The 114931-nt window shown below is 49.4% G+C and carries 116 protein-coding genes and 9 pseudogenes (1 of these 125 cut by a window edge); 11 read left to right on the top strand and 114 right to left on the bottom strand.

The features are described from left to right. Nucleotides 1-482 precede the first annotated feature (482 nt). The 24 genes and pseudogenes from FN001_RS10115 to FN001_RS10235 all read right to left on the bottom strand — a co-directional run bounded on the left by FN001_RS10115 (nucleotide 483) and on the right by FN001_RS10235 (nucleotide 19247). Entirely contained in the window at nucleotides 483-1388 is a 906-nt protein-coding gene (locus tag FN001_RS10115; protein ID WP_142411749.1) for an MBL fold metallo-hydrolase, read from the bottom strand. Further along, entirely contained in the window at nucleotides 1385-1540 is a 156-nt protein-coding gene (locus FN001_RS18100; RefSeq protein WP_185911894.1) for a hypothetical protein, read from the bottom strand. Before FN001_RS18100 ends, FN001_RS10115 begins: the two co-directional genes overlap by 4 nt. Before the next feature lie 11 nt (nucleotides 1541-1551). Beyond that, nucleotides 1552-1980, bottom strand: coding sequence for a flavodoxin (locus tag FN001_RS10120; protein ID WP_142411750.1), 429 nt, complete (start codon nucleotides 1978-1980; stop codon nucleotides 1552-1554). Beyond that, a complete protein-coding gene (locus FN001_RS10125; RefSeq protein WP_142411751.1) occupies nucleotides 1973-2167 on the bottom strand; it encodes a hypothetical protein in 195 nt (64 codons plus the stop codon). The genes FN001_RS10120 and FN001_RS10125 overlap by 8 nt, the downstream gene beginning before the upstream one ends. A gap of 315 nt (nucleotides 2168-2482) precedes the next feature. Further along, a complete protein-coding gene (locus FN001_RS10130) occupies nucleotides 2483-4240 on the bottom strand; it encodes an ABC transporter ATP-binding protein (protein WP_185911895.1) in 1758 nt (585 codons plus the stop codon). A 22-nt stretch (nucleotides 4241-4262) separates the two neighbouring features. Then, the gene (locus FN001_RS10135; protein ID WP_142411752.1) at nucleotides 4263-4895 is read right to left on the bottom strand and encodes an L-2-amino-thiazoline-4-carboxylic acid hydrolase; all 633 of its coding nucleotides are present in this window, start codon (nucleotides 4893-4895) and stop codon (nucleotides 4263-4265) included. After that, nucleotides 4892-5818, bottom strand: a complete 927-nt coding sequence (locus tag FN001_RS10140; protein WP_142411753.1) for a ketopantoate reductase family protein — start codon at nucleotides 5816-5818, stop codon at nucleotides 4892-4894. The genes FN001_RS10135 and FN001_RS10140 overlap by 4 nt, the downstream gene beginning before the upstream one ends. Then, nucleotides 5815-6657: a class I SAM-dependent methyltransferase gene (locus FN001_RS10145; protein ID WP_142411754.1), complete on the bottom strand. Its 843-nt coding sequence runs from the start codon at nucleotides 6655-6657 to the stop codon at nucleotides 5815-5817. The genes FN001_RS10140 and FN001_RS10145 overlap by 4 nt, the downstream gene beginning before the upstream one ends. Nucleotides 6658-6668: 11 nt before the next feature. Then, complete coding sequence (locus FN001_RS18105; RefSeq protein ID WP_181968071.1) at nucleotides 6669-6839, bottom strand: hypothetical protein; 171 nt, start codon at nucleotides 6837-6839, stop codon at nucleotides 6669-6671. Further along, on the bottom strand, nucleotides 6839-7147 hold the full coding sequence (locus FN001_RS10150) for a hypothetical protein (protein ID WP_142411755.1): 309 nt from the start codon (nucleotides 7145-7147) through the stop codon (nucleotides 6839-6841). The genes FN001_RS18105 and FN001_RS10150 overlap by 1 nt, the downstream gene beginning before the upstream one ends. Then, nucleotides 7144-8007: an MBL fold metallo-hydrolase gene (locus FN001_RS10155; protein WP_142411756.1), complete on the bottom strand. Its 864-nt coding sequence runs from the start codon at nucleotides 8005-8007 to the stop codon at nucleotides 7144-7146. The genes FN001_RS10150 and FN001_RS10155 overlap by 4 nt, the downstream gene beginning before the upstream one ends. 95 nt (nucleotides 8008-8102) lie before the next feature. Continuing rightward, the gene (locus FN001_RS10165; RefSeq protein ID WP_142411757.1) at nucleotides 8103-8864 is read right to left on the bottom strand and encodes an alpha/beta hydrolase; all 762 of its coding nucleotides are present in this window, start codon (nucleotides 8862-8864) and stop codon (nucleotides 8103-8105) included. Continuing rightward, nucleotides 8861-9052 carry a hypothetical protein gene (locus FN001_RS10170; protein WP_185911896.1) on the bottom strand — a complete coding sequence of 64 codons (192 nt, stop codon included), beginning with the start codon at nucleotides 9050-9052 and terminating at the stop codon, nucleotides 8861-8863. Before FN001_RS10170 ends, FN001_RS10165 begins: the two co-directional genes overlap by 4 nt. A 67-nt stretch (nucleotides 9053-9119) precedes the next feature. Continuing rightward, a complete protein-coding gene (locus FN001_RS10175; protein ID WP_142411758.1) occupies nucleotides 9120-9725 on the bottom strand; it encodes a class I SAM-dependent methyltransferase in 606 nt (201 codons plus the stop codon). A gap of 1 nt (nucleotide 9726) precedes the next feature. Beyond that, the gene (locus FN001_RS10180) at nucleotides 9727-10371 is read right to left on the bottom strand and encodes a class I SAM-dependent methyltransferase (RefSeq protein WP_486463511.1); all 645 of its coding nucleotides are present in this window, start codon (nucleotides 10369-10371) and stop codon (nucleotides 9727-9729) included. A gap of 354 nt (nucleotides 10372-10725) precedes the next feature. Then, nucleotides 10726-11232, bottom strand: a pseudogene (locus FN001_RS10190) (vWA domain-containing protein); the annotation flags it as partial. A gap of 109 nt (nucleotides 11233-11341) precedes the next feature. Further along, complete coding sequence (locus tag FN001_RS10195; protein WP_142411760.1) at nucleotides 11342-12358, bottom strand: O-acetyl-ADP-ribose deacetylase; 1017 nt, start codon at nucleotides 12356-12358, stop codon at nucleotides 11342-11344. A gap of 78 nt (nucleotides 12359-12436) precedes the next feature. Next, nucleotides 12437-12676 (bottom strand): hypothetical protein, encoded by a 240-nt coding sequence (locus tag FN001_RS10200; RefSeq protein WP_243121990.1) that lies wholly within the window; start codon nucleotides 12674-12676, stop codon nucleotides 12437-12439. Between the two features lie 237 nt (nucleotides 12677-12913). Next, nucleotides 12914-13249: a hypothetical protein gene (locus tag FN001_RS10210; protein WP_142411762.1), complete on the bottom strand. Its 336-nt coding sequence runs from the start codon at nucleotides 13247-13249 to the stop codon at nucleotides 12914-12916. Between the two features lie 130 nt (nucleotides 13250-13379). Then, entirely contained in the window at nucleotides 13380-14675 is a 1296-nt protein-coding gene (gene ltrA, locus FN001_RS10215; RefSeq protein ID WP_142411763.1) for a group II intron reverse transcriptase/maturase, read from the bottom strand. Between the two features lie 379 nt (nucleotides 14676-15054). Further along, the gene (locus FN001_RS10220; protein ID WP_039121379.1) at nucleotides 15055-15600 is read right to left on the bottom strand and encodes a P-loop nucleotide/nucleoside kinase family protein; all 546 of its coding nucleotides are present in this window, start codon (nucleotides 15598-15600) and stop codon (nucleotides 15055-15057) included. A 73-nt stretch (nucleotides 15601-15673) separates the two neighbouring features. Next, entirely contained in the window at nucleotides 15674-16114 is a 441-nt protein-coding gene (locus FN001_RS10225) for a hypothetical protein (protein WP_005423550.1), read from the bottom strand. Nucleotides 16115-16246: 132 nt separating this feature from the next. Beyond that, nucleotides 16247-17458, bottom strand: a complete 1212-nt coding sequence (locus FN001_RS10230) for an ATP-binding protein (protein ID WP_142411764.1) — start codon at nucleotides 17456-17458, stop codon at nucleotides 16247-16249. A 541-nt stretch (nucleotides 17459-17999) separates the two neighbouring features. Beyond that, nucleotides 18000-19247: a TFIIB-type zinc ribbon-containing protein gene (locus FN001_RS10235; RefSeq protein WP_142411765.1), complete on the bottom strand. Its 1248-nt coding sequence runs from the start codon at nucleotides 19245-19247 to the stop codon at nucleotides 18000-18002. A 249-nt stretch (nucleotides 19248-19496) separates the two neighbouring features. Between FN001_RS10235 and FN001_RS10240 the strand changes: the two genes are divergently transcribed. From FN001_RS10240 to FN001_RS10255, 4 genes are all read left to right on the top strand, one after another. Further along, nucleotides 19497-20894, top strand: coding sequence for a LuxR C-terminal-related transcriptional regulator (locus FN001_RS10240; protein ID WP_142411766.1), 1398 nt, complete (start codon nucleotides 19497-19499; stop codon nucleotides 20892-20894). Further along, on the top strand, nucleotides 20891-21955 hold the full coding sequence (locus tag FN001_RS10245) for a hypothetical protein (protein ID WP_142411767.1): 1065 nt from the start codon (nucleotides 20891-20893) through the stop codon (nucleotides 21953-21955). Before FN001_RS10240 ends, FN001_RS10245 begins: the two co-directional genes overlap by 4 nt. Beyond that, nucleotides 21952-23376: a hypothetical protein gene (locus FN001_RS10250; protein ID WP_142411768.1), complete on the top strand. Its 1425-nt coding sequence runs from the start codon at nucleotides 21952-21954 to the stop codon at nucleotides 23374-23376. The genes FN001_RS10245 and FN001_RS10250 overlap by 4 nt, the downstream gene beginning before the upstream one ends. Nucleotides 23377-23459: 83 nt before the next feature. After that, the gene (locus FN001_RS10255) at nucleotides 23460-24764 is read left to right on the top strand and encodes a Na+/H+ antiporter NhaC family protein (RefSeq protein ID WP_021903933.1); all 1305 of its coding nucleotides are present in this window, start codon (nucleotides 23460-23462) and stop codon (nucleotides 24762-24764) included. 114 nt (nucleotides 24765-24878) lie between these two features. Here FN001_RS10255 and FN001_RS10260 read toward each other — a convergent pair. The 8 genes and pseudogenes from FN001_RS10260 to FN001_RS10295 all read right to left on the bottom strand — a co-directional run. Further along, a pseudogene (locus FN001_RS10260) lies at nucleotides 24879-25082 on the bottom strand (VirB6/TrbL-like conjugal transfer protein, CD1112 family); the annotation flags it as partial. A gap of 69 nt (nucleotides 25083-25151) precedes the next feature. After that, nucleotides 25152-25370: a Maff2 family mobile element protein gene (locus FN001_RS18735; RefSeq protein ID WP_142412082.1), complete on the bottom strand. Its 219-nt coding sequence runs from the start codon at nucleotides 25368-25370 to the stop codon at nucleotides 25152-25154. 38 nt (nucleotides 25371-25408) lie between these two features. After that, nucleotides 25409-25639, bottom strand: a complete 231-nt coding sequence (locus tag FN001_RS10270) for a hypothetical protein (RefSeq protein ID WP_142411769.1) — start codon at nucleotides 25637-25639, stop codon at nucleotides 25409-25411. After that, nucleotides 25627-25947: a DUF3990 domain-containing protein gene (locus FN001_RS10275; protein ID WP_243121991.1), complete on the bottom strand. Its 321-nt coding sequence runs from the start codon at nucleotides 25945-25947 to the stop codon at nucleotides 25627-25629. The genes FN001_RS10270 and FN001_RS10275 overlap by 13 nt, the downstream gene beginning before the upstream one ends. Continuing rightward, complete coding sequence (locus FN001_RS10280) at nucleotides 25913-26515, bottom strand: Type 1 glutamine amidotransferase-like domain-containing protein (protein ID WP_007888235.1); 603 nt, start codon at nucleotides 26513-26515, stop codon at nucleotides 25913-25915. The genes FN001_RS10275 and FN001_RS10280 overlap by 35 nt, the downstream gene beginning before the upstream one ends. Before the next feature lie 30 nt (nucleotides 26516-26545). Further along, nucleotides 26546-26755 carry a hypothetical protein gene (locus FN001_RS10285; protein ID WP_118667382.1) on the bottom strand — a complete coding sequence of 70 codons (210 nt, stop codon included), beginning with the start codon at nucleotides 26753-26755 and terminating at the stop codon, nucleotides 26546-26548. 475 nt (nucleotides 26756-27230) lie between these two features. Next, on the bottom strand, nucleotides 27231-28379 hold the full coding sequence (locus FN001_RS10290; protein ID WP_142411770.1) for a sensor histidine kinase: 1149 nt from the start codon (nucleotides 28377-28379) through the stop codon (nucleotides 27231-27233). Further along, complete coding sequence (locus tag FN001_RS10295) at nucleotides 28376-29053, bottom strand: response regulator transcription factor (RefSeq protein WP_142411771.1); 678 nt, start codon at nucleotides 29051-29053, stop codon at nucleotides 28376-28378. Before FN001_RS10295 ends, FN001_RS10290 begins: the two co-directional genes overlap by 4 nt. Nucleotides 29054-29200: 147 nt before the next feature. On the opposite strand from FN001_RS10295, the gene FN001_RS18110 reads away from it, so the two are divergent. From FN001_RS18110 to msrB, 4 genes are read left to right on the top strand one after another with little or no spacing between them, the layout of a single operon-like run. Next, the gene (locus tag FN001_RS18110; protein WP_015553408.1) at nucleotides 29201-29347 is read left to right on the top strand and encodes a CD1871A family CXXC motif-containing protein; all 147 of its coding nucleotides are present in this window, start codon (nucleotides 29201-29203) and stop codon (nucleotides 29345-29347) included. A 25-nt stretch (nucleotides 29348-29372) separates the two neighbouring features. After that, complete coding sequence (locus FN001_RS10300) at nucleotides 29373-30248, top strand: 4Fe-4S binding protein (RefSeq protein ID WP_185911925.1); 876 nt, start codon at nucleotides 29373-29375, stop codon at nucleotides 30246-30248. Then, nucleotides 30245-31204: a TlpA disulfide reductase family protein gene (locus FN001_RS10305; protein ID WP_142411773.1), complete on the top strand. Its 960-nt coding sequence runs from the start codon at nucleotides 30245-30247 to the stop codon at nucleotides 31202-31204. Before FN001_RS10300 ends, FN001_RS10305 begins: the two co-directional genes overlap by 4 nt. Before the next feature lie 36 nt (nucleotides 31205-31240). Next, nucleotides 31241-32431 (top strand): peptide-methionine (R)-S-oxide reductase MsrB, encoded by a 1191-nt coding sequence (gene msrB, locus FN001_RS10310; RefSeq protein WP_243121992.1) that lies wholly within the window; start codon nucleotides 31241-31243, stop codon nucleotides 32429-32431. Between the two features lie 31 nt (nucleotides 32432-32462). Here the strand turns inward: msrB and trxB are convergent, their stop codons facing one another. The 24 genes and pseudogenes from trxB to FN001_RS18740 form a co-directional block, all read right to left on the bottom strand. Continuing rightward, nucleotides 32463-33392, bottom strand: coding sequence for a thioredoxin-disulfide reductase (gene trxB, locus FN001_RS10315; protein ID WP_117567801.1), 930 nt, complete (start codon nucleotides 33390-33392; stop codon nucleotides 32463-32465). A gap of 14 nt (nucleotides 33393-33406) precedes the next feature. Continuing rightward, a complete protein-coding gene (locus tag FN001_RS10320) occupies nucleotides 33407-33730 on the bottom strand; it encodes a thioredoxin family protein (protein ID WP_015553429.1) in 324 nt (107 codons plus the stop codon). A gap of 161 nt (nucleotides 33731-33891) precedes the next feature. After that, nucleotides 33892-35074 (bottom strand): annotated as a pseudogene (locus tag FN001_RS10325) (FprA family A-type flavoprotein). A gap of 37 nt (nucleotides 35075-35111) precedes the next feature. Beyond that, nucleotides 35112-36155 (bottom strand): ribonucleotide-diphosphate reductase subunit beta, encoded by a 1044-nt coding sequence (locus FN001_RS10330; protein ID WP_142411774.1) that lies wholly within the window; start codon nucleotides 36153-36155, stop codon nucleotides 35112-35114. Nucleotides 36156-36165: 10 nt separating this feature from the next. Beyond that, a complete protein-coding gene (locus FN001_RS10335; protein WP_185911897.1) occupies nucleotides 36166-38682 on the bottom strand; it encodes a ribonucleoside-diphosphate reductase subunit alpha in 2517 nt (838 codons plus the stop codon). Nucleotides 38683-38847: 165 nt separating this feature from the next. Beyond that, complete coding sequence (locus tag FN001_RS10340; protein ID WP_015553426.1) at nucleotides 38848-40059, bottom strand: FprA family A-type flavoprotein; 1212 nt, start codon at nucleotides 40057-40059, stop codon at nucleotides 38848-38850. A 22-nt stretch (nucleotides 40060-40081) separates the two neighbouring features. Continuing rightward, nucleotides 40082-41995, bottom strand: a complete 1914-nt coding sequence (locus FN001_RS10345; protein WP_015553425.1) for an acyl-CoA dehydrogenase family protein — start codon at nucleotides 41993-41995, stop codon at nucleotides 40082-40084. A gap of 22 nt (nucleotides 41996-42017) precedes the next feature. Next, nucleotides 42018-42449 carry an RrF2 family transcriptional regulator gene (locus FN001_RS10350; RefSeq protein ID WP_015553424.1) on the bottom strand — a complete coding sequence of 144 codons (432 nt, stop codon included), beginning with the start codon at nucleotides 42447-42449 and terminating at the stop codon, nucleotides 42018-42020. Nucleotides 42450-42810: 361 nt separating this feature from the next. Then, nucleotides 42811-43482, bottom strand: a complete 672-nt coding sequence (locus FN001_RS10355) for a GTP pyrophosphokinase (protein WP_015553422.1) — start codon at nucleotides 43480-43482, stop codon at nucleotides 42811-42813. Then, a complete protein-coding gene (locus tag FN001_RS10360; RefSeq protein ID WP_142411776.1) occupies nucleotides 43479-45173 on the bottom strand; it encodes an FAD-dependent oxidoreductase in 1695 nt (564 codons plus the stop codon). The genes FN001_RS10355 and FN001_RS10360 overlap by 4 nt, the downstream gene beginning before the upstream one ends. Continuing rightward, on the bottom strand, nucleotides 45170-45454 hold the full coding sequence (locus FN001_RS10365; protein WP_142411777.1) for a thioredoxin family protein: 285 nt from the start codon (nucleotides 45452-45454) through the stop codon (nucleotides 45170-45172). Before FN001_RS10365 ends, FN001_RS10360 begins: the two co-directional genes overlap by 4 nt. A 162-nt stretch (nucleotides 45455-45616) precedes the next feature. Continuing rightward, nucleotides 45617-46825, bottom strand: coding sequence for an HD-GYP domain-containing protein (locus tag FN001_RS10370; RefSeq protein ID WP_142411778.1), 1209 nt, complete (start codon nucleotides 46823-46825; stop codon nucleotides 45617-45619). Nucleotides 46826-46836: 11 nt separating this feature from the next. After that, nucleotides 46837-47211, bottom strand: coding sequence for a desulfoferrodoxin family protein (locus FN001_RS10375; protein ID WP_142411779.1), 375 nt, complete (start codon nucleotides 47209-47211; stop codon nucleotides 46837-46839). Nucleotides 47212-47232: 21 nt separating this feature from the next. After that, a complete protein-coding gene (gene rbr, locus FN001_RS10380) occupies nucleotides 47233-47775 on the bottom strand; it encodes a rubrerythrin (protein WP_015553417.1) in 543 nt (180 codons plus the stop codon). A 66-nt stretch (nucleotides 47776-47841) separates the two neighbouring features. After that, complete coding sequence (locus tag FN001_RS10385) at nucleotides 47842-48549, bottom strand: Crp/Fnr family transcriptional regulator (RefSeq protein ID WP_243121993.1); 708 nt, start codon at nucleotides 48547-48549, stop codon at nucleotides 47842-47844. Next, entirely contained in the window at nucleotides 48500-49279 is a 780-nt protein-coding gene (locus FN001_RS10390) for a DUF134 domain-containing protein (RefSeq protein WP_142411780.1), read from the bottom strand. The genes FN001_RS10385 and FN001_RS10390 overlap by 50 nt, the downstream gene beginning before the upstream one ends. Nucleotides 49280-49665: 386 nt before the next feature. Next, nucleotides 49666-49956, bottom strand: coding sequence for a helix-turn-helix domain-containing protein (locus FN001_RS10395; RefSeq protein WP_015553414.1), 291 nt, complete (start codon nucleotides 49954-49956; stop codon nucleotides 49666-49668). 171 nt (nucleotides 49957-50127) lie between these two features. Next, nucleotides 50128-50280, bottom strand: a pseudogene (locus FN001_RS10400) (MobA/MobL family protein); the annotation flags it as partial. Beyond that, nucleotides 50246-50605: a DUF3847 domain-containing protein gene (locus FN001_RS10405; protein ID WP_142411781.1), complete on the bottom strand. Its 360-nt coding sequence runs from the start codon at nucleotides 50603-50605 to the stop codon at nucleotides 50246-50248. The gene FN001_RS10405 and the pseudogene FN001_RS10400, both read right to left, overlap by 35 nt. Before the next feature lie 123 nt (nucleotides 50606-50728). Then, nucleotides 50729-51118 carry a DUF2185 domain-containing protein gene (locus tag FN001_RS10410; RefSeq protein WP_142411782.1) on the bottom strand — a complete coding sequence of 130 codons (390 nt, stop codon included), beginning with the start codon at nucleotides 51116-51118 and terminating at the stop codon, nucleotides 50729-50731. Between the two features lie 312 nt (nucleotides 51119-51430). Next, a complete protein-coding gene (locus FN001_RS10420) occupies nucleotides 51431-51892 on the bottom strand; it encodes a DMP19 family protein (RefSeq protein WP_142411783.1) in 462 nt (153 codons plus the stop codon). A 140-nt stretch (nucleotides 51893-52032) separates the two neighbouring features. Continuing rightward, nucleotides 52033-52377 (bottom strand): TnpV protein, encoded by a 345-nt coding sequence (locus FN001_RS10425; RefSeq protein WP_142411784.1) that lies wholly within the window; start codon nucleotides 52375-52377, stop codon nucleotides 52033-52035. Between the two features lie 241 nt (nucleotides 52378-52618). Beyond that, entirely contained in the window at nucleotides 52619-53779 is a 1161-nt protein-coding gene (locus FN001_RS10430; RefSeq protein ID WP_486463512.1) for a DUF4368 domain-containing protein, read from the bottom strand. Between the two features lie 93 nt (nucleotides 53780-53872). Then, nucleotides 53873-54109: pseudogene (locus FN001_RS18740) on the bottom strand (type IV secretory system conjugative DNA transfer family protein); the annotation flags it as partial. 145 nt (nucleotides 54110-54254) lie between these two features. Here FN001_RS18740 and FN001_RS18745 point away from each other — a divergent pair. Further along, entirely contained in the window at nucleotides 54255-54581 is a 327-nt protein-coding gene (locus tag FN001_RS18745; protein WP_486463516.1) for an ACT domain-containing protein, read from the top strand. A 94-nt stretch (nucleotides 54582-54675) separates the two neighbouring features. Continuing rightward, nucleotides 54676-57987, top strand: coding sequence for an SEL1-like repeat protein (locus tag FN001_RS10440; protein ID WP_142411785.1), 3312 nt, complete (start codon nucleotides 54676-54678; stop codon nucleotides 57985-57987). Between the two features lie 503 nt (nucleotides 57988-58490). Here the strand turns inward: FN001_RS10440 and FN001_RS10445 are convergent. From FN001_RS10445 to FN001_RS10605, 28 genes and pseudogenes are all read right to left on the bottom strand, one after another. After that, the gene (locus FN001_RS10445; protein WP_142411786.1) at nucleotides 58491-58877 is read right to left on the bottom strand and encodes a hypothetical protein; all 387 of its coding nucleotides are present in this window, start codon (nucleotides 58875-58877) and stop codon (nucleotides 58491-58493) included. Nucleotides 58878-59102: 225 nt separating this feature from the next. Beyond that, nucleotides 59103-60380: a group II intron reverse transcriptase/maturase gene (gene ltrA / locus FN001_RS10450; RefSeq protein WP_142411787.1), complete on the bottom strand. Its 1278-nt coding sequence runs from the start codon at nucleotides 60378-60380 to the stop codon at nucleotides 59103-59105. Next, nucleotides 60359-60589, bottom strand: coding sequence for a hypothetical protein (locus tag FN001_RS18115; protein WP_185911804.1), 231 nt, complete (start codon nucleotides 60587-60589; stop codon nucleotides 60359-60361). Before FN001_RS18115 ends, ltrA (FN001_RS10450) begins: the two co-directional genes overlap by 22 nt. A gap of 386 nt (nucleotides 60590-60975) precedes the next feature. Then, nucleotides 60976-62079 (bottom strand): IS200/IS605 family element RNA-guided endonuclease TnpB, encoded by a 1104-nt coding sequence (gene tnpB / locus FN001_RS10455; RefSeq protein ID WP_142411788.1) that lies wholly within the window; start codon nucleotides 62077-62079, stop codon nucleotides 60976-60978. 17 nt (nucleotides 62080-62096) lie between these two features. Next, nucleotides 62097-62501, bottom strand: a complete 405-nt coding sequence (tnpA, locus tag FN001_RS10460; RefSeq protein ID WP_142411789.1) for an IS200/IS605 family transposase — start codon at nucleotides 62499-62501, stop codon at nucleotides 62097-62099. A gap of 32 nt (nucleotides 62502-62533) precedes the next feature. After that, a complete protein-coding gene (locus FN001_RS10465) occupies nucleotides 62534-62980 on the bottom strand; it encodes a hypothetical protein (protein ID WP_142411790.1) in 447 nt (148 codons plus the stop codon). 17 nt (nucleotides 62981-62997) lie between these two features. Continuing rightward, nucleotides 62998-63816, bottom strand: coding sequence for an ImmA/IrrE family metallo-endopeptidase (locus FN001_RS10470; protein WP_142411791.1), 819 nt, complete (start codon nucleotides 63814-63816; stop codon nucleotides 62998-63000). Continuing rightward, a complete protein-coding gene (locus tag FN001_RS10475; protein ID WP_142411792.1) occupies nucleotides 63816-64193 on the bottom strand; it encodes a helix-turn-helix domain-containing protein in 378 nt (125 codons plus the stop codon). The genes FN001_RS10470 and FN001_RS10475 overlap by 1 nt, the downstream gene beginning before the upstream one ends. A 636-nt stretch (nucleotides 64194-64829) precedes the next feature. After that, complete coding sequence (locus tag FN001_RS10490; RefSeq protein WP_142411794.1) at nucleotides 64830-65048, bottom strand: XRE family transcriptional regulator; 219 nt, start codon at nucleotides 65046-65048, stop codon at nucleotides 64830-64832. 190 nt (nucleotides 65049-65238) lie between these two features. Beyond that, nucleotides 65239-65664, bottom strand: coding sequence for a hypothetical protein (locus FN001_RS10500; RefSeq protein ID WP_142411795.1), 426 nt, complete (start codon nucleotides 65662-65664; stop codon nucleotides 65239-65241). Further along, complete coding sequence (locus FN001_RS10505; RefSeq protein ID WP_142411796.1) at nucleotides 65639-66061, bottom strand: MmcQ/YjbR family DNA-binding protein; 423 nt, start codon at nucleotides 66059-66061, stop codon at nucleotides 65639-65641. The genes FN001_RS10500 and FN001_RS10505 overlap by 26 nt, the downstream gene beginning before the upstream one ends. A gap of 34 nt (nucleotides 66062-66095) precedes the next feature. Then, nucleotides 66096-66557 (bottom strand): annotated as a pseudogene (locus FN001_RS10510) (O-acetyl-ADP-ribose deacetylase); the annotation flags it as partial. 102 nt (nucleotides 66558-66659) lie between these two features. Further along, nucleotides 66660-67457, bottom strand: coding sequence for a class I SAM-dependent methyltransferase (locus tag FN001_RS10515; protein WP_142411797.1), 798 nt, complete (start codon nucleotides 67455-67457; stop codon nucleotides 66660-66662). A gap of 848 nt (nucleotides 67458-68305) precedes the next feature. Continuing rightward, nucleotides 68306-69514, bottom strand: coding sequence for a site-specific integrase (locus FN001_RS10520; protein WP_185911898.1), 1209 nt, complete (start codon nucleotides 69512-69514; stop codon nucleotides 68306-68308). Nucleotides 69515-69776: 262 nt separating this feature from the next. Next, nucleotides 69777-71573, bottom strand: a complete 1797-nt coding sequence (locus tag FN001_RS10525; RefSeq protein ID WP_142411016.1) for a reverse transcriptase domain-containing protein — start codon at nucleotides 71571-71573, stop codon at nucleotides 69777-69779. 559 nt (nucleotides 71574-72132) lie between these two features. Further along, nucleotides 72133-73092: pseudogene (locus FN001_RS10535) on the bottom strand (VirB4-like conjugal transfer ATPase, CD1110 family); the annotation flags it as partial. Next, on the bottom strand, nucleotides 73055-73447 hold the full coding sequence (locus tag FN001_RS10540) for a PrgI family protein (RefSeq protein WP_002576402.1): 393 nt from the start codon (nucleotides 73445-73447) through the stop codon (nucleotides 73055-73057). The pseudogene FN001_RS10535 and the gene FN001_RS10540, both read right to left, overlap by 38 nt. Before the next feature lie 17 nt (nucleotides 73448-73464). Beyond that, the gene (locus FN001_RS10545) at nucleotides 73465-74331 is read right to left on the bottom strand and encodes a VirB6/TrbL-like conjugal transfer protein, CD1112 family (RefSeq protein ID WP_005929916.1); all 867 of its coding nucleotides are present in this window, start codon (nucleotides 74329-74331) and stop codon (nucleotides 73465-73467) included. Nucleotides 74332-74637: 306 nt separating this feature from the next. Beyond that, nucleotides 74638-74721 (bottom strand): annotated as a pseudogene (locus FN001_RS10550) (Maff2 family mobile element protein); the annotation flags it as partial. A gap of 228 nt (nucleotides 74722-74949) precedes the next feature. After that, nucleotides 74950-76620 (bottom strand): recombinase family protein, encoded by a 1671-nt coding sequence (locus FN001_RS10555; protein ID WP_142411798.1) that lies wholly within the window; start codon nucleotides 76618-76620, stop codon nucleotides 74950-74952. Continuing rightward, the gene (locus FN001_RS10560) at nucleotides 76621-76818 is read right to left on the bottom strand and encodes a hypothetical protein (protein WP_004612761.1); all 198 of its coding nucleotides are present in this window, start codon (nucleotides 76816-76818) and stop codon (nucleotides 76621-76623) included. Nucleotides 76819-77059: 241 nt separating this feature from the next. After that, nucleotides 77060-78397, bottom strand: coding sequence for a virulence-associated E family protein (locus FN001_RS10570; RefSeq protein ID WP_038292699.1), 1338 nt, complete (start codon nucleotides 78395-78397; stop codon nucleotides 77060-77062). Then, nucleotides 78366-79010: a CHC2 zinc finger domain-containing protein gene (locus FN001_RS10575; protein WP_142411799.1), complete on the bottom strand. Its 645-nt coding sequence runs from the start codon at nucleotides 79008-79010 to the stop codon at nucleotides 78366-78368. Before FN001_RS10575 ends, FN001_RS10570 begins: the two co-directional genes overlap by 32 nt. A 65-nt stretch (nucleotides 79011-79075) precedes the next feature. Next, a complete protein-coding gene (mobQ, locus tag FN001_RS10580; protein WP_142411800.1) occupies nucleotides 79076-80656 on the bottom strand; it encodes a MobQ family relaxase in 1581 nt (526 codons plus the stop codon). A 182-nt stretch (nucleotides 80657-80838) separates the two neighbouring features. Next, nucleotides 80839-81339, bottom strand: coding sequence for a hypothetical protein (locus FN001_RS10585; RefSeq protein WP_004798083.1), 501 nt, complete (start codon nucleotides 81337-81339; stop codon nucleotides 80839-80841). A gap of 377 nt (nucleotides 81340-81716) precedes the next feature. After that, on the bottom strand, nucleotides 81717-82013 hold the full coding sequence (locus FN001_RS10595) for a DUF3847 domain-containing protein (RefSeq protein ID WP_055191803.1): 297 nt from the start codon (nucleotides 82011-82013) through the stop codon (nucleotides 81717-81719). Further along, the gene (locus tag FN001_RS10600) at nucleotides 82006-82347 is read right to left on the bottom strand and encodes a DeoR family transcriptional regulator (protein ID WP_015524256.1); all 342 of its coding nucleotides are present in this window, start codon (nucleotides 82345-82347) and stop codon (nucleotides 82006-82008) included. The genes FN001_RS10595 and FN001_RS10600 overlap by 8 nt, the downstream gene beginning before the upstream one ends. Beyond that, complete coding sequence (locus FN001_RS10605; RefSeq protein WP_002304353.1) at nucleotides 82344-82532, bottom strand: hypothetical protein; 189 nt, start codon at nucleotides 82530-82532, stop codon at nucleotides 82344-82346. The genes FN001_RS10600 and FN001_RS10605 overlap by 4 nt, the downstream gene beginning before the upstream one ends. A 547-nt stretch (nucleotides 82533-83079) precedes the next feature. Between FN001_RS10605 and FN001_RS10610 the strand changes: the two genes are divergently transcribed. Beyond that, nucleotides 83080-83823, top strand: coding sequence for a helix-turn-helix transcriptional regulator (locus FN001_RS10610; RefSeq protein WP_243122008.1), 744 nt, complete (start codon nucleotides 83080-83082; stop codon nucleotides 83821-83823). Nucleotides 83824-83920: 97 nt separating this feature from the next. On the opposite strand, the gene FN001_RS10615 is transcribed toward FN001_RS10610, so the two are convergent. From FN001_RS10615 to FN001_RS10760, 30 genes and pseudogenes are all read right to left on the bottom strand, one after another. After that, on the bottom strand, nucleotides 83921-84445 hold the full coding sequence (locus FN001_RS10615; protein ID WP_040647981.1) for a hypothetical protein: 525 nt from the start codon (nucleotides 84443-84445) through the stop codon (nucleotides 83921-83923). A 54-nt stretch (nucleotides 84446-84499) separates the two neighbouring features. Then, nucleotides 84500-84877: a TnpV protein gene (locus FN001_RS10620; protein WP_003533403.1), complete on the bottom strand. Its 378-nt coding sequence runs from the start codon at nucleotides 84875-84877 to the stop codon at nucleotides 84500-84502. Next, the gene (locus FN001_RS10625; protein WP_003533405.1) at nucleotides 84837-85199 is read right to left on the bottom strand and encodes a helix-turn-helix domain-containing protein; all 363 of its coding nucleotides are present in this window, start codon (nucleotides 85197-85199) and stop codon (nucleotides 84837-84839) included. Before FN001_RS10625 ends, FN001_RS10620 begins: the two co-directional genes overlap by 41 nt. Nucleotides 85200-85458: 259 nt before the next feature. Continuing rightward, nucleotides 85459-86679: a tetracycline efflux MFS transporter Tet(40) gene (gene tet(40) / locus FN001_RS10630; protein ID WP_142411802.1), complete on the bottom strand. Its 1221-nt coding sequence runs from the start codon at nucleotides 86677-86679 to the stop codon at nucleotides 85459-85461. A gap of 245 nt (nucleotides 86680-86924) precedes the next feature. Then, nucleotides 86925-88844 (bottom strand): tetracycline resistance ribosomal protection protein Tet(32), encoded by a 1920-nt coding sequence (gene tet(32) / locus FN001_RS10635; RefSeq protein WP_002602099.1) that lies wholly within the window; start codon nucleotides 88842-88844, stop codon nucleotides 86925-86927. A 1008-nt stretch (nucleotides 88845-89852) separates the two neighbouring features. After that, nucleotides 89853-91739 (bottom strand): group II intron reverse transcriptase/maturase, encoded by a 1887-nt coding sequence (ltrA, locus tag FN001_RS10645; RefSeq protein WP_117470971.1) that lies wholly within the window; start codon nucleotides 91737-91739, stop codon nucleotides 89853-89855. A 707-nt stretch (nucleotides 91740-92446) separates the two neighbouring features. Further along, nucleotides 92447-92575, bottom strand: a pseudogene (locus tag FN001_RS10650) (Maff2 family mobile element protein); the annotation flags it as partial. Nucleotides 92576-92777: 202 nt separating this feature from the next. After that, nucleotides 92778-94535: a VirD4-like conjugal transfer protein, CD1115 family gene (locus FN001_RS10655; RefSeq protein WP_142411804.1), complete on the bottom strand. Its 1758-nt coding sequence runs from the start codon at nucleotides 94533-94535 to the stop codon at nucleotides 92778-92780. Beyond that, nucleotides 94532-95014 carry a PcfB family protein gene (locus FN001_RS10660; RefSeq protein ID WP_142411805.1) on the bottom strand — a complete coding sequence of 161 codons (483 nt, stop codon included), beginning with the start codon at nucleotides 95012-95014 and terminating at the stop codon, nucleotides 94532-94534. The genes FN001_RS10655 and FN001_RS10660 overlap by 4 nt, the downstream gene beginning before the upstream one ends. Before the next feature lie 18 nt (nucleotides 95015-95032). Continuing rightward, nucleotides 95033-95668 carry a DUF3846 domain-containing protein gene (locus FN001_RS10665; RefSeq protein ID WP_142411806.1) on the bottom strand — a complete coding sequence of 212 codons (636 nt, stop codon included), beginning with the start codon at nucleotides 95666-95668 and terminating at the stop codon, nucleotides 95033-95035. 10 nt (nucleotides 95669-95678) lie between these two features. Continuing rightward, complete coding sequence (locus FN001_RS10670) at nucleotides 95679-96185, bottom strand: hypothetical protein (protein ID WP_142411807.1); 507 nt, start codon at nucleotides 96183-96185, stop codon at nucleotides 95679-95681. 13 nt (nucleotides 96186-96198) lie between these two features. Continuing rightward, complete coding sequence (locus tag FN001_RS10675; RefSeq protein WP_142411808.1) at nucleotides 96199-97110, bottom strand: ParB/RepB/Spo0J family partition protein; 912 nt, start codon at nucleotides 97108-97110, stop codon at nucleotides 96199-96201. A gap of 75 nt (nucleotides 97111-97185) precedes the next feature. After that, nucleotides 97186-98031, bottom strand: a complete 846-nt coding sequence (locus tag FN001_RS10680; protein ID WP_142411809.1) for an ATP-binding protein — start codon at nucleotides 98029-98031, stop codon at nucleotides 97186-97188. Beyond that, nucleotides 98028-98702 (bottom strand): helix-turn-helix domain-containing protein, encoded by a 675-nt coding sequence (locus FN001_RS10685; protein ID WP_117526359.1) that lies wholly within the window; start codon nucleotides 98700-98702, stop codon nucleotides 98028-98030. Before FN001_RS10685 ends, FN001_RS10680 begins: the two co-directional genes overlap by 4 nt. After that, the gene (locus FN001_RS18120) at nucleotides 98683-98850 is read right to left on the bottom strand and encodes a hypothetical protein (RefSeq protein ID WP_185911899.1); all 168 of its coding nucleotides are present in this window, start codon (nucleotides 98848-98850) and stop codon (nucleotides 98683-98685) included. Before FN001_RS18120 ends, FN001_RS10685 begins: the two co-directional genes overlap by 20 nt. Continuing rightward, nucleotides 98847-99677, bottom strand: a complete 831-nt coding sequence (locus FN001_RS10690) for a phage antirepressor Ant (RefSeq protein WP_002576413.1) — start codon at nucleotides 99675-99677, stop codon at nucleotides 98847-98849. The genes FN001_RS18120 and FN001_RS10690 overlap by 4 nt, the downstream gene beginning before the upstream one ends. A 350-nt stretch (nucleotides 99678-100027) precedes the next feature. Continuing rightward, nucleotides 100028-100420: a 30S ribosomal protein S9 gene (gene rpsI, locus FN001_RS10695; RefSeq protein ID WP_021905542.1), complete on the bottom strand. Its 393-nt coding sequence runs from the start codon at nucleotides 100418-100420 to the stop codon at nucleotides 100028-100030. Between the two features lie 28 nt (nucleotides 100421-100448). Then, the gene (gene rplM / locus FN001_RS10700) at nucleotides 100449-100883 is read right to left on the bottom strand and encodes a 50S ribosomal protein L13 (protein ID WP_015553390.1); all 435 of its coding nucleotides are present in this window, start codon (nucleotides 100881-100883) and stop codon (nucleotides 100449-100451) included. 181 nt (nucleotides 100884-101064) lie between these two features. Continuing rightward, on the bottom strand, nucleotides 101065-102411 hold the full coding sequence (locus FN001_RS10705) for an MATE family efflux transporter (protein WP_142411810.1): 1347 nt from the start codon (nucleotides 102409-102411) through the stop codon (nucleotides 101065-101067). A gap of 472 nt (nucleotides 102412-102883) precedes the next feature. Then, nucleotides 102884-103705 (bottom strand): putative hydro-lyase, encoded by an 822-nt coding sequence (locus FN001_RS10710; protein ID WP_021905544.1) that lies wholly within the window; start codon nucleotides 103703-103705, stop codon nucleotides 102884-102886. Nucleotides 103706-103834: 129 nt separating this feature from the next. Further along, on the bottom strand, nucleotides 103835-104932 hold the full coding sequence (locus FN001_RS10715) for a 5-oxoprolinase subunit C family protein (protein ID WP_142411811.1): 1098 nt from the start codon (nucleotides 104930-104932) through the stop codon (nucleotides 103835-103837). Then, on the bottom strand, nucleotides 104932-105663 hold the full coding sequence (gene pxpB / locus FN001_RS10720) for a 5-oxoprolinase subunit PxpB (RefSeq protein WP_142411812.1): 732 nt from the start codon (nucleotides 105661-105663) through the stop codon (nucleotides 104932-104934). The genes FN001_RS10715 and pxpB overlap by 1 nt, the downstream gene beginning before the upstream one ends. Nucleotides 105664-105734: 71 nt before the next feature. Beyond that, entirely contained in the window at nucleotides 105735-106496 is a 762-nt protein-coding gene (locus FN001_RS10725) for a LamB/YcsF family protein (protein ID WP_118321747.1), read from the bottom strand. A gap of 88 nt (nucleotides 106497-106584) precedes the next feature. Next, on the bottom strand, nucleotides 106585-107796 hold the full coding sequence (locus FN001_RS10730; protein ID WP_015553385.1) for an NRAMP family divalent metal transporter: 1212 nt from the start codon (nucleotides 107794-107796) through the stop codon (nucleotides 106585-106587). A 224-nt stretch (nucleotides 107797-108020) separates the two neighbouring features. Next, nucleotides 108021-109376 carry a sigma-54-dependent transcriptional regulator gene (locus FN001_RS10735; protein ID WP_142411813.1) on the bottom strand — a complete coding sequence of 452 codons (1356 nt, stop codon included), beginning with the start codon at nucleotides 109374-109376 and terminating at the stop codon, nucleotides 108021-108023. Continuing rightward, entirely contained in the window at nucleotides 109354-110694 is a 1341-nt protein-coding gene (locus tag FN001_RS10740; protein WP_142411814.1) for a sensor histidine kinase, read from the bottom strand. Before FN001_RS10740 ends, FN001_RS10735 begins: the two co-directional genes overlap by 23 nt. After that, nucleotides 110691-112106 carry a sodium:solute symporter family protein gene (locus FN001_RS10745; RefSeq protein ID WP_142411815.1) on the bottom strand — a complete coding sequence of 472 codons (1416 nt, stop codon included), beginning with the start codon at nucleotides 112104-112106 and terminating at the stop codon, nucleotides 110691-110693. Before FN001_RS10745 ends, FN001_RS10740 begins: the two co-directional genes overlap by 4 nt. Beyond that, a complete protein-coding gene (gene truA, locus FN001_RS10750; RefSeq protein ID WP_142411816.1) occupies nucleotides 112103-113137 on the bottom strand; it encodes a tRNA pseudouridine(38-40) synthase TruA in 1035 nt (344 codons plus the stop codon). The genes FN001_RS10745 and truA overlap by 4 nt, the downstream gene beginning before the upstream one ends. Before the next feature lie 192 nt (nucleotides 113138-113329). Then, the gene (locus tag FN001_RS10755) at nucleotides 113330-114130 is read right to left on the bottom strand and encodes an energy-coupling factor transporter transmembrane component T family protein (protein ID WP_142411817.1); all 801 of its coding nucleotides are present in this window, start codon (nucleotides 114128-114130) and stop codon (nucleotides 113330-113332) included. Continuing rightward, nucleotides 114124-114931, bottom strand: partial view of an energy-coupling factor transporter ATPase gene (locus FN001_RS10760; protein WP_142411818.1) — the 3' portion only. Its footprint extends 185 nt past the window's final position; the window shows 808 of its 993 coding nt (coding positions 186-993); its start codon lies beyond the right edge, outside the window; its stop codon occupies nucleotides 114124-114126. Before FN001_RS10760 ends, FN001_RS10755 begins: the two co-directional genes overlap by 7 nt.

A 114931-nucleotide genomic window follows, 5' to 3' on the forward strand; every position in this document is an offset into this window, starting at 1 on the left:
CTAATTTTTAAACCGTTCTACTGTTTTGTTAGGTTTTGTTCTGAATGTTCTCATTCATGGTCTAAACCAAAGACCATTTTTATAAGAATTTTCAGGGTTTTACATACTGTTCAGTTTTCAAGGAACTGTTTTTCGTTGTTTCTGTGTTTCAGAAGCAACTCGTTTATTCTATCAAATCATATTCGATTTGTCAAGAACTTTTTAAAACTTTTTTGAGGTAATTAAGAAGCTTTCTTAATGACTCTCAATAAGTTTTGCCCTGTTTCTCAAGGCGAGTATTATGATATCAAATCCCCGGCCAAAAGTCAACCATTTTTTGCACGTTTTTACAAGTTTTTTCTTCCACGAATACTCTTCCCACATCTTGTATTATCGCATTCCACAATCACAAAATGAGGTTTTATCGGTATAACATTCCGCTGCGTTCAGCCGTTCCTTCCAGCATCCAGTCTGTACATCCATATTATTCGTAGGATCATTTTTCACATGCACTCCCGCTCCACAACCTTTAAAGTCGCAGCTGCATTTAAGAGGAATGCAAAATCCGGCTGTTCTTCCTGCTTCACCCCTTTATGGTATGTCTTCAGCATGATCGCGAGCCGCTCTTCTTCCGTCGGATATTTCCGGATGATCTCCACGATCTCGTCCTTTGTCTGTTTCAGCCTTCTTTCCAGATAATCCCAGACATGTTCCGGGGAGAACTCCTCTTTTTTCATTTCCGGAAGCAGTGCTGTTCCTGCATCTTCCGGCGTCAGGATGCCGACATGTGTAATAAAGATCCTCTTTGCTCCCACACGGCGCAGTTTTCTGACTGCGTCCAGAGACATCTGATATCCGACAAGATAACACGGCATATACACCTCGCTCGTTGTCACGCCGACAGTCTCACTCGCAAAGATCACATCCTGATCCACAAGGTAGGAAAGAGAACATTTCGTATGGCCCGGCGTCTCATAGACCGTGATCTTATGGTCACCAAAATCCAGGATGTCGCCTTCTTTTACCACTTTGTCCACTACAAGATCCTCATCACGGTACTCCAGAGCTTTCGCGAGGCCTGCTCCCTGTGCCGCCGCATCCGAGAGTTCGCGCATCGTCTTCTTTGCCGATGGCTTTTCCAGGATCTTTTTTGCATATGCACTTCCATACACCACAAGCTCCGGCCATTCTCTTCGCAAAAACGGGACGCCGGAAATGTGATCATAATGCGAATGGGATAAAAGTACTGCGTCAAGCGGACGATCTCCGAGTTCCCGCTTGATGTTCTCGATCATCTTATCTGCCGAATAGGCCATTCCCGCATCAAACAGGACATTCTTTTTCCCTTTGATCAGATACGCCGCCCGGCTCTGGTCTCCGCAGACGCAGGTGATATAATCTTCGCTCATTTTATTACTCTCCAAAACTCAGTTTTAATATTCATGAAAAGGCGATGATCCCTGCTCTTTTCACTTTCTTTTTTCATCTGAGCTCCATGATACCGCATTTTTTCTGAAAAATCCAGTTTTATGAAGATGGTAAGGAAATCCTCTTCGTCCACGATTGTTCTCTCTACTCTGCAAATCCATTTACTGTCAGATATTCCTGGATTCCATTCGTATCTTCCGCATTGACAAACAATCCATCATGGACATTTGCTCCATCTGCGTTTTCTCTCACAAACTCCATGGAGTTTTCAAACTGTTCGGTATCCATAGAAGCAGACTGACTAAAAAGATAAATTTCCCCCCCGTTCAGGTCAAAGCTGTCCAGAAATGTCCCGATGATCATCGGTGCAGTATGCCACCAAATGGGATATCCCACAAAGATCGTATCATATTCCGCAATTGACTCCGGCAGGTTTGAAATTTCCGGGCGGGCATTTTCATCCCGCTCTGCCTTTGCAACATCTCCACATTCCTGATAATCTGTGGGATAAGGATTTACCGGTTCCAGTTCTAGCAGGTCGCCACCTGTCTGTTCCTGAATATGATCAGCCATCTTCTCCGTAGATCAGATGCTGCCATGCATCGGCCGGCATTTTGCTGATCCCTGCCACGATCCCGATGCTGTCTGCGGAATATGTCTGTTCTTCCCTGTGAATTGCCTGCGGGATACTGACAGGATTCTCCCCGATCTGTTTTGCGATATACAGGCTGTTGCCTGTACCGGTAAAGTAAAATACCATCTATGTTTCCTCCTTTATTTTCCTGTTTTTCATTACGACAATTTTATAATTCGATCATATAGATCGATTGTTGCACCCGATTATATAATCCGATTGTTACTATCGGTCAAGGGGCAGATCACTCTCGTTTAGCCAAATTTGGTCAAACCACATCATCCCGTCTAGGTATAAGAAAACCCCGGAAAACCTTGGCTTAACAGTGATAAGGAAGTAATTTAAACCTGACTGTCAGCTGACGGATTCGGGTGCTAAAAAGGACACCTATTCTTTTAGATGTCCTTTTTTGTTGTGCCGCGGGGCTGTTTTTGAATTGGGTCAGATGGCCCAGCGCTGGCTTTCGGTCTGCAGATCCACCATGTGGGTGTACTGGCCGTTCCGGGCATAAAGTACATCGGGTGCTCCCTGTTCGACCACCACGCCATCGGACAGCGCCACGATTTTGTCCGCCCCTGCTACGGTGCGCATCCGGTGGGCGATAATGAGAACTGTTTTATCCTTGATCAGACGCGACAGTGCTTCCTGAATGGCAGTTTCGTTTTCCACATCCAGACTGGCGGTGGCTTCGTCCAGCAGGATGATGGGCGCATCCTTCAGGAAGGCGCGGGCGATGGAGATGCGCTGCCGCTCGCCGCCGGAAAGGGCGCAGCCGTTCTCGCCGATGTTGGTATTCCACTTGTCCGGCAGCTTCTCGGCAAATTCCGCGCAGTTTGCCAGCTTTGCCGCCGCAAGGACTTCCTCGTCGGTGGCCCCTTTTCGGCCCAGACGAATATTTTCCAGGATCGTGTTTTCAAACAGAGTCACATCCTGAAACACGATGGAATACAAGCTCATGAGCTTTTCCGGGTCAATTCGGGAAACCTCCATGCCGCCCACGGTGATGCTGCCCTTCTGGTAATCCCAGAACCGTGCCGCCAGCCGGGAAACGGTAGTTTTGCCGCCGCCGGAGGGGCCTACAAAAGCCACGGTCTGCCCCGGCTGAATCTCCAGCGAAACGCCCTTGATGACCTCGATTTTGCCGTCGTAGCCAAAATGCACGTCCTGCAGTATAACAGAAGCATCCTGCGGGTGCTGAGGAACCTCCCGCACCTGCATCGGCACTGCCTCCAGCACCGAGTCGATGCGTGCCAGCGCATCTGCCACCACCATTTTGTTCTCGCTCATGTACATTATGCGGGTCAGCGTCAGGGAGATTACCGGGGTGATGATGATGTAAAACAGTAGGTTCAGCAGAAACTCCGGCGTGACACCGTGGGCCGTAAACAGCAGCCCGCCAGCGATCAAAAAGGCGAATACACCATTGACGGCGGCGGTGTAGAACATCATGGGCAGGCGCAGGTCTTTGGTGTAGGAGACGACCCACTTTTCGTACTCATCAATGGTGGCCTTGAACTTTTTGAAGGAAAACACACTCTGCCCGAAGGTCTTGACCACCGGAATGCCCCGGACGTATTCCACTGCCTCGTTAGACATAGCCTCCAAGGCGTTTCCGTACTGCCGCATTTTTTCAACCATCCGCTTGCCGGTCATGGTCGCCATAATGAGGAAAGCCAGCACCACCGGTGCAAGGCTCAATAGCCCCAGCCGCCAATCGAACGCCAGCAGCAAAACCAGCAGCCCCACCGGGGTGGCGATGGCATTGTACTGGTCGGGAAGCTGGTGGGCAAGATAGGTCTCGGCGGCTCCGGTGCTCTCGTGGATGATCTTGCGCAGCTTACCGCTGCCGAAGGTCTCGGTGAAGCCCAGCGGCAGCACTGCCAGATGCTCCGACACTGCCAGTCGCAGATTCGTCGCCACCCGGAACGCCGACAGATGGGAACACATCAATGCCGCAATGTAAATGAGGTAGGACATCACTGCGAATAGCACTGCCATCCAGCCATAATGGGGAATGTTTACCGCCTGCGCGTAGTCCGGAGCGGTCTTCAACACATCCCGCAGGATTTTCCAAATGTATACGAATGGCATCAGCGCCACCAGTGCACTGATTGCAGACAGCACCCACGAAGCGTAGGTGAAATATCGGTAGGTCCCGGCATAACTCATCAGCCGGGAAAGATCGGACTGTTTTTTCACGAAAAGACCTCCTTCAAATAAATTACCCTTTCTTTTTGTACCCGCAGTCACAGTAGGGTCCGCCGGAGGCAAGGGTGTACTGCCGCACAAAGTCGGTCACGCCGCCCGCTTCGCTCATGGTGTAGTCCAGATGGCACAGGGCGGGGGTCAGGTCATACAGCCCCAGCTCCTTCATCAGCACACAGATGCCGCATTTGGTAAAGCGTCCCTCGTAGCCGCTGCCATCCGGGTATTCGTAAAACTCCATGTTCCACGAGTAGGGGTTGCGGTCGGCGGCTTTTAGATCGGCGGTTTCCTTCATAGCGGCAATATCCTTTGGGGTGAATTTGCTTTTTCCGCTCTTGCGGCAGAACCACTGCATGGGCGCTGTCATCATGGATTTTGCGTAGTAATCCGTCAGCCTGTCCACCTCCGGGCGCTGCGGCATGGAGAGAATGAACGCCCCGATCATGGCGCAATTGACCAGATTCATTTTGAAACGGTCAGCCTTTTCAAACTCCGGCAGCCTGCGAATGATCTGCCGGTATTGCGGCTTCGCCTTTTTCGTGATGGCTTTTGCGGTAACTGCATCATAGCCCAGCACCGCGATCAGCTGCTTTTGAAAGGAGCCGGCAAACAGCACCCACATCCCAAAGGGCATTCCGGCATACTTCATCGCAGATACCTCCCGGCTTCCGCTTCCAGCGCCTGCCACACTGGGTAGGCTGCACCATGCTCATCGAAAAACTTTTTGAGATCCCTGTTCAGCGCACTCATTTCGTCGATGGCGTTCATAGCATGATCGGAGGCGCAGAGTTTGCCCAGCGAGGTGGCACACATCAGCTTGAAAAAGCGCAGGCAGGTCTTGCGGTATTTCTCCCCTTCAAAGTCTGTATCCTCCTTGGGCAGAATGGTGTGCCCGGCATCTCGGATGGCGCGGTATCCCTCGATGTTGGCATCCAGCACACGGTTCAGGTACGCGGTATCTCCCCTGAGCTTTTTCAGGTCACCGTCCGTTTTATAGCAGGCGAAGGCCGCCGGCATCACGAACGCAGCATGGCAGAGCAGATAATCCTCCATGTTCGGCTCGTAAACGACCTTGTATTTTGTGCCGTGGAAGATGCGCCCGATCAACTGTTTATTGGACTTTGCATCCGTCAGCTGCCCGATGGTGATCTTCTTCAGGTCGATGGAGACCACCCGGTCAGCCTCCCGATGCCCGGCAGAAAGCGCAAAGGCAAACAGGACGTTCTTTTCCGGCAGTGCCGCCGCCAGCGCCCTCGCCTGCACATTGTTCCCCACAAAAACGATGTTTTTCGTCCGATTCGCCCGCAGCGTGTCCAGAGCGGAATCCAGCTGTGTATAGCGCAGGACCACAAAGATCACATCGTACTTTGCATCCGGCGCAAGCTCCGTCACCACCGGAATGCGGCTGACCGAGGTGTAAAGCGAAAACTTATCCTTGATCCGCAGGCCGTTCCGCTTGATTTCTGCTGCCCAGTTTCCCCGCGCAAGCAGGGTGACATCCTTTCCGGCGCGCAGCAGATTCCTTGCCAGATTGCAGCCCAGAACGCCCGCACCATATACCAGAATTTTCATAGCTTGCCTCCAAATCTGATCTTCACGATCTGCATTTTCATCCCGTTGTCCCCGACCCTTGCGAGAAGTCGGAAAAAGCCGCTGACAGAAGGGTCTCTCAAATCGTTGTAACCCAGCATATAGCCCCGGCTTGTCACTTGCAAGCGGTTGTCCCACTCGCCAATCTCCTTGGGAGCATCCGAAACCGCGAAGTACGCCCCTACATCCTTGATTTTCGCCGTCCTGAGCCACGTTTTAGCGATCATCTTCACCGCCGTCCGATTGGCTGCGTCAAATACCAGCACCCCGCTGGGGAAAGCGTCCGCCATCCCCTGCACCAGTTCCCGAACCTGCTGGGTCAGGAAGTAATAGAACACCCCGGAGGCAAAGAACACCGCCCCGCCGGAGGCATCGATCTTGTCAAACCATGCGGGGTCTTTCAGGTCGCAGGGGATGTTTTGCTCCCGCTCCCCAGAGGGCAGCAGCTGCTCCCGCAGGGCAATCACATCCGGGAAGTCCAGATTGTAGATCTTGCATCTGCCGTTGTCGCAGGCTTTGCCGGTGTTGTCCAGCCCGCAGCCCAAATTGACCACCGCTGCGCAGGGGTGCGTTTTTAGGTACGCCTGCACCTCAAAGGCAAGGTCATTCTGCCGCATGGCGACCTCCAGCGCACCGAAACGCTGCATCAGGCTGCGAGAATTTTTCTCTGCCTCTGAAAAGTCGTAGTCGATCTGGTCGATCAGACGCACCGCCGTTTCGTCCCGGTAAAGGTTTGGGTACAGTTCGGTACACAGCTTCCGGGAATAAAGCGGGAGAATCAGCGTCTCCTGCACGGTGTTTTTCTCGATTTTGTATTTCATAGGTTCCTTCCTCAGTGAGTAAAAATAGTCATCATTGCCGCCAGCACCATCGCTATGACTGCCATGCCCACCGGGCTGTAAAGATGCACCATTCCAACAGCCCCTTTGCAGATGCCCACAGCACAGACAAGAACCAGCAAAGCCCCCAACCCAAGACCTTCCAGAATCACCTGTAAAAGCATTACTTATTCCTCCTGTATCCGTTTTCATCCCGGTATTCGGGATGTTCCTTTACGTACGGATCCTTATCGCCGCAGATGGTATAGTCGCATCGGCAGCCGGACACACCGTTGTGAAAATTCTTTTTACCGCCGAGGTCGGTGCGCCACTTGGAAAGAAGCTCTGCGTATCTCAGCTGCACCTGCTCCCAAACCGCCTCGTGCTCCACCTCCGGATAGTGCAGAGTGATTTTCGCCAGAATTTCCTTTTTGCAGGGTTTGGAATATAGCACATGGCAGCTACGGTCAATTTGTAATTCGCTGTCCTTCATCTTCCCACGCCTTTCAGAAAACCGCTCTTTGCATTTTCTTCGGTGTCGTCCGATTCGTCGTAGGCATCATAGGGCGCCGATGGGTCGTGTACTCGTTTTTTGAATGGTGAACAGCGCTTGTCCTTGTGGGCAAACGCAAAGGCAAAATTGTCCGTCCATCCCGTGTGACCGGTGATGAAATATGGATGCAGCCCACGTGCGCGCAGTTTCCGCTCCAGCTCCGCCAGTGACTGCACAGCCAGCTTATTGTCCTCCGCCAGCGAGGAAATGAAGCTGTAGCCGCCGTCCGCGCCAAACCAGAGGGTATCGCCGGTAAAGAGATATTTCCCGTCCACAAGGTATACCATGTGCCCCCATGTATGACCGGGAACCAGAAAGCACTCGATTTTGATGCCGTCAATGTCAAGTATCTGCCCATCGTGCAGCAGTACCTTTTCGTTGTTGATCGTGACCTGCGGCAATTTATAGAGATGATAGATGACTTTTCGCCGCACCTCGCCGGTGAGATACCGGTTCTCAACCTCGCCTATGTACAGCTTTGCATCCCGAAACAATCCCGGACTGTCAGCCTCCACCGCACCCACATGGTCGGTGTCCTGATGGGTGATGAGGATGTGCCGGATGGAATGCGGGTCGATCCCCAGCCAGTGCATCTTCTCTGCCAACCGGTCATAGTTGTATCCGGCATCGATCATAATGGTGGTATCGCCCTTGTGGTAAAAGAAGATATTTGCCACCCACTCCCGCACGCAAGCGACATCCTCATCGATCCAGCCGGTGTTCAAAGGCTTGAAGATCTCCTTGCCCCGGTACATCCGGCTCATTGCTTTTCTTTGAAATTCCGTTGCTTTTTTCGACATGATTACACCTCATTTCTGTGCTGCGATGCACAGCCAGCCCTTTTTGTTTTTGTGGCTCTGAATCTGACAAAATCCTGCCTGCTCCAGATATACTTTCAGGGCAGCTTCGGCATACTGTCATGCTCGGCGATATATGTCAGTATTTCAGCAAAGCCTTTCGGATCACGTATCTGATATTGCATATGATCGTATCCTTCAAACACGGGATAATTGCCGCAGGGATAGGCTTTCATCACCGCCTGACGGTATTTGAAATGATCTTCTATGCTGCCAAACTCGAAATAGATATGCCTTTGCAGTTCTTCGGGAAGGGACGGAAAGGGTTTATCCTCCAAGCTGTCCAGAATATGCCGCCGCAAATTTGTATAGGTCAGATTTTTCCCTGCGGCTATAAAATACGACTTTATGGAATCATCATCACACCACAGGATCTTTTTCAGTGTGCCGCCTTTCGACCAATACAGGCTTCTGATAGCGAAATACAAAAACGGTGTCATCATGCGGCGCGTGCCTTTTCCGATTTGTGCAAACTGCCCGCCGTCGAAAAAAACGTGTCCAATAGGCAGCTTCGTGCTTGTCAAAAACGCCATGGCAAGATCGGCACCGATCGAAGAAGCCACAACCAGCTCAAGGTATTCCACTCCCTGCAATTTCAGATATGCTTCCACCTGACGAACCTCGTCTGCCTTGCTGACATATTTCTGCCCTTTGCAGTACACGGTGGAGGTGGGTAAAATGCAGAAATACCGATCCTGTAAATAGTTCGCGACCGGTTCGCTGCTCTCCCCCGTCACGCCCATTGCATGAAAAAACAAAACAGCGGGATCATTCCGATTTCCAAATGTCTTAAATTTCATCGTAGTCCTTTCCGGCAGGCAAACCATGCCATGCTCTTCACTGTTCCCAGTGTTACGGTTGCGTACCGTTTTTTCAACCGTTTTTTCAAGCTGGCTGTCTTTTCATAGGGCGGTGTAAAGAACCCCGTCTTTTCATAGATGTGCCGGACGAACCAGTAGGCGCTGCGGATCGTTTCTTTTCGCTCCATAGGGGTTCCTCCTCATTTTTCCGCATTACAATTGCCCTTCTGATGCCGGATGGTTCACCACTGCATCCTATTTCTGTGCCGTGACGCAAAGCCAGTTTTTTCTTTTGTGTATCTGAATATTTTGAAAACCCGCCTGCTCTAAAAACGCTTTCAGTTGGCTGTCCTTGTAGATGGTCATGCCATCGATGATCTGCGTCCATTTGTCGTCTTTTGTCGTTTCGCCGTTTGCTTCATTGCAGATGAAAAAGACCCCACCGGGCTTCAGCACCCGATAGACCTCTCTGAAATTCTGTGCAAGCTCCGGCCAGAAATAGACCGTTTCAAAGGCGGTCACTACTTCAAACTGCTCCGCTTCAAACGGCAGCTCTGTCACGCTTGCCTGCTGCACGTTGCACCGTCCTGCCGCAATGGCTCTGGCATTGACTTTTCGCGCTTTTTCCACGCTGACGGCTGAGTAGTCAATGCCCTGCACCCTGCCTTTGGGACACAGTTTCAACAGCGTTTTAATGTTCGCTCCACCGCCGCAGCCGCAGTCCAGCACCATGGCATCCTGGGCAGGCTGTAAAAAGCGCAGCCCCCATTCTGCCATTGCGCTGTGTCCAAAGTTCATCATAGCAACCATGATTTTCCCGCCAAGGCCTACGGGCTTTCGGGTGTTTTCAAAAAAGGACATATCACACCTCCGATTTCACACATTCGGCATAGGTCAGCGGAAAGGACGCTTTCAGCACAGCGCTTTTTCGCACCCTCCACCCGTTCTGCCGCAGAAAACTCAGATACTCCTCGCTCGTCCACCTGCTATGCAGAGGGAAGCCTGCCAATCTCATAAAATAGGCTTTGATCCTTCCTCTAAGTGAATTTTCCGCGTGAGTAAAGGTTGGCGCGATCAACACACCATCGTCCTTCAGCACCCGTTTGATTTCTCGCAGTGATTTCTCTGGCTGCGGCACGATGTGCAATGCGTTGGATACGATCACCACATCAAATGAATTGCCTGCGTATGGCAGAGAAAACATATCCTGCACGGAAAAGTGCAGCTTCGCAGAGCAATTTCCCCGCCTGGCCTCTGTAATCATTTCCGGAGAAGCATCCGTCGCCTCGATGTGTGCCGCCGCATTTACGATATGCCTGGCGATCAGCCCCGTTCCAGTAGCCAGCTCCAGCACTGTTTTGTCTTTCACGACCGGCCGGATCCGCTCATACATTTTTTCATATACTTCTCTGTCTTTTCGCATAAAGCAGTCATACAGACCTGCATTTCTGTCCCAGAAATTCTTGTGTTCTCGCATTGCTGTCTCTCCTTTTGCGGTTAGATTCATCTAACCAGCACGCGCGCATTGGTAAGTTAGATTCAGCTAACTCACGTATTTAGGAAAAGCCGCATTTCTGCGGCCTTTCGGCTTATACAAATAGCTTGCTGCAAGCATCACACATCTGTATTTTCAGCCACTGAGGATAACGCCTCTCGATCTACTCCTTATGGAAACAGCCAAAATCTATTTTCACACCATTGCGGTGACTTTTGCCTTCTTATCCATATTATATCGTGCTCACTTCTTTTTTGCAATGGTATAGTATCTCTATTTTGTCATTTCCAAACGCAGAGCACGATTAGATTTTCTTCGCAATCGTAGACAACTCCGAAATAATGCTCAGAAGATCATTTTTGACTTCACTGCACGATCTGCGCCGATTCCGAACTGACTTGCAGTCTCTACTGCGTCAATATTAGCACCAAGGAACAAAAACTCCCAACCGTATTTTGCTTTCTGTCGCTCGATCATCTGCTTCACTTTTTCGCTGTTGTACCGGCGGCTGGCATTTTCCATTCCGTCCGTAGTGATTACAAACATGGTGTGTTCCGGCACATCCTCCGGTCTTGCGTACTTGTGAACATTTCCAATGTGATGAATCGCACCGCCGATGGTATCTAAGAGTGCTGTGCAGCCGCGAACCGTGTAATCACGGTCAGTCATTGGTCGGACGTCCATTACATTTACACGATCGTGCAGGACTTCGCTCACATTGTCAAACAATACCGTTGAGACCAGTGCTTCGCCCTTTGCTTTTTTCTGCTGCTCAATCATAGAATTGAATCCGCCGATGGTATCCCGTTCTAATCCGCTCATGGAACCGCTGCGGTCTAAGATAAAAACGATCTCTGTTAAATTCTTTCTCATACACTTGTCCTCCCAAAAGATTATGGCTGCTCGGTTTCGTACCTTACAGCCATAGTATAGCGATTTTCTTTTGTGGAGTGGTCGCATGGAAATCGACATTTCTTTGTCCTTATGCTCCAATCAGGCTCTGGTCAAAAGCAAACAGTGCCTCGTTGATTTCATACACATTGTAGTTTCCCCGTTCGACAAAATATTCTACAATGATGTCGAATTTGCTCGAATGGGAAAAGGTAAAGCCTGCCTTACCCAGCATCTCCTGCATCTGGGCAAGCGGCAGTTCCAAAGCTAGGGCAAATGCCAGCACCGTAGGTTTGGATGGCTTATAGAATTTATCCGAACGGATCTTTGAGAAGAACTTCCGGTCAATGTTTGCCTTCTTGTAGCACTGGGCATCCGTCATGCCGCTTTCATCAATCTTCCGCAGCAGCATTTCCGAAAAGCTCTCATCAATCTGTCCTAATGCCTCTTCCAAAGATTGACTGCTGCAAGATTTACAGATTGCTTCGGGCGGCAGCGGAGCAGGGGCCGCTTCAAAGCAGGATTCCTCTGACAACGCTTCGAGCCGCCGTCTCTGTTCTGCCCGTCTGTCGGTATGTTCCTCCACATACCGGTCATCTATGTACGCCGCGATATCAGCAAAAAGTTTTCCGCTAATCTGATATGCCTTTCGGTCAAAAATAACGATGTAGACCATCATCTCATTTTCCATCAGGAACGTACTGATGGTATCGACTGCAACCTTCAGAGCCTGGTCTTTTGGATAGCCGTAAATGCCGGAGGAAATCAGTGGAAAGGCCACCGACTGACAGCCATTTTCTTTTGCCAGGTTCAGAGATGTCCGATAACAGGATTCCAGAAGCTCCTGTTCCCGATGCTTGCCATCCCGCCAACGTGGACCGACTGCATGGATCACATATTTGCAGGGCAAGCGGTATGCCTTTGTGATTTTTGCGCTGCCTGTCTCGCAGCCATGCAGCGTACTGCACTCTGTAAGCAGCTCCGGTCCGGCGGCACGATGAATGCAGCCGTCCACACCACCGCCGCCCAAAAGAGAAGTATTGGCAGCATTGACGATTGCATCAACACTCATTTTTGTAATATCGTTTCTGATAATCTGCAATGGCATGAAGCATACCCCCATTCGTCAGACGGAAAATACCATTCTTCCTTAAAGCTATCAATCCCTGTAACCATCTATCTTCCTCTACAATTCATTCAGCATTTCTTCTATTGCTTCGTGAACCCGTTCATCTGCATCTTCTCGCAATGCCAATGCCAAAGAAAGTTCGTCTACAGTATTTCGTGTGAACAATTTTCGTGGATTGTATCTCCACATCTCTACGGCCACTTGCACCTGCGAATTCAGCAAGCTATTGGTCACAACATCTTTCCATCGAGAGATGGCTTTAACTTTCTCCAAATAACCAGCTTTAGGATAATACATACGACCACCACACCAGCCACCAAGACACCATCCAACAGTAACTCTGTGTACCACGGCGCAGACTGCATGGCATATAAATTTGGATAGGTTTTAAAGTGCCAGAACTTATAAATTCCGAACCCAATGAAAACTCCTATGAATGAACCAATAACGATGTTTAAAAAACAATTCAACTTTCTCAGCATAGCAGTGCATCCCTTTCCGAATTCCGATTTTCTCAATTCTCCAAACGTGAAATTACTCAATTCGAACATTTACCGGATTCAGAACGAGATTACCGCCGCCCTCTACCTTATACCATTTTCCTCTTTCGAGAGTGATTTTTTCTGTTACTCCGTACGTAATGTACCCGATTATATATTGCTCTCCTGTTTCAACATCGGTAAAAATCACATCTGTATCGCAATCTCCGCTTACTTTTACACCCCCAAAAAGCGGCTGTATTTGCTCCGACTTTAATGTGCCTTCGTCGTTTGAAAGGGTAAAGGTATGATTTCTCTGAATATTGGAATAAATCAAAATCAACACCAGAATAAACGCTGCAAAGCACAGAATCAAACGCTTTTGTTTCATCTGACCTCCTCCTAAAAATACCGATTTATCCAATTAAACAGTCGAGTAGACTAAGACCTCTCAATCTTAGCCCCTCACAGATCCGTACGTGCGGCTTTCCCGCATACGGCTCCTCATAGTAACATTCGCTTCAATACAAACAATAGTACGTTTTAGGCTTCGCTAATGGGTAATACTTGAGCATTTCCCCAAATCCATTCCATGTGTATGCTCGTCTACATCCTCTCCGATTCATGGCTTTGAATAGAAACTGTTGTACTCTATGCAGAAATGTTGTTGTCTTCCGAAAATTCCATGTAACACCATAATACCGATAGTGTCCAATTAACTTTACGTTCAACTCTTTGATTATTTCTCGCATCGGTCGATTTCGATTATCATAAATCCAGTTCTTGTATGCTCTAACCTTTTGCTCAAACTTCTTTCTTGAAGTCTGTACTTTGGGTGCAAAACCACCTTTTCGGGTTTTACTACAGTAGAAAGTAAATCCTAAGAAATCAAATGTTTCCGGTTTTCGTTCCCCTCTAGCCTTGCGATTCTGCTCCGCAAATCTCCCAAACTCAATCAGCCTGCTTTTACTATCCTCAAGCTCCAGACCAAACTTTTCCATTCGTTCTTTTAACTCTTTATAGTATCTTTCAGCTTCTGACTTATATTGAAATCCTGCAACAAAATCATCTGCAAAGTTAACAAGAAAACACTCTCCCTGCATTTCCTTCTGCACTACAAATTTAAACCACAGTGTCAGCACATGATGCATGTATATATTCGCAAGCATCGGACTCATTACTGAACCTTGTGCCGAACCTTCTTCTGTCGGCTCAAATTTTCCTTGCTCCATTATTCCTGCTTTAAGGTATTTACGTATTAGCCACAGTAAGTTCTTATCCTGTATATTCCATTCAAGAAACTTCATCATCCACTCATGGTCGATATGGTCAAAGAAACCTTTGATATCAGCATCTACGATATAGCTGATTTTTCCATAGCTTATCCGTTGGTATGCCTCTTTTATTGCTTCGTGACACCCCCTGTTTGGTCTGAATCCATACATGCAGTTTAGGAATCTCGGTTCATAAATAGCTCCCAGTATTTTCTTCACTGCCATTTGTACAATCTTATCCTCATAGGAAGCAATCCCTAATGGTCGTTTCTTTCCATTTCCTTTGGGTATATATACCCTCAGTGACGGAAGTGGCTTAAAGGATTTGTTTTTCAACCTCTGTACTAGTTCCTTGATATTTCTATCAAGATTCTTCCCATACTCATCCTTGGTCACCTTGTCAATTCCGACTGCTTTGTTTCCATCTAATTCCTTATGGCATTGCTTTAGCATATCTTCATTTATCAAGTGGTACACTGATGTAAATATAGGATGTTTTGATGTTGCCGATATCTCAGCTATTCTTACTAATTTCGTTTCCATTATTTCCTCCGTCCCTGAGTACGGATAATGTGTCCTCAGTAAGACCTTTACTATGCAATCCCCTTCCCTCCATCGGCATTACCCGGTTTCTACAGTACTATGGGATTGTCCGACTACCTACCATTCATTTGAAATCCTCCGTTTTCAGTTGTAACTTCATACTATTGTCTTCCGCACCAGTTAAGACGTCGACCGACTGAAGTTAACGTTTCGAAGCTCAATCACTATTCAACCCTGCTTTCTTGCTGTCTACGCTTGTTAGATGCCGTTACCGACATCATCCCAAGACCCGCTATTATCTGGTTGGCTAAACCTTAGATAAACCGGATTCCCACCGGCTTGACTACACACCCTTGGCTGGGCGCACAACTGGAATTGTCTAAAATAGTAAAGCCGTACCGCTTACTATTTTTTCTTTTACTGCTGAAACAGTATCTTTGATTGAATGCGTAGTTGTATCTATAACATTTAATTCATAGATTCCTAAATTGGAAAATTGCTTCCACATTGTTTCAACTAATTCAATATTTGTTTCTCTGTCTAACTTTGAGCGTTCGATAGCTCGCTTCATAGTTTCTTCTTTACTTGCCCTTAAAACGATATAGTGTACTTCATAATGCTCTTGAACAATGTTGAGCCACGGCTCTAAAAACCACGGTCCTACAATACCATCTACAATTACATCATATCCACCACGAGCATATCGCTTCGCAGCTTCTAAAAACGCTTCAATAACAATCAAATTTTGCTCATTTGATTCTGGCAAATGCGGTGGTATTGCCCCTTTACTCAAATAATGATAAAAGTCATCTGTGTGCATATGCACAGACTTTTCCAAATCTGATTCTTTTGCAACAGCAGATGCCGTTGTAGTTTTTCCTGTCCCCGGCGCACCTGTGATTACAATAATTCTACCTTGATTCATCTATATTTTACCTCCACAACTTCCGATTTTCTCAATTCTCCAAACTGAAATTTATCTTGCAATTAGAAACCATTTATCTTGTATATGGTTCAGTGTCTTTTCCATCATATACAAATGCTTTTATATCCGTATTTTCATCAACCTCAGCATGAATACCTACCGTGTATTCTTTATCTGTAACATTCTGAAAAGAATAGCAACCGCCAGCAGGAATACTGTCAGATACAAGTTCCTGTTTTCCTTCACAGAGCAGATGTACAGTAATGTCAAAATCGTTTCTGTTCTGGACTGTCAACACGCCTGTATTAGACAAAATTTTTGCGTCAGAATATGTAATTACATAGGAATCAGGCGTTGACTTTTCCGCACAGACCACAGAACACTCCCACTGTGTCTTTGCTTTTGCTTTTCGATAGGCTTCCGAAGACTTATATGTTGAAAATATAATCATTGTACTTATAGCAAGAATGCCAATGATGACAAACGCTATTGTTACTTTTTTCTTCACAACCATCACCTCCACACACAAATTCCGATTTGTATCGCTGTTCTTACCTCCTATTTTATCAGATATCGCCTACAAATTCCATAGCTTCAATCAGAAACCTGGCTATGTAAAAAGGGCGGCTCACCGCCGCCCTCATCGTCAATATTCAGTGCTCAATAGAAAATCTGCAATGTGCATACTCTTAATGCCTTGATAATTGCCTCCGGCAAATTCATCGCTTCTCAAAACATACTTCGGATAGTTATCCCGGATTTCCAGCAGTCGTTCATACTCACGCTTTTCTGTTTTTTCGGATTTAATCTCCTGCGTGACCTGCACATACAACCGGTCATTCTGCTTCTGCGCCACAAAATCGACCTCACCGTCCGGCGTTTTCCCAATCGTCACGGTATAGCCTCGTCTGCAAAGTTCCAGATACACCACATTTTCCAGACTGGAAGCGACGCTGTCCGGTGTATAGCCCAGCACGCTGTAACGCAAAGCAGTATCGGCAAGATAAAACTTCTCCTGCGTTTTCAGAATCTCCTTTCCGCGCAGGTCATAGCGAGAACAACGATGAAGGAGATATGCCTTCTCCAGCTTTTCCAGATAACTGTACACCGTTTCATTGTCGATAGAACGATGCTCTGATTTCAGATAATCCGAAATTGATTTTGCTGAGAATGAATTTCCCACATTCGCAAATGTGTACCGAACCACCCGTTCCAGCTGGTCGATCTTGCGAATCTGGTTTCTCTTTACGATATCCGAAAAAATCGTGGAATTATAGATATCCCGTACAATCGTATAAACCTCATCCTGTGAATACTCTCGCAGATGTGTTGCAGGGAAGCCACCCAAGCGGATATAATCTGCCAGTTCAGCATGGATATCCTTTACCTGTGTATACTGCTTCTTGAATTCCAGATATTCCTGAAAAGAAAGCGTATAGATCCGAAAGGAAACATATCGTCCCGTCAGGTAAGTCGCTATTTCCGAAGACATCATTCTGGAATTGGAGCCTGTCACATAAAGGTCAACATCATAATCCGTTGCCAGGGAGTTTACCACTTTCTCCCAGCCTTCAATCTCCTGAACCTCATCCAGGAAGAGATACGTTCTCCCAGTTTGGTTGAGCTTTTCTTTGACAGCTTTGAACATATCCTTTGCTGTCATATCCTCATAATCCATGGAATCGAAACGCATACTGACAATCCGCTCAGACGGAATGCCTTGCTCCTTTTGCAGCTTCTCCATAATCATTTTAAGAACTGTGGATTTTCCGCAGCGGCGAACACCCGTCAACACTTTTACAAAAGGTGTGTCAGTGTATGCCATAATCTTATCGACGTAAAGCGGTCTGTTTATCATAAGAACCACCTCCATGGTTCCATGATACCGCAAGCGCATAAAAAAATCAATAGGTTTTGCGATTATAAACCGCAGCTCCTACCTATTTTCGCTGATTTTTTCGGGTTGTGTCGAATTTTGTTTCCTCTCAGTTTCAGAATACCGTAGTTTAACCAAAGAGAGATAAGGAACCTGAAAAGATAAACAAAATCAGGAAAATATTTTCATAGTATGAAATCATAAGCCAGAGCATCAGAACACTCAAAAACAGTATTGCAAAAGCAAGGACAGCGAGCAGGATAATCCCTCCCCATAACTGTTTTCTGGTTGGAAGAATGATCTGAGAGGTAACATTTCCTTCTGCATCATCTGGCTGTTTTCTCTGAAGTTTGTTCTGAATTGCCCTATAGTGCTTTACACTGCGAAGCACGACAGGCAGGTTCAGAACAAACAGAAGAAGACAGATTCGACTTGACAGATCGGGATGAGCATGGCTGGCTAATGTAATCATATTTCGTGTAAACTTTTTTCATATGAAGTCTCCAATCTCTATGTCTGGTTTTTATTTCTTTAATTCTTCCCAGTCCGGACCAAGCTGCAGGCTTCCGTCCGCACTGGCTACAAAGGTATTTCCATTTTTATAGATATGATCATATTTCACGTCTGCCTGATAGGCATTTCCATAGGAATCACGGTAATGCTCTACGCCACGGATACCGTCGGTGGAGTGGTCATAGATGTGATCCATCCGACGGCTGTGATCCTGGCAGGCCTGGTTTACGATATCCGAGGTCTGGGAAAGTGTGTGGGAAAGGTTTTGGGAAGCCTGGATCGCATTCTGCTGTCTGATCATGGCTCCCTGAAGCTGTATCTGCCGGGCGCGTTGGAGTTCCTCATCCTGAAGGGAAAAGTAGAGAGGGCCATACTTCAGCTCCTTCAGGAAACGGTCAAAGACAGCTTCACAGGAGGAAGTGGCAGAGGCGGAGGAATGACAGAGAATCAGGGCGTCGAAGGCCCGCCCCCAATTGGATGTATCCAGACCGCCAATGCCGTACATGGCACCCATAAAGGCGGTTCCTTTTTTCAGAAAATCCGTAATCCGGTCTGTGGAAGACGCAGAAGAATTTTGGGGAACCCGTGCAAGTATCGTGGCAAAATAGCCCTCATAAAGCTGCCCGCCTGCTGAGACGCGAAAAGCGAACTTGCCGGGAAATACGTTTGCCTGTTTCTGAAGTTTCTGAGATGCCGTCTGCTGAAACCGAAGAGCCTTTGCCTGAAGGGTTTCTGCAGGCAGTGGATAGAGCTCCGGTTCAGAGAGGGAACCCGGAAGAATCCGGGAGGTGATACCTGCAATCCGCCGTCGGGCATACTGGGGAAGTTCGAGCCACCGGCAGTTGCAGGCCATGGACATGGGATCCAGCTGATACTCACCTCCCGAGGAAAGTCCAGGAATTCCCATAGAGGAAAAAATAGAGGCTTTCGGCGCGGAATCTTTGTAGAAGGCGAAAGGATAGAACATAAGCTGGGCAGACATATCCTGTGGAAAAAGCTGTAGTCCCTTGCAGACGGTGGCCAGTGTGGAGATGGAATCATTGTCATCAAAGATGCGGTAATCCCACCCGGAAGGAAGGTAGGACTGAAACAGCGCACCTCGTCCGCCATAGTTGATGACATGGATGGAATTTTCCTGCCTGTTGCGAGAATTCAGAATGTATTCGGTGCCGCAATAGGGGCAGCGGATTCGTTCGGCGCCTTCTGCAACATGCATTGGACTTCCGCAGTTTCTGCATTTTACTTCCTGATATTCCATAGAATGATGCTCCTTTCGGTGGTGATTATGACCGGGTGTGATACTTTTATCTGTAGTCTAACATAAGTGGAAAAGGCCTTGCAGTTGACAAATGTTTCATTCCTGATCTGAAAATAAAAAATTGAAAAAGCAGAAAAAAGATGCAAGGAAAAAGATTGAGACGAATGTCACCTTGTCTGTATGAGACTTTTGTTTATAATAAAATTATCAGAAAGAAGGTAATTCAAAAGATAAACGGAGTGAAGATAGATGAAATGGTGCAGATCAAATGGAAGGGTGCTGACGCTGATGCTGGCCCTTGCTTTTTTCAATTTTATTTTTCTGGGGATCGAATATCAGTTTGATAATATGATGGCACTGGTTACCGGACCGGAACAGGTGGTGACGGCCCAGGGCTATGTGCTGGGAGCCAGCGTGTTGGGCTTTTTGCTTTACCCGGCTGCTGCTTCCTGTATAAAAGAAAAATTTGGGCAGATCGTTGTGTTTGCAGGAGCACTGGCAGGGGTGATTTGTATTTTTGTAATCTGGCAGCATAACTCCTATGGTACGATTCTGGCGGCGGGCTGTATCTGTTTTATTCTGATGGGTATGGCAGGCAGCGCAGTACATTATTATCTCCCCAGGGAGGAGGAGCCTGAGCATCTGGCGAAGGCTGTCGGCATATCTTATGCGGTAGGAATCCTTCTTCAGTTTCTTAATAATAATCTCATAAAAAATGATACGGCAGAGTCTGTGGTTCTGGCTGTCTCAGCAGCGGTGTTTTCTGTATTGCTGTTAAACGCGGAGAATGGAATGTCAGAAGCAGAAAGTGCATCGGAAAGCACATCGAAAAGCTCCGGGCATGCGGGTCTCTGGCTGATTCTTCTTGTGATATTGATCACCTGTATTTTTTCTACGCTGGATGCAGCAGTGACACTGGGACACGTATCTGGCAGTGCAGATGTGGGACAATGGCCAAGACTGCTGCTTGCAGGAAGCGGTCTTCTGGCGGGTGTTTTCTTTGACGGCCGGGAACTCCGGTATGGAAATATACTGATGTATTGTGTGACGGTTTTGTCGGTGCTCTGTATTGTAGTACTGGAAAATGGCGGCCCTTTTTTGGCAGGACTGGTTGTGTTTTATCTGTCAGCCGGGTTCTTTGTTGTATTTTTTACGGTAAGCTTTATGCGGCTTTCGACCCGGATGAAGTGTCCGAAGCTCTGGGCAGGTCTTGGAAGGGCTGTGAACAACATCTGCGCTTTTGCTACAGGATCACTGTCACTTCGGCTCATACGGTCAGAAAACCAGATGCTGCGGGATGGTATGCTGCTGGTGCTATTTGTTTTGATCAGCATTGCATTTTTCATTTACAGTAATGCTCTGTATATGCAGGAAAAGAAAGAACCGGAGAGCAGCGGGACAAAGCCTGGAGAGGAAGAAAGTCTGGAAATGTTTGCTGCATCGTTTTCCCTGACAGAGCGGGAAAAAGAGGTGTTGGAGGTGCTGCTGGTATCTGATGAAAACGTTCAGGACATTGCGGAGACACTGATGATTTCCAGAGCAGCACTGTATCGGCATATTGCCAGCCTTAATGAGAAAACCGGAACAAAGTCCAGAATCGGACTGGTTCAGTTTTACTATCGATATCACAGGAGGAATGGAGGATGAAAAAGAAACATCAATACAGAATGCTTTTCGTTCTGCTGGCAGCAGGACTGCTTTGCAGTTGCGGAACCGCCGCAAAAAAGGAAGCTCCCCGGCTGGAAACCTATAACGGCTTTGCTTACACCGAAGAGAACGGACAGAAAAAATACATTCTGGAAACTCGGAATGATATTCGGCTTCATTGCTTTTTTCAGTCGGGGTCTGAAGAATATGAGAAAGTAATTTACGATCTGGAGCTTTCAGAAGAGGAAGGAGCTTCCGAGAAAGTTACCCGTGTGATGCAGGAACAGGGAGAAGATCTGACACCGTCCTTTACGAAATTTGACTTCGTTTTTTATCCGGAAAAGGTGGTTATGACGGTAGAACGAAACACCGATCTGATGGCCGGAGGTGATTCGGACAACATTCAGACAGGAACCTATACCATGTTTGCATCCGACTGGATGCCGGATACTTCTGCAACAATGGAAAAGCAGGACATTCTGGCACCCTATCAGAGTGTCGAACTGGCGGCTATGGCCCGTGCTTATTATTTGAAGGAAAGTAATTTTCTGGCGCCGGAGGTGGAATGTGTGAAGAATGACGACGGCACGACAACCATTCACCTTTATGAGATTGTGGAGGACGATGAGAAGGTCAGCCATACCGGCACTTCTGCCTGGTATACGGTGGACGGATATGGAAAGGGAAAGGATGATGTAATAGGAAATACGGTGGAGTTTCCGGCCATGTCCCTGGGTGAGATCGCACAATATGTGAAAACTCCCATAGCACTTACCTACAGTGAGGAGGGTGAGGCTCATAATGAATGGCAGATTACCGATGCAGCTACCATCGATGCCTGTATGAAGGCTCTGAAGCAGCTTGTCGTCGGGGAGGAGACAGAGCTTCGCACCATGGACGCCGGAGAGACTCTTGCTTTCCAAATGGCGGACGGAAATGTCTGGACGCTGGATTTTGAAACCGGAAACCTGTTGAGAAATAACACTTGTTATGAGACAGAGGGCTGGAAGAATGTTCAGAATGTGATACGGGATGATCTTACGGAGGAGGGTCTGCGATGAGATTACGAGATGGAAAGAAGGCAGGGACATTACTGCTTGCGGTGCTTTTACTGACCGGCTGTGGCGGAGCAGCAGATACAGCATCAAATGTGGGAACGGATGCCGCAGTGGATACTGTAACGACTGCTGCCGCAGACACTGCGGCAGGAACATGGGAGCTTGTGAGCATGACCTATAACGGTATGACTGTCGGCAAGGAGGATCTGGAAGAGATGGGAACTGCCATGACTCTGGATCTCCTAGAGGACGGTACCGGAACCATGGATTATGACGGGACGGTCTATGATCTGACCTGGGATGATAGCAGTATTACCATGGAGGATGTGGCAGATTTCTATACGCTGGAGGATGGTGTGCTGATGCTGGCAAATGCCGATACAGAGATGGTATTTGAACGGCCAGGAAGCGTAGCAGCTGTGACTGCACCGGATGAAGAAGAGGGTGAGCAAACAGCCTCCAGCACAGCAGCATCGGTAGAGGACAGCTGGACAGTCGTTCCGCTGGCGTCTGCTCAGGAGCTGGTGCCTTATAGCTGTACAGAATTCAGTATGAATATTCCGGAAGGCTGGAGCGTGAAATCTTCTGCCATGTACACCGGTATGTTTCATGCAATTCATGTTTTTGATCCGGAGAATCCGGTAAATCAGATTTTCTTTATGCTAAAAATGGAACCATTATTTTCAGATGAAAATTCCCGGGCGATGATGGCGCTTTCCAGTGATTTGTTTGGAAAATGTCCCATTCTTACGAATGTATCGACACAGGGAGTCTTTGAAATATTCCCACAGTTTGCAGACGCAATGAATGCAACTGCTGACTATGCGGATATTCAGACACCGTACATTGCAGATTTTTCTGTGACAGAGAGCTTTGAAAGTACTCAGGGAATGAGCAGCGTTGCTATTTCCCCCTCCATTCTTCGGGCGGATTTTACACAGAATGGCACAACGGGAGAAGGAATGTTCACGGCGGATGTGGTTCCCTTTGCCATGGGCACGGGAATGGGATATTATTCTGTCTATAATCTGACAGTCCTCAGTGCAGAAAAGGGAACCTTTCAGGACTGGCAGCCTACTTTGAATAAAGTTCTCAGCAGTCTTAATTATACGCCGGAGTTCCAGAGCTTTGCCATGTCCCAGAGCAATCAGTCGGCCTCTACCTCCCAGTCTCTCAGCCAGTCAGCCAGTGAGATGTCCGACAGCATCATGTCTTCCTGGGAAAACCGGAACCGGAGCCAGGATATTATGAGCCAGAAACAGAGTGACGCTACCCTGGGTTACGAGCGCATCGTGGACACTGAAACTGGAAATATTTACAAAATTGACAACGGTTTCACCGACTGGTATGACGGCTCCCGTTACAAGTCCATCACTGATGATCAATATACGGATTCGGTGGAAGCAGTGATTCACTGGAAGTAGGGTCATTGATTTTTTAAGGCATTTGCGGTATCATGGCATGGTATAGTTTGGGATAAATAAAAGGGGTAGAGAGGGATTAAGAAATGGAAAAAAGAAACGCAAAAGCCTTATTGCCTATCGCGGTGTTTGTGGTTTTATATCTGGGACTGGGAATTCTGTTTGAATATGGCCTGAATATCGAGATGGGATTTTACAAAATTCCTGTTGTGATTATATTTTTGCTTGCACTGCTTGTTGCATGTCTGCAAAACCGGAAATTAAGCCTGAATGATAAACTGAAAATAATGGGAGTTGGAATCAGCGATCCGAACATTATTACCATGATCATCATATTTATGCTGGCTGGAATTTTTGTGGGTGTTGTTGGAAGAACATCAGCAAACAGTGTGGCATATTTTATTCTGTCACTGATACCGCCTCAGTTCGCGGTTGTGGTGCTTTTTGTAGTAAGTTGTTTTGTATCACTTGCAATGGGGACTTCCGTAGGAACCATTACTTTAATTACCCCGATTGGAATAGCCGTGTCGCGAGCATCGGGGTTTGACCTGCCGCTTTGTATTGCGACAGTCATGGGTGGTGCAATGTTTGGGGATAATCTGTCCTTTATCTCTGATACGACAATTGCCGCATGTAATGGACAGGGTTGTAAGATGACAGATAAATTTAAAGAAAACTTTTTCATTGCACTTCCAGCAGCAATTGTCAGTCTGGTGATTATTTACAATCTGTCTGTGAAAAATTACAGTGGCGGAGTTGTGCAGGAAGAATATCATCTGATACAGGCCATTCCTTATATACTGGTACTGGCGGGAGGCATTCTTGGCTTAAATGTGTTCCTGGTACTGATTACAGGAATCATAAGTGGCTCCATCATCATGATTGCGACAGGGATGATCGTGCCGACGGATTTGCTTGGAAATATGGGAGACGGGGCAGCAGGCATGTTTGAAACCAGCATGGTTGCCATTCTGGTAGCGTCTATCTGTGCACTGATCAAAGAATATGGTGGATTTGCTGCTCTGCTATATTGGATAAAAAAAGTGTTTAAAGGGAGAAAAGGCGGACTCCTTGGCATGGGTCTGTTGGTAGGTCTGATGGATATTGCAACGGCGAATAATACAGTCGCAATTGTTATGGCAAATCCAATTGCAAAAGAAATGTCAGGAAACTACGGAATCAGCAATAAGAAAGCAGCATCTATTCTGGATACATTTTCCTGTATCTTTCAGGGAATTCTTCCTTATGGAGCACAGATGCTGGTTGCCATCTCAGCGGCTTCCGGCCTGGGTGAGACAGTCAGTGCATTTGATATTCTGCCAAGGTTGTTTTACCCGTATATGTTGTTCATCAGTTCCCTTGTCTTTATTTCTTTTGAAAAAAATGCATAACTGGAAAAACAGATAGAAAAAAGAAGGCGAAAGCAATGTTCGGAGAATGTCATGCCCATGTAATCATGGACGGAATCAATTATAAAGCAGCAATGGCCGCTTCGATCTGCTTCTTATCGGCACCATGATGGAGTTGGACAGATTCTCAATCATATTGAAAATACTGCCATTCCATCCCTGTGGGGTCTGTCCTACCTGTACGGATATATCCGCGACCTGTTGGTTTACGCTGTCAAACATCCCCGAAAGGTTGCTCATAATACCGCCCACCAGCATTTCTTTCAGCCAATTCGTCAGGGCTTCAAGTAAGAAATCCATACGGTGTCAACCTCCTTTCCGCCGCCCCCGCAGAGCTGCGGGAGCGGCAAGGATTTCATGCAGGAACGCTTAGACAGAGAACAGCCCGGAGAGCAGAGGTACAAGGACCATGCCGACTACGGCTATACCAGCGCCGGCCATGAGCTGTTTTATGTCTTTTATGAGAAAATATTTGCTCGAAATGAGCCTTGAAAAGTATAAAAAGATTATATTTTGATAGATTTTCTTATTTATGGGAGCCAGAACCTCTTTCGATGGTTCCAAGCTCCGGTGACTGCTTTTGCACATTCCTGGATTGTTGTATAAATTTAAACTCACATTCCATATCAAGATTTCTCTAATTCTTCCTTATACAATTCGGTTATATATGCCGGACCATTACACCACAGTTTTGTTTTCTCATCATACAGTGCTTTTCCTGTCTTTGCACATAGAAAATCCGTCAATATCTCTTTTCTGTCCCTGCCCGTTTCTTCTGCAATCTCATCTGTCACCATAGTGATAAGAAGATCTATTGTATAATTTATTTTTTCTTTTGGAATTGTTACTTCAGCCATATCTTCTCACCTTTCACAAATTTCAGACACTTAATAGCTGCTTCCGTTTTAAAGCAATATTGATCTTTTAATTTATTGGGCAGCAACTGTCTGATGCAGAAATCGTCTGCTTCCTTATCGCCTGCTGTCCCGAAAGCCCCGGCAAGGTAAGCAGTAAGGGTAGCGTTTGTTACATCATCCGCAATCTTTCCTGCAATGATATCATACCTCGCCATTTCACGTTCAACTTCGATGAACATTTTTTTCTTGGTCAATAAAACTGGAATTTTCAAATTAGTCTTTGCAAATAACCTTTGAATCTTCACCATCAATTACAATTCCCTGACGGTTGTTAATTGGGCATAGATTCAAATCCGAAAACTCAGTCATTATTTTCTCGGTAACTTTCTTAAATGGTGCTGTAAGATAATGCGGAAGAACATAGAAATCAATCAAATCAATCCCTGCATCATCTTCTTGTGAGTAGTCCTCCGGCTTTTCATCCATTTGCTCGATATATTGGATGCTTGGAGCGCATATAATTGCGCCTGCCGACTCGCCGATCATCAATTTTCCATTTGCCAATTCCTTTTTCAGCAGTCCATCAGTTCCCGTTTTACGGAGCTGGTCCATAAGAAAGAAAGAATTTCCGCCGGTAAAATATATCACATCTGCTTCTTCAAAAACAGACTGTATCGTTGAATAAGCCTCCGTTGAAATATCAATTTCAGTTACGATTGCTCCCAACTTTTTGAATAATTTTCGAGCCGAGCCGACATAACCGGTGTAGCCTTCACGCAGTGAAGCTGTTGGAATAAATGCGACTTTCTTATTTTCAATTTCTTCCTTTATCAGACTTCCTACACTTGAAAAGTGCGAACATAAAAATAGTTTCATCAATATTCTCCTTTATAAATTGGAAATTGTTTACTGTTTCTTCTTTACAACGAAACCAATAACGAACAAAATAATTGCAGGAATTACCAAAAACAAAGCATTTACTAACACCCACAAATAAAAAGGCGCAGAGTTTAGCGATGTTGAGTATTGAGTATAATCAACGATGCTCTTAATAACAAATACAATCAACAGAATGAGACTCACAATGTTGCATATCATAGGTACTTTCTGTTTCATTCTAAACACCTCCATAAATTTCGACTTGCATCGCTGTTCTTACCTCCTATTTTACCAGATATCACCTACAGATTCCATAGCTTCATAGCTCAAAATAGTTCATTCACAAACCATTTAGCTATGTAAAAGGGACGGCTTCTCAGCCGCCCCACAGGTCAACACTGCCTTAATCAGACAGGTTCATCGTCCGATTCTGCTTCGTAGTCCTCGTTGACATCCACTTCTTCGTCCTCGTCACCAGCATCCTCCGGCAGCTGGAGTGCCTCTTCATGTAATTCAGCGTAATAATCTGTGGCGATTCTTCCATCCGCTCAGAGAAAAAGCGGTCACGAGGGACGAAGCTCGCTGATTCCTGTGTAGAGCCGGAAAAACGCATTATATCACAACACCGACCTCAAAAACAGGCTGACCGCCCCATACGGAGAGGAACGCCGCAGGGCGGCAAGCGAAGCGGCGAAAAACGAATAAAAGGGTTTTAGGGCTTCGTTGATTGTTGCGTTGGCAACCCCACCACAATGGTAGTGCCATTCTCCGAACTTTTCTCCACCCAAACGGAGCCGCCGTGGAGGTCGGCGATCTCCCATACCAGTGAGAGCCCCAGTCCTGCGCCACCGTATTCCCGGCTACGGGACTTGTCCACCCGGAAGAAGGGCTGGAAGATACTGCGCTGATACACCTCCGGGATGCCGCAGCCGGTGTCGGAGACGCGGAGCAGGAGCTTTTCCAACTCCTGAGTGACAGAAACCCGTACCGAGCCGCCCGGCCGGTTGTACTTGACAGCATTCTCCGTCAGGTTGAAGATCAGCCGGTAGATCAGTGCATCGCTGCCGGTCATAATGCCGTCGCCCTCCGCCGTCAGCGTGACGCCGAGCTTATCTGAGAGCGGCGCAAGATCCGTGAAGATCTCCTCAATCATGGGAGCGAGCTGGATCCGCTCGTTCCGCTCCACCTGCCGCAGATTGCTCATCTCCAGCAGTGTCCTGGTCAACTGTATCAGCCGTTCCGTCTGCTCACGCAAAAGCGTGAGGAACTCCGCTGTCTCCGGTCGCACATCAGGATGCTCCGCGGAAAACAGCTCCAACTGCGCCTGCATCAGCGCCAGCGGCGTGCGCAGCTCGTGGGCGGCGTTGCCGGTGAACTGCCGCTGGGCGGCAAAGGCGTTGTTCAGCCGCTCCAGCATCTGGTTGAACGAGCGGCTCAGCTGCCGGAACTCCGAAATAGCGTCTTCATCGATCCTCATATCGGCAAGATTGTTCAGCTGCACCTGCTCCACCTGCGAGGCAAAGCTGCGCAGGGGCTTGAGAGCGCGTCCGCTGACGAAATAGGCGAGGATGCCGCTGAGCAGCGTTACCGCCGCCGTGATATACCAGTTGGTGGTGCGGAAGCGCCCCTGCACCCCATCGACGACGATGGTCAACTCCTCGTTGGGCGCTATGAGCTGCGGGTCAAAGCTCGCTGCTCCGCCATCATTCAGGATCACCGTGCCGCCTTGTAAGCTGTCCGCAATGGTGTCCATATAGTACACACCGGAGGTGCACAGCAGCAAATTCATGACCACGCAGGTGATGCCGATGAGCAGGACGGTCATCAGCGTGATGCGCCACTGCAAAGAAAGACGCTTCATGCTTCCTCGCCTCCCATCAGATAGCCCTCGCCGATGCGGTTGCGGATGGGGTCATAGCCCAGCACGGCGCGGAGCTTTTTGCGCAGGGCGGAGATGTGGACGCGAATGGAATTGCTGAAGCTGTCCACGCTATTGTCCCAAACGTGATCCATCAGTTCCTCCTGACTTACTGGCCTTCCTTGATGCACCATCAGGTATTCCAGGATTCCCGTTTCCTTCCGGGTAAGCGTCAGCGTCTGCCCGTTGACGGCGGCGGTACGGGAGCGGGTGTCAAAGGTCAGGCCTCCGCAGCTTAGCAGCACATCCTGCTGGGTGAACTGCCGCAATGTCAGGCTGCGGATGCGGGCCTCCAGCTCCGCCAAGTGGAAGGGCTTCGCCAGATAGTCGTTTGCCCCGGCATCCAGCCCCTGCACCTTGTCCTCCACTTCGCTGCGGGCGGAGAGGATCAGCACCCGCGTCTCCCGGTCGGTCTGCCGCAGGGTGCGCAGCACCGTCATGCCGTCCTTTTTCGGCAGATTCAGATCAAGAAGCACCAGATCGTATCGTTCCACGCCCAGAAGCTCCAGTGCCGTTTCCCCGTCATAGCAGAAATCCACGCTGTAGGCCAGCCGCCGCAGGCTGCGGACGATGGTCTCGCACAGGGCGCGTTCATCTTCAATTACTAAAAGGTGCATAAGAGCCCTCCTTTTTATTTCTTCGTTTTTGTGTTGCTTTCATTATAGCAAAAACAGATAAGGTTTGCGTTAAATTTTCGTTCTTAACATAGACTTTAACTCTCCCGCGCTATGATGGGGGCAGAAAATCGGAAAGGGTGATGAAAAATGAGCTGTAGGAAAAAGGCAGCGGCGCAGATCGTGCTGCTGATGGCCGGAGCCGCCATGCTGTGCTTCGGTGTCTGGCGGGGCGAGGCGGCGACAGTGCTGAGCAAAGCAATCAAATTATGTCTGGAGTGTGTGGGAATTGGGTAAAAAGTTTTCAGGCGTTTCACAGACCATGTCCCGCTTCCGGGGCTGGATTCAGGCGGGGGCGACGCTGCTGACCAACCTGCACCTGCCGAACTTTCTCAAGGGCGGACTGTATCAGGGGGCGGGGAAGACCGTCTGCGTGCCGGGGCTGAACTGCTACTCCTGTCCGGCGGCGTCCGGGGCCTGCCCCATTGGGGCGTTTCAGGCGGTGGTGGGGTCTTCTAAGTTCAGCTTTTCTTACTATATCACAGGCTTTCTCATTCTGCTGGGCGTGCTGCTGGGGCGCTTTATCTGCGGCTTTCTATGCCCCTTCGGCTGGTTTCAGGAGCTGCTGCACAAAATCCCCACTAAGAAGCTTTCCACAAAGAGGCTGAAGCTGCTGACATACCTGAAATACGCTGTCCTGCTGGTGATGGTTTTCCTGCTACCGGCGTTCCTTGTGAACGATGTTGGCATGGGAGACCCGTTCTTCTGCAAATACCTCTGCCCCCAAGGCGTGCTGGAGGGAGCCATCCCGCTGTCCCTTGCCAATTCCGGCATCCGGGCGGCGCTGGGCAAGCTGTTTACATGGAAATTCAGCATCCTGCTGTCGGTGATTGCGCTGAGCGTACTGTTCTACCGACCGTTCTGCAAGTGGCTCTGCCCGCTGGGCGCGTTCTACGCGCTGTTCAACCGGGTGTCCCTCTTCCAGATGAAGGTGGATAAGAATAAGTGCGTTTCCTGCGGGAAATGCGCCAGAGCCTGCAAGATGGATGTGGATGTGACGAAAACGCCCAACCATACCGAGTGCATCCGCTGCGGAATGTGCATCCGCGCCTGTCCGACGAACGCCGTGTGTTTCCGCTACGGCTTCGGAGACGGGAAAGAAACAACAAAGAAAACAACGATGGAGGAATCAAAATGAACAGGAAGAGAATTTTTGCACTGGCTTTTGCCGTGCTGATGGTGCTGGCCCTGGCGGCCTGCGGCATGAAGAACAATGACAAGATGGGCGACACGAGCGGCAACGGCTCCGCCATGACTGGCGAGCCGAAAAACGCCGAGGAGGCGCTCGCCCTGCACAAGGAGCTGCTGGAGCAGGAGAACGCGATCCTGTCGGAAAATACCGAGCTGTGGGAAAAGGTCTTTGTGGAGGCTGACAAGGGCATGGCCATGATCGAGGACGGGAAAAACTACGGCGACTTCCTGCTGGATACCGTCGAGGCTGCTAAAGAGCAGTTCACCGACAAGGAGTATGAGTGGCTGAAGGAGTCAGCCACGGAGATCAGCAATATTGAAAACAGGCTGACCGAGTTGGAAGATAAATATCCCGAGATCATGCAGAAATCCATGGATGGCGCTATGAGCGTGCCCGCGGGCAGCGACATGACCACGCCGCCTGATGACGGCAGCATGCAGAAATTCCCCGTCTTTGAGGGCAAGGACCTGGATGGCAACACGGTGAAGAGCGACGAGCTGTTCTCCGCCAACGCCGTCACCGTGGTGAATTTCTGGTTCACCACCTGCAATCCCTGCGTAGGCGAGCTTTCCGAGCTGGATGCGCTGAACAAGGAACTGGCAGAGAAGGGCGGCTCCCTCATCGGCGTCAACACCTTCACGCTGGACGGCGACGAAACGGCAATTTCCGAGGCGAAGGATGTGCTTGCCAAGAAGGGCGTCACCTATCAGAATGTGTATTTTGACTCCGACGGTGAGGCGGGAAAGTTTACCACCAACATCTTTGCCTATCCTACCACCTATGTGGTCGACCGCAGCGGCAATATCGTGGGTGAACCCATCGTAGGCGCCATCACGGAAAAGAAGCAGGCGGAGACGCTGCAAAAGCTCATCGACCAGGCTCTTGCCGCCAATATGGGCTGACAAACGAATTTATCTTCTCAGGAAGGAGGATACACCATGTATCGGAGAGTATTGCCGCTTCTGCTCACCGCGGTACTGCTGCTGAGCGGCTGCGCCGCCGGGCAGAAAAATATGCCGCAGAAAACGGACGAGAAGGAAATGACCGGACAGCCCTCTGATATGTCTGGTGAAGGAAGCATGTATATGGATACCACGGAAAATGTCATATATCTGGCGGGCGGCTGCTTCTGGGGAATGGAACAGCTGATGCAGTCCATCCCCGGCGTCATTGATGCCGAGAGCGGCTATGCCAACGGCACCTGCGAGGCGGATGCCGATTACAAGACCGTCTGCAAAGGGAACACCGGTTTCCGGGAGACCGTGCGGGTGGAGTATGACCCCGGACAGGTGAGTCTCGACGCCCTGCTGCTGGCCTACTTCTATGTGATCGCCCCCACGGTGGAGAACCGGCAGGGCAACGACCGGGGCAGCCAGTATCAGACCGGTGTCTATTACACCAACGAAAGCGCGAAGGAAACGGTGGAGCGCATCGCGGAGATCGAGCGGGGACGCAGTGAAAAGTTCTTCGTGGAGATAGGTCCACTCAAGAACTATTACCCCGCCGAGGAGTACCACCAGAACTACCTCGAAAAGAACCCGAACGGCTACTGCCACATCCCGCGCGCGGAGATGGAGCTGTTTTCCCGGCTGCGCATCGATCCGGGAGACTATCAGAAGCCCGCGGCGGAATCCATCCGGGACAAGCTGACGGCGGAGCAGTACCGTGTTACGCAGGAGAGCGGCACAGAGCGCGCTTTCACAGGCGAGTTCTGGGATAAGTTTGAAAAGGGCATCTATGTGGATGTCGTCACCGGCGAGCCGCTCTTTTCCTCCACGGATAAGTACGAGAGCGGCTGCGGCTGGCCGGCTTTCACAAAGCCCATTGAAGAGCCTGCCGTGGTGGAACTGGAGGACCTGAGCCACGGCATGCGCCGTACAGAGGTCAGAAGCCGTGCCGGAGATTCTCACCTTGGTCATGTGTTCACAGGCGATCCGGAGTCCCCCAATGGCGTGCGCTACTGCATCAACAGTGCGGCCCTGCGCTTTGTGCCTTACGCAAAGATGAATGCAGAGGGTTACGGATATCTTCTGTATCTGTTCGAGGAATGGGTGATCTTATCTACCATCACTCTGGCAGTTTGCCTTGCAGATATGTCGGCATCCCCACTGCGGTCGTATCCGGCCTGACCTTAAACATGGCTTTTTCAATCTACCTCCCTTATCGGTTTTCCGCGATATATTTCTCCGCCATGTGGACTGCCATCGCGCCGTCCGCCACGGCGGTGACCACCTGACGGAGGGGCTTCGTCCGCACGTCGCCCACGGCGTAAACGCCGGGAATACTGGTTTCCGTGGTCTCTCCGGCCACGATATAGCCGCCGCCGTCCAGCGCCAGTTGACCCACCGCCAGCGCCGTGGCGGGCTGTCGGCCCACGCTGACAAATACGCCGTCGCAGTCCACCACGCTTTCCTCACCGGTGACGGTGTCCCGCAGGCGTACGCCGGTCAGCCTGTCCCCGGAAATCAGCGCGGAAACGGTGCTGTTCCAGCGGAATTCCACATTTTCGGCCTGTTCCAGTGGCTCGTGATAGATCTTGGTGGCCCGCAGGGTGTCTCTGCGGTGGACGAGGATCACCTTTTTCGCCACGCGGCTGAGAAGGAGGGCATCTGCCGCGGCGGAATTGCCGCCGCCCACCACGACCACCGTTTTGTCCTTGTAAAACATCCCATCGCAGGCGGCACAGTAGGCCACGCCCCGGCCCAACAGCTCCGTCTCTCCGGCAACTCCCAGCGTTCTGGGGTCTGCGCCGGTGGCCAGCACCACGGTTTTCCCCCGGAAGATCCCCTCGCTGGTCTCCACGAGCTTGGGAACCGCCGTCAGATCCATGCGGAGAACTTCCGCGTATTCGCTGCGTGCCCCAAAACGCTCCGCCTGCTTTTGCATCTTCTCCGCCAGAGAGAAGCCGTCGATCCCGTTCTCAAAGCCGGGGTAGTTGTCGATCTGCTCGGTCAGGGCCATCTGCCCGCCAGCAGACAGCTTTTCCAGCACGACGGTGTCCAGCCCCGACCGGGCCGCGTACAGGGCGGCGGTGTAGCCGCCCGGGCCGCCGCCCACCACGAGCATATCATAAACATGATTGTTGTTCATATCTGAACCCTCCGTTATTTCGCCAAGGCTTCCTGAATGAAGCGGTCGATCTCTGCCTTTGAGCCGGGCGCGGTGACGGAATCCACGGCCTTTCCGTTCCGGTACAGCACCAGAGTTGGGATGACCTCGATCCCCTCGGCCCCCGCCAGCCGCGGCTCCTCGTCAATATTGATCTTGCTGACAACGAGGCTGTCCGCGTATTCCTCTCCAATCTTCTCATACGCAGGGCCGATCCTCCGGCAATAGCCGCACCAGGGCGCCCAGAAATCCACCAAAACGGGCTTTTCGCCCCGGGTCGCCTGCTCAAACTGCTCCTGATTCATATTCATAGCTGCCATATCTGTCAGCTCCTTTCTTTTGTTTGGGTATTCTCAAGACTCCGGTCTCTCCCCACACCACATCGTGACCTCAACCTGAGATGACGGTACTCTGCCCTTGGGACATAAAGCAGATGAGTAAGACCATCATCTGTACGAGAATAGCTGCGGTTTGTTGCAGCTTATTCCGCGCAGAGCTCCGCCACAAGAGCGTCCATCTGCGCTTCGCTGGTTTGGTTCAGTGCGCCGCGCAGCGATACCTCCGTTTCACACAGTCGGAGTTCCTTCATCTTTTCCAACTCGGCGCGCATCAGCCGCGCGGCAGCAGGGGCCCATGAACCGTTTTCCATGAGGCCGATCCGGCGGTTTCGGAATCCCTTTGTCTGTAAATGATCCAAAAAGGCCTTCATGGGCGGGAACAGTCCTCCGTCATAAGTGGAGCAGGCCAACACCAGTTTCCCGCAGTAGAACGCACTGGCAACAGCGTAGGAAAGATCTGTCACAGTGAGATCACATATGCTGACCTGCACGCCTTTTTTCTCTAATTTACCCTTGAGGGTCTTCGCCGCATGGGCAGTATTTCCATGGATGGATGCGTGGGCAATCAGTATGCTCTCCGATTCTTCTGGTTCCCATTGTGACCAGAGATCATAGAGCCGCAGACACTCCTCCAGCCCTTCTGTAAGCACGGGACCATGGAGCGGGCAGATCGTTTGGATCTCCAGCGCGGAGGTCTTTTTCAGCAGAGCCTGCACCTGTGTGCCATATTTCCCGATAATATTGTAATAATACCGTCGGGCCTGCGGCACCCAGGGGGCACGGGCAGTCCGTTCCAGTGAGCCAAAGCGTCCGAAGGCATCCGCCGAGAACAGGATTTTTTCTGTTTCCTCATATGCCGTCATCACCTCCGGCCAGTGTACCATCGGTGCCAGCAGGAAGCGCAGCCGGTGTGAGCCCAGAGAGATCGTGCTGCCCTCGCCAACCTCCAGCATACGGTCTTCCGACAATGCACCCGTGCCAAAGAACTGCTTGATCAGGGTAAATGTTTTCGCGTTTCCCACGATCTTCATCTCCGGGTACTCTTGCGCTATCCGCATGAGGCTGCCGGAATGATCCGGCTCCATGTGTGTGACCACAAGATAGTCGGGGTTGCGCCCCCCCCAACACCTGCGCTACATTGGAAAGCCATTCCTCCGCCGCCCGTGCGTCCACGCTGTCCATCACGGCGATTTTCTCGTCCAGAATGACATAGGAGTTGTAGCTCACTCCCATAGGCTGGACGGGGTACTGGTTTTCAAAGAGTGCCAATGTGTTATCATCCACCCCTACATAGCGGATGGCATCTGTTACCGTTCGGATATCCATATAAAAAATACCTCCTATTCTGATGTCTTTGGTTTTCTTATAAATCGTCTATCAGTGCGGTGCTCTTGGCGTAGGCGGTACTGCGTGCCTCAAAGAAATCGGTCTTGACCATATTGGCGTCAGCGTACTGGCTGACCCATTCCATGCTCTCCGGTTCGCTCTCAAAGCCCGGATACAATGCCGGATAGCCAAGGCTCGTCCAGCGAAGATTGCCGAGATAGCGGATGTAATCGCTGATCATCTGCCGGTTCAACCCCGGGATGTCGTCGCCGATCACATAATGCCCCCATGCGATCTCCTGCTCCACGCCCTCACGCATCATCTCGCGCAGCGCTTGTACGCTCTCGGCGGTGAACAACTCCGGCTGCTCCTTTTGCAGCTCCGTGATGATATTGCGGAACAGCCACAAGTGCGTGTTCTCATCGCGGTTGATGTAGCGGATCTCCTGCGCCGAGCCGGGCATCTTCCCGTTTCGGGAGAGATTGTAGAAGAACATAAAGCCGCTGTAAAAATAGATGCCCTCCAAAATATAGTTCGCCATCATCACGCGCAGCAGCGTGGGAGCGTCCTTCCGCTCCTGAAACTCGTTGTAGCAGTCCCCAATGAAGGTGTTGCGGTGCAGCAGATGCTCGTCCGTTTTCCATTGGTATAGGATGTCGTTGCGCTCCACAGGAGAGCAGATGGTGTCGAGCATGTAGCTGTAGCTCTGTGAGTGGACACACTCCTGAAACGCCTGAATGGACAGGCAGAGATTGACCTCGTTGGCTGTAATGTAGGCACCGATGCTGGGCAGGTTCGCCGTCTGGATGGAGTCTAAAAAAACAAGAAAACTCAGAATTTTATCGTAGGCGCTGCGCTCGGCTGGCAGCAGGCGGGGATAATCCTTCACATCCTGCGAGAGGTTGATCTCCTCAGGGATCCAGAAGTTGTTCATAGCCTGCCGGTACCAGTCGCTGACCCAAGCGTACTTCATATTGTTGAAGTCGTTGAGGTTGGTGGTATTGCCGCCGATCATGCGCCGCAGGCGCACATCAGGGTCGCCCTCCGGGTTAAAGAGGGGCTTTTTCTTCAGTTCCATCATGCTATCCTCCTTATGACGAGCAGCTTTCACAGGCCTCGACCTCAAGGGCCTTGCTGCGGACATAGTAAATGGTCTTGACGCCGGCCCTCCACGCCTCCAAATACAGTCTGAGCACCTGACGCATGGAATAGTCGTTGGTGATATAGAGATTCATGCTCTGCGCCTGGTCAATATGTCTCTGGCGAAAGCCCGCGGCGCGTACCGACCAGCTTTGGTCGATCAGATGCGCCGCCTTATAGTACCACCATGTATCCATAGAAAGCTCCGGAGCAACGCGGGGCAGCATGCTGCCCTTTTTTTCCTCTAAAAAGAATTTCTTCATAATTGGATCGATGCCCGCCGACGTGCCGGAGAGGATGGATGTGCTGGAAGTGGGTGCGACAGCCAGCAGATAGGCGTTGCGCATTCCCTGCACCGCCACCGTTTCCGCAAGCGCCCGCCACTTTTCTGAGGTATAACCTCGCTTTTCAAAATACGCGCCTGTCTGCCAGTCGCTGCCCTCAAAGAGCGCATAGCGGCCCTTTTCCCGTGCCAGTGCTGTGTCCGCCTTGACGGCGGCGTAGTTGATATGCTCGAATACCGCATCGGTGAAGGCAAGGTGCTCATCGCTCTCCCATCGGATGCCGCGCTTTGCCAGCATGTGGTGGTAGCCGCTGACGCCCAGGCCGATGCTGCGGTACTTCTGATTGGTAAGCCGCGCGTATTCCAACGGGTAGAAGTTGAGGTCGATCACATTATCCAGTGCGCGGATGGCCGTTTCCACCGTGCGTTCCATATAGGCCTCGTCCTCCACCGCCAGATTACCGAGAGACAGACTCGCCAGGTTGCAGACCACAAACTCACCGGGGCGTGTGGCCGTCACCACCACTGTGTCGCCGTTCTCCGTGTGCACCTCAGTGCTGATATGCTCGATGGGCGCCATGTTCTGTGCGATCTCCGTGCAGAGATTGGAGCAATAGATCATTCCCGTGTGGCCGTTTGGGTTCATACGATTTACGCTGTCGCGGTTGAAGGCGAAGGGCGTGCCGGTCTCCACTGCCGAGCGAAGCACCAGCCGCACGATGTCCTTGACGGTGACGCTGCGCTTTTCGATGCGCGGGTCATTGACGCAGTCCAGATACCGCTTCTCCCATTCCGTACCCCAGTAATCCTCCAGTGCGTAGCCCTTGACCGTGAGGATCTCATGCGGACACATGAGATGCCACGGCGCGTCTATGTTCTCCTCCGCCAGTCGCCAGAAGAGATCCGGATAGCACACGGCGGGAAACACATCATGCGCCTTCATGCGGTCGTCGCCGTTGTTGGTGCGCAGTTGAAGGAATTCCGGCAGATCCCGGTGCCATGCGTCTAAGTAAACCGCCGCAGCGCCCTGCCGCATCCCCAACTGATCCACCGCCACGGCGGTGTCGTTGACCAACCGGATCCAGCGGATAACACCGCCCGCCGCCCCTTGAAAGCCGCGGATGGTGCTGCCTGCAGCGCGCACCTTACCGAAGTACATCCCCATTCCACCGCCAAATTTAGAGACCTTTGCGAAGTTGTCCAGCGAGCGGTAGATGCCGTCCAGACTGTCCGGCACAGTGTCCACAAAGCAGCTTGAAAGCTGATGGTAGGGCTTTCGTGCGTTGGACATGGTAGGTGTCGCCATCGTGACCTCCATACGGCTGAGCATATCGTAAAAGCGTTTTACCCACCCCATGCGGTCAGAGCCTTCGTTCATAGCAAGATGCAGCGCGATACCCAAAAACATCTCCTGCGGTGTTTCCAGCGGCACGCGGCTGCGTGACTGGATCACATAGCGTTTGAGCAGCAGGTCAAGGCCGGAGTAGGTGAACAGCTCGTCCCGTTCCGGGCAGAGAAAATCCTCCGCCATAGCGATCTCCTCGTGGGTATAGTGGGCAAGAATATAGTCACCGTAGAGTCCCTTATCCGTCAGATAGCGAAGCCTGCCATAGAGGTCGCCGACGCCGCGCCCCTCCCATTCCTGTGCGTTGCGACAGCGAAAGGAGTGGTTCAGAAGCCGCGCCGCGATGAACTCCCACTTGGGTGCCTCTGCCGTAGTCAGCTCTACCGCTGCCTTGGTCAGTGCCTCAGCCCTCTCATCCTCCGTCATGCCCGGGCGACAGAAGCTCTCAAACTTCATTTGAAGCGCCGCGAGGGAGTAGATTTCCTCGGTAAAATCCATCTGGATACGGCGCAGCACCTCGTCAAGCGAGTTATCCCCCACCGTCTGCGCGATGGTATGCCGGACGCGGCGCAGCGCAGACCGCTTTTCGCGATAGAGGATGTACGCCTTGGCCACCTCATAGTGTCCGCGCTCCATGAGCGTCCGCTCCACCTCGTCCTGCACACGTTCCACGGTGAGCGGTACTGTGACGGAGAGATTGTCGAGAACGGCAGTGAGGATCTCCTCCAGCTCTCCGCCCCCAATCTCCCTTCCCTGTCCATCAAACGCTTTTTTCATAGCGTTGAAAATTTTCTCCTGTTGAAAAGGAACAGACTTCCCGTTTCGTTTTCTGATCTCCATTTCGATCCTCTCATCTTCTCCGGTCACTTCTCATGTCCTTTTGGGCAAAGAGCGGGCAAGCGCAGTATCACGCTTGCCCGCTCTATTTTTGAAAGCCGGTTTTTCTGCAGCCGACACGGCGGGGCTGTTTGTTGTCTGTTGTCTTTGTTTTAGCTTTTCTGCCCGTTACTTCATAGATTCCAGAATGGCGTCCGCCAGTGCTTCCAGCTCAGTGCGCTTGTCCGTGCCCATGGACGAGGCGAGGCTGAGCCGCTCGTTGAGCACCGTCATGTTCTTAAGCTCATCGTTGACGAATTTCTGCATGAGGTCACCGGACTTCACCGCCCATGAGCCGTTTTCAATGATGGCAAAGGTGCGGTTTTGCAGATTCAGTGCCTTCATATCCATGAGGAAGTCATGCATGGCGGGGTAGATGCCGAGATTGTAGGTCACAGAGGCCAGGACAATGTGACTGTACTTAAACGCCTCGGAGATCAGCTGGGAGACATGAGTGGAGGACACATCGTACATCGCCACCTTGCTCATGCCCTTATCGCAGAGCGACGCCGCCAGCGCCTGCGCCGCGTTCTCCGTGTTGCCGTACATGGAGGCGTAGACGATGAGCACGCCCTGGGTCTCAGGGGCATAGCGGCTCCATGTGTCGTACTTTTCGATGAACCAGCCCAGATCCTTGCGCCACACGGGGCCGTGGAGCGGGCAGATGTACTTGATCTGATCCAAAACGCCGCCGGCCTTTTTCAGCAGGAGCTGGATGTGGGGGCCGTACTTGCCCACGATGTTGGTGAGATAGCGGCGGGCGTCGTCCAGCCAGTCCCGCTCGAAGTCCACCTCGTCGGCGAACAGCTTGCCGTCCAGCGCGCCGAAGGTGCCGAAGGCGTCGGCGGAAAAGAGGACGCCGTCGGTGACGTCGAGGGTCACCATGGCCTCCGGCCAGTGAACCATAGGCGCGCCCACAAAGGTGACGGTGTGCTTGCCAAAGGAGAAGGTGTCGCCCTCCTTCACCTCGATGCACTCATGTCCGTCCACATGGAAGCCGAACTGCCGCATGAGCATGAATGCCTTCTCGTTGGAGATCAGCTTCACCTTGGGATGGCGCAGCAGGATCTCCTCGATGCAGGCGGCGTGATCCGGCTCCAGATGGTTGACCAGCAGGTAGTCCAGCTCGCGGCCATCCAGCACATACGCCAGATTTTCCAAAAGCTGGCGGCAGGCAGACCAGTCCACCGTGTCAAAGAGCACCGTCTTTTCATCCAGCAGGCAGTAAGCGTTGTAGCTTACGCCCCGGGGAATGGGAAAGCAGTTTTCAAACAGGGCCAGGCGATGGTCGTTGGCGCCCACCCAGTAGAGGTCGTTTGTTACTTTACGCACGCAATACATCTTATCTTACCTCCTTCACGGCTCAAGCCTTTACAAATTGATCCTTCGTCTCCGCGCACTCCGGGCACACCCACTCGGCGGGAAGCTGCTCAAAGAGCGTACCCGGCGCGATCTCGCCGTCCTCGTCGCCCAACTCCGGCACATACTCGTAGCCGCAGCCGCTGCAGACGTAGCGGTCGCCGATTGGGGCGGGCTTCGGCGGTGTGGGCCTCTTCATCTTTACCATAGGCGGCGCGGGCAGCTTTTCTCCGCTATCCAGCGCAGCAGTGAGCAGGGGCAGGATCTCCTCCACATCGCCCACGATGCCGTAGTCGCAGTTCTTGAAGATAGGCGCGTTACCGTTCTTATTGATGGCCACGATGGTGGAGGCGTCCTTGATGCCCTTAAGGTGCTGGGATGCGCCGGAGATGCCACAGGCGATGTACAGATTGCCGGTGAACTTCTGACCGGACATACCCACATAGCGGTTCAGCGGCAGATATTTGAGAGTCTCCGCCACAGGGCGGGAAGAACCGATGGCCGCGCCGGCAGCCTTGGCCAGCGACTCTACCAGTTTCATGTTCTTTTTCTCCCCGATGCCCTTGCCCGCGGAGACCACCCGCTCCGCCTGCGGAATCGGCGTATCCATGGGGATGCCCACGGAGAAGTCGTGGCCGTCCTTTTTCAGCGCCGCCACAAGGTCGGCCACCTGCTGGGCGGCATCCCCCTCCCGGAAGATGGTCTTTTTGCGAATGCCGGTGATGGGCGCGGGTTTCTTGGCCGCCGAACGGCTCTCGCCGCCGGAGCTCTTGCCCAGCCTGCCCACCAGATGAGAGGCGATGACCACCCGCTGGATCTCGTTAGTGCCCTCGTAGATGGTGGTGATCTTGGCATCGCGGTAGGCCCGTTCCACCTCCATGCCCTTGAGGAAGCCGCTGCCGCCGTGGATCTGCAAGGCATCGTTGGTGACCTCCAGCGCGATGTCCGAGGCGTACATCTTCGCCATGGCGGACTCCATGCCGTAAGGCGCGTGCTGCTCCTTCAGCTCCGCCGCGGAGTAGATGAGGAACCGGGCGCAGCGCAGCTTGGTGGCCATATCCGCCAGCTTGAAGGCGATGCTCTGCTGGGCCGCGATGGGCTTGCCGAACTGGACGCGCTCCTTGGAATAGCTCAACGCGTGCTCAAACGCGCCTTGGGCGATGCCCAGCGCCTGCGCGGCGATGCCGATGCGTCCGCCGTCCAGCGTGGACATGGCAATCTTGAAGCCCTCGCCCTCCTTGCCCAATAGGTTTTCCTTGGGAACCTTCACGTCGTTGAAGATCAGCTCCGCCGTGGAGGAGGAGCGAATGCCCATCTTGTCATAGTGGTCGCCGAACTCAAAGCCCTTCCAGCCCTTCTCCACGATGAAAGCGGAGATGCCCCGGGTGCCGATGTCCGGCGTGGTGACGGCGAAAACCACATAGGTGTCCGCCTTAGGGGCGTTGGTAATGAAGATCTTGCCGCCGTTGAGGAGGTAGTAGTCCCCCTTATCCAGCGCCGTGGTCTCCGTGCCGCCGGCGTCGGATCCGGCGTTGGACTCCGTGAGGCCGAAGGCGCCGATCTTCTCGCCCTTGGCCAGCGGAACCAGATATTTCTTCTTCTGCTCCTCGGTGCCATAGGCGAAAATGGGCCATGAGCCGAGGGAGACGTGGGCGGAGAGGATTACGCCCGCGCCGCCGTCCACACGGGCCAGCTCCTCCACCGCGATGGCGTAGCTCAGGGCATCAAGACCGGCACCGCCGTACTCCTTGGGGTAGGGAATGCCCATCCAGCCCAGCTTACCCAGCTTCTTGACAGCCTCCTCGGGAAACTCATTGTTCTGATCCATTAAAAATGCGAGGGGCTTGATCTCCTCCTCCGCAAAACTCCGGATCTTCGCGCGCAGCTCTTCGTGCGCCGCCGTGGTTTGAAACATCATACGGGTACCTCCTCTTAAAATTTTACAGCTTGCTTGTATCTTGGGGATCGGATCCGCCGGTCAGCAGCCTGCGCAGGCTCACGGCACGGAACGCCTCGTCCTGCTTTTGCTGCAAGGCCGCCAGCTGACAGTGGATGGCGCACCGCCCATGCTTGTCCTGCCAGCGGCATTCATATCCCGGCTCCATGCAGGCGCACAGGATGCCCCGCTCCCCCACGACCCCCATGAGATCGTAGAGGGAGGTCGCGTCCAGATCGCAGGACAGCGCGCAGCCGCCGAGGGCGCCGCGGCTCACCCGCACCAAATTGCCGGCGGAGAGCTTTCGCAGGATCTGGTAGGCAAACTGATTGGGGATCAATTCCGTTTCCGACATCTCGGCCACCGAATGCTTCTCCCCGTCCAGCAGCACCCGCAAAATGCGCAGCGCGTAGTCCGTCTCTTTGGTGATGATCATACTCCGTATCCTCTTTTCGCTTGCTTGTTAATGCCATCATATCAATCTTGATAAATTTTGTCAAGATTATTTTCAAAAAAAAATTTCCTCTTTAACACAGACTGCCCCAGCCCGGGTCAGCTTCGCTTTCCATTCAGCGAAAAGCCATGTTCCTTACAATTATAGAAGCCGAAAAAGCTGTGCCGTGGCAGTCCGCCGAAAGCAGAAAAGACTATGCCTTAAAACCAGAAAGCGGAGAAATTGGTTGGGGCTCGCAGGGGTCGCCCACCCAAGGCGGACGACCGCTGTGAGCCCCGACAAGCCCAAGCTGTACACACGAAACAAGCAACAAAGAGCGTACTTGTCACTTTTATTCGACACATTATGTTATGATATGCAGCAAGTGTTCCATCTTACCATCCCATTCTCTGCTGGAATCAGCGCACTCTTTCAGCTCAGTTTCGACTTCAGCATTTATCGGCAGGTTTTTCTTATAGCGGATGGTATGCTCAAGGCTTGCCCAGAAGTCCATCGCGATTGTACGGAGTTGTATCTCCACCGGCACATGGATCACTTTTTCCGCAAAGAATACCGGCAGCCGGATCGTCAGGTGCAGACTGCGATAGCCATTTTGCTTAGGGTGTGAAATATAATCTTTCTCTGTGATGATTTCAATGTCAGACTGTTTTTTTAAGCACTTTGCCAAAAAGAACACATCCTCCTCGAAAGAGCAGATCACCCGCACACCGGCAATATCCATGATATTTGCCTGCATGGTCGGAAAATCCAGAGGAAGTCCGCGTTTCTGCATCTTATTCATAATGCTGGACGGCGACTTCAAGCGGCTTTTTATACTTTCTATCGGATTGCGATCATGCTGCAATGAAAACTCTTCGTTTAGAATTTCCAACCTGCTTTCCAGTGCTTTCAGCGCACATCGGTATTGCAGCATGACTTCCTGATACCTGCGATTTTCGCTTAAAAGGCGCTGGCATTGCAGGTCATCCAAGCCTTTGTCTGCCGCAACCGTCAAACCAAATAGATTTTCACTCATAGCTTCTCCATTCCGCAGGGATAGGCGCTCCGCACTGTCTGCTGCTCTTGTGTTACGACCTGATAAAAACTGTATCCGCCGGAGAGATGGGAACAGGTGAAACCGTACTGCGTCAAAAGTCGGCAGGCCAGATAACTGCGAAGCCCTGTCTGGCAATTCACATAAACAGGCTTACCCCGGTCTAACTCGTCCAAATGCTCCCGCAGATCGTCCAGTGGAATATTGCGGAATCCATTCAAGTGCCCACGCCGATATTCGCCTTCTGTACGGACATCCAGCAGTGTCGCATTGCCATCGCAAGGCAAGTCCTCAACCTCATTCCAATGGAACTGCCGTACCTTCCCGCTCTCCAAATCCTCGATCATAAAACCGGCCATATTGACCGGGTCTTTGGCAGAGGAATAGGGCGGCGCATAGGAAAGGTCAAGCTCCGTCAGTTCCAAGGCTGTCATTTTTGCGCGAATGGCCGTTGCCAGTACATCAATGCGCTTGTCCACGCCCTCGCCGCCAACGATCTGCGCACCCAGCAGCCGAAGGCTTTCTTTTTCATACAGCACCTTCATTGCCATAGACTGTGCGCCGGGATAATAGGTAGCGTGGGATGCTGGGAAAAGTACGACTCTGTCGTAAGCAATCCCTGCTGCCTGCGCCGCCTTTTCATTGATCCCCGTAGAGGCCGCGGTCAAGCTAAACAATTTCAGAACAGACGAACCCTGAGAGCCGTGAAAGTGGCTGTTCCCGCCGCAGATATTGTCGGCGGCAATGCGGCCCTGCTTGTTGGCGGGACCCGCCAGCGAGATCAGCGCCTTCTGGCCGGTCACGAAATGGGTGACCTCCACGGCGTCCCCCACGGCGTAGATGTCCGGCACGGAGGTCTCCATCCGCTCGTTCACAACGATGCTACCCCGGATGCCCAACTCCAGCCCGGCCTCCTTTGCCAGATGGGTGTCCGGCGTGACGCCGATGGCCAGCAGCACCATGTCAGAGCGCAGCGGCTCACTATCCTCCAGCAGCGTCAGCACGGAATCTCCGTCCTGCCGGAATCCGGTGACGGTTTCACCCAACCGCAGAGCCACGCCGTGTCTGCGCATTTCCGCATGTACAAAGCTCGCCATATCCGCATCCAGCGGCGCTAAAAGCTGCTTGGGACGCTGGACGATGGTGACGGAAACACCCATCTCCACAAGGTTTTCCGCCATTTCTAGGCCGATAAAACCGCCGCCAGCCAAAACAGCGGTTTTCGGCTTCTGATCCTCTACAAAGCGTCTAATGCGGAGGGTGTCTTCCACGGTGCGCAGGGTAAAGACCCGCTCGCTGTCCATGCCGGAAAGCGCAGGAACCGTCGGCTTTGCGCCGGGTGCGAGGAGTAGTTTGTCATAGGTTTCCGTGTAGACCTTTCCACTGTCCAATGCGTGAACGGTGACGGTTTTTTCTGCGGGATTGATCGCAGTTACTTCCTGCCGTACCCGCACATCTATGCGAAAGCGGTCCCAGAAGCTCTCCGGAGTTTGCAGCGTCAGTTCTTCTTGCTCCTTGATCACACCGCCCACATAATACGGCAGGCCGCAGTTGGCATAGGATATATAGCCGCTGCGCTCGATCATCACGATCTGCGCGTGTTCATCCAAACGGCGGATGCGGGCAACGGCAGACGCGCCGCCAGCCACACCGCCTACGATCACAACTTTCATCTTGCGCCCTCCACCATGGCGGTGATCTCCGCCTTGGACCGGTAGCCCACGGATTTGGCAACGGCCTTTCCATCCTTGAATACGACAAGCATCGGGATACTGGATACCTGAAAACGCATCGCCAGTTCCATTTGCTCGTCCACATTGATCTTGCCCACCTTGAGGGTGCCGGCGTTTTTCTCCGTGCGCTCCACGCGGCAGGGGCAGTACCCGCTGGTGCGCTTGAGACTCTCACGGATGGTGTCCACGACCTCCTGATCGGAATTGAGCTTGATTTTCATATCGGTTCCCTCTTTCCTTTGTTCTTTGTGATGTCCCTATCATAGCAAACTCCGCCCTGCCTTTCTGTAACAAGGTCACATTACAAAAATTTTCGCGGCAACAGAAAAAGCTGTGAAGCGGCAGTTCACGTACCGCTTCACAGCTTTCGCCTATCTCGTTATTCAGGCAAAGCAGGCGTTCACCTGTTCGACGATCGCCCGATCCAACCAGCCCTTTTCAGCCATATCCCGAAGAATAGAGCAGGCTTTTTCGTGAGACATTCCAGCTTTGTAAGGACGATTTTCGGTCAGGGCCTGATAAATATCCACGCAAGCCATGATACGCTCCTGCGTATTTAACTCGGACTCGTTTTTTCCAAAGGGATACCCTGTTCCATCCAGATGCTCGTGATGAAACGCGGCCCAATCGCGCAGCTCCGCAAAGTCCTGGACTTCCGATAGGACGTAATATGTATAGGCAGCGTGATGCTTCATTTCCGCATATTCGCTGTCGGTCAGGCGTCCCGGCTTTTCCAGTATTTCATTGCCTATCGCTACCTTTCCGATGTCATGGAGTGCGCCGGCAAGATACATTTTCTGGGCGATGTCCTCGTCAAATCCCATAAACCGGGCCAGACATTCCGCATCGTCGGCCACACCCAGAGAATGTGTACTGGTAAAGGGCGATTTGTAGTCTACAATTTTCGCAAAGAATTTTGCCAGAGCTTTTACCTGCGCAAAATCAAGCTGCTGCTTGGTACGCGGCACCTTGCCCCACAGGCGCTCCTCCAGCCCCCTGCCGCCAAGAGAGCAAAAATGCTGTTCTGAAAAAGCGCGAAGAAACGCGTCCGCGCATTCCTCATCCACGATCCTGCCGCGTACCCGAGTAAGGAATGCGTTCGCACGCTCCCACACATCCGGCGTAAAGACATCGGCGCGGCAGAAAGCATCCAGCAGATCGCACAGACGGATAATACGGGCGCCCAGCGGGATCTCCTGCCATGTTTTTCCGAAGGAGCCGCTGCCATCCGCGTTTTCGTGGTGGTAAAGGATGATATTTTCTACATTTGTATGAAACGGAAGCGCGGATATGTTCTCCTCGCCCATAACGCAGTGAGCGCCGAGATGCGGCAGCTCCGGCAAACATTCCGCGGCAGAGCTGTCACCACGAAATTCTTCGTGCAGATACTGCGTCAGAGCATTGTCGTGCAATAGGGCACAGACGGCAAGATCCTGCAGTGCTTCGCCGGAAACACCAAACTGTTCGGCCGTACACACACTCATATACGCCACACGCTTGGCGTGGAACGTTGTCACATGAACCAGTTCCGCCTCCACGCAATCCAGAGCATAGGAGCAGGCACCAAGCAAGCCTAATACATCAAGTTCCATGTGCGGAGCGGTCACGCTTTCCAAAGGCTGTGGAGGTTGCAGTAGGCGTAGACCGCCTCCACCGCGTCCCCCTCGCAGAGAGCAAAGCATACCTCGGGTTTCTCGCCGGGATGCAGTTCCTTGCGCTGGTTGCCCTGCTTGGTGTGGAGAGAGACCCACTCGATATAGTGCTCCGGCAGCATAGGATGCTCCACGGAGCCGACCTTGACGTGGACGATGCCGTTTTCCACAGTCCAGACAGGGACGTGCTTCTCCACGGCGGCGTCGGTGGTGCCGGGAACGATCTCGCTCATCGGCTCACCGCAACAGATGACGGGAACGCCCGTGTCCTTGACCTTGGCAATGATGTTACCGCAATGCTTGCAAATATAAAACTTCTGCTCCATGATGATTCTCCTTTTCTTTCTTTAATAATTTTCCGCGTGGATCTCAAAATAGCTCTGGGGATGATTGCAGGCAGGGCAGACCTCCGGGGCCTTCTCGCCCACAACGATGTGACCGCAGTTGCGGCACTCCCACACCTTGACCTCGCTTTTGGCGAAGACCTGCGCCGTCTCTACATTGCGCAGCAGGGCACGGTAGCGCTCCTCATGGTGCTTTTCAATGGCGGCGACCAGACGGAAGCGCTGGGCAAGTTCGTGGAAGCCCTCCTCGTCAGCAGTCTTGGCAAAGCCGTCGTACATATCCGTCCACTCGTAGTTCTCACCCTCAGCGGCGGCGAGAAGATTTTCGGCAGTGTCGCCGATGCCGTTCAGTTCTTTGAACCACAGCTTAGCATGTTCCTTCTCGTTGTCAGCGGTTTTGAGGAACAACGCCGCGATCTGCTCGTAGCCTTCCTTCTTGGCCTTGGATGCAAAATAGGTGTACTTGTTGCGTGCCTCGGACTCACCGGCAAAGGCGGCCATCAGATTTTTTTCGGTTTGAGTACCTGCGTATTTCGTTTCTTTCATGGTCGATGCTCCTTCCAGCTTCTTCTGCTCATATTATAACACGGATTCGTGTTATAAACAATATTTTCATTTTAAGTGATTCAATCCGTCTATATCCCGCAGCGTGGTTGCGCCTCGTCTTAGCTTCACAAGCCCGTCCTCCGAGAAGCTCTTGAGCATCCGCGCCACCGCCTCCCGCGCCGAGCTGATGTGCTGGGCAATCTGCTCATGGGTCATGCGTATGGTATCGGAGCCGGTACGCTCCGCTTCGGCCAGGAGAAAATCTGCCAGCCGCCGATCCAAACCCTTGAACATGATCTGCTGCATCGCCCACATCACATCAGAAAATCGTTTCGTTGCCAGTTCATAGAGGAAGCAACGGACATGAAGATTTTGCTCCTTGAGCACAGCGATGACATTTGCAGGGATAATCAGAACCTCCGTATCCATTCCCGCGGTCATTTGCGTATCAAAGGTGATCTGACTGATCACACAAGAGGCAGAAAGCACGCATAGTTCGCCCGGATACAGGCGGAACAGCGTTACCTCCCGCCCCTCCTCGGAGAGAAGATAGGTGCGGATCTCGCCGGAAAGGACAAACAGCATTCCGAGACATTCATTGTCGCTGCAGTGAACGAACGCGCCCTTTTCATAATGACGGACAAAGGCGCTTCGGCGTAGCGTTTCCATTTCGTGTTCGGTCAAGGATGACCAGAACGGAAGTTGTGTCAGTGTGCGTTCCATATCAATGGCAGCTATGCTTGCCGCAGCCGTGGTCACCGCAGGTGTGCCCATCCTCGCCGTGCTCGTGGTCATGGTGATCACAGTGAACATTGGGGTCGTAGCCCAGATTTCCGCTGAGCAATGCGCTCACCGCCGCGTCAACGTCCCCGCTGACACCGCCGTAGAGCTTGATGCCCGCTTCGGCCAGAGCCGCCTGCGCACCGCCGCCGATGCCTCCGCAAATCAAAGTGTCCACGCCGTTCTGCATCAGGAATCCTGCCAGTGCGCCGTGACCGCTGCCGTTGGTATCAACGACTTCCGCATGGACGATTTTGCCGTCCACAGCTTCATAAAGCTTGAACTGCTCGGTGTGACCGAAATGCTGAAAGATTTGACCGTTTTCATAGGTAACTGCAATTTTCATAATGGAATCTCCTTTGCAAGTTTTGCCTGATTTTTCCATGTTGGCTCTCTGCATCCGGCAGCAACAGCCGCAGTGAGCTGCCTCCTGTCCTCCGCAGATGCGGTAGTTTCCCCCGGTGATGTGCAGCGGTTTCCCGTGGACAAGATACGCTGCGATCTTGCTCCGTGCGCTTTCGTAAATCTCCTGCACGGTAGAGCGGGAAATGTCCATTTGAGCGGCACACTGCTCGTGGGTTTGCTGCTCCAAGTCAACCAGCCGAATGACCTCGTATTCGTCCAGCGTCAGCAGGATCGGCTCGGTATTCTCGCACCCGTTGGGACAGAATGTATCGACCTGTGGTACGCCACAAATTCGACGGCACCGTGGCGGTCTTGGCATGGGAGCTTTCCTCCCTTGGTATCGGTATATTCCGATTATAGCACTTTGAGCAGAAAAAGCAATTTTTTCAAAAGCTGCTACATTTTCCGTCCTCATATGTGTGCCGGCTGATATTCGGTGTCGAAGACTACGTGTGAGCCATGTTCGTATTGTCAGATTATCTACATTTGACAGAACTTCGCAGGGCATGATGAATTTGCTTGGATTCATTATGAGTTTAGTTTACATGCAAGCCGTTCACGGGTGGTTGTCCACCTATGAACGGCTTGTAAATTCTCAATTTTTTTCCTTACTTGACACAAGAAGATCTCAGTCGCCTCGTTAGAGATTACATCGAAGCGGGCAAGTAGTATCTCTATTTTGTCATTTCCAAACGCAGAGCACGATTAGATTTTCTTCGCAATCGTAGACAGCTCCGAAATAATGCTCAGAAGATCATTTTTGACTTCCTCTTTACTTGGCTCACTGCCCATCAGAAGATAATCCGTGCTGACATGGAGGATGCAGGACAGTTCGATCAGCAAGTCAATGGAGCAGTTGCGCTCTCCGTTCTCCATGCGGCTGACATGCTGCTTGCTTGCCAGTCCCAGACGAACCGCCAGTTCCTCCTGCGTAATGCCACGGGAAGTGCGAACATCGTGAAGTCTCTTACCAAACTCTTTTGCGTCAAAATACATACGTTTCTCCTTCCGCACAGCCGGTACAGAACCGGATCGACGGAAGGTCAAAAAAAGAGCCGCATGACGGTAAAGAAAAAATCTTGTGCCGATAAAACAGAACATGGGTATCCCATAATTCTGTCTCATGCGGCATTCGGAAGACTTCGCCTGTCAGCGGCTCCACAGCACGGAGCAGATCACGCCGCCCTTTCTGGTGTAGTCGCTGTATTCGCCATAATACTCGCTATACAGCTTTTCGCCGGAACGATAGGCAGCAGAAGCGATAGCGGACTGTCCTGCGCTTCGCTTAGTCTGCGTGACACTCAGATGAAATAGTGCCATTGGCTTTCAACTCCTTTTCTTTGTTTGCTTGCTTGATGTGGATAATCGCCATGTGACGGACGGCTCGCTGGACTTCGGACAGGGAAAAGATGTGTTCCATCAGCTCTGTCATTTCGGTGCGTGTGAGATCTTTGACCTCCGGGGCAAGACTCTCAACCGTGCCGCCCAGATTGCAAAGGCGGTGGGTGCGCTTGGTGCGTTCGCCTTTCTCCAGATACTTCTTCCTGTTCTCCAGACGCTCCAGCTTGTGCTGTTCCTGTGCAAGCTGCGTCTCGGCTCGTTCCTTTTCGGCTCGAAGCTGGTCGAGAGTTTTCAGTTTTGTCATTGTGATTGACCTCCTTTTTTGATTTTGGAGATAAAAAAGACCGTCAACTTTTCGCATAGTGCGACCAGTCAACGGTCTGCTTTTCGGTATTCGGTTTTTGTGTTCAGTTCAACAAATATGAATTTATCGCTTTTGTTTATCAACGAATATTGGCTTGCTGCCATCATCAATTTCAAATGTATTACTTCCAGTTCGTATATAAACACTTCCTATTTCCGCATGAATATAAGGAATAATATCTCTGTCATAATTACATATTGTATTGATGGAAAACACAGAATGATTGCTTGATTCGTTCATATAAGCCTCATCTTCATTACCCGCTAAAAAACGCCATCCGCTATCTGGGTTGTCTTCATCTGGAGCTTCTCGATACATATATCCTACTTTAAAACCTTCTTTTGTTATTCTGTCAGATACAATGCATCCTTCTCCATTTGGTTCGTTCCAATCAATTAAATTCTCTATGTTGATACTAAGAAAATCGTTGTTCTTCTTTCTCTCGAAAAACATGATGATTCACCTCTCCAAATTCTGATTTGCTTGTTCCATAAAATTCATTTTAGTCGCTTTCAAACTTGCTGGCGGCGAACAGCATTTTATGCTGTTTGCGGACGGCAAGTCCACAGGGGATAGCCGCTTTAGCGGCGCAAGGGGGTGTAGCCACCTTGACGGAACGAAGTGATGAAACATTCACGGTCGGACAGTTTTCTTCTGCCGACCGGGAGTGAAGCTCCGCAGGACGCACATACTCCCGATAGGAGAGTATAGAAGTGCGCCCTTTAGTTCCTAAAGGGATTTTATCAGTTCGCCAAACTGGAATTGTTAAGTATCAATCGGTGTTACCGTTTTCTTCAATGTTTGATGGTAATATTTATAAGCCATTTTAGTAAAATGTTCACATTCTGTTTTATAGAACTGTTTATCGGCAGTGTTAAGGCGTTCCTCATCTTCATCTGTCAGATACTCTGGTATATCCCAATATTCTGTTAATCTGGTATCATCTTTAAATTTTTCCAGAACATCATAATATGTGTCTGCCAGTAATTCATAAAGACTGGTATCATCGATGCGCTTTAGCCCACGCATGGCATAGCAAAAACATTGGAAACCCCAGTTGCAAAAAAACTGGATAAATCCTCCGTTATTTATGTCCACAAATAGCTTCCATAAGGCAGCAATTTCTTGTTCATCTTCGTCCAGTTTGTTCCAATCTCCATTTGAATTTACTAACTTTGAATTAAATTCGATAGAATAATTATCCCATAATTTTCCGTAATCATCCATACTGCTATTCTCCTTTCATACTGCCGATTTGTTGCTCACTTTTCGTATTCAAATTATACCATAAAACTTGTGAACATTTCTACCGCAACTTTGGACTATATGAGAAAAGTCCGAACAGTTTTCTGCCCGGACTTCCTCGCTCAATCGTAAATCAATTCCGCTTTCACAATCTCCTCTGCCTGTGCCTTGCAAGCGTTCATCTGCCGCACCCATTCCATTTGGTTTTCGGCTTTCAGCCTTTCGGTCACGCCGTACTGCTTTGCCAGTTGCGGCACGATCAGCTCCATTCGGTTTTGTGCCGCTTCGTCAATCTCGGCGCAATGCTCAAAGAGCTTGTCGGATAGCGCCAGCTCATTGAACAGTATCGGGCGGTGCATTTCCAAATACGCCTTGCGGAGTCTGCCGTAGTGTCCGAGGGGCTTTGTCTTGCGGATAACGATGTTCGGGATAAGATAATCTCCGTTCTGTGTATAAGTGATATTCATGCTGATTGCACTCCTTTCATCGGCTCTCTCTGCGGTAAACTGCTGACAGGGACGAACACTCCCTTTGCAATATCCTCCGCACGAATGGCGGCTTTCTTGGCTTCGATTTTTGCCTTTTTCCGCTTCTTGATTTTGTCCTCGTATCGCTTCTGCGCTCCGCTGGCTTTCCGCTTCAAGTAGTTCTGATGAGGCCTGTCCTTGCGTTCCTCACGTTTGCGGATTTCCTCTAATTCCTCCGGGGTCAGCTCCGCTTCTCCAAACGCCGGGGAACAAATCGCCCGACAAAATTGAAGTAAATCTCGACCTCCTGTATGGTCTGTATACTTCCCTTGCGGTCACGCTCATGCACAAGGATTTTCTCGATAAACTCGTTGAGCATGGCAATGGTCAACTTGTCGAAGTTCTCATATTTGTCAATCAGAGCAATAAAACGGTCAGCGTCCTTTTCGTGCTTCTCATAGCTCTTGACTGCTTTTTCCAGAGCAGAGATTTCGGCGGTAAGCTCGGACTGTTCCTTTTCGTATTGAGCGTCCAGAGTGGCGTATCTGCTGTCGGACAGCTTGCCTAAAATGTTGTCCTCATAGATTTTGCAGAGCAGGACTTCCAGCTCGGAAACTCTCTGCTTTGCGGTGGCAAGGCGTGTCCGCTGTTTCCTGGCCTCTGTGGTCTGCTGGCTGGACTGCGCTTCCTGCACCACACGGACAAACTCGGCTCTGTCATGTTTCGCATACTCGGCAATGGCTTTCAGCATTTCCGAGACAAGGGACAGTACCACATCTTCATTGATACGGTGCTGGGTCTTGCAGAGCGTTCCGCAAGGAACTTTGGTGTACTGTGAGCAGGTGTATTGAGAAATGCGCTTGCCGTTGTTGGTGCGGTGGACATACATCTTGCCGCCGCAATCGGCACAATAGAGCAAGCCCGTGAGGTGCTTGCCGGACTTGCCTTTGGACTGGAAAGTGGAACGGATTTTACGGCTGGTGTCTCTGGCGTAGTATTCATTCATGATATTCAGAAATGGTGTAAAATCATTATCTGCCGGATTGGCACTGTCAACTCCGTTATTGACTGCAATAAAACGGACATTTTTCTTAGGAAACATCATTTCAGTATAGAAACCTACTTGCAGATAGTTTCTGCCAAATCGGGACATATCTTTGACGATCACTGTTCCCACTCTGCCGGCTTCAATCTCTGTCAGCAAAGAATTGAATGCCGGTCTGTTGAAGTTCGTTCCTGAATATCCATCATCACTGAAATGCTGAATATTACCAAAGCCATGTTGCACTGCATAATCTTCCAGATACTTCTTCTGGTTTGTTATGGAGTTGGATTCGCTCTGCATCTCATCATCACGGGACAGACGCTCGTAAAGTGCTGTTATTCTGTTATCTTTAGCCATTTTCTCAGCTCCTTTCATAATGCTAAAAAATAAGAACACACAGAAAACACTTCATTTTTTAATGACCTATTTTCTCTGTATTCTTAAAATCTAACCCTTTGGGTCAGTGACCACATAGGAACTGTGCATCTGGAGAAGGTTTGGCTTCAACCAAAAGCGAGTTTTACCAGAACCCGAACCGCCGATAATCAGAACATTCTTATTTCGGGCATTGGCAGGATTCTTCGGGCGATTGCTCATCATCAGCCGCTCCGTTTTCGTCAGGATCACATTGTCCTCGAACTTTGGTGCAATAAACGGCTCAATATCTTTTGCCGTTCCCCAGGGTGCTCAGGTGCTGCATAACCGCAGCGTGGAACTGGCGAAAAAGTACCATGTCAATATGGAAGTGGTTTCCAATCTGAAAAATATACCCGGCACAAAAGTCAAGGAGGTAATAAAATTGGAAAAGACGAATATCGGCGGCGTTGCCAAGATGGATAATTTTGCGAGATTCTCTCTGGTGGGTCTGGAAGATTGCCCCGGTGTTGCTTTTAAGGTGTTTTCGCTGCTGAGCCGTCACAATGTAAATGTGGATATTATTTTGCAGTCTGTGGGCCGCAGCGGCAGTAAGGACATCAGCTTTACCTGCCCGCTGAGCAGCCTGGACGATGCCCGCCGGGTGCTGGAAGAGAACAAGGATGTGCTCGAATATGACAGCATTGAGGTGGACGATAATGTGGCCAGGATCAGCCTGGTGGGCACCGGTATGATGACGCATGTGGGCGTGGCCTCCGATAAGTTCTTCGGCAACGAGGACTGACCGACCGGTCTTTCCTTTTTTGAAGCAGCGTGTTATACTATGGAAAATAGTGTAACGCGCTGCTTTTTTCAGCAGATGGAAGGAGTTAGAAACGATGATTTATCACTGCGAGGATCACACCTGTAATTATTGGGATGAAGGCGAAAAGCTGCCGGAGCGCTGTCCGCAGTGCGGCCGGAAATTGCTGCGCGCCAACGAGGCCGATATGACCGGAGATGATTGGACGGCTTTAGGCAACACCCTTTGGGATGCAGAGGCATCGGATAAAAAGCGCATGGTGGATTGTTTTCGGAAAGCTGCATATCTCGGCAGCGCATGGGGCGTATGCAATCTGGGCATCTGCATGGAGCAGGGAAACGGCGTGGAGGCGGATCCGGTTCAGGCTTTTTGGCTTTATCAGCAGGCGGTGGAAATGGGGAGCCTGAATGCGGTGTGCTGCTTGGGCGTGTGCTATGAACACGGCATTGGCACGGCTCCGGATGCGGAAAAGGCTGCCGAGTTATACCGCAAGGCGGCGGAATACGGTTCGCCCCGCGGACAGATGCTGCTCGCCCGCGCCTTCCACGACGGGATCGGCGTGGAAGCCGACGCTGCCGAGGCCGTGCACTGGGTGCGCGCGGCGGCGTATCAGCGCTACGGTGAAGGTATGTACCGGCTGGGCGTATGCTATGAATACGGCGACGGCGTGGAGCAAAACTGGGAGCATGCTGTGCATTGGTTCCGCGAGGCGGCAGAGAGTGGCGTGAGCGCGGCAATGACGGATCTGGGATACTGCTATGAAAAGGGCTGCGGCGTGGAACAGAGTTGGGAGCAGGCCTTTTCCTGGTATCGCAGAGGTGCGGAGTGCGGCGATCCGGTTAGCATGTGCAATCTGGGCTTGTGCTATGAAAAGGGCTGCGGCGTGGAGGCGGACCCGGTTCAGGCTTTTTGGCTTTATCAGCAGGCGGTGGAAATGGGGAGCCTGAATGCGGTGTGCTGCTTGGGCGTGTGCTATGAACACGGCATTGGCACGGCTCCGGACGCGAAACAGGCTGCCGAGTTATACCGCAAGGCGGCGGAATACGGTTCGCCCCGCGGACAGATGCTGCTCGCCCACGCCTTCCACGACGGGATCGGCGTGGAAGCCGACGCTGCCGAGGCCGTGCACTGGGTGCGCGCGGCGGCGTATCAGCGCTACGGTGAAGGTATGTACCGGCTGGGCGTATGCTATGAATACGGCGACGGCGTGGAGCAAAACTGGGAGCATGCTGTGCATTGGTTCCGCGAGGCGGCAGAGAGTGGCGTGAGCGCGGCAATGACGGATCTGGGATACTGCTATGAAAAGGGCTGCGGCGTGGAACAGAGTTGGGAGCAGGCCTTTTCCTGGTATCGCAGAGGTGCGGAGTGCGGCGATCCGGTTAGCATGTGCAATCTGGGCTTGTGCTATGAAAAGGGCTGCGGCGTGGAGGCGGACCCGGTTCAGGCTTTTTGGCTTTATCAGCAGGCGGTGGAAATGGGGAGCCTGAATGCGGTGTGCTGCTTGGGCGTGTGCTATGAACACGGCATTGGCACGGCTCCGGACGCGAAACAGGCTGCCGAGTTATACCGCAAGGCGGCGGAATACGGTTCGCCCCGCGGACAGATGCTGCTCGCCCACGCCTTCCACGACGGGATCGGCGTGGAAGCCGACGCTGCCGAGGCCGTGCACTGGGTGCGCGCGGCGGCGTATCAGCGCTACGGTGAAGGTATGTACCGGCTGGGCGTATGCTATGAATACGGCGACGGCGTGGAGCAAAACTGGGAGCATGCTGTGCATTGGTTCCGCGAGGCGGCAGAGAGTGGCGTGAGCGCGGCAATGACGTATCTGGGATACTGCTATGAAAAGGGCTGCGGCGTGGAGCAGAGTTGGGAGCAGGCCTTTTCCTGGTATCGCAGAGGTGCGGAGTGTGGCAATTTGCAATCCATGCATAATCTGGGATACTGCTATGAAAAGGGCTACGGCGTGGAGCAGAGTTGGGAGCAGGCCTTTTCCTGGTATCGCAGAGGTGCGGAGTGCGGCTATCCGGTTAGCATGAGCAATCTGGGCTTGTGCTATAAAAGGGGATATGGCGTGGATCAGAATTGGCAGGAAGCCATAAAATGGTATGAGCAGGGCGCACAGTGTGGCCATTTGCAATCCATGCATAATCTGGCATGCTGCTACGAGCGCGGCGAAGGCGTGGAACAGAACGAAGAAAGGGCGCTTTACTGGTATCGCCGCAGTGCCGAAGGCGGCAACGGCGATGCCATGTGCAATCTTGGCCGGTGCTATGAAAGGGGATATGGCGTGGAGCAGAATTGGCAGGAAGCCGCAAAATGGTATGAGCAGGGCGCACAGTGTGGCCATTTGCAATCCATGAATAATCTGGCATGCTGCTACGAGGACGGCGAAGGCGTGGAACAGAACGAAGAAAGGGCGCTTTACTGGTATCGCCGCAGTGCCGAAGGCGGCAACGGCAGTGCCATGTGCAATCTTGGCCGGTGCTATAAAATGGGACATGGCGTGGAGCAGAATTGGCAGGAAGCCGTAAAATGGTATGAGCAGGGCGCACAGTGTGGCCATTTGCAATCCATGGATAATCTGGCATACTGCTACGAGTACGGCGAAGGCGTGGAACAGAACGAAGAAAGGGCGCTTTACTGGTACCGGCGGGGAGCTGAGGCAGGAAGTGATTACTGCATGTACTGCCTTGGCTGGAATTACAGCAATGGCGAAGGCGTGGAACAAAATATGACGGAAGCGATCCGTTGGTATACTGCTGCCGCCGAGGGCGGAAATGCTGATGCCATGCATAATCTCGGCTGGCTTTACGACCACGGCGAAGGCGTGGAACAGGATATGAAAAAGGCAATTTGCTGGTACGAACGAGCAGCAGAGCAGAACCACCCGGCTGCCATGAATAGCCTGGGCGAATGTTATGCGATGGGACGGGGCGTGCCGCGGGATTTGGAAACGGCCATGGAATGGTATCGCCGCGCGGCGGAGCTGGGCGAAGCCATGGCGGATTACAACATGGGATGGCATTTGGAGCAGGCAGGGAAGCTGTCTGAGGCGTGTGCCCATTACCGCAAAGCTGCCGATGGGAATGACGACAGCGCCTGGTGGGCGTTGGGGCGTTTTTATGAAAACGGCGTCGTCGTTGCGCAGGACGGAAAGGAAGCGCGCCGCTGCTATGAAACTGGCGAGAAATTGGGCAGTGTGAAATGCAAAATGCGCTTGGCGCGCTGCAAGCTTTTGGGTATCGGCGGCCGCAGGGAAAAGAAAGCCGGTTTGGATCTATGCCGTCAGGCGTTGGAATTGGCAAAGGAGAGCAGCGAAAAAGAGGATTACGGCTATGAAGCCGAAATGAATCTTTTGCGGCGTACCATTGCGGAAAACGAATCATAAAGGACGAAAAAAGGGACGCTTCGGCGCAATGTCATTAAGTTAATCTAAAAACCCAGCCGTTGAGGGGTGGAAAGATGCTTTCCTCTTCTTAACGGCTGGGTGCTTTTTGGGCTTTTGCATTTAATTAATCGCAAATTTTAACAAAATGTAAAGAATTACCCAATCCGCTTGCTTTTTCCGTCGCATGGAGATAGAGTAAACTAAACGCCGTGGTGAACGGTGTTCGCAAGCAGAATTTGAGAGAATAAACACACAGCCAAAGGAAAAGTAGCGAGCATTTTGAACATCAAGCGTACACGCCCCCGAAAGGCGTGCGTTTGGTGTTTTCTTCTTTCATCCGGCGAATTTTCGTTCGGAGGCTAACTCTCATGGTATCTCGTATTAGGACGGCATTGAACGCCGCTATCAGAAACGCCACGGCGCACTACAACCGTGGCAGGGAATTTTCACGGAAGCGCACCCTTACACGCGAAACGGTCATACGCCTTTTGATTAGCGCGGCGTTATCTGCTGGCGTCCAGCCATGCCACGCTGAAAAGGTATCCGGCCCCCTTTCCGTTTCCGGTAAAGCGCAGGAGAAATGGTTCATGCAGTCCGTCTTTCGAGTAAAATCCGGGCTGCACCCTTGTAAGCTCCAGCATAACGTCCAGTGCTTCCAATAGCCGAGGGTCTATCCTGCGGTCTCCGTAAGAAACCACATCACCCCGCAGCCGGACATAATTGGTGCCTGTGCGCATCTGGCGAAGCATGATCTCCATGCGCCTTTCGTCAATTTTGATTCCCTGTGTACGGTAATGGGCCTGCACCAGAGCATGAAGCTGGCGGACACGCAGGTACTTAAACTCCTTGAGTATTTCGAGAATATACTTTTGCTGATTGGATAGCAGCATTGATCTTCCTCCCGATCGAGTAGGAGGCGGCTTTCGCCGCCGACCTCTCACACCACCGGACATGCGGTTCCGCATCCGGCGGTTCAGTTAACTTGACACTTTTACAAAGTACGTTTCCGCAGATAATAGTCCGAATTTTGCAAGGCGTGCNGATCGAGTAGGAGGCGGCTTTCGCCGCCGACCTCTCACACCACCGGACATGCGGTTCCGCATCCGGCGGTTCAGTTAACTTGACACTTTTACAAAGTACGTTTCCGCAGATAATAGTCCGAATTTTGCAAGGCGTGCATTGGACATTGCGTAGCATACTGCCTCTGAACGGCAGATTCGGGCATATCCATGAGACCATGCTGCTTTCGCTGCATTTCTTTCTCCCACTCCAAGCTTCATCAGATTTTTAAATTTGTTTTGCGGAGTTTTCCAGTGTTTCCATATACACATTCGAAATCTGTATCGGAGCATTGTGTCCAATTTTCGGGTTACTGTAAGGATTGATCCAATTTTAAAGTAGTTAATCCACCCTCTCAGGACCTCTGATATTTTCTGTGCTTTATACGAGTTGCTTACACCCCATTTACGGCATGTAAGCAGTTTCAGCTTCTTTACTACTTTTTGGATTGACTTCTCATGTGCCTTTGCCTTATATTTCTTTTCCTTGAACTGATTGTAGAAAGTAAAGCCCAGATATTTTATTTCTGTGGGGCGTCCTATTTTGCTTTTCTTCCGGTTCACTTTTAATGGAAGTTTAGATTCAATGTATCTTGTAACTGATTCCATTACCCGGATAGCTGCTTTCTGACTTCTCACTAAAATGATACAGTCATCTGCATACCTCACAAATCTTAGTTTTCGCGTTTCAAGTTCCCAATCGAGTTCGTTCAGTATAATATTTGCAAGAAGTGGCGAGAGATTTCCTCCTTGTGGAGTTCCTATCTCCGTTTTCTCCACTTGCTCACCGAGCATAACACCACTCACCAGAAATTTTCGGATTAGCGACAGGGTTTTCCCATCTTTGATTTCTCTATTTACAATGGAAATGAGCTTATCATGATTTACCGTATCGAAGAATTTCTCCAAGTCAAGGTCAACGACCCAGTTATATCCCTCATTCATATATTCGACTGCTTTTAATACCGCTTGTTGTGCACTCTTTCCGGGTCTAAAACCATAGCTGTTTGCATGAAATTTTTCCTCATATATTGGTCCTAAAACCTGCGATATTGCCTGTTGAATCATTCGGTCTGTCACTGTCGGAATTCCCAATTTCCGTTTGCTTCCATCTTCCTTTGGAATTTCAACCCGTTTTACCGGCATAGGCCTGTATGATTGATTCCTTACACTTTCTCTGAGTTGCGCTCCATTGGCTCTCAAATGAGAGAGTAAATCTTCGCATTCCATTCCATCCACCCCTGCCGCGCCTTTATTCTTTATTACCTGCTGATACGCACGGTTTAGGTTATCTTTGGACAGTATGTCTTCGATTATTGTACTTTGTTTTTCCATGCACTGTTTCCCTTCCTTTTCGTGAGTTTCGACCACTTAGTACTTGTGGTACTCCTCTCGGCATGTGTTTCGTCTAAACTCTCAATCAGGACGTACTCCAGCTGATTAACTGTTCTGTCCTTTGCTCCATCCGGTTTCCCGGACTTCTTCGCTACTATGACATCTGCTGACTTCCTATGATTCGTTGTTACTATGGCTAATGGAACCACTCATAGGATCTCCCCGGTTAAAATACGCCATCTTTCCCATCATCTATCCGCCATGTCTACTACCAGTTCCACGTTAGCTATTGGACTTCAACTTATTCAGCAGTCTCATCCGAACTGTAAGCCTTATACATGATTTCTGTCCGTCGGACCAATGGTTTGCCGCAGGCTTCCTTCAGATTCCACCTTACAGTGGACACCCTTGCCATGTTGGCTATGTGCTTCCCGCTAACAGGCGCACTTAGGACTTTCACCTTTAAGAATAACGTTCGCGCCGGGCGAACTGAACTACCCATTGTCTTAAGCCAATGGGCTTCCTGATTCATCGACCTCGTAACCTACTATCTCCACAGGCGTTAATTTGGGCAGTCCCTGCCCTATATATTTCTTTATGCTATTTGTCTTAATCCTTCTGTCAGTATATTTTTCGCAGCATTGATATCCCTGTCATGTTCTGCTCCGCATTTCGGACATATCCATGTCCTCACTGACAAATCTTTTGTATCTGGATTCTGATACCCGCAAACAGAACATAATTGACTACTAGCATAAAATGTATCTATTTTGATGTATTTCCTGACATTCCATTTTGCCTTATACTCTAACTGTCTTATCAGCTCATACCATGATACATCACTTATGGCTTTTGCCAGATGATGATTTTTTACCATGTTTTTTATCTGTAAATTCTCTGAAACTATCACTTGGTTTTCGCTGATAATCTCATGTGAAACTTTATGTAGATAATCTTTTCTTATATTCCTTATTTTCTCATGGCATAATGCTATCTTTTTCTTTGTTTTATAATAGTTCTTGCTTCTCTTTCCTTTATGTGACAGTTGCCTTTGCAGCTTTACAAGCTGTTTCTCGTATTTTTTTATAATTTTTAGATTCTCATATACCTTCCCATCGGAAGTAATACATAAATCTTTAATTCCTAAATCGATTCCTATGTTATGATTTGTATGTGCCAGTTCCTTATGCTCCGTTTCTACAAGTATGGACACATAGTATTTTCCACTGGAAACCTGCGAAACGGTCGCTGACTTAATCTGCCCACTATATTCCCTGTGTAACCTTGCTTTTACCGCTTTTAATTTTGGCAATTTTATCTTCCCTGTCTCAAAACCTACCGCAATATTTCCATTTGTGAAGTTTGTTGTGTATGATTTATGGTTATCGTGTTTGCTCTTGAATTTCGGATATCCTGCATGTTCCTTAAAGAATTTTTGATATGCAGCGTCCATGTTATAGATTGCGTTGGTCAGAGCAAATTTATCGATTGCTTTTAACCATTCATAGTCTTTCTTTAATTCTCTGTTACAGTAATTATTACAATCCGTTTTACTAACTGACTTTTTCTCTTTCTCGTATATTTCTTTCCGATATGCCAATGTCTGATTGTAAACAAAACGGCAACAGCCAAATGTTTTTGCAATCTGAATTCTTTGTTCGCTATTAGGATATATCCTGTATTTATATGCTTTTAACACCCACTGCCGCCACCTTTCTACCCTTGATTTTCTCTATATTTTCGGGGCATCTCTTCTGAAACATTTCCTACACTGCAGACAAAATATCCGTCCGTCCAAAAAGTATGTTCTTTCCAGAAATGTTTTCGTAGATAATCCGGATATCTTTTCCAAATATGATATGTTGTATAACTCTTCATCAGATTTACTATTTTACTGATAGACATTGTTGGTTCTGTTTCTATCATGTAATGAATATGATCTTTATCTGTCTCCATATATCTGATAATGACTTTATGCTTTTGACATATCTCATAAGAAAACTGCTTTATATCATCTGATATTTGTTTTGACATCAGCAACTTCTTTCTATACTTGCATACGAAAATAATATGATACTGTAACAAATATTTGTGTCTGTTTTTTGATTTCCACGTTCCCATAACGCAAGTATAGCACAAACCTCCACTTCCGGCTACCTTAACCCACCGTCTAAAGCCAGTGGGATTGCGGTAGCCCTCTTTTCAAGCTCTTTCAAATAGTCCTCTCTCGACATTGCCGCGTAATCAGCGACCTCTAATGCCCGATAGTGTTCCGAAAAGCAATCCTTAGAAAAGGCATCGCAGGCCAATTTTAACATCTGCGTATAAGTCGCACACGCCAGTGGCCCTCGTACAAGTGACAGGCTTTCCAGGATTTCCTGATCTGTGTAGCTTTTTATCTTTTGTGCACCAATCTTCTCGCTTAACCAGATTGGTGCATCAGCATTATACCGATTAAGTTCCGTTACGATTTGCGCATGACAAAAGAACTCATACTCCGGCAATTCCATGACCCGATCAATCAAATGATTGCCGCCATCATCTTGAACAGAGTGCGTTTTGGAAATGAAGTCAGTATCCAGCAGTGCGTATCTTTTCACTTCGATCTGACACCCCCTCAATCCAAGCCGTACTCTTTTTTCAATTGAGTAAGGTAGGCCACATCTTCTTTTTCTCTGGATTCCGTCAGATACTCATGCTGTCTGTTGTACTCAACTTTCTCAAGGAGTGTGCCAAAAGATTCTGTTCCTTTTCCATCGAGCTGCCAGCGTTTTGCTTTACCTGTCAGCGACGCTCTTTCCATTACATCCTCAGAGCCTACCTCCAGCAGCTTTTCAGCCTGCTGATGAGATATGTTCCCGCTTTCAAACAAGCGCAGTACAACTGCCTTGTAGGGCATTGCAAACATATCCATTAGCATCAGGACAGAATCTACCGTAACCAAATCTTTATCAAGTCCGTACAGCAGAATCTGCTCGTGGAGCAGTTGATCCGGCATCAGAAGAAGTCCTGCAAAGGCGTTTGCTTCCAAGTCCTCCTGCGTTCTTCCTGTTTCATCACCAGTTGCCGAATCCAGCATAGAACCATTTTTTATATAGCTCTGGTCTGCATTTTCCACATAGCAGTAGATATGATACAATTCATGCGCCGCAGCAAAAAACTGCTTACAAAGCGGAAGTGCTGTATTTACGCACACAAAAATCGTATCTTGCTTCAAAAAGGTCAATGCCCATAATTCATCATCATGGATCGGGTAACGAAGCATTTCCAGCGCGATTTCTTTCTTTCTGGCATAGTTCTGTATAACGGCAAAGATATTATCCTTGATAATGGAATTGCCGACATACTCTGCCGAAAATTGTCTGACGATGGATTGGATTTCATCAAATTTCTTGTTTTGGCTTACAAAGAGGCTATCTTCCAGAACATTATTCATCACTTATCCTCCCAGGGCTGCTCCATCTTTTTGCCATTCTCGCACACCCTAGTATGGAACAGAATCATATCGGACAGTTCATCCGCAAGCTGGATTCCCTTTCTTGCCTCCTCAGTTTTAACACGCCCCATAAACGCATGAATCACATTTGTGTCCATTGGCTTTTCTGGCATCTTCATCAGAGAATCCATCGACACATGAAGGTATTCTGAAATCTTATGAAGTTCAATCGCATTGATCGCTCTTGCACCATTCATAATTTTGCTCATTGTCTGCTTGGAGACTCCAATTCCTTCTGCCAGATCAACCTGCTTTTTGTTTCCTTTTTTCAGTTCAGCCTGAATGTTGTTTGCAATTATCATATTTACATCCAGCATATAATCGCCTCCTATTCTTGTACTTATATTATACGCTCTCCCGCCAAGAATATCAACTATTTGGAGACTAATTTTAGTTTCACATTTATTTTGTCAACGTTTCAGTTACAATTCATTGCTCCCCTTCAGAATAGTGGTTTGCATTAAGGCTATAAGACTGAGTTTTCCTCAGCAGTAATTGATTTCATGGGCACAGCCAATGATACATCCTATGACGCAACCCATGATAACTTAGATGGTGACACCCATCAAGCTATCCACCAAGTTAGCCACCAAGATTCTACGCCGTCAGCAGTTATATTGCACCTAATACCCCATTCCCAACTCGACCAAAAGCGAATCCTGCGGATGCGAGGCAAACACATCATTCTCAACCGCACAGCGTAAAGAGTCTGTATTTCGTTTCAGTACATCCGATGCAGAAACAGCAGAAACCTGATATATCCCCTCCTCCAGATGCTTACGCAAAAAAACATAATTATATTTCGGCAGGTTCAAATCCAACATATCTGTATTATTCGTTATACCGTTAGTTTTAACCCTTCCTGTGCTCTGTATCGTCTGATTCAGAGCAAAAAAACGCCCCGTTGGTTTCCCAACGAGGTATATGATGCTTGCAGAGCGACAAATTGCTTTTTAGATTTTCTTCGCAATCGTAGACAGCTCCAAAATAATGCTCAGGAGATCACTTTTGACTTCCTCTTTTCTTGGATCGCTGCCCATCAAAGGATAATCTGTGCTGACATGCTGCTTGCTTGCCAGTCCCCGGCGGACCGCCAGCTCCTCCTGTGTAATGCCACGGGAAATGCGAACATCGTGAAGTCTCTTACCAAACTTTTTTGCGTCAAAATGCATGCGTTTCTCCTTCCGCACAGCCGGTACAGAACCGGACCAATGGAAGGTCAAAAAAGGAGCCGCAAACCATCCAATATGGTTACGATCCAGAAGATTGCGGATGCGCTGAATACTACTACTGAGTACCTGCTGGGAAGCAGCGGCACCTATGTCGTAGAAGCCCATGAAAAAGGCGGCGCTTGCACAATTATCAGCCTAACATCTGCATATGATAGAGCTTCACTTTTTCCTCGAACGGCAATCCCGGATCAATGCCGACTTCTTCCCACATCACACCGAACGGTGCGCCGCCATCTGTATATCCAGCAATAAAGACAAAACGATCATCGCAGTCCTCATACAGTTTTGCCAGACGCTCCCGTTCTTTCGCTTCTCTCTCCATTCTCCGCTGCCGAAGTCGCTGTTCTTCAGCCTGTTTAATCTGGTCGAGCTGCTCCTGTGTATAATTAACTCCAAGCTGCTGCAAATCTTTAGCGGCAGTCACAGCATCCACATGAAAGCGTTCCCGGTAATGCTTGTTCATCTTTTTCGGCGAGCCGGTATAGGTGAGCAGCCACTGCTTGCCTTTTCGGAGGCGTGCTTCCTTTCGCTCAGCCTTCGTCAGTTTCTTTGCCATTTGCGGAATCTCCCGGATTATTTGCTGATGACTTTTTGTTGCGCTTTTTCGGTGCTGTCAGCTCATGGCTCAAAGAAAGCAGGTCTTTGATGGCATCATCCAGCTCCGGTTTGCCAAGCTGAATACTGAGCCATTTTTCCTTGTTCATGTGATAGGCTGGAAAATAACCATCCTGCCCGCGTAGAGAGCCGATCAGCAGCGGATCGCTTTTCACATTGAGGACATCCATGATGCCTGCTTCCGGCAGTCCCAACTTATCAGCAGATACTTCCAGAACCACACCATACCATTTATGATTGTCGTCGTGCCGCAGCACAGCATTCCGGTCATGCCAGGGGTATTCCGGCTCTGTGCCGTACTGCTGGCGTATCCATGTAAATAATTCTTGTCGTGTCACTCCATCGATCCTCCTTCCAGCCGATCTATCATGTCTTTCGGTCAAAGATAACGATGTAAACCATCATCTCATTTTCCATCAGGAACGTACTGATGGTATCGACTGCAACCTTCAGAGCCTGGTCTTTTGGATAGCCGTAAATGCCGGAGGAAATCAGCGGAAAGGCCACCGATTGACAGCCATTTTCTTTCGCCAGGTTCAGAGATGTCCGATAACAGGACTCCAGAAGCTCCGGTTCCTGATGCTTGCCATCCCGCCAGCGCGGGCCGACTGCATGGATCACATATTTGCAGGGCAAACGGTACCCCTTTGTGATTTTTGCGCTGCCGGTCTCGCAGCCATGCAGTGTACTGCACTCTGCAAGCAGCTCCGGTCCGGCGGCACGATGAATGCAGCCATCCACACCACCACCGCCTAAAAGAGAAGTGTTGGCAGCATTGACGATTGCGTCAACACTCATTTTTGTAATATCGTTTCTGATAATTTGTAAGGGCATTGCTTATTTTTCACCTTTCTGCTGCCTCGTTAAACATGCTTCTTTTTCAATTCACGAATCAAAATTTCAACCTGTGATCCTGTAAGGAACGGTGACTTGAATTTAACGTTTTCTCGCTAATTGTAAATCAATAGTATCATGGATTTTTATTATACCACCATGGTTGTTAATTGCTTCTTTAATTTTAGCAAAGAACTCTGTTCTTATACTTTCTTCAATTGCAATATGGTTTGAATATGTTCCAAGAAGTTCAATATACTCATTTGCGGAAAATACTCGTTCTCGATAAAATAACTCATATCTAATATCTGAAAAACCATATTTGCTTGCAATCATTGCTATCTCTTTTGCCTGCTGTTCCGTATATTCAGATATTGTTTCACGTTCTTTATTGTAATACTTATTGTAATACAGGTCATAAATCTTATCTATTTCTTGTGAAAGCTCTATATTTTCTTTATCACGATACGGATGGTTCGCAAAACGTGCAAAAGCACCACCATTTTTCAGCATAGAAAATACTTTTTCATATCCGATTTTCTCTGGTACCCAATGAAAGGCCGTTGCAGAAAATACTAAATCAAAGGTATTGTCCTCAAACACTGTATCTTCAAATTTACCTGTAACGACTGAAAATTTTTGATACTCATTAAATTTATCTTTTAACAATTCAGAGAATCGTTTTCCACATTCTACTGCTGTCAATTGACATCCAGTTGCTAAAATTGGAGCCGTTGCTTGGCCTCCACCACTTCCCACCTCAACCACATTGCTATTTTCGTTAATAGGAATATAGTCAAGCAATGTTTGATACAATTCTTTTACATAACCAGGACGTGACTTCTCATATGTAGACGAAACTGTATCAAACGTCCATTCTAATCCTTTCAAAGCTGGCATTGCAACACACCTCCAAATCCGATTTATATTGCTGTTCTTATTATTTTATCAGATATTACCTACAGATTCCATAGCTTCATAGCTCAAAACCGTTCATCCGCAAACTGTTTAGCTATGTAAAGTGACGGCCCTTTCTAATGCCGGAATCTTTTCCTCTGAAATTCAGTGTGAGATACCCTTCGAGCATCTCACACTGATCAGCGGTCGTCAAATGACTATTCGTGCAAGCACGATAGTCACTTTCCTCCTCGCCATGACAAAAAGCACCCAGTTATTTGTTGCTGAGCGCCTGCATTAGAATCGTATTTAATTGTTCAGATTTGGTCAGATTATGCCAGACTCCAGTGAAAACGGCCCTCGTCAGGTCAAATGGGGGCAAATTTTTGTCACCCGTTTGGGTATAAGCCGCCTTGCTTCCCTCGAAAAACCTTCGGTTTTCCTCAATCACGGGCTTCGCCCTATGACATCAAATAAAAGAATGTGCCTTGGCACATTCTCGCGCCTCGCGCGGTCGCTTGCGACAATCTACATCTTCGCGCGAGTGCGCATCTTTGGCACGTTAGTGCCTTTTTATGCAGCAGGGAATTCCGAGGAATTTCCTGCTGCATAAAAAAGCTCCGCGCCATGCAAGCATGGGCGAAGCTTTTTATATTTGATGTCGCATGGCTCATGGCCATCGCGAAAATTATCGCTTGCTGAACTGCGGAGCGCGACGAGCTGCTTTGAGACCGTACTTCACGAAACCGAAGCTCGATTTTGCTTGATATTACGCGGTTTTTCAAGCCTTTTGCTCTTCGTCCACCAGTTCTTAAACCCACAATTTTGTGGGCTTTTGTCGGATTTTAACCCTAATCTTTTTTTGATGTGTCGATTGCTCTGTTGATCACCCCATGTAATTGGGCAGGTTTATTATACTTGACTTTGGCGTAAATGTCCATAGTCACCTTGCTGTTTTCGTGTCCGGCAAGATACTGTACGGTTTTAGGATCAACCGAAGCATAAATCAGGTTCGTGATATAGGTGTGACGCAATTGATGCGGTGTCACTTGAAAATCCATCGTATATACCAACTTCGGATTGTTCGGCTGATGCTCACCAAGTTTCGGCTTTACAACATGCTTAATCTTCTGCCCATTCACATAGGTGTAATAGCAGCGTTCTTCCGTAGAACGAACTGCTATGTACTTCCATACCCTCACGAACTGGGATTCAGCCAAAGCATTACCATTCCTGTCCGAGATCACATATTCCGATTTTGACTTTTCTTTTGCCTCTTTCAAACATTCCACCAGCTTGCCCGGAATAGGAATGTCCCTTTTAGCTGCTGGCGTTTTTAATTCTGTTGAAATCACTGGACGATTGTTCACAGAACGCCATGCTCGCCGTACCGAAATATATGGGGTGGCACCATCCAGGAAAACACAATCCCATCGCAGTGCAAGAATTTCTTCCCGCCGCAACCCTGCGTACAGCCCAATCATTACAAAAACATACGGTGGTAATCCCCTGATTGTATCCAGAAGAATTTTCACCTGCTCATCCGTCAATGCCTTCTTTTCCTGCTTTGGTGTTCCGCCTTTTGCAGAAAGCGACGCAGCCGGATTATAACTGATGATTTTGCTTTCTTCTGCTGAATAGAAAACACATTTGATCAGCATATTCATTTTGCTGTACAGGGAAGCTGATTGCTTGGAGATTGGAACCAGCAGCAAGCGAAGGTCATCGGTCGTCACTTCGTCCATATACATATCTCCAATAGCTCCAATAATGTATTTTCTTATCGTGCGCTCATATCCGCTCAATGTGTTTTCTCGCACACTCGCCGAGCGCATCTTCAACCATTTTTCGCAATACTCAGCTACTGTCGGATTATTCTTCCGGAATATTTCATCCTCAATACTGCGCTTCATCTCAACGGATTTATCGTACAGCTCTTCAGGAGTCTGTGCATATAGCGAAATCCATTTTCCATCCGCATCCTGCATTCGTGTTCTGTAATATTGAACCCCCCTCTTCATAATTGTTCCATATTCCGGCACTACTTTTTTTCTTGTCATTATTGTGTGGAGTAGGGAGCTGCCGCCTTACTATCTTGCAATAGCAGGTTTGCATCACCCTCTCCGGGAACCGTACTTACCTCTCTCGAAGTATACGGCTCTGTCATTGTTCGGTCAGAAAAACTCATTGATTGTGAATTAGANGTGGAGTAGGGAGCTGCCGCCTTACTATCTTGCAATAGCAGGTTTGCATCACCCTCTCCGGGAACCGTACTTACCTCTCTCGAAGTATACGGCTCTGTCATTGTTCGGTCAGAAAAACTCATTGATTGTGAATTAGATGGTGGCAGTGCTCACACACTACAAGTGTCTTTCGCCGTTTTGCTAACATTGCGATTTCCCACGGTTCTTTTCCTTTAAGGTTTTTCAGTTTATTGATATGGTGGATTTCGTAACGTTCGCTTTCCGTTGTGCCACAAAGTTCACAAATTCTTGCTTTCAAACGCTTCTCAAGCGGTGTTACCGACTGACCATAAATAATTGCGGCATTGCTAATGCAGTCTGTTGAAATTTTCGCATCTTTACAGTCCATATAGTTGGCGAAATAGCGGCGCTTGGCTTTCTTTTTCGTTTCGTAGGGGATACCCCATTCGCCAGTTCCGTCTTTATACATAGCAACAACTTTTGAGATTTTGCTTTTGTGTTTTGCTGCAAGCGTTTTTAGGCAGCTGTATTCCATAAGGTAAGACAGATATTTCAGTTTACAGAAGTTGCTGGCTATTCCGTAATAATTACAAATACCTCTCAACTCATCGTTGTAAACTGTGACTATCTCAAGGTCTGTCAGCCGTAGCAGGGAATTTCTGTGAACGGGAAATAGCTTTCCGTCCTTTTTCTGTATCGCTATACCCTTTGAGAAAATAAAGTTGTGGATTTTGTCATCGAATGGCACTAGCAGCTCAACATGGTTGTTGAGAGTTCTCGCTTTTGTGCCTTTCTTGTTCCGCTTTACTTTCTCACATCTTCTGACACGAACATCAAAACCTAAGAACCGGGCACATTCACCGCTGTGGGTAATAAGTGTCTTTTCTTCGCTGAGTTCCATCTTGAGTGTTTGCCCAATAAACTCAGAGAGTTTGCTCTTAATCCACTGGCAATCCTCTTTACTGCCCTTTACACCAATAATAAAATCATCTGCATAGCGGATATATTTGAGCTTTTTATCCGTCTGTGCTGTGCATGGAGTTTTCAAAAGTTGTTTGCGGAGTGTTTTACACTCTGCAATCATGTTTTCTCTTTCTACTCCATTCTTTCTGTCGATGTGGTAGCAAAGATTTTTGATTCTATTGTGCAGTTCACGGTATTCCGGGGTGATTTTCCCTTTTTCAGGAGTATCAAATTCGTCTTTTAGCTGCATGACGAATTTATCAAGTTCGTGCAGATAGATGTTTGCCAGCAACGGTGAAAGAATACCGCCTTGCGGTGTGCCGCTGTAGGTTTTGTGGTAAACCCAATCTTCCAAATATCCTGCTTTTAGAAATTTGTAGACCAGTTTTACGATGCGTGCATCTTTGACCTTGCTGCCGATAAATCCAACCAGTGCATCGTGATTTATATTGTCAAAGCACTCTTTAATATCCCCCTCAACAAACCAACGCACACCACCAAATTGGTACTTCAATTTGTCTAATGCGGTGTGACAGCTTCTTTTCGGGCGGAATCCATGCGAGCAGTCCAGAAAGAGCGGTTCATAAATTGCTTCCAATATCATACGGAGTGCTTCTTGAACCAATTTGTCCGTAAAGGTCGGAATACCTAATGGACGCTTCTTCTTCGGATTGCTTTTCTTTGCAATATAAGTTCGTCGTACTGGCGTGGGCTGATAGGTTTCATCTGCCAAGGACTGAATGATTTTTTCAATCTTAGCTTCGCTGAAACCGTCTGCTGTGTCTTGATTGATACCTTTTGTCGATGCACCCTTGTTCGTGTACAGACGCTGGTATGCCTGATAGTAAATATCTGGGCGCAGCAGATAGCGATACAATCTAGTAAATACTTCTTCCTTATGGGTTAATGAGTCTTTGCTGATTCTTTCTAAAATTTCGGTTGTTGGTTGCAATGAGGTTTTCCTCCCTAATCAACGTTCTATTTTAGTACACAATAACTACGCTCCTTCGCCATGTAAGGGTCATTATCCCTCTCGGACTACTATGAGCGTTCCGTACCCATGCAGGATTTTCAGGCTCTACAGCCATAGCCTTTTCAGGCGTTCCTGTGTAGGGTATCCCCAGTTAACATTGTGTGTAGGGAAATGCGGATTGTCGGTATGCGCTTTCGTTTCCTTGCCATAGGTTCTCCTACAGATTCCATGAACATTGAGATAACCGATGGATGGAAGAGCATCATCCATCGCGTTCATGACAGAGGTTTCAGACATTTTCCTCCGCCTGAAAATAACAGAAATTAGAAACTTGCGTATCAGTAAACCCAACTTCATCCTCGTATCCGCTTAACATGGCGGTTCAGTCGCACAATACTGTCTTTCAGTGACTTACCGCTTTCCTGCCGTGCTCTGTTCCCGTTTCAGCTTTCGCCTTTCGGTTAGGCAGGTTGTTTCCCGCGTTATCCTACGGGGTAGTCCCTTATGCTACACTACACAATGCCCTATCTGGGCGCACTTCCTCAATCTTGGAACGATCCAGCTCCGTAATGGTGTGCTTAATGGACTTGATTGCTTTATTCTGGTCTACCGACTGAATGTGCATGGTCACAATCTGGCTGGATTCCATATCCAAAAAGTCCTTCAGCAGCTGATCCGACAGGTCGGAAGCCGTAATCTGGAGATAGGACATGGAACCATACATCCCACCCATCTGAAAAACACGGTTCTTCGGAAAGGCAAAACCGGTCGGTGCAATAAAGTCCTTCACCGACAGCCCGCTCTCCGGCAGCCACTTCCAATCGAATTTGAATCGGTCATGGTCACCCATGTGGAACATATCGTGCATCAAATGAAGCCGTTCCTTGCCGTTCAGCAATTTTGCCCGGACACCCAAGCGTTTGAAGTTGTTCATCAGGTCGATCTCGATGTGAATGAGCCTCGGCTTTGCCTGCTTCATGGATTCCGCCTCAATGCCAAACGTCAGGTACTTCGTCTTGGTCAGGCCGTTGTTGCCCTGGGCAAGCTGACGGCGGAGCATGGTGCTGTACTCCGTGCGCACCGGATTAAAATGATCCTTCTGGTACGGGATACGCACCATCTTCTCAAAATTCGAGGCATCCGTAGCCATATTCATAAAAGAAAGCTCGAAGCGGATGCTGGAATCAAAGAAGTTCAGGAAGCTGCACCATTCCTCAAAGATAGCTGTCTGATCTTCCTGTTGTGCCAGCTGGTAATTGATGTCCTGAAACTGAATGGTTTTGGTATAGTAGTTGTCCGTCACACGGCAGATACCATCCGGGAACATCCGCTGAAAGGGAATGCTCTCCTGTGCCGAGTGCGGAACCGTGCGGTCACCCCTTGCACGGTCGATCACCGTCTGCACTTGTTTCTGCTCTGCGGCTGACAGATGAGACGGCATTCGGATGTCATCCTGCTTTTTATTCTTCGCTGTCAGCTTTTCGAGAATTTTGAACAATGCGATTTACCTCCATTTCCACGTCTGCCTGCTGTACCAGCAGTGCATAGTAATTTTTTGTTTTGTAAGGCCGCGTTTTCGGCCTCTTGAACTTTGCCTCATAGAAGTGCTTTGCCACCACTTCCAGCGGCTGACCGTCTTTCTCGTACATGGCAAGAAAGAAAAGCGGCAGCATTACTGCCATCATGCCAAGTGCGGCAAGGCTCAGATTCCCGCTGGATTTGAGCAAAAAGAAAACCGGAACGCCAATCAGCGCACCGGCTCCGAAGCAGAGAATCTGCCGTTTGGTCAGGTTCATAAAGACCTTAGTTTTGACCTTTGAAAGGTCTCGCGGCACAGAAATATAAGATGCCATGAATCATTCCTCCTCTCTTAGTGCGCTGCAAACACGGATTTCGCGAGGCTTCCCGTCTTAAACAGGGTAAATGCCAGCAAAACCGTATATCCCAAAACGCCCCAAATGCTGCTGATGATGTTATCCGAAAAGGACAGGTTCTGAATCAGAACTGCATAGATGCCTACACAGATCATGATAAGAAAGCCTTGGAATCCCAGTGCAAACAGGGAGCGCAGGTAGTTTTGACCAGTATGGCTCTGCTCATGGTTTCCAAAGGTTGCGAATGGAATCGGCGCAAGGCTCACCATGAGATATATTTCCACCATTCGGCCATACACGATGACAAAGATGATAGCCGACAATGCCAGCATCGTGACCTGAACCACAAAGGTCTGCAAATACAGTCCCAGCAGCGGTCCCAAGTCCATCCCTTCCAGTGTAGCCTGCATCGCTGTCAGGGTCGCATCGCTGACGGACGTGCTGCCGGAAATCAGACCGCCGCTTCGGGAAATCACTTGCTGCGCCACATCAAAGACAGCCATCGTGATATTGAATGTGTTCGAGATCAGAGTCACTGCCAGAAAGGTCTTAAAGACCCATTTGAAAAATGTCCAGGTCTCGAAATTTGCCAGATTGTTATGCTCGATGAGCATCTGGATCAGCTCATAACAGGCAATGAAAGTCAGCACCATTCCGGCAATGGGCAGGATCACGGATTCCGAGATGTTGCGGATCATAGAAAATACCGCAGGTGAAAAGTTCGCCGGTGTGGTTCCCACATCGCCTGCGATCTGTCCAACCTGCTGGTTGACCGAATCGAACATCCCTGAAAGATTTCCCATGATACCGCTGATGATCATGCTCTTGAGCCAATCTGTGATCTGTTCAAGGATACTCTGCATGAGCCGCCTCCTTCCTTACGCAAACACGCCGAACAGCTTCGCCATCCGGGACAGAAGCATGAACAGCTGGGAGAAAAGAGACAGTGCCGATGCAGTTATAGTAAGAAACGCCATAGATTTGTCCTCCTGTAACTTGTCCGGCCTATCAGCCGGTGCGATTCTAAACTGCGGTTCTGCGCCATACTTCCAACATGTGCACCTGCCGGAGAGCGCAGAAAATAGCCAGCTGCGGAGATTGCCTGCACCTGACTATGTAACAGGCAGCTTTCGCCGCCCGGTCGGAATCTTCGCTCCGACAGCTTTTGCTTAACCGAACAGACCGGAAAGCAGCGGCACCAGAGTTGTGCCGATCAGTGCCACGCCGCCACCAGCCATCAGCTGTTTTATCCCCAATTAGGTGTAAAACTCTGCTCGATGGCGGGCGGCGGCGTACAAAAAATCTATATGGTGTTTTTAAGAGAATCGTCCCGGCGGGACAGGTCAGGCAGTGACCTGTTCCACCTCCGGGATGGGTTTGAGATTAAAATGAATTTCGATAGAAATGTGTCTTGTTTTATCTTCGTCAATGCGCTCATGCACGACGATTTCTTTGATTAAGCGNCGTCCCGGCGGGACAGGTCAGGCAGTGACCTGTTCCACCTCCGGGATGGGTTTGAGATTAAAATGAATTTCGATAGAAATGTGTCTTGTTTTATCTTCGTCAATGCGCTCATGCACGACGATTTCTTTGATTAAGCGGTTAAGGGTGGCTGCGTCCAGCTCTGTGATGTTGGCATATTCCTGAATGGCTTCCACCCATTGTTTTGCGTCATTGGCAAGCTGGGCTTCATCGGACAGCCGCTTCCTGCCCTCGGACACTTTTGCTTTAAGCTCCGTCTGCTCGGTCTGTGTCTTTTCCAGCATGGTGTTGAAATTCTGCTCACTGATACGCCCTGCAATCATATCCTCATAAAGCCGCATGACCATTTTATCCAGAACCTCAATCCGTTCCTCGTCCCTTGTAAGGGAGCGTTCCATTGCTTCCCGCTGTTCCCGCTGCTCGGCTTCACAGGTATTAGTCAGGCGGTCGGCAACCGCTTTCCCGTCCATCAGGGCAGCTCTGGCACATTCCCGGATTTTCCGCAGCACATGGCTGTAAAGGGTGTCATAGTCAATCCGGTGCTGGGTGCAGTGGTTCTTTCCAAAGGCATTGTAGGTCTTGCAGGAATAAATCTGCTGGGGATGTTTTGCGTTTGTGTAGCGTATCGTCAGCGACTTCCCACACTCGCCGCATTTTATCAGTCCGGCAAACAGGCTGATTTCATTGGTCTGTCCCGGACGCTGGCGGGATTTCAGCTTGTTCTGCACAATATCAAAGCTCATGCGGTCAATCAGCGGTTCATGCTGTCCCTCCACCACAATCCAGTCCTCCGGCTTCTTTTCCCCAATCGTGCCGATTTTGAAGCGGTAGTCCTTTTTCTGGGAAGCAATCGCCCCAGTGTAGACGGGATTCATCAAAAGGTCTTTGATAACGGAGAAGTCCCACATATACCGCCCATTTTCCGGGTCTTTCTTTTCCCATTTGGTGCGGGTATTGCGAAGCCCCCGTTCCCGGTTCCACCATGTGGGGCAGGGGATTTTTTCTTCCTCCAGCCGTCTGCGGATATAGTTCGGACCATGACCGTTTAGGGCATATCCGAAAATCAGCCGCACAATCGGGGCGGTTTCCTCGTCAATGAGCAGATGGTTTTTGTCCTCCGGGTCTTTCCGATACCCAAACGGGGCAAGACACCCCGTAAAATGTCCTTTCTGCGCTTTCATAAGATAAGAGGAATGGACTTTCTTGGAAATATCCTTGCTGTACATCTCGTTCAGGATATTCTTGAACGGGGCAATATCGTTGTTATCCCGCAGGGTGTCGATACCGTCATTCATGGCGATATAGCGGACACCGTTTCTTGGGAAAAAGTCCTCAATCAAATGCCCGGTTTGCAGATAGTTACGCCCCAGACGGCTGAGGTCTTTCGTGATGACAAGGTTGATCTGCCTGCGCTCAATGGCTCTCAACATTCTCTGTAAATCAGGACGCTCCATATTAAGACCTGTGAAACCATCGTCCTGATAGACTGCCACAACCTCCCATCCCTGCTTTTCGCAGTATTTTTCCAGCATATCACGCTGGTTTGCGATACTGGCACTTTCGCCTTGTAGGTCATCGTCCTTTGACAGCCTGCAATAGACCGCTGCACGATAGCCCCCGGCAAGTGCCTTTCCGATTGTTCTATATTCCATTTCGTTCATCATAGCCATTTACCCACACAATCCAGACGGTATCTGGCTCTTTTGAACCTCATCTTCATTATACTTCAAATCTTTCTTTTTAGCAAGATATTCTTTTGTATTTGTCTTTCCATATTTCTGGGAAATCAGGCTGACGAACACATCGGTTGCGTCCAGTTCCCCGTCAAACACCGTTGTAACATGAATCTCTGTTTTGTTTTTTGCCATAGGCAGTTATCCTCCATACATGAAAATAGCCAGACAGAGGGTGTCGGCAACGAAGTCCGGCAACGGGCTTCAAAAGACCTTGCAAACAATCTCAATCTGGCGATGGTTACTATTTATACTTTTCTTTTATTTTTCTGTTGTTTTGGTTGTCATAGGGGAGAAAAGCCGATAGTTTCGGGATTTTCCCCGGCAACCGGCTCGGCAACGGGATAGCAACAGGGGGTGCAACGGGCTGTCATTTTCAGAATGGAAGCTCCATCTGTTCTGTGACCTCCACAAAACCATCCATCGTTTTTTCAGACGGGTTGCCGGAGTCCGTTGCCGGGTTTTCACGCTCCCAGCCCTTTTGTCTGCCATATTCTGAAAACATTCTTGGGTTCGGGAAGTACCGCCAGCGGTCAATGCACTGGTTCATAATCTCGTTGATTTCCCGGATTTCCCATTGTTTCGGCTCGTCAAAGGCATGGTTCAAGGCTTCCTTGTAGAGCTGCTTGGAGCAGACCATGCTCCCGGTGTACTTATCAAGATACGCCTGTATCATCCCGGCTTTGGTGTCCTCCGGCATAAAATCCCGCTGGTGTTCTTTGAGATACCGCTGCATGGCGGGGCTGAAAGCCAGCTTGAACCTGCCGCTTCGGTAAATCTCCATAGCTTCTGCCCACATCTGCTCGATATAGGCTCTGGAAGCAGCTTCATCCTCCAAAATGTGAACCTCGGCTTGCTCCGGGTACACCATGACGGGGATAAAGCGGCGGTTGCCGGAACGGTCAAGGGGCAGGAAGTCAAGGGCATTGGAAGTGCCGCCAAACACGCACTGACGGGGGCGGTCTGCCGGGTGGGTTTCATAGGGTATCTTGTAAACCTCTTTCTGCCGGCTTAAAAATGACTTGATTTCCTCAATGCTCTTGGCGTTTGCGGTTGCCATCATTTCCGACATTTCGATAATCCAGTGACCTTGCAGCTTGCGATACACATTGTCATCGTCCAGCTTCCGCAAATCATCGGAGAACCACTCGTCCCGGACTGCCAGCAGACGGAAGAAGGTGGACTTGCCAGCCCCCTGACCACCTACCAGACAGAGCATGATTTCAAACTTGCACCCCGGCTGAAAGGCTCGTGAGATTGCACCCAGCAGGAACAGCTTCAACGCTTCATAGGTGTAATCGTCTGCGTCAGCCCCCAGAAAGTGCCGCAGGCAGAAACGGATTCGTTCTGTCCCGTCCCACACAAGGGTATTGAGATAGTCCCGGATGGGATGGTACTTGTTTTCATTCGCCACAATCCCGATGGCGTTATCAATCTTTTTCTCATTGGTAAGCCCATAGGTTTCTTCCAGATAAAGAAGCAGATACTTCATGTCCGTATCGTTCAGGGCGGTGCTTTCCCTGTGAAAACCGATGGGCTTTATGATGTCCTTGCGGTCGGTCAGAATGTTGTATGCGATAGCCCCGGAAAGCAGCGGGTCACGCTGGAATACGGTCAGGCAGTTCCGTATGCTCTGACGGACACCGCCTTTCTCGGTAGTTTCCAGCCCCGCCTTGATTTCCTCAATGCTCTGGGGCGGCTGCATAGCGTTCATGGTGTTTTTTAGTTCTTGCTGCGTCTGCGGCTGCAAGCTCTGCCATTCGTTGTTCAAGCTGTATCACATCCTTTCCGTAGTCCGTAATCAAAGCCGCTTTTTCCTCTGTCTCCCCGAACAGCAGCATATCCAGCAGATATTCCACTTGGGCTTGCTTCTGTAAGGCTTCCACAAACCGGGGATGAACGGCTTCCTCCGGGGAGTGCGGGACATAATCCTTTCTCCATGCCCTAAGCAGGTGGAGATAATCGGCAAGGATACGGAAGCAGCGGTTCTTTGCTTCCTGAAACTGTTCCTCCGGGGATTTCTGCCGGGGCTTGGGCTTTTTTACCTTTCCCGGCGGTTTCCAGTCCTCATGGGAAATTCCAAAGTCCTGTGCCAGTTGTACGGCGGCTTCTTTCTTTCCCAGCCCATACAGGGCGGCGGTAAAATCAATCACATCCCCATCCGCACCGCAGCCGAAGCAGTGGTAACGCCGATCCAGCTTCATGCTTGGGGTTTTATCGTTATGGAACGGGCAACAAGCCATCCCGTTCCGACCTACACGGATTCCATAATGCTCCGCAGCCTGTCTTGTTGTAACGGACTGCTTCACAGCTTCAAATACATTCAAATCTATCCCTCCTTAAAAATAAGAAAAGCACCTGACATTCTCTGATTGAAAATGGCAAGTGCCTGTTAAAGTTCCATATCCTGTTGTTTGTGTTTCGTCTGTGCCGGGACAGTTCTTTGTGCTTTTTTCTCGTTCGCCTTATCCTGCAAGACTTCTTTGAGGGACTGCTTCTTGGACGGCTCTTTGCTTTCTTCTGTGCCGGGTGTGGCTTTCCGTACCCAGTAGCGGATGTCCCGCAGCTTCTTCAAATCCTCCTGTACCTCGGTCAACGGTACTTTCAGTTCTGCGATTTCGCTGAGAAGCGTTTCCTGCTCCTCTTGCAGCTCCTTTTGGGTACTGTCCTTATCGTCCGGGTGCTTGGCAAGGTAGTCAGCGGCTTTCTCATACCGGGCAACCTCCGGGTGTTCCTGTTTGAATTTCTCCTTTGTTTTCTTAAAAAATATCTTCTGGTACTTCTCATAGACAGCCTTACATTCTTTGCAGTCTGTCCGGCTGGCAAGAATCCCGTCAATCACTTTGCTCCGGGCTTCCTTTGGCTTCATCTGATTGCGGTAATCTGCGGCTGATTTCCCGGAAGATTCCAGAAACGCTTCTAAGTCCTCCACAGTGGAAAGCCCCTTTTGCCGGAGATAGGACAGGGCTTCGCTGACTGCCTTTAAGTCCTGTGAAGTTCCCCGGTTCTGTCCAGCCCTTGTCCAGTCCTTCCGTTCTTCCTTTCGTATCTCCATATACTTCATCAGCAGATTGGGAAGAAGTGTCGCTTCCTCCGCCGCCTTTTGTGCAAGCAGCTCCTTCCGTTTTTCTCCCAGCTCGGTAATCCAGCCTTTGAGGTTTTGGATAAGCTGCCGGATGGACTTCATCAGGCGGTTGGCGGCTCTGATTTCCCGGTTCAGGTTGCCGATATTCGTCTGGATACCACGTTTTTCCATCTGCCGGACAGCAGCCCCCTCATGGACAGTAGGGACAATATCAAGCCCCTGTCTGGCATAGGAACGCAAGTCCACACGCTCCGGGCGGTCATTGGCTTCCAGATAGCGGTTCTGGATGACCTCCCACTCATGCCGCCAGATTTCACAATACTTCTGGTCGTTCCAGTCCACCGTATCCTCCTTGTGACTTTTCCATCTGCCGGACGGAAGTTTTATTCGTTCCCCATTTTCGTCAAGGTCATAAACCTTACGGCTCTTGGGAAGCCATTTCCCATGTTCGTCCATTGCCCTCATAGTCAGCAGAACATGGGCGTGGGGATTGTGTCCCGGCGGATGGGGGTCATGGATTGCAAAATCAGCAATCATGCCTTTGGAAACAAACTGCTGCTCACAAAACTCCTGGACAAGGACAGCATACTGGTCGGGTGGTATCTCTCTTGGGATGGTAAGCACCCACCTCCTTGCAAGCTGGGAGTTCCATTGTTTTTCCACAGCTTCGGCGGCGTTCCATAAGGTATTACGGTCTGCATACTCCGGCGGGGCATTTGCTGGGAGCAGAATCTCATTGTGGACGATACCACGCTTTTCCGGGTAGTGCTTCACTTGCTGGTCGTATTCACAGAACAGCTTTTCGCCACTCTGGTAAGCAGCGGCGGCAACCGCAGACTGCCGCTGGCTGCGCTGAACAATCGTGATTTCGTTGTGTGGACAGGGCATTTCGTGTCCCTCCTTTCGCTAATTGGTGGACGGGGTGGCGTTTTACCACCTCATTTTGGGCAGAAAAAAAGCAGGAGACCTTTTTCAGATTTCCTGCTCGGTGTGCCGCTATGTGGGCGGCGGGTATTTAATTGTAAAAGTTCGGGGCAAGTTGACCCGATGTGAAGCTGACAAACTCGAATTTATTTTGGCAAATCATCTTCCGCTTTAAAATTCACATTACTGTCATCGATCGAGATTGTGATCGTGTAGTTATAGATTATACCATCTTCTGTTTCCAGCCTAAATGTTACCGCACCACCTCCGAGATACTGAAAATCAGGTTCGTCAGACATTCTTGCATATGTGCCATACTGTTGAAAGTATCCGTCTGCATCAAAGAACGCAACATTGCTTGTTTGCTCCTTATCGTTCCGGAAGAGTACTGCACCAACACGGTCACTAGCATGATCTGGAATTAAAACACAGTCTATGTATTCCCAATCTGTTTCTTGCACAAGAGAGAACATCGACACAATATCTTGTTCAGACCAGATTTTTCCTCCATTCAGATTACTGATATCTGTATTCTGAACCGGATTGCTGGCAGAATCTGATGTTTCTGGCATGGCGTCTTTGCTGCTGCAGGCGGACATTCCTAATACACAAACCGTCATGAAAATAAAAAGCAATGCTCTCTTCATATGAACACCTCCTCAAATCCCGATTGTTCTAATTTTTTTTACGCCCACCTTCTTGCCCTTCGGACAAGAAGTATCCCTCGCTCAAAGAGCTCGGTCAATTCCGATTTGTTGTCATCTTCATTATACTTCATTGGCTATCGAAAAGATAGCATATTTTATGAAACTTGTCGGCTGGGAACAGCTTGCAACGCAAGGTGTCCCCAGATGGCAAGTACACAAAAGGGTAGCTGGCGGCAGCCAGCGCAGGGGAAGCGTAGCGTCCCCTGTATGATTTGGAGCAGACCATGACTGCGGAAAATCACAGCCCTCCGGCGAGGAGCCTTCGGAGAACGCAATGCACCAACCTTTGGGTGGTGTATAATTGCGCCCTTAGTAAACTAAGGGGATTCCGGCTTCTCCCGTTCCAGCAGTTTTTTCAATAGTTCCTGCGTGTCCTGCCTGTGAAAAATGAGTTTCAACAACAGCATGACATCATCATCTGTCAGGCGTTCCGGCTCTTGCAGAAAACTTTCCAGCATACCGCCACGAGTACAGAGCCGGTGCGTCCGTTCCTTTCGGGTAAGCTGCTTTAACTGGTGCTGCAATGCCTTTTCATCATTGATGGCTTTCCGCAGTTTCTTTTCGCTTTTCTCCAACTCCCGATTGAGTTTTTCCAGCTTTGAGGTATCAGGCAAGGGCAGCGTCCTCCTTTCCCGGTATCAGCACATAAATCCTGTTTGGTTCTCCAACGCCCTGACGCACCCGCATGATAAGTCCGGCGTTTTCCAGTTCATTCAAAGAACGCTTGACCGTCATAGAGCTGCGGGACAGGACTGCGGCAATGGCTGTGACAGGGAAGCAGACAAACAGGATTCCGTTCTCGTCCTCCTGCCCATTGGAGAGCATAGCGTCCAACATCCGGCAGTACATGATCTTTGCGGTGCTGCTGACTGGAAACCCTGTCAACGCTCTTGGAAAAGCCATACAGGGCGGCAATGGTGTGTCTATCGTCATAAATTCAAAAATCATTCGGTGTGTTCCTCCTTTTTCTTTGCTCGTTTGGATAAATAACGGGGGCAGTCAATCACAACCGCCCGGAAGCTCTGCTTGCACCCATGCTGGCATTTCCGGCATAATTCGTTGTAAGTGACACGCCCCCGGTCATTGAGGTAAAAAGAAAGCTCATGCTTCCTCTTTTTGCTCATTCTCGGCATATTGCGCTTCCTCCCGTTTTCGTGTATGGTTTCGGGGCGATTTTCGGCAAAATTACAGCCATAGAGCCGCCTAAAATCTCCCGAAGTATCAGAGATAGGGTAGACTATCCCCCTATCAGATTGTCGTGTTTCGGTATCATTTCGGTGTCAGTTCGCCAGTTCTCCCCGGTGTCGTTCCTCCCCTGAATCTCACAGCGGCGTATCGCTCCCTTTGGTATGCTCGTTTTGGTCAGGGTTCCTCCATATCCCTGCCAAAAGTCATGGCACTACATCGCCGGGGAAGCATATCCCACACAGGCTGGTCATTCGATTGGAATAATCCATCGATGAACTACCTGTATCATAGAACATTTTTGTGCCCTGTGCCGTATGTCCACAAAGTAGGAATTCGGGGTAAAAATCAGAAATTTCCACGATTGCGGAATTGATATGGTATAATCAATTCAACGGTTATAAATGTCGTTAGAAAGGGGGAACTGCTTCAATGAACGGAGCTACTACAATACAGGAACGGCTAAAAGATTTACGATGAAACAAAGGATTAAAACTGGAAGAACTGGCTGAGCAAACGGGTATTTCAAAATCGGCTCTTGGCAGTTATGAAAAAGACGACTATAAGGAAATCAATCATGGCAACCTTATCCTGCTGGCAGATTTTTATGGGGTGTCCCTCGATTATCTCTTTTGCCGGACAGAGAACCGGGCGGAGATCAACACGCCATTAAGGGAGCTGCATTTGAGTGATGAGATGGTAGCACTTCTGAAAAGCGGTCGGATTAACAACCGTCTGCTGTGCGAACTTGCCACCCATAAGGACTTTATCAAGTTTCTTGCGGACATTGAGATTTATGTGGATGGGATTGCCACCATGCAGATTCAAAACCTCAACGCCCTTGTCGATACCGTCCGGCATGAAATCATTGAACGGTATCGCCCCGGCGAAGATGACCCCCATTTGAAAGTGTTGCAAGCCGCCCATATCAGTGATGATGAATATTTCAGTCACATGGTACGGGATGACCTCAACCTGATTATCCGGGATATTCGGGAAGCCCATAAAAAGGACAGCGAGAGTGCACCTCAGACCACCGTTGCCGATGAACTGAAAGAAAATCTGGAAGCGGTTGAAAATTTCAAGGGCAGCCGTGATGAAAAGCTGGTTGTCCTTTACTGTAAGCAGCTTGGTATCAACTATAAAAATCTGTCAGATGAAGAATTTCGCTGGCTGATTCGGATTCTCAAAAAATCAAAGAAAATGGGAACGCCTATCAGCCAGAGGAAAAAACGATAAAGAAAAACCGCTGTTGCATGGTTTGTTGGCTTCCATGTAGCAGCGGTTTTTGCTGGGATTATTCAGTTGAATTTTTAGCACGACAAATTAGAATTTGTCAAAGAGGATTATTCCAATATTCCACAGTATTTCTATTTACATCATAAAAAGTAATATTACCCGCATTTATAGGCAAGACAATCGCAAAAGGTTTATTGCGGTCAATATCAACCACTTGAATTGTGTTGCCATCATCTATTTCAAGTTGTTGCACCTGCTGTTGATTCATAGAAATAAATGCTCGTTCATTATATCCCTCTACAGTAAACTCCACAATTCCTCTTTGAATCCCCGAAAGAGTTCCACCTCCACGGAAAAAATATCCGAAGGAAAGTCCTGGACGATTGACATAGACGGAAAAAGAATGGTCACTCAAATCCTGAGGGTAAGAAATATATGCAGCCATCGTGCTGGAAACGCTTCCATCGACCGTCCAATCATCCTTAATCTTCTGCGACGAACGAATATCTGCCTCCAGCTTAGATGAAGTCACGCCGATCTCATTGTTCGTATAAAGAAAACAAACAAATAAAATACAAGCAAGAACAACCCCTATCACAATTTTAAGAAATATTTTTTTCACGCTATCAAAACTCCTTGTCAACTTTCGATTTGTCATAATCATTCTACCATACCGTTATGAATAAATCATCTCTTGCAAAATAATTTCTTCTGCCCGGTTGTGAATGTTATTGCAACGCTGCACCCATTCCATTTGATGGGTACGCTTCAATTCCTCGGTCACACCATCGGCAGCCTTCATCTGCTCCATGATGGTGTCTAACCGTTCCTGTGCCTGTTCGTTCAGGTCTGCAAGATATGTCCATAACTCCCCGGTCAGTGTCAATGTGTTCAATCTGGCTGGGTGGGCTTCTCTTAAATATTCCCGGTGCATCCGTCCGTACTTTCCGATAGGGCGGTGTTCCTCCGGCAGCTTCAAATCTGGGATATAGTAATCTCCGACAAGGATATAATCAATTCCGTTTTCCGTTATTCTTGGTTTCAATTCGCTCATGTTCCTTACCTCCTGTGGAAGCAGGCTCGTCTGGTACTAACTCAATCACATCGGTAATCTCACAATTCAGCGTTTCGCAGATACGGGCTAATGTATCCATGCTGATGTGCTTTCCCTCTTTGCTCATGTTGGCAATCATATTCGTTGTCATACCGGCGGCAAGCCTTAAATCTTCTTTTCTCATATCACGCTCTAACAGTGTATGCCAGAGTGGTTTATAGCTGATGTGCATATTGTTTTCCTGCCTTTCTATCCATACCACCGGGGCGGCTGCCCCGGCAGGAACTTTTCTCTTATTATAACACCAATCTTGTGTAATCACAATTTATTCTTGTATCCTGCCGCTGATACCGTCTGGATTGTGCTTTTCCTTTCTTTTTGTTCCCTTTAATTAGCCATAAACTGTTTCATACCCTGAGACTTTGCTCATGTACGGTAAAGTATCACAAGAAAATTATGTCGAATTGACAGCCGCCTCCGCTATACCGAATAAGGAAATAAAGAGTCCTCAAATTTTGCGCTACTAAATGAAGACGAGCGGAAGTAATCTCCCGCTCGTCAGTAAACTTAACTATGCCATATCAATCCCGCTTCTTTCCCGCCACCGGCACTAAGAACAGCGCGGGCAACAGCAGGAAAGCGGTACAGACCAGCCCCCAGGGTATGGACACCTGCTGGGCTACCAGCCCCACAATAGGCCCGCCGATGATCTGCCCGAAAGAGTCCAGCTGTCCGCTGGTGGAAAAGACTGTGGCGCGCATTTTCTCATCCACATGGTCGTTCATCCAGGCGGCCAGCACAGGCTCCTTGATGGTGCGCATAAGCCCCGCCAGCAGGAACACCAACAACATGAACCAAAAGCTCCGCCCCACCGCGAAGAGAACCAGGAACAGGATATACCCGGCGCTGGTGGACATGACCACACTGGTTCGGCTGACAGTCCCTTTTTTCTCCATGCGGGCGATGAGCAACTGAGAAGCCAGAATACCTAAGCCGCTGCCGATAAGACTGATAACACCGAACCAAGTGACGCTGTTCAGCGGCCCGATAACGGGTATTACCGTGTCATCCAGAAAATGAGCGGTGGAGAGCCGGTCAAAGCCTTCACTGGCAAGTCCCCCGCATAGTGTGATTGCTAAGAGCGCCAGCAACACAGGTGCGCCTTTCACAAAGCCCAGGTTGAGCTTGAACAGGCAGACAAAGTCTTTAAGCAAGCCCTGCCGTTCCTCAATAGCAGGGGAGAAGTTGGTTTCTGGCATGATGCGAACCATCACCAGCCCCAACAACAAGCACAAACTGCCCCCCAAGATGAGAGGCATTTGCAGGTTTATGTTTCCCAGCAGTGTGCCCAGCACCACGCCCAGAACGCCGCCGATTTGCCCCATTTGACTGCCCCGCAGGAACACCTTGTCTATGGGTTTGTCCTCTTCCTCCGAGGCAATCCACGCCTCCAGAGCGCCGGTGATGAAGGTATCACCGCAACCCCAGACAACCTGGGCCAGCAGAACCGGCGCGAACCACGGTAGCGCACCCTCCATCAGAAAGCCCAGGCCGTAGAGGAACATTCCAATCAGCACCGAGCGCCGACGGCTATACAAATCCGCCACCACACCGGTGGGCATCTCGAACAGAAAGCAGGAGGTCTCCTGAACCGTCCCTACCAGGACAAGCTGGAAAGCATCCAGCTGCACCACCTCCAGGTGGTACACGATGGAAAGCACTGTGGACATAGAAACCGCCAGGGAAGAGACAAATCGGAACAGCAGGTAGACAGAATATGCCTTTGAATTTTTAGCAAACATGAAGTTACATCCTCCTTTACGAATCAGTGGGTTGTTTTGTGAAACAAGCTTCTCAGCCCTTTCTAACAGTGATTTTAGAAAAGGCCTCCTAAAGTGCCCAAAGCGCCGTTAAAAGACTTGTTTCTGTTTTTGCAGTTTGTAATATCCGTCTGTTTCTGGTTCAAAATGGTTCCTCCTCTCTGATGCTGATTTTATCAATGATATTTCGCAATAGCCAGCAATGAACGTTTGCATTGCGCAAGATGTTACATTATCTTCTGAAACATATGCCGGATCTTGTCTAAACGGCTGTTCGGGCGGCGTGGCTGAAACACAGGCTCGCCGGAAGTTTCCTGATACCCTTTTAATTCTGTAATGCAGACACTTCTTCCATTTGTATAAAAATTCAAATCATTTCTATATTCACCAATACAACGGGCAGGGATTTCCCCCTTAAAAATAACTTCATCTTTTTCAAGTCTGGTTGATTCAATGATTGCGCAATACTTTGGTGCGTCATTATAAGCCCGTGAAAGATATTCCTGCGGTGCAAAAAGGGTAAAGGAAAGGTATGGTTCCAACAGTTGTGTTCCTGCTTTTTTCAATGCCTGCTCCAACACGACAGGCGCAAGAAAACGAAAATCAGCGGGGGTGCTGACCGGGCTGTAATAAACTCCATAATCAAAACAAATTTGGCAGTCTGTCACTCCCCAGCCATATAAGCCCTGCTCCATTCCATAACGCACACCCTCCATGACGGCATTTTGAAAACTTTGGTTTAAATAGCCGAGAGATACCTCGCTTTTATATTGTGTTCCGCTTCCAACAGGAAGCGGTGTTACAGTCAAACCAATAGATGCCCAAAACGGATTCGGCGGCACTTCAATATGAATCGTGTAGCTCGCTTTTTTTTGCGGTCTTTCCAGATAAATAACCGAAGGCTCTTTCATAGCCACGCCCACATGATATTTTTCTTCTAATAGCGAACAAATAACTTCTAACTGTACTTTTCCCAAAAAAGATAATATAATCTCATGTGTAACAGTATCAATGTCAAAATGCAAAAGAGGGTCTGTATCAGCAATCTCTGTGAGGGCATTTAACAGGGCTTCCCTTTGCTCCGGCTTTTGCGGCTCTACCGTTGTCCGAAGTAATGGCATGGGATTATCAATCCGTGTTTTGTGAGGCAGGAGTTTTTCATTTCCCAGAATGTCGTTCAGTTTCAAAGTATCATCAGCTAAAATAACAATTTCTCCCGGACAGGCATGGTCAACCGGGACGATTTCACCATTTGACGGAATACACATTTCTGTAATCTTTATTTTTTCCTTTTTTGACAGCAGCAGGGTATCCCGTAAATGGAGCGTCCCATGATACAGGCGTAAATAAGAAAGCCGTTTTTTCCGCTCTGTATACTCAACCTTAAAAACATATCCACATAATTCAGACTGAATATCGTCTGTTTCTGTAATGAAAGTTTCTGTAATCGCTTCAATCAGTTTTTCTGTTCCTAAATTGTCTTTTGCACTCCCATGATAAACAGGAAACAAAGAGCAGCATCTGGTTCTTTTGCACTTTTCATATTGTAATTCCTGTATATCCAAAGAATCCTCTGCAACATATCGTTCTAATAGTTCATCGCTTCCGGAAATAATCATATCCCATTTGTCCAAATCAGAAATATCGGTCATGGTTATCTTTGGCGACAGGGAAACCTCCTGCATGACAATCATATCACTGGTAAGTTTATCTTTAATGCTTTGGTAAACACGCCGCAGGTCGATCCCATTTTGGTCTATCTTATTTATAAAGATAATTGTCGGAATGTCCATTTTCTGAAGCGCATGGAATAATATACGGGTTTGTGCCTGTACGCCGTCTTTTGCCGAAATGACTAAAACAGCTCCGTCAAGGACAGATAAAGAGCGGTATGCTTCGGTTAAAAAATCCATATGACCGGGAGTGTCCACGATATTGATTTTATAATCATTCCAGCAAAAAGAAGTAACCGCTGTCTGAATGGTAATTCCGCGCTGCCGTTCCAAAATCATAGTGTCTGTTCTTGTAGTTCCTTTATCCACGTTTCCTTGTTCCGCAATCGCTCCACTGGTGTACAGCAGGCTTTCCGTCAATGTTGTTTTTCCTGCGTCTACATGGGCGAGAATTCCAATATTGATTATTTTCATGTGATTGTCCTCCTTTTACAGCCCCAAAAGGGCATAAAAATCCCCAGCAGTAAAATACTTTTACCACTGGGGATTATAATTTGCGGACATACACATATACAGCATACACCTGTTTGTGATTGCTGTTTTTCGGATATGTCAAAATTGATAAGGCAAAAGTATTCTTAAATTGGGTACAAAAAACCAAGCCCCCACAAAAGGGACTATCATAATCCTTTGTTCCCACTATTTGATTATAGTTTTATTTAAGAATACCTTGCCGCATATTTTTTACTCCTTTTTTGGAATGATGCTATTATATCACATTAGTTTTAGGAAAGCAAGTACCTAAAAGAAATTTTTCTTCCCCTTATATGTAACAATCATACCGACTTTCTGGCGTTCAGAATGGTTTCTGCTGTCTGCTGTGGTGTTTGGTTGGAATTGTCCAGCCAAAAGCCGATCCGTGGTGTTGTCTGCATAAATGTATCGTATAAGGTTTCAACCGTAAAGCCGGAATAGCCTGTTTTCTCCCTGTATCGTTCCCTTCCTTTTATTGTTTCCACATCTGGACAAAGAACGACAACCTCAACAGGGTATTTATGCGGCACAAAAAATATGTACATGTAACTAATTCAACACATTTATAATTTGAATAGGGACATTATAGCATTTACTAAATACAAATTCAATGTATACGGAAATAAAGATATAAGGAGTGGGAAGGATTCCGCCGTAGTCGGCATTGTAGGAAAATCCAAAAGTTTAGATTTTCCCACAATGCTTATCTTTTGGTCTTTGGTTCGGAATAGTGTAGTGCTGGCGGTCTATCTCTTGTTTTCGGTTGCTTGCTTCCTTACCGTACATGAGCATTGGCACCAGATAGCGATAGGTAATCCTTTGATATAATCTCCGGATTTTCCCCCGCTCCACACCGTGCATGCAGCTTTCACCGCACATGGCGTTCCATCGAATTCAACAGCCAGGTTTTTTCATATACGATTTACACACTTCGTAACAGCATATTTATCAAAGAATGATTACAGGCATTTCTGCCATAGTTCGAAGTTTGTTAAGCTTTGCAAGTTTAGAATCATCTAATTGCAGTGGGTTCAGATATTCTCTGATAGTGATTTCAGACGATGCATGGATAATCACATGGATGGCTTTTGAGACTAAAATCAGATTTTCGTATGCATCTGTACCACCTTTGCTTAATGGCATTTTATGATGACAGTGAATGTCGTGTACTTCCATAGGAAGTCCTGTAACTGCACATTTTCCATATTGAGCCGCAAATAGTGATATTCTGTTGTCTGCATATTCGATTGACCTGCCCTTGACAGGATTACGCATCAGCCATAACATTGCGTCGGTATTAATAGTTAGATTCTTATGAATCAGCTCTCGTCCCTTGACAGTGTACTTATTGATGTTTTTCCTTTTATTTTGGGCATTTTTCTGCGGAACGGCTCCCACTGGAACAATGGGACGTTCGTGCAGAAATCTCAATTGCCTGCTTTTACCATACTTGTCTTTGATAAAACCATTTTTCAGAGAACCCTTACGGGACACATCGCCTTTCAGCCGATTTCTAAGCTGTTTATTGATACTGAAGGCAAGCTTTCCAAAGTCCGCTGTTGTTTCTGTTGCTATACAGTAGTATTCATGCAGTCCTGCGACTACAGAATTATATTTCTGTAACTGTATAAACTGAGCTGTGTCATCTGGCGAATGAGCCAAAGTTTTTACTTCCTTGGTCAGCTTTTCATGAGCCTTTTTGTATGCCTTGTCACACATATGTGACCTGACGACATATTTCTTCCCCTTTTTCCGCACTTTCAGTTTGAATCCGAGAAAATCAGAATACTGTCTTTTTAGATTGACAACCTTAGATTTGTCTGGGCTTATATCAAGACCCAGGCGGTCTTTTAACCACATTTCTGTGGCTTTATACGCTCTGACGGCTTCTGCGTGTGTAGGGCAGAAGATTTTGAAATCATCGGCATATCGCACCGCATGCACTTCTTTCAGTCTGCTTCTGCGCAAAGCCCTGTAAGCATGGCTTTTGATAACTGTTCCCTGCTTATTGCTTCTTGTTGTAAAATCTGTTTTCGTTGGCATTTCTTCCCATTGGGAAGTAATCCACCAATCCAACTCGTTCAAAACAATGTTTGCAAGCAATGGCGACAGGATACCGCCTTGTGGAGTTCCCTTGATGGGGAAAGTTTTATCTCCATTTGGCAGAATAACAGATGCTTTCAGCATTTCCTTAATGATGCATAACAGCTTCTTATCTCTTATTCCCAATGCCCATATCTGCCTTATCAGTTTAGTATGATTGATGTTATCGAAAAATCCTTTAATATCAAGGTCTACTACGTGATACATATGCTGTACCTGTATCAATCGCATACACTGAGCGATGGCATGTTCAGCGGATCTATTCGGACGGAATCCGTAAGAATTATCGCTGAATTTTGCCTCGCATATCGGCTCCATGACTTGTAAGATACATTGCTGTACCACTCGGTCAACGATAGTTGGAATTCCCAGAGGTCTGGTCTTTCCATTGGGCTTTGGTATCTCCACACGCTTTACTGGGCGTGGGTGATAGCAGCTGAATTGCTTTCTTATGAGACGGACATATTCTTCCTCGTTTAATTTAGCAAGGTCATTAATTGTCCTTTTGTCCACACCTGCGGTATCACTTCCTGTATTCGTCTTTATCGTTCTGTATGCCAGCTTGATATTCTCTTCGCTCTCGATGATTTCCATGAGATGATTAAATATCTTGTCTTTCTTACTGTCTGCATACAATTCGTCAAAAGTACTTATCATGTCATAATACTCAGAATTGCGAATTTTTCTCTGTTTAGATTTCTGTTCTTGCTGTTTCGAAGTCAACACAGGCATCCTCTCCCTTCGGTTTGGATTTTCTTTGTCATACTCGAAGCTGCGTTTATCGTATATTCATTTTTTTCCGTTGAATTCGACTTGGGGCTATCCCTCCACGATGTTTAGCATCACTTCACAGGTACTGTGCCCCTACTCTCACTGGGATTAAGTACGGTTGTACCGGTTTTGCCCGGCTTTCCCGTCCAACGACCTGCAACGGCTTTTTTCATACGTTCCCAGCTTTCCACGTTCCGATATTCCTATCATTGATTACCTTTAGGTCCTTCCTCTAAGCCTGTGTCCAATCATGCATAATCATATCGCCTGTAACGATATATGGATGTTCATAACAACCATTCTTACTAATCCACGGACACGCCCATACAAGGGCTACTGCCTTTCGACAGTATCAACGTTTAGACTCGTACATTCGGAAGTTTGTCAGTACTTTCGTACATTCTGACCATGGGTAACCGACACCCGGCATATAGGTAGCACCATCCACCGCTGGATAGCTTTCGTATATGGAAGTTAGCCATATTTACGACTACTCTCTGCCGACTTTACCGAGCTTCTGACACTTTGGCGGTTGCACGCTGATGCCAGTCGGAGTATCAGTGTGAGCGCTTCGGGGCGTTACTCCCTCATTTCACTCATCGGAATATCAGTTCTCCAAAGTTTCAGGCTTGAAAGCCCTTCGACTTTGTGCGTAAGCTTTTCACTTACGAACGTGTCACACGGTTGTCGTTGCCGTAACCCTCCAGCAGGTTGATGGCTCCCCAGATGCCGAGACCGGCACCCAGTGCGATAACGAGAGTCTGAAGAACGGTTACTGCGCTGTTGAAAAATGCCATAAATGTTTACCTCCTTGTACGTTGCGCCCTTATGGACGAATGAATAGTGATCTTCCACCTGCATGTGCACCTGCAAATGGGCAAACATATAGCCAGGTCTCCAATCGGAAATCTGGCTATGTAAAGAGGCGGCAGTTCGCCGCCCCTTATCTTATTCTGTTACCAGCAGCGTACCCATGACATCTTCGTCACCGGAACAAACTTATTTGGCATGATCTGCATCAACTACTTCGTACTTATCACCAGGCTTGAGCTTCAGCCGATGGTCAAGAAACGCCTCGATGCTGAACGTGTTTTTCTTATCAGCACCGGCAGTGAGCTTGTAGTTCGGATGCTGGGTCAGATCATATTTATCTGACTTGAACGGTCTGACACCGCGCAGCTGCAAAATGCACTTTCCGCCATCCAGCACAGCCAGTTCATCCACCGAAGCCAGGTCATGCCCAACTTTTTGGTAATTGGTGCCGTAGGAAGGGCTGTTGCCTCTGGTATCGGAAGTGTTGTACAAATCAATCGTTTCTTTCCCCAGTGCCTGATTCAGCTCTTTTAGCGTAGTCGGCTCCGAACCGCCAAGGAAAATACGGGAATCCATATTGCCGATGATGGTATCAGCATTGTCCTTGTAGATTGCCTTCAACTGGCTCTGTGCCTGAAGCACCAGACATGCCGAGATTTCTCTTGATCGGATGGTGGCTACCAGCTTTTCCAGATTCGGAATCTGACCAATGTTCGCACACTCATCAATCAGGCAGCGCACATGCACCGGTAATCTGCCGCCGTAGACATCATCCGCTTTTTCGCACAGCAGGTTAAACAGCTGTGTGTAAATCATGGAAATCAGGAAATTAAAAGTCGGGTCTGTGTCGCTCATAATGAGGAACAGAGCCGTTTTCTTATCTCCCACCGTATCCAGCGACAACTCATCGTACATGGTGATATCACGGACTTCTTCAATATCGAAGGGAGCAAGACGTGCGCCGCAGCTCACCAGAATCGACTTTAAGGTTTTGCCCGCCGCCAGCTTGAATTTGGCATATTGACGGACAGCAAAGTGGTTCGGCTTCTTCTTTTTCAGAGCTTCAAACATCTGATCCACTGGATTCTGAAAGGTTTCATCATCCTCGCGTACTTCCATCGCATTCAGGAATTCAATCAGCGTTGCAAAGTTCTGCTCTTCCAGCGGTGCCTCATAGTGGATATACCCAATCAAAGCACAATACAGCAAGGTCTCTGCCTTCGTCCAGAATTCGTCACCGGCCTTGCCGTCCCCTTTGGTGTTGGCAATGAGGGTTGTGGTCAGCTTCAAAATATCCTTTTCGCTGTGAATATATGCGAAGGGATTATAATGCATCGACTTTCTGAAATTGATGGTGTTGAAAATCCGGATACTGTATCCGTTCTTCAAAAGGGCTTGGCCACAGTCGATTACGATATCGCCTTTCGGGTCAGTGACGACGTAGGAACTGTGACATTGTAAAAGGTTGGGTTTGAGCCAAAATCGGGTCTTACCGCTGCCGGAGCCGCCGACCACAAGCACATTTTTGTTTCTGGCATTTGCCGGATTCTTCGGGCGATTGCCCATCATCAGCCGCTCCGTCCGCGTCAGAATCACATTGTTTGCAAACACCGGATCTTCAAACGGTTCGATGTCTTTCTGCGTTCCCCACCGGGCAGAGCCGTACTCCATGCCATGGCGATACTTCTTGGCATTTTTTCCTTTCAGGTACACGGCAAGCCGGAGACCTGCCCCGCAGCACACACCAATCAGCAAATCCATCGGATGCAGACTTGGCATCGGATTGGAAAAGGCTGCACCCAGGGCAGAAAGAAAGCCGAGGAGCTTTTCAGACATGTCTGCGCCCTCGGCAATTCTCCACGCTTCTCCCAGATTGGTACATACAAGACCGGCAATGAAGTACGGCAGGTTCAGGATCAGCAGCTTTTTGGTCTTATTACTCATAGATCACGCTCCTGACTTTTGTGGCGAACCTTATCCGGCAGAATTGTAGCAACCAGCTCTTTGAGCTTATCCAGCTGCTCCAGAACACTCGGTTTTTCCTTTGCTTTCAGCTTGCGGTTGGTGAATTCCTCAAAAGCGGAAGTCAGTGCATCCGCATCCTTCGCCTTAAAGAACACCGTGTACTTGGGTGGAATCACATTTTGGTCTTTCGTAATGGCATAATCCACACCGTATTTCCGCGCCACCTGCTCAAAGCCTTTCAAATCCGTTTTCTCAATGGGGATACTGCTGACTCCCTGATTCTGACCGATCAGTTCTTTGATGCTCTGCTTTCCAACCGGCAACTGCGACGTTTTCTGAGACACCTTCGCCTGATGGTGCCGTTTCCAGGCATTATAGCCATTCACGATGGTGCGAAAGGTCAGTTTCGTGGTGCTGATTGCCAGATTGACTGTACGATTTTCAACTTCTTCCTGCATGAATATCCGCCTCCTTCCTTACAAACTATCCCGGTCCGGTGCCGGTTTGCTCTTTTCCTGGGGCTTTGCAGCCTTTTCCTCCATCTTCTTCACCATGTCATCCGGAACCGGAATCGCCATGATGCTGCGCCCCATACGAACGAACATCTGGGGCTGATGGAACTGCTCCTCAAATTTCTGCATCTGCTCCGAAGTCAGAGAACCAAAGTCATCCTCTGTCAGCCCTACCACCAGAAAATCACCGGCATAAATGTCCTGCATATCCCCGTCTTCGGTGTAAATCGCACGGTTCAGCGGCAGACCATTGATTTTGCCGGATTCATTCAGAATAATGGCCACTTCATCCTCAAAGGGATAGGTTACTTCAATATCCCCGCCAACCATTGCCTGCAAATCTTCCAGCTCCGTGCCAACACTGATTTTCTTCGGGTAGGCATTGGGCTGTACCAGCAGAACATCCATTGTCCTGGTCTCTGCCAGTTCACGTTCTCCCACGGTCTTGAAATCCACACCGGTGAAATCGCTGGAATCCAGAACATAGTCCTGATTGTTCCAAGCCTGCGTCACCATGCGTTCCGCATCTTCCTGCGAGGCAGCTTCCACGGAAACCTTTCTCTGGAGAGTTTCTGTAATCTCCACATCAAATTTCTTCATAGGCACCTCCTTAGATCAGGCGCAGTGCCGGAATCAACTCGCCGCCAATGGAAACCACCGTCAGGTTTTCGTTCACATAGTCGATGGTGCGTTCCAGCGTAAACAGATTGATGCTGCATTCGTTACCGTTCTGGTCGATTTCCGAAACTTCCGCAGCTCCCAGCAGATAGCGGGTTCTGTCTGTCTCGATCACATCGCTCTTATCATAATGGAGAAGCAGTTCCCCATCTGCCACCAGGTCAGCCTCCATCTCATCGTAAACATCCTCAAAGATATCTCGACTGCCAGCCTCGGTCAGAAGTTCGCCGCCTGCTCCCGGCAGGATCACCATCACAATGCGTTCCTTCGGGTGATCTTCACGGATTGCCTCCAGCATCACCCAGTTATGAAGCATCGCAATGGACTTCTCAAACATGGGATCATCCATCGGATTCGGCTGCGATGCACCATGCGGGCAGTTCTTGCAATCCATGCTGCACACTGCGTTGTTCTGATTCTTCTTAAAGTTCATCATCATAAAAGTCTCCTTTTTATCGTTCCATATCTCGTTGTTTACTTCGCTGCCACTTTTCCAGCAGCCGGATAATCGTGTCCTGCATCTGCTTCGGCGTATAAGATTTCGGGAAATACTTCCGAAGAACCTCGTTTTTAATCGTCACATGGTCAAGCTCATCCTTTTTGATTTCGTTCATCACTTCACACATGGCATCCAAGGTACAGCTGCCCTCCTGCGAGAGTTTTTTCAGCCGCTGCGCCTGTGACAGGGATGGAGATGCCTGTGCATAGTCCATTGCCTCCAGGAATTCTTTCTGTTCAGACGGTTTCAGATAAGACAACTCTACCGCCGGATTGAAGGCGATTTTCTTCTCATCCACCATATCCAGAATTTCGGGAATCAGGTTTGTAAGGCGGATGAATCGCTTAACTTGGGATTTACTGTCACCAGCTTCTTCAGCTACAACCTGAGCTGCCCACGACTTCGGCCCAACTTGGGCCGAAGTTAAATCCCCACGTTCCCCCTGATGTTTCATCGCCTCCAGCTTCATCTTGTAGGAAAACGCTCTCTCACTGGGAAGAATATTTTCCCGCTGCAAGTTGCTGTCCACCATAAAGATGATTGCCGCATCATCGTCCATTTCCTTGACGATGACCGGCACGGTCTCCAAGCCTGCCAGCTGTGCTGCATGAAGCCTGCGGTGTCCCGAAAGAATTTCAAATCCGCCTTCCGGGTCAGGCCGGACAATCAGCGGTGATACCACACCGATCTGCTTGATGCTCTCCACGGTCTGTTCCATCAGCTCATCGTCCAGCACCTTGAAGGGATGACCTTCAAAGGGATGCAGGTCAGAAAGCGGCATCTCCGTCCGCTGCTCCTTAGCCGCAGCGTCGGCAGCTGAGCCACTGCGGTTTTCTGTTGTAATACTGGTTTTTGCTTTTGCCATTCAGCTTCTTAACCTCCTTCCAGCGGTGATAGATGTCATTCTTACCTGCGAAAAACGCCTTTTTTGCCTTGCACTTCATAGATCAAGTACCTCCTTAACGACCTGCTGTTTTTCTTTTCCAATGCTCTTTCTGCGGTCCTCTCCGCTGATTCGCACCGGCGTACACATTTCCAGAATCCTGCTGTAAATCCGGGCGTATGCCACATCCTGCGGATTGCGGATTTCAGCAATCTTCAGATTGGTTGTGATAACGACCGGAAGCCCGGACTTGTACCGCTCATCAATGACTGCGTAGACCTGCTCCAGCGCATATTCGGTGCTGCGCTCAATTCCCAGATCATCCAGAATCAACAAAGAATAGTTGGAAAACGAAGCGATATACCGGTATCGCTCTTCCGAATACATGGCACCCATCTGGTTCAGGATTTTGGAGAAGTTCATCATCAAAACCGGAATGCCCTGATCCAGCAGCGCATTGGCAATACATGCCGCCACAAAGGACTTTCCAGTGCCGACATCTCCCCATAACAAAAGGCCAAGGTTTTCAGCCTTGACCTTTTTCCACTGCTCCACATAGCGTTTTGCCATCTGGATATCCTTGTTGTCTTCTGCAACGGCAAAATTCCATTCCAGAAGATGCTTTTCCTGAATCCCCGTTGCTTTCAGCTGTCTGATTTTACGCTGCCGCTCCACCAGCTCATCCTGGCGTTTCTTTTCCGCCATCGCTTCCTGCTGGCATCTGCAAAGGCAGGGAACAATCTTGTCTCTGCCCCAGAGCTTTACCCTGCACTGCACCGGCGTGTGGCAATTCCGGCAATACAGCAGTCCGTCCTCGCCCTGGTATTCCCGCTCTCCGGGTTCTTTCGGCGTAAAGAGCGAATCCAACGCCGCATTCAAAATTTCAGGCACCATGTCGCTCATAGGCTGTCTCCTTCCTCAAATGTGTAGTCTGCCGGGTTATACTTCGGCTTTTCTCTCTTTGCCCAGCTCCGGATTGTGGCAAGGTGATTTTTGTAGCTCCTGCCGGTGGAGGCCATATACTCAGAGAGCCGTTCAACCCGCATCTGATAATCTCTTGGGAACTCCTGCCGGAGCTTACTGTATTCCGTGTCAGAAAGAAGGACATTTTCGTATGAGCCATACCGGTGCTGGATTTCCTTCTTCTCTCTTTTATTGATTGTTTCAGTACTTGTTCTATTAGTACTTAATTGCGCGGGATTTTCCGTAACCGGTGTGTCCGTATCCGGATTTACCGTATACGGCTTTTCCGTACACGGTGATTCCGAACACGGCTTTTTCCTTGGCATCTCATAAATCACATACTCCGCTCTGCCCATCCGACCGTTACTCTCACGCTGCTGGTTTCTTTCCAGATACCCAAGACGCTCCAGCTCTTTTAGAGCCGTAAGCACCCCATCTACGCCATCCGGCGTAATCGAAGATAACCCCCGTACCGAATAGTTCCATGTGTCCGGCAAACTGAGCAGCATAGAGAGAAGTCCTTTCCCTTTCAGGCTGAGACCCTGATCGCGCAGGTGGTAATTGCACATCGTTGTGTAATTGCTGTTCTTCTCAACCCTGAATACCGGCATGGTGCTCACCACCCTTTTTCGCAGGCTCCGCTTTTTTCTTCGGACATTTGCGCGGACGATCTTCGCTGTCCTCCCGGCGATGGTATTTGCCGGTATCCTGCATCATGCGTTCAAACGCCTGAAGCCTTCCCTCTGTAAAAAGCGTCATTCGATCACACCCCATTTCTTAAACAACTTGAAGAGATGATTCTTTCCCTTGCAGGTCACTCTTGTCTGCTGCACCAGTTTTCCGCTTCTGCCGTAGCAATCCCGGACAATAAAATAGCCCCTTGCAGATTTGTCTGCAAAAGGCATCAGCCAGCCACTTGGACTGCGGTACAGATAGCGATGATCCAGCAAGAGAGCCACTGCCGTCTTCTCTGGGATTCCGATTTCCTTACAGAAATTCCGGATGCAGGTGCAATCCTCCGAATTCACAAAGGTATCGAAGTAGTCTGCCTTAGGCTGCGCTGCATCCAGCTGTTTGCGGATACCCTCAAGCTGCTCTCTCTCGGCTACAAGCTCCTGCGCCAGGGTGTAGATGACCTCCGGATGCTGAATCACTTGATCCAAAATGGAATCGCTCATATACACACCATGCTTGCGGATGGAAGGGAGAACTTCATCAAACACCCAGTGTTCAAACCGTTCTGCCGATGGCAGCTTGCTGTGAACGATCAGCCGGTAAACATCGCCTTCTGTGATAAAGGAGATTTCAACGACCTGTTCTCCAGCATCCCCATACTGATTCACCTTCTGAACGACCCCCTCGCGTTTCGTTAGGGGGCCTCTGCAATGGCGTTTCACTGCGGCGTAGGGATTCACATACCCCAATGCTTTCGCTACGTCACTTGCACAGAAGAATGTCTTTCCCGCCTCCTGCAACACGCGGATCGAACCAAACTCCTGGTTCTCAAACACCTCCATCATCTGCCTCGACTGTCCGCCATGACTGCCCACATCGGTATCATGGGTCTTCTGATTGAAATCCGTCATACCTGTTACCTCCTACTCAAATTTGTCTCGCCGGATTTCAGGCGAAAAAAAAAATAGAGCCTTGACCCATTCTCGTTTTCAAAGAATGAGCCAAGGCTCTATGTAAATCAGTCAAGTATGTGTTCGTCCGTCGATGGCAAAATTGGACTTCATTTGCTCCTATTGTCCACCAGTAATTTAACCCATAAGAGGTCAAAATGGGCTTGTCCACCAGTAATTTGACCACTATAAACCCATAAATTTCCGTTCAAATTCCATCAAAACCGAACAGTCCAGGCAGAATTTTGGGTATAGAAAAAGCCCGGAAAATAGCGTATTTCCGGGCTTTTTTAGCATTTTGAAGTTGTCGATTATCGCTTGCTGAACTGCGGTGCGCGACGAGCGGCTTTGAGGCCGTATTTCTTTCTTTCTTTCATACGCGGATCTCTTGTTAAGAAACCAGCTTTCTTTAATACCGGACGGTACTCGATGTCTGCGTGAAGCAGAGCTCTGGAGATACCATGACGGATAGCGCCTGCCTGTCCGGAAACTCCGCCGCCGCGAACGTTAACGATAACGTCGAACTTATCAGCTGTCTCTGTTGCTGCTAACGGCTGACGAACGATGAGCTTTAATGTCTCAAGACCAAGATACTCATCGATATCTCTCTTGTTGATTGTGATCTTACCTGTTCCCGGTACAAGATATACTCTTGCGATAGATTTTTTTCTTCTGCCTGTTCCGTAATATTTTGTGCTAGCCATTATGAATTTCCTCCTTTCAGACCTCTAATTAAAATTTGATTTCTAAAACTTCCGGCTTCTGTGCTGCCTGCTCGTGATCCGGGCCAGCGTAAACGTGAAGTTTTGTGATCATGCTTCTTCCTAAAGGTCCCTTCGGGAGCATTCCCTTAACTGCTAACTCGATAACCTTCTCCGGCTTCTTCTCGAGCATTTCTCTTAAAGTTGTCTCTTTCATTCCGCCTACATAGTCGGAGTGGCTGTAGTAGATCTTCTGGTCTAACTTCTTACCTGTAACTTTAATCTTGGAAGCGTTTGTTACGATCACGTAATCGCCGCAGTCGATGTGCGGAGTGTAGATCGGTTTGTTCTTTCCTCTTAAGATCTTTGCTACTTCTGATGTCAGACGACCTAATGTATATCCTGTAGCGTCAACTACGTACCATTTTCTCTCAATTGTTGCTGGACTAGCCATAAAGCTCTTCATGGGTTGACCTCCTGTTTGTACTAAATCAATCAATGTTCCTTTATCGTAAAATACTGTTTCCGGGGCTTTGGCTACAGCATTTTCAACCGATGTCACAGTTATACATTATATTATACATGGCCGGGTGTGTCAACCATTTTTCTTCAAAATTTCGATTAAATTTTGCCGAAAAACCTATATTTTATCGTGGTTTTGGCATGGTCCGCTTAATCGTTCCCCGATACACGATCTCAGCCACAACTGCTGCCGCAAACTCCGTGATCCAGAACGCGTTCCAGACCGCGCCGCCGCCGAACAGATGGCAGAGAATAAAGGCGGACGGAAGGATAACTACGATATAGCGGAGCAGGGAGATCACAAGGGACTGGACACCCATGCCGATTCCCTCCAGGGCACCAGACGCTGTTACGGAGACCGTTGAGACGATGAATCCGGCGCTGATGATCCGGAGGGCCGCGCCGCCTGCTGCGATGGTCTCCGCGTTGTCGGTAAAGGCACCGATCAGCGTGTTGGAGATCGTAAGGCAGAGCACCGTTCCTGCTGCCATGATTACGCCGGCCATAGCTAACGTTATCTTATAGATCTTCCCGACTCTCTCACGCTCTCCGGCGCCGAAATTGTAACCGATCACCGGCCGCATTCCCTGGATGATGCCGCTGGCCGGGAAATAGAGGAAGGTCTGCAGTTTATAATAGATTCCGAGAATTACCACATAGCTTCTGGAATACTGCGCCAGCAGACCATTTAACACAAAGATCATGACGGAGGGCAGCGCCAGATTGAGGATTGCCGGGATCCCGATCCCGTAGAGCTTCTTCATCGTATTTCCACCGGGAATCTTATACCTTGCTTCCAGTTTTACCGGAACCGGACCTCGGAAATAGAAGGCAAGGTAGACTGCGAGCGAGATAAGCTGCCCCACACCTGTGGCAATTGCCGCGCCGGAGATTCCCATTTTCGGAAAGAATGCCAGTCCAAAGATTAAAATCGGATCCAGGATAATGTTTGTGATGCAGCCGCCAATCAGGGCAATCATGGACACCTTCATCCGCCCCACTGCCTGAAAGATCTTTTCGAAGGCCAGTCCTGCCATGATGATCGGTGAAAACAGGAATGCGACGGATGCGTAGCGCACACCGTACCGGATGACCTCCTGATCGCCTGTGAACATTCCAAGGAATTTTGGCATGATAACGATGCAGATCACAGAGAGGATGATCCCGTGAATCACAGACAGGACAACACCCTGGGTCGCCGCCCGGCGCGCCTCATCCTCTTTTCCGGCACCTCTCGCCGTGGCGATCAGCGCGTTGATTCCCACACCGAAACCGATGGCCATGGCGTTGATAAAGTTCTGGATCGGGAACACCAGGGACAGCGCCTCCATGGCGTTCTCGCTGATCCGGGCAACAAAATAGCTGTCTACAATATTATAGAGGGAATTCACCAGCATGGACAAGACCATGGGCATTCCCATTCCGAGGAGAAGCGGAAAGACCGGCTTCTCCTTCATGAAAGTTTCGTTCATGATTATAACCTCCCATATAATTTTTAAAGTAACAGTTCCATATGTAAAACTTCGTTGATATAAGCAATTAAAAGAATGTGCCTCGACACATTCTCGCGCCGAGCGCAGTCACTTGCGACAATCTGAATCTTCGCGCGAGTACACATCATTAGCTCGTAGTTCCTTTTTGTTTAGCAGGAAGTTCTATCGGAATTTTCTGTTAAACAAAAAAACGCCACACAACCACCCATAAAGTTTTGGGTGATTGTGTGGCGAAAAAAGTTCTTCTTTAAAAATCCACACGAGTTTTAACGTCTGGTAGAATAACACAGATTTCGGATTCTGTCAACTCTCCAGGATCCGAAGGCCCGGTGACCCGAACCTCTCTCTCTCGAGGGCCCGGTCCTCTCATTTCCGCATCTGTCCGGAAAAATCTGCCATGTCCGATGCTGACAGATGATCACGCATCTGCGATGCTTCTATTCCTTCTGTTTTACAGCGACTTCGTACCCTGTTTCTTTTTCTCCAGATAATCATTTAACTCCGCGTTCTTCACGTTCGTGATGAACATATGACCCGGAGCGTGGGTGATGACGATCGGAGGTTTCGCGCGCTCGACGGCTGCCTGTGGGGTCACGCCGCAGGCCCAGAATACCGGGATCTCGCCCTCACGGATCTCCACTGGATCTCCATAGTCCGGATGGTCGATATCCTTGATGCCGATCTTTTCCGGATCGCCCATGTGGACAGGACCACCGTGAACATTCGGGAACTTCTCCGTGATCTCCGCCGCTTTCTTTGCGTTCTCCGGCGTCATCGGGCGCATGCTGCATACCAACGGACCCTCGAAGACTCCTGCTTTTTCGCACTCGATATTCGTCTTATACATCGGGACATTTCTTCCCATCGAGATGTGACGCACGTCGATTCCAGCCTGTAAGAGCGCCTCCTCGAAGGAAAAGCTGCAGCCGATAAGAAAACCAACGAAATCATCCTGCCAGTATTCGGTGGCATCTGTCACTTCATCAACCTTCACGCCGTTCTTATAGATAAAGTACCGCGGAATATCGGTAACGATATTCGCTCCCTCGCCCATATCATGAACCAGCGGGGATCCATCCATGATCTCGAGGATCGGACACGGTTTCGGATTGCGCTCCGCGAACTTTTTAAAATCCTCCGCATATTTTTTCGGCAGGATCACAAGGTTTGCCTGTGCGTATCCCCCGCACATTCCGGCCGTCGGTTCTGTGATCTCACCGTCACGGATCTTTTTCCAGATCTCTTCCGGTCTTGTCGTTCTGTAATCTCCCATTTTACGTTACCCCTTTCTCCTATGCCGTTCTTTTCGTTTCCGGCATCTTAAGTTTCCTGTTTCCCTCGACCCATTCTGCTGAAACGCTTCGCCGATCAGGTCATTTTCCGGTCTGCATCCCCATATTTTTTACCGGAATCTCACAACCTCTTTTTCAAGCTCCACTAGAAACTCTTTTCCATTTACGGAGATCTTATAGGTTCCCGCCTTTACCCATGCGGTCTTGTTCGCCTCAGATGCCGCGGCGATCGCCACAGCCTGTTCATCGTCCGCCGGTTCCACCGGGGTATTCAGTCTCTTCGCAAGCGCGTTGAACTCTTCTTTTTCCTTACAGTAGAGCTCCTGCGCCTCATCCACCGTGACTTCCTTAAACCGGATCTTCATTCCCGGCATGCACTGGGCAAGCACCGGAAGGTCCACAGAGATCACATTGGCGATCTTCGTGTAGCCGCCTGTGGTCTGATGGTCCGCCATCATGACGATAGGATTTCCGTGGGACGGAACCTGGACAGCGCCGAAGCTGATGCCGTCGGTGATGATGTCGCCGCCGTTTTTATGCTCGATCACATCGCCTTCCATGCGGCAGCCCATGCGGTCGTACTCGTTGGAGATCGTGTAGGTGCTGTTTAAGAAGGTGTTGATTCCCTTATCTGTAAAACAGTCGTCCTGCGGGCCCATAACGACTCTGAGTGTCCATTCCTTTGCACCGTAAGACGGAAGTCCGTATACACGCTCGGCCATATGCGGGAGCCAGGATGCAGGAGCGCGGAAAGCGATCTCATCGCCGGTTCCCAATTTTCTTCCCTCGTATCCGCCAACTTTTGATTTCAGGTTCGTGGATCTGCTTCCCATAACAACCGGGATATCAAGTCCGCCCGCAAAAGCGATATACGCACGGCTTCCGCCGTACATGCCCATGAAGCTCAACGTCTGGCCCGCTTTTACCAGAACCGCGCGGTATCTCTCCACCGGCTTTCCGTCGATCTTTGCTCCAAGATCGCCGCCTGTCACCGCAATGATCTCATCTTCTGTAAATTTCATCGTCGGCCCCATCATCGTGATCTCGATGACCGCCTCGTCCGTATCATTTCCAACAAGAATATTGGCGAGTGACGCTGCCCTGGTATCCATGACACCGGATACGGACATTCCAGTCTCCTGATATCCGTAACGTCCCATATCCTGAATCGTTGTCAGGAATCCGCCGTTTATGATCTGAATGCCCATCACTCCGCCTCCTTATCATATACTACATACTGATATGTATTGTTCTCCACCTGTTTTTCGATGGCTTTGTACTCTTCCTCCGTCACCGGTCGGAATTTAATGTACTGTCCTGACTCCAGGAGTACCGGTTTTTCCCGCTCGGAATCATACAGCTTTAACGGAGTTCTTCCGATGAGCTGCCAGCCGCCCGGGGATGCCACCGGATAGATTCCAGTCTGCTCTCCGGCGATTCCCACGGAGCCGCCCTCGATCTTTACGCGCGGACTCTTCAAACGCGGAGTCGCGATACGCTTGTCCATGCCGCCGAGGTACGGGAATCCCGCGATAAATCCCAGCATGTAGATCAGGTACTCTTCGGAGGAGTGGATCTTTACGACTTCCTCTTCCGTAAGTCCGTTATGCTCTGCCACATTCGCAAGGTCCGGTCCCATCTCCCCGCCGTAAAACACCGGGATCTCGATCACCGTTGGCGGCGGAATCTGGATGCTGCCCATGGAGGACAGGATCTTCTCAAATTTTTCTGTCAGTGCTGAGAACCGGATCACTTCCGGCTTGTATACAACAAGAAGGGAACGGTAGGTCGGTACGGTCTCGACGATTCCCTCAATCTGTTCTTTCTCTAACGCGATCTTGAATGCGCGGATCTTCCGGTTGATCTCCGGACTGATCTCATTTCCAAATTCCACGGTGACTGCACAGTCGCCGGAAACCAGATATCTTACATTTCCCACAGCGAGTCTCCTCTCTATACATTTGCGGCTGTTTGACATTTGTAAGATGTCAAACAGCTGCACTCTTTTTCCTATAAACTTAAATTTTTAATCTCGACGCCTTCCGCGATCAGTGTCTCACGGATATTCTTTACGAACTCCAATGCCTTTGGGTTATCTCCGTGAACGCAGATAGAGTCTGCCTTGATCGCGATATCGTTTCCGTTGATGGACTCGACTTTTCCTTCTTTTACCATACGGATCACACGTTTGATCGCAAGGTCTTTGTCCTTGATCACTGCACCCGGAAGCTTTCTTGATACGAGAGTTCCGTCATCGTTGTAAGCGCGGTCAGCGAAGACCTCACTTGCAGCGCGGAGACCGACTTTTTCTGCTGCCGTGATCATCTTGGAACCTGCAAGTCCCATGAAGATGATGTCCTTATCTACCTCATAAACTGCCTCACACATCGCGATGGCTAACTTCTCGTCAACAGCTGCCATATTGTAAAGAGCGCCGTGCGGTTTTACATGCTGGATCTTTACGCCGTGGGCGGTACAGAACGCCATGAGAGCGCCCAGCTGGTAGCAGACATAAGCTTTCGCTTCATCCGGCGTCACTGCCATATTGCGGCGTCCAAATCCCACAAGGTCCGGGAATCCCGGGTGTGCGCCGACGGCTGTTCCGAACTCTTTCGCCAGAGCAACGGTCTTTTCCATCACCATCGCGTCACCTGCGTGCCAGCCACATGCCACGTTTGCGGAGGAGACGTATTTTAAGATCTCCTCATCCATTCCGATCGTATAATTTCCAAAGCTTTCTCCAAGGTCACTGTTTAAATCTACACGGTACATAATATTTCCTCCTTGCTTTCCCTGCCGGTATTTTCTAAATTTCCTATCTACTATTTTAAACGACTTGCATCACAATCTCAATACATAATTAGCCGAACATCTTTAAGATTCCCGGAAGAGCTTTGATTCCGGAGAATCCTGTGAGCAGTACCACGCATACGCCTAAAACGATGAGGATCGTCGGATGCTTGTAATCCTCGCCGACGATCTTCTTGTTTCTGCTCGCGAGAAGGATCGTTAAGAGTGTCAGCGGAAGGATCAGTCCGTTTAAAGCGCCTGCAAGTACAAGGAGCGCTGCCGGCTTTCCAAGGATCGCCATGATCAGTGTGGATGCTGTGATAAATCCGATCACGAACCACTTTTCGTTCTTCATGATAAACGGATGAAGAGTCTTTAAAAATGAAACCGATGTATAAGCCGCGCCGATGACGGATGTTGTAGCGGCGAAGAAAAGGACAAGACCAAAGATCTTATATCCGATCACGCCAGCTCCGAGACGGAACGCGTCTGCTGCCGGATTTGAAGCGTCGAGTGTCACATCCGGGTTTGCTGTCACGACACCGAGAACTGCAAGGAACAGCAGGATTCTCATGATTCCGGAAACGCTGACACCCATTAAAACAGACTGGCGTACATGCGGAAGATCTTTCTTTCCGGAATATCCGGCGTCAAGAAGACGGTGCGCACCGGAGAATGTGATATATCCGCCGCAGCTTCCTCCGAGAAGCGTGATGAGTGGAAGGACAAGGGCACCCACATCGCCCGGGTGGAAAATACTGCTCACAGCATCCCCTACCGGAGGTTTGGATTTGATCGCCACATAGAGAACTACGATGATCATGATACTTCCAAGGTATTTTGTCAGCTTATCCATGCTGGCCTTCGCGTCCTTGGAGAGGAAGATCAGGATTCCGATGATTCCCGCGATAAAGGTTCCAACCGTCGTCGGTATTCCGAACAATACGTTGAGTCCCAGGGCGCCGCCTCCGACATTGCCAATGTTGAATGCCAGACCGCCGAGGGCAACCATGAACGCGATAAAGTATCCGAGCCCCGGAAGGACTTTATTTGCAATATCCTGTCCGCGCATACCGGACACACCGATCACCGACCAGATATTCAACTGTGTCGTCACATCCAGCAGGATCGTGCAGATGATCACCAGCGCGAAAATGCTTTTATACTGAGCCGTAAATGTGGAAGTCTGTGTCAGGAAGCCCGGTCCGATCGCGGATGTCGCCATCAGGAACGCAGCTCCCATCAAGGTCGTCATGTTGCTGTGTTTTTTCTTTTCCCCCATAAATGAGTACCCCTTTCGTATCTTTTCTACAACTGATGTCTTGATTTTATCTGACTTTTTAGTGATATTCAACTATGTTTTTCAGTTTTTGGAAATCTTTTTGAAATTTTCAAAAAAATCGTGCGAATCCGCTCATTTTCAGCGAGCGATTTCGCACGATGTGAATTTTTGCACGTTTTCAATTGTTCAGCAGATCTGCGCCCTTCCGCGAGGGCCGTAAGATTTCAGTCTTCCTTATCAAGTCTTCTCTTCATGGAGAATCTTGTGATCCCCAAAAGGGCCGCCGCTTTTGTCACGTTGTTTCCGCAGAGCTTCAGCGCCTGGTCCATGTAGATCTGTTCCAGCATGGAAACCTCCTGATCGAGACTGATCGGTCCTTTCCGAAGATCCTTTAGCGCAAACGGTTCTCCTGTCCGGGTATCATCTTTCCAGTCCATCCGTTTTAATTCCACATGTTTTTCAAGCACGTCCCCCTGACAGAATAAGAAGCAGCGCTCAAAAATATTTTTCAGTTCCCGAACATTCCCTTTCCAGTCATACAAAAGCAGCTCCCGCATAAAATCAGGATCCACATGGGTGATATTCTTTCCAAACATGCCGTTATAATATTTCAGGTAATAATCGCAGAGCGCCGGAATGTCCTCTCTCCGGTCCCGTAACGGCGGGATCACAAGTTCCATGACATTGATCCGGTAAAAGAGGTCTTCCCGGAATTCCCCCTGCTTTACGGCGTGTTCCAGATTCCGGTTTGTCGCCGCGATCACCCGGGCATCCACCTCGATGTCCTCCAGGCCACCCACACGCTTGAACTTCTTATGGTCCAGGAATGTGAGGATCTTTGTCTGCATGGACAGCGGGAGTTCCCCGATCTCATCCAAGAACACGGTTCCGCCTGCTGCCAGCTCGATCAGGCCTTTCTTCGTCTTCATCGCGCCCGCAAAGGCCCCCCGCTCATAGCCAAATAGCTCGCTCTCCATCAGATGTTCCGGAATTGCGCTGCAGTTGATGCGGACCATCAGGTGGTCCCTCCGTTCGCTGCAGGCATGGATCAAGGACGCCGCAACCTCTTTTCCCGTTCCGGTCTCGCCCCGGATCAGAACATTCACCGTGGAATTCTTTCCGAGAAGTTCGATGTGACGCCGGATCCGCATCGCGGCGTCGCCGACTCCGATAAATTCCTGCGTTTTTCCCTTTAGAAACTCCAGGGATTCCCGATCCTGCATCTGGCCAATGCAGCGGCTGGCGATCCGGTCGATCTCGTCAATATCAAAGGGCTTTAAAATATAGTCGTAAGCACCGCGCTTCGTCGCCTCCACCGCCTGGGCAACAGAGCCGTACGCCGTCATCAGGATCACCTGGACCTCCTCATCGGCGGAACGGAACGTGGAGATCTCGTCGATCCCGAGGCTGTCCTGCAGGCGGTTATCCAGGAGGATCACCTGCGGATGGAACGTTTTCATCTTCTCGAGAGCGTCCTTCACCGTTTCCGCCGACTGGGTCTCGTATCCCCGGTCCTTCAATCCTTCCTCCAGCGTAAACCGGATCAGAAATTCGTCATCAACGATCAGTACCTTTTTCATGTTCATCCCTGCTTTCAAAAATCAGGCGCACCGTTGTTCCGCAGCCCGGAGCGCTTTCCATTTCCATTTTGCCGTGGTTCTGCTCGATCAGCCGGTTTACGATCGCCAGACCGAGCCCGACGCCGTTAATGCTCTTCGTGTAGAACGGTTCTCTTGCACGTTTCAGTTCCTCTTCATTCATTCCTTTTCCATTGTCGGAGACGCAGAATGTAGTCATACCTCCGTCGGAAGACACTGAGAGACAGATCTTCCCCGTTCCGTCCCGGCTGACCGCCCGCATGCTGTTCGTCAGAAGATTGTACAGCATCTGGCGCATTTCATTCTCATCGGCAAACACCTCACATGCCACGCAGTCTGTCTCGAACGTGACATTCTGCTGTTCGCACTCCTTCGCGTAGATGGATGCCACCTCCCGCAGCACCGCATCCGCCGGAAAGACATGTCTGTGGTTTTCCTTCTTTACCGACAGCGTAAACAGGTCATTGATCAGCCCAGTCACCCGGTCGATCTCATGGAGCATGCTGTCGCAGAGAAGCTTTTCATTCTCCTTCACCGCCCGTCCGCCCAGGACCTGGATCCCGGAACGGATCCCGGCCAGCGGATTTTTGATCTCGTGGGCCAGCGCCGATGACATCCGGCTCGTATACTCCATTTTTGTGTAATTATCAAGGTTTTTCAGAAGATTCTCAAAAGTTCTCGCCAGCTGGCCGATCTCGTCCTTTCTCGCTGTCTCCGGAAAGCTGTACTCCCGGAACCCGTCCTTGTTCTCATCGAGCTTTTTACACGCCGCGCCCATGCTGCGGATCGGTTTTGTGAGACTCCAGGCGAGGAACACGCTGACCTGGACGATGATCAGGAGACTGGCCACAGCGCCCACAATGACGTAATTCTGTTCTTCCAGGATCGCGTTCTCGAATGACTTTTTATCCATCCAGTATTCCAGACGCCACCCCAGGAAATTTCCACTGTCCGCGTACAGGAGTTCCATGTTCCCGTCCGGGATCTCCTCGTCCCCTGTGATGACCGTACCGTCGGCAGCCATGATCCGCACCGCCGGATCATGATAGAAATTATACTTCTGCCGGATCTCATCCTCACTCAGTTTTCCCTGCAGATAGTAAATATCCGCCTCCATGCCGCGGATCGTGGTCCTCGCGTACTCTTTTCTTTCCTTAAGCTTTTCTGTATATCCATTATACACCGAAATAGCGCAGAATGCACAGATGACCAGGATCCCTACCGTGATGAACGGCAGCATGACCTCATGCTCGATCCTGCAGAACCATGATCGAAACAGCTGTTTTTTCTTTCCGCTCATTCTTTGGCCCCTCTTTTCTTCTCAAACATCGGGATCACAACATAGACCACCGCCGCGCACAGTGTTGCCGGAAATGCCCAGTATATCTGGAGATCCATTTTCCAGAACAGGACAGAGCAGATAAGTCCCGTAAAGAACGCTCCCACCGCCCCGGCTTTCGTTCTCCGTTTCCAGTACAGTCCACCGTAGATCAGCGGAGCCAGCGCCGCAGAGAATAATCCCCATATATCCGCTCCAAAGGACAGCATATCTTCCGGTGGATTTACAGATAAAAGCAACGCTGCCGTACCACCCAGAAAGATAAATGTACGCGCCAGAGTAAGGATCTGTTCCTCCGACAGCCTCTTTTTTATGATCTGGGCAGCCACATCGTAGGACAGCATGCAGCCGATCAGGTGAAGCTGGGAGTTCGCCGTTGAGACACAGGCGCCGATCACGCTGATCAGAAAGAAACCGCTGAACGGTGTGTTCATGAGATTGACCACTGCATAGATAAATACGTCATCCGCGGAGCAGTAATTTTTCAGCTGCGGAAAGAGGATCCGCAGTCCAAGACCGATCTGGGTCAGTGCAAAGTACAGCACGCACAGGAATATCAGTGCATGCAGGATCATATGCTTTGCGGTCTTTTTATCCTTCGCTGCCAGGATCCTGACCATATACTGGGGATTCGACGCCAGTCCCATTCCCCAGCCGAAGAACATGGAGATGTATACGAAGATTCCAATCTCTGCTGTCTGATTTTCGAAGACACCCTTGCTCTTTATAAGTTCATGCACAGTCTGATCCGTCAAAAACCAGTGTCCCGGAACATTTTTTACGATAACCAGATACAGAACCCCTATGCTCACAGAGAGCATGATCAGATTCAGGCAGTCCGACTTCGTGACGGAGTTAAAGCCGCCGAAGCTCGAATAGAGGATAAAAAGATAGACAAGAAAGACAGCCACCTTGTAATTGATATTCAGCAGGCTGGATACCGCGATGCCAAATCCCTTGATCTGAATCATCAGATAGAAAATATAGCCGCAGATCATAAAAATGGCCGATGCTGTCTGCAGAAATTTTGAATGGTGCTTTTTTCCGATCAGCTGTGGGATCGACAGGACATCATTCTCGTAAAGCCGGTCCGTCATCAGATACAGGAGACCTGCGCCGATAAACCACGGGATGACCGACGACGCGATGACGGAGAGTCCGCTGTGATATACGTTTCCAGTAAATCCCAGGATCGTCGCCGCAGAGACCCAGGTTCCGACGAATGTAAAAAACAGGCGTTTTTCGTCATTTTTTCTCTCACCGACAAAAAACTTGGAGAGAGAATCGCTTTCCGAAAAGGAGAGCTTTCCGATGACGAGGAACACAACGGAATAGATCACAAAATAGATCAGCTGGATCAGTACCTGGTTCATAGTGTTCTCCCCGTATATTCCGTTCCGTAGCTGCCATCATCCAGCCTGCGGAGTCGGTAATATCCATAGCTTTCCGTCTCCGACACCTCATACCCATCCGGGACCGTGACAAAAACTTCCTTCGCCCCATTCCGGTACGCCTGGTGCACCATGCGGCGGATCAGGCGGGGGAGTTCTTCGGGTTCGGAGAAGTTGACCCGCACGCGGGAAACTCCGTCGGATCCCAGGCTGGTCTGGTCCAGGACCGCGTCCCAGTGTTCATTCTTTCCGATGATCTCCTTCGGAATCTCTTTCTCGTACTCGATCCCCACAAGCGTCAGGCCTCTCGCCGGGGCGGTCTGACCTGCCTCTTTGCGGTCTCTCGATTCCAGAACCTCTTTCACATGTTCCGGTTCCCACTCGCCGGTTCCGACTTTCAACAGAGTTCCCGCGATGATCCGCACCATATTGTAGAGGAATCCGCTGCCGCGGAGCCGGATTGTCACGATGTCCTCAGAATTTTTGCTGACATCTGCCTCGTAGATCGTCCGGACCGTCTCCTCCGCCTGGTGGTTCGCGGCGCAGAAGCTGATGAAATCATGTTCCCCGATGAGATATTTTGCGGCCTCGTTCATTTTTTCCACGTTTAACGGGTAATAGCAGAAATGAGCGTAGAGGCGTCTTGTCGGAATCTCGATCTTACAGTTTAAGATCTGATATTCGTAAGTCTTTACACAGTTCTGCTTTCTTGGATGCCAGTCCAGGGGAACCTCCTCGGATTCCACCACACGGATGTCCTCCGGGAGTCCGCGGTTGATGGCGTAACAGAATTTATCTCCCGGGATCCGGCTCTCCGTGTCGAAGACCGCCACATTTCCGCGCGCATGGACGCCGGAGTCCGTCCGGCTTGCCCCAATGACGCAGACAGGCTCTTTCAGAAGATCCGAAAGAGCCTTATTTAACATCTCCTCTATGGTAACGCCGTTGGGCTGAAGCTGCCAGCCTTTGTATGCGGTGCCGTCGTAGGCAACCGTCAGTTTGATTCGTCTCATAGCTTTATTGTTTTCCTTCTGCTGCCCGGGGATCCCCGAGCAAATTTACTTTTATACAGATCCAGCAGCTATTTTGCAGCTTCACAGCTGCAAATTATCTTCTGCCATTTCCAGCCGAATCCTGTTCTGCCCGGTTTTCCGGATAGAATTAGATATCAAATTACTTTTTCCCGGCTGAAATCGTTCATTTCTTTACAAAACGACCTTAAGCAAAATTGCCACCGCAAAATACACCAGATACGCCCCATAAACCATATGGTCTCTCTTCGCGTACTTAAGCGGCTTCATCTTTGTTCTGCCCTCGCCGCCACGGTAGCATCTCGCCTCCATGGCCATCGCAAGGTCCGTGGCACGGCGGAATGCGGATACAAAAAGCGGTACAAGAAGCGGTACCATGGATTTCGCCTTCTGGATCAGATTTCCGCTCTCGAAGTCAGCACCTCTCGCCATCTGCGCTTTCATGATCTTATCCGTCTCCTCAATTAAGATCGGGATAAACCGGAGTGCGATAGACATCATCATGGACACCTCATGGACCGGAACACCGACCTTCTTTAAAAAGCCAAGGCTCTTTTCCAGACCGTCTGTCAGCTGGTTCGGTGTCGTTGTGAGCGTCAGAATTGTGGAGCCCATAACGAGGTAAACAAGACGGATCGCCATAAATGCTGCAAACCGGAGACCTTCCCAGGTCATCTGCAGGAAACCGATCTTAAAGATCGGGGTACCCGGCGTCAGGAACAGGTTAAAGCTGACGCTGAGGAGAAGCAGGAACATGATGGACTTTAAGCCGCGCACCATGAATTTTACCGGGACATTGGAGAGCTTGATGGCAGTGATCAGAAAGATCGTCGCCGCAAGGTATGCCCAGATATTGTCCGCAATAAATAATGTCACAATGTATACAAGCGTTCCAAATAGTTTTGTTCGCGGATCCAGCCTGTGAAGAAGGGAATCCACCGGGTAGTACTGTCCAAGCGTGATATCTCTTAACATGTCTTTTCCTCCCCGGCTATCTTTTCTGCGCTGTCCGCCTTCCCAGAGGCTGTTCCGGCGGCGTTCCCACGACCTGCGTTCCCGGAATCTGCTCCGGCTTCGCTTACCTGAGCTGCCTTTCCGGAACTTTTTCCATTCTTTTCGCGCCAGATCTTAAGGATCGCATTCTTCGCCTCTTCCACTGTCGTGATATCCGGATCCAGTGAGATCCCCTTATCGATCAGTTTATGCACCACATACGTGATCTGCGGAGCCGCAAGTCCGATAGCTTCCAGCTCCTTATAGTGGCGGAATACTTCCTTCGGGGTTCCGTCGAAGACCTTCTCGCCGTGATTCATGACTACAAGACGGGATACATACCGCGCAACGTCCTCCATGCTGTGGGAGACGAGAATGATCGTCAGCCCCTGCTCGTTATGGAGCTTTTGTACGAGTCCTAAAATGTCATCGCGTCCTTTCGGGTCGAGGCCGGCTGTCGGCTCATCTAAGATCAGGACCTCCGGTTTCATTGCCAGAACGCCTGCGATAGCCACTCGACGCTTCTGACCGCCGGAGAGGTCGAAGGGGGACTGCTTATAAAAACTCTCATCGAGTCCCACCATGTCAAGCGCCTCTTTCGCGCGCTTCTCAATCTCCTCCTTCGGGAGTCCCAGATTCTTCGGTCCAAAGCAGACATCTGAGAATACATCCACCTCAAACAGCTGGTGCTCCGGATACTGGAATACCAGCCCCACATGGCTGCGGAGCTCTTTCATGGAATATCCCTCTTTATAAATACTCTCTCCGTTATAAAGGATATCT

This window comes from Clostridium sp. Marseille-P7770 (genome assembly GCF_902143525.1).
In the GTDB taxonomy this organism is placed as follows: Bacteria; Bacillota; Clostridia; order Lachnospirales; family Lachnospiraceae; genus Pilosibacter.

What these genes read in the sequence shown, in the direction of transcription:
- FN001_RS10115 (WP_142411749.1), bottom strand. Translation starts at nt 1,388, where the DNA reads ATGAGCGAAGATTATATCACCTGCGTCTGCGGAGACCAGAGCCGGGCG.
- FN001_RS10120 (WP_142411750.1), bottom strand. Translation starts at nt 1,980, where the DNA reads ATGGCTGATCATATTCAGGAACAGACAGGTGGCGACCTGCTAGAACTG.
- FN001_RS10125 (WP_142411751.1), bottom strand. Translation starts at nt 2,167, where the DNA reads ATGGTATTTTACTTTACCGGTACAGGCAACAGCCTGTATATCGCAAAA.
- FN001_RS10135 (WP_142411752.1), bottom strand. Translation starts at nt 4,895, where the DNA reads ATGAAGTATGCCGGAATGCCCTTTGGGATGTGGGTGCTGTTTGCCGGC.
- FN001_RS10140 (WP_142411753.1), bottom strand. Translation starts at nt 5,818, where the DNA reads ATGAAAATTCTGGTATATGGTGCGGGCGTTCTGGGCTGCAATCTGGCA.
- FN001_RS10145 (WP_142411754.1), bottom strand. Translation starts at nt 6,657, where the DNA reads ATGAAATACAAAATCGAGAAAAACACCGTGCAGGAGACGCTGATTCTC.
- FN001_RS18105 (WP_181968071.1), bottom strand. Translation starts at nt 6,839, where the DNA reads ATGCTTTTACAGGTGATTCTGGAAGGTCTTGGGTTGGGGGCTTTGCTG.
- FN001_RS10150 (WP_142411755.1), bottom strand. Translation starts at nt 7,147, where the DNA reads ATGAAGGACAGCGAATTACAAATTGACCGTAGCTGCCATGTGCTATAT.
- FN001_RS10155 (WP_142411756.1), bottom strand. Translation starts at nt 8,007, where the DNA reads ATGTCGAAAAAAGCAACGGAATTTCAAAGAAAAGCAATGAGCCGGATG.
- FN001_RS10165 (WP_142411757.1), bottom strand. Translation starts at nt 8,864, where the DNA reads ATGAAATTTAAGACATTTGGAAATCGGAATGATCCCGCTGTTTTGTTT.
- FN001_RS10170 (WP_185911896.1), bottom strand. Translation starts at nt 9,052, where the DNA reads ATGGAGCGAAAAGAAACGATCCGCAGCGCCTACTGGTTCGTCCGGCAC.
- FN001_RS10175 (WP_142411758.1), bottom strand. Translation starts at nt 9,725, where the DNA reads ATGTCCTTTTTTGAAAACACCCGAAAGCCCGTAGGCCTTGGCGGGAAA.
- FN001_RS10180 (WP_486463511.1), bottom strand. Translation starts at nt 10,371, where the DNA reads ATGAATCTAACCGCAAAAGGAGAGACAGCAATGCGAGAACACAAGAAT.
- FN001_RS10195 (WP_142411760.1), bottom strand. Translation starts at nt 12,358, where the DNA reads ATGCCATTGCAGATTATCAGAAACGATATTACAAAAATGAGTGTTGAT.
- FN001_RS10200 (WP_243121990.1), bottom strand. Translation starts at nt 12,676, where the DNA reads ATGTATTATCCTAAAGCTGGTTATTTGGAGAAAGTTAAAGCCATCTCT.
- FN001_RS10210 (WP_142411762.1), bottom strand. Translation starts at nt 13,249, where the DNA reads ATGAAACAAAAGCGTTTGATTCTGTGCTTTGCAGCGTTTATTCTGGTG.
- ltrA (WP_142411763.1), bottom strand. Translation starts at nt 14,675, where the DNA reads ATGGAAACGAAATTAGTAAGAATAGCTGAGATATCGGCAACATCAAAA.
- FN001_RS10220 (WP_039121379.1), bottom strand. Translation starts at nt 15,600, where the DNA reads ATGAATCAAGGTAGAATTATTGTAATCACAGGTGCGCCGGGGACAGGA.
- FN001_RS10225 (WP_005423550.1), bottom strand. Translation starts at nt 16,114, where the DNA reads ATGGTTGTGAAGAAAAAAGTAACAATAGCGTTTGTCATCATTGGCATT.
- FN001_RS10230 (WP_142411764.1), bottom strand. Translation starts at nt 17,458, where the DNA reads ATGATAAACAGACCGCTTTACGTCGATAAGATTATGGCATACACTGAC.
- FN001_RS10235 (WP_142411765.1), bottom strand. Translation starts at nt 19,247, where the DNA reads ATGGAATATCAGGAAGTAAAATGCAGAAACTGCGGAAGTCCAATGCAT.
- FN001_RS10240 (WP_142411766.1), top strand. Translation starts at nt 19,497, where the DNA reads ATGAAATGGTGCAGATCAAATGGAAGGGTGCTGACGCTGATGCTGGCC.
- FN001_RS10245 (WP_142411767.1), top strand. Translation starts at nt 20,891, where the DNA reads ATGAAAAAGAAACATCAATACAGAATGCTTTTCGTTCTGCTGGCAGCA.
- FN001_RS10250 (WP_142411768.1), top strand. Translation starts at nt 21,952, where the DNA reads ATGAGATTACGAGATGGAAAGAAGGCAGGGACATTACTGCTTGCGGTG.
- FN001_RS10255 (WP_021903933.1), top strand. Translation starts at nt 23,460, where the DNA reads ATGGAAAAAAGAAACGCAAAAGCCTTATTGCCTATCGCGGTGTTTGTG.
- FN001_RS18735 (WP_142412082.1), bottom strand. Translation starts at nt 25,370, where the DNA reads ATGTGCAAAAGCAGTCACCGGAGCTTGGAACCATCGAAAGAGGTTCTG.
- FN001_RS10270 (WP_142411769.1), bottom strand. Translation starts at nt 25,639, where the DNA reads ATGGCTGAAGTAACAATTCCAAAAGAAAAAATAAATTATACAATAGAT.
- FN001_RS10275 (WP_243121991.1), bottom strand. Translation starts at nt 25,947, where the DNA reads ATGGTGAAGATTCAAAGGTTATTTGCAAAGACTAATTTGAAAATTCCA.
- FN001_RS10280 (WP_007888235.1), bottom strand. Translation starts at nt 26,515, where the DNA reads ATGAAACTATTTTTATGTTCGCACTTTTCAAGTGTAGGAAGTCTGATA.
- FN001_RS10285 (WP_118667382.1), bottom strand. Translation starts at nt 26,755, where the DNA reads ATGAAACAGAAAGTACCTATGATATGCAACATTGTGAGTCTCATTCTG.
- FN001_RS10290 (WP_142411770.1), bottom strand. Translation starts at nt 28,379, where the DNA reads ATGAAGCGTCTTTCTTTGCAGTGGCGCATCACGCTGATGACCGTCCTG.
- FN001_RS10295 (WP_142411771.1), bottom strand. Translation starts at nt 29,053, where the DNA reads ATGCACCTTTTAGTAATTGAAGATGAACGCGCCCTGTGCGAGACCATC.
- FN001_RS18110 (WP_015553408.1), top strand. Translation starts at nt 29,201, where the DNA reads ATGAGCTGTAGGAAAAAGGCAGCGGCGCAGATCGTGCTGCTGATGGCC.
- FN001_RS10300 (WP_185911925.1), top strand. Translation starts at nt 29,373, where the DNA reads ATGTCCCGCTTCCGGGGCTGGATTCAGGCGGGGGCGACGCTGCTGACC.
- FN001_RS10305 (WP_142411773.1), top strand. Translation starts at nt 30,245, where the DNA reads ATGAACAGGAAGAGAATTTTTGCACTGGCTTTTGCCGTGCTGATGGTG.
- msrB (WP_243121992.1), top strand. Translation starts at nt 31,241, where the DNA reads ATGTATCGGAGAGTATTGCCGCTTCTGCTCACCGCGGTACTGCTGCTG.
- trxB (WP_117567801.1), bottom strand. Translation starts at nt 33,392, where the DNA reads ATGAACAACAATCATGTTTATGATATGCTCGTGGTGGGCGGCGGCCCG.
- FN001_RS10320 (WP_015553429.1), bottom strand. Translation starts at nt 33,730, where the DNA reads ATGGCAGCTATGAATATGAATCAGGAGCAGTTTGAGCAGGCGACCCGG.
- FN001_RS10330 (WP_142411774.1), bottom strand. Translation starts at nt 36,155, where the DNA reads ATGATGGAACTGAAGAAAAAGCCCCTCTTTAACCCGGAGGGCGACCCT.
- FN001_RS10335 (WP_185911897.1), bottom strand. Translation starts at nt 38,682, where the DNA reads ATGGAGATCAGAAAACGAAACGGGAAGTCTGTTCCTTTTCAACAGGAG.
- FN001_RS10340 (WP_015553426.1), bottom strand. Translation starts at nt 40,059, where the DNA reads ATGTATTGCGTGCGTAAAGTAACAAACGACCTCTACTGGGTGGGCGCC.
- FN001_RS10345 (WP_015553425.1), bottom strand. Translation starts at nt 41,995, where the DNA reads ATGATGTTTCAAACCACGGCGGCGCACGAAGAGCTGCGCGCGAAGATC.
- FN001_RS10350 (WP_015553424.1), bottom strand. Translation starts at nt 42,449, where the DNA reads ATGATCATCACCAAAGAGACGGACTACGCGCTGCGCATTTTGCGGGTG.
- FN001_RS10355 (WP_015553422.1), bottom strand. Translation starts at nt 43,482, where the DNA reads ATGAGTGAAAATCTATTTGGTTTGACGGTTGCGGCAGACAAAGGCTTG.
- FN001_RS10360 (WP_142411776.1), bottom strand. Translation starts at nt 45,173, where the DNA reads ATGAAAGTTGTGATCGTAGGCGGTGTGGCTGGCGGCGCGTCTGCCGTT.
- FN001_RS10365 (WP_142411777.1), bottom strand. Translation starts at nt 45,454, where the DNA reads ATGAAAATCAAGCTCAATTCCGATCAGGAGGTCGTGGACACCATCCGT.
- FN001_RS10370 (WP_142411778.1), bottom strand. Translation starts at nt 46,825, where the DNA reads ATGGAACTTGATGTATTAGGCTTGCTTGGTGCCTGCTCCTATGCTCTG.
- FN001_RS10375 (WP_142411779.1), bottom strand. Translation starts at nt 47,211, where the DNA reads ATGGAGCAGAAGTTTTATATTTGCAAGCATTGCGGTAACATCATTGCC.
- rbr (WP_015553417.1), bottom strand. Translation starts at nt 47,775, where the DNA reads ATGAAAGAAACGAAATACGCAGGTACTCAAACCGAAAAAAATCTGATG.
- FN001_RS10385 (WP_243121993.1), bottom strand. Translation starts at nt 48,549, where the DNA reads ATGGGCACACCTGCGGTGACCACGGCTGCGGCAAGCATAGCTGCCATT.
- FN001_RS10390 (WP_142411780.1), bottom strand. Translation starts at nt 49,279, where the DNA reads ATGCCAAGACCGCCACGGTGCCGTCGAATTTGTGGCGTACCACAGGTC.
- FN001_RS10395 (WP_015553414.1), bottom strand. Translation starts at nt 49,956, where the DNA reads ATGTATTTTGACGCAAAAGAGTTTGGTAAGAGACTTCACGATGTTCGC.
- FN001_RS10405 (WP_142411781.1), bottom strand. Translation starts at nt 50,605, where the DNA reads ATGACAAAACTGAAAACTCTCGACCAGCTTCGAGCCGAAAAGGAACGA.
- FN001_RS10410 (WP_142411782.1), bottom strand. Translation starts at nt 51,118, where the DNA reads ATGTTTTTCGAGAGAAAGAAGAACAACGATTTTCTTAGTATCAACATA.
- FN001_RS10420 (WP_142411783.1), bottom strand. Translation starts at nt 51,892, where the DNA reads ATGGATGATTACGGAAAATTATGGGATAATTATTCTATCGAATTTAAT.
- FN001_RS10425 (WP_142411784.1), bottom strand. Translation starts at nt 52,377, where the DNA reads ATGAATATCACTTATACACAGAACGGAGATTATCTTATCCCGAACATC.
- FN001_RS10430 (WP_486463512.1), bottom strand. Translation starts at nt 53,779, where the DNA reads ATGGCTAAAGATAACAGAATAACAGCACTTTACGAGCGTCTGTCCCGT.
- FN001_RS18745 (WP_486463516.1), top strand. Translation starts at nt 54,255, where the DNA reads ATGGATAATTTTGCGAGATTCTCTCTGGTGGGTCTGGAAGATTGCCCC.
- FN001_RS10440 (WP_142411785.1), top strand. Translation starts at nt 54,676, where the DNA reads ATGATTTATCACTGCGAGGATCACACCTGTAATTATTGGGATGAAGGC.
- FN001_RS10445 (WP_142411786.1), bottom strand. Translation starts at nt 58,877, where the DNA reads ATGCTGCTATCCAATCAGCAAAAGTATATTCTCGAAATACTCAAGGAG.
- ltrA (WP_142411787.1), bottom strand. Translation starts at nt 60,380, where the DNA reads ATGGAAAAACAAAGTACAATAATCGAAGACATACTGTCCAAAGATAAC.
- tnpA (WP_142411789.1), bottom strand. Translation starts at nt 62,501, where the DNA reads ATGGGAACGTGGAAATCAAAAAACAGACACAAATATTTGTTACAGTAT.
- FN001_RS10470 (WP_142411791.1), bottom strand. Translation starts at nt 63,816, where the DNA reads ATGAATAATGTTCTGGAAGATAGCCTCTTTGTAAGCCAAAACAAGAAA.
- FN001_RS10475 (WP_142411792.1), bottom strand. Translation starts at nt 64,193, where the DNA reads ATGCTGGATGTAAATATGATAATTGCAAACAACATTCAGGCTGAACTG.
- FN001_RS10490 (WP_142411794.1), bottom strand. Translation starts at nt 65,048, where the DNA reads ATGCATTTTGACGCAAAAAAGTTTGGTAAGAGACTTCACGATGTTCGC.
- FN001_RS10500 (WP_142411795.1), bottom strand. Translation starts at nt 65,664, where the DNA reads ATGGCAAAGAAACTGACGAAGGCTGAGCGAAAGGAAGCACGCCTCCGA.
- FN001_RS10515 (WP_142411797.1), bottom strand. Translation starts at nt 67,457, where the DNA reads ATGCCAGCTTTGAAAGGATTAGAATGGACGTTTGATACAGTTTCGTCT.
- FN001_RS10520 (WP_185911898.1), bottom strand. Translation starts at nt 69,514, where the DNA reads ATGACAAGAAAAAAAGTAGTGCCGGAATATGGAACAATTATGAAGAGG.
- FN001_RS10540 (WP_002576402.1), bottom strand. Translation starts at nt 73,447, where the DNA reads ATGGCATCTTATATTTCTGTGCCGCGAGACCTTTCAAAGGTCAAAACT.
- FN001_RS10545 (WP_005929916.1), bottom strand. Translation starts at nt 74,331, where the DNA reads ATGCAGAGTATCCTTGAACAGATCACAGATTGGCTCAAGAGCATGATC.
- FN001_RS10555 (WP_142411798.1), bottom strand. Translation starts at nt 76,620, where the DNA reads ATGGCTATGATGAACGAAATGGAATATAGAACAATCGGAAAGGCACTT.
- FN001_RS10560 (WP_004612761.1), bottom strand. Translation starts at nt 76,818, where the DNA reads ATGGCAAAAAACAAAACAGAGATTCATGTTACAACGGTGTTTGACGGG.
- FN001_RS10570 (WP_038292699.1), bottom strand. Translation starts at nt 78,397, where the DNA reads ATGAACGCTATGCAGCCGCCCCAGAGCATTGAGGAAATCAAGGCGGGG.
- mobQ (WP_142411800.1), bottom strand. Translation starts at nt 80,656, where the DNA reads ATGCCCTGTCCACACAACGAAATCACGATTGTTCAGCGCAGCCAGCGG.
- FN001_RS10585 (WP_004798083.1), bottom strand. Translation starts at nt 81,339, where the DNA reads ATGAAGAGAGCATTGCTTTTTATTTTCATGACGGTTTGTGTATTAGGA.
- FN001_RS10600 (WP_015524256.1), bottom strand. Translation starts at nt 82,347, where the DNA reads ATGATTTTTGAATTTATGACGATAGACACACCATTGCCGCCCTGTATG.
- FN001_RS10605 (WP_002304353.1), bottom strand. Translation starts at nt 82,532, where the DNA reads ATGCCGAGAATGAGCAAAAAGAGGAAGCATGAGCTTTCTTTTTACCTC.
- FN001_RS10620 (WP_003533403.1), bottom strand. Translation starts at nt 84,877, where the DNA reads ATGAGCGAATTGAAACCAAGAATAACGGAAAACGGAATTGATTATATC.
- ltrA (WP_117470971.1), bottom strand. Translation starts at nt 91,739, where the DNA reads ATGCCTGTGTTGACTTCGAAACAGCAAGAACAGAAATCTAAACAGAGA.
- FN001_RS10655 (WP_142411804.1), bottom strand. Translation starts at nt 94,535, where the DNA reads ATGAGTAATAAGACCAAAAAGCTGCTGATCCTGAACCTGCCGTACTTC.
- FN001_RS10660 (WP_142411805.1), bottom strand. Translation starts at nt 95,014, where the DNA reads ATGCAGGAAGAAGTTGAAAATCGTACAGTCAATCTGGCAATCAGCACC.
- FN001_RS10665 (WP_142411806.1), bottom strand. Translation starts at nt 95,668, where the DNA reads ATGAAGAAATTTGATGTGGAGATTACAGAAACTCTCCAGAGAAAGGTT.
- FN001_RS10670 (WP_142411807.1), bottom strand. Translation starts at nt 96,185, where the DNA reads ATGATGATGAACTTTAAGAAGAATCAGAACAACGCAGTGTGCAGCATG.
- FN001_RS10675 (WP_142411808.1), bottom strand. Translation starts at nt 97,110, where the DNA reads ATGGCAAAAGCAAAAACCAGTATTACAACAGAAAACCGCAGTGGCTCA.
- FN001_RS10680 (WP_142411809.1), bottom strand. Translation starts at nt 98,031, where the DNA reads ATGAGCGACATGGTGCCTGAAATTTTGAATGCGGCGTTGGATTCGCTC.
- FN001_RS10685 (WP_117526359.1), bottom strand. Translation starts at nt 98,702, where the DNA reads ATGCCGGTATTCAGGGTTGAGAAGAACAGCAATTACACAACGATGTGC.
- FN001_RS18120 (WP_185911899.1), bottom strand. Translation starts at nt 98,850, where the DNA reads ATGACGCTTTTTACAGAGGGAAGGCTTCAGGCGTTTGAACGCATGATG.
- FN001_RS10690 (WP_002576413.1), bottom strand. Translation starts at nt 99,677, where the DNA reads ATGACGGATTTCAATCAGAAGACCCATGATACCGATGTGGGCAGTCAT.
- rpsI (WP_021905542.1), bottom strand. Translation starts at nt 100,420, where the DNA reads ATGGCTAGCACAAAATATTACGGAACAGGCAGAAGAAAAAAATCTATC.
- rplM (WP_015553390.1), bottom strand. Translation starts at nt 100,883, where the DNA reads ATGAAGAGCTTTATGGCTAGTCCAGCAACAATTGAGAGAAAATGGTAC.
- FN001_RS10705 (WP_142411810.1), bottom strand. Translation starts at nt 102,411, where the DNA reads ATGAACGAAACTTTCATGAAGGAGAAGCCGGTCTTTCCGCTTCTCCTC.
- FN001_RS10710 (WP_021905544.1), bottom strand. Translation starts at nt 103,705, where the DNA reads ATGGGAGATTACAGAACGACAAGACCGGAAGAGATCTGGAAAAAGATC.
- FN001_RS10715 (WP_142411811.1), bottom strand. Translation starts at nt 104,932, where the DNA reads ATGGGCATTCAGATCATAAACGGCGGATTCCTGACAACGATTCAGGAT.
- FN001_RS10725 (WP_118321747.1), bottom strand. Translation starts at nt 106,496, where the DNA reads ATGTACCGTGTAGATTTAAACAGTGACCTTGGAGAAAGCTTTGGAAAT.
- FN001_RS10730 (WP_015553385.1), bottom strand. Translation starts at nt 107,796, where the DNA reads ATGGGGGAAAAGAAAAAACACAGCAACATGACGACCTTGATGGGAGCT.
- FN001_RS10735 (WP_142411813.1), bottom strand. Translation starts at nt 109,376, where the DNA reads ATGAAAAAGGTACTGATCGTTGATGACGAATTTCTGATCCGGTTTACG.
- FN001_RS10740 (WP_142411814.1), bottom strand. Translation starts at nt 110,694, where the DNA reads ATGAGCGGAAAGAAAAAACAGCTGTTTCGATCATGGTTCTGCAGGATC.
- FN001_RS10745 (WP_142411815.1), bottom strand. Translation starts at nt 112,106, where the DNA reads ATGAACCAGGTACTGATCCAGCTGATCTATTTTGTGATCTATTCCGTT.
- truA (WP_142411816.1), bottom strand. Translation starts at nt 113,137, where the DNA reads ATGAGACGAATCAAACTGACGGTTGCCTACGACGGCACCGCATACAAA.
- FN001_RS10755 (WP_142411817.1), bottom strand. Translation starts at nt 114,130, where the DNA reads ATGTTAAGAGATATCACGCTTGGACAGTACTACCCGGTGGATTCCCTT.